Source organism: Cellvibrio sp. 25HG11W-0 (genome assembly GCF_057815475.1).
The window spans coordinates 57,672-173,014 of the sequence record NZ_CM174230.1 but is presented as its reverse complement, the minus strand read 5'-3'; the positions used below and the strand labels follow the sequence as shown (position 1 = coordinate 173,014).

Annotated in this window: 101 protein-coding genes and 1 pseudogene (2 of these 102 cut by a window edge); 31 read left to right on the top strand and 71 right to left on the bottom strand. The window is 46.8% G+C overall.

The genetic code is table 11. From position 1 onward, the window contains the following. The 7 genes from AC0KUT_RS00760 to AC0KUT_RS00730 all read right to left on the bottom strand — a co-directional run. On the bottom strand, positions 1-254 hold the 5' end (the start) of the coding sequence (locus AC0KUT_RS00760) for a dynamin family protein (protein ID WP_488832725.1). The gene continues 1,774 nt to the left of window position 1, outside the view; only the first 254 of its 2,028 coding nucleotides appear in the window; its start codon is at positions 252-254; its stop codon lies off the left edge, out of view. Between the two features lie 261 nt (positions 255-515). Beyond that, on the bottom strand, positions 516-2,729 hold the full coding sequence (locus AC0KUT_RS00755; protein WP_488832721.1) for a glycoside hydrolase family 16 protein: 2,214 nt from the start codon (positions 2,727-2,729) through the stop codon (positions 516-518). Positions 2,730-3,128: 399 nt separating this feature from the next. After that, positions 3,129-5,186: a TonB-dependent receptor gene (locus AC0KUT_RS00750; protein WP_488832720.1), complete on the bottom strand. Its 2,058-nt coding sequence runs from the start codon at positions 5,184-5,186 to the stop codon at positions 3,129-3,131. A gap of 10 nt (positions 5,187-5,196) precedes the next feature. After that, positions 5,197-6,312, bottom strand: coding sequence for a HupE/UreJ family protein (locus tag AC0KUT_RS00745; protein WP_488832719.1), 1,116 nt, complete (start codon positions 6,310-6,312; stop codon positions 5,197-5,199). A gap of 1 nt (position 6,313) precedes the next feature. After that, entirely contained in the window at positions 6,314-7,423 is a 1,110-nt protein-coding gene (locus AC0KUT_RS00740) for a tetratricopeptide repeat protein (RefSeq protein ID WP_488832717.1), read from the bottom strand. Between the two features lie 128 nt (positions 7,424-7,551). Continuing rightward, on the bottom strand, positions 7,552-8,064 hold the full coding sequence (locus tag AC0KUT_RS00735; RefSeq protein WP_488832716.1) for an Ig-like domain-containing protein: 513 nt from the start codon (positions 8,062-8,064) through the stop codon (positions 7,552-7,554). A gap of 27 nt (positions 8,065-8,091) precedes the next feature. After that, on the bottom strand, positions 8,092-9,681 hold the full coding sequence (locus AC0KUT_RS00730; protein WP_488832714.1) for a DUF4331 domain-containing protein: 1,590 nt from the start codon (positions 9,679-9,681) through the stop codon (positions 8,092-8,094). Between the two features lie 385 nt (positions 9,682-10,066). On the opposite strand from AC0KUT_RS00730, the pseudogene AC0KUT_RS00725 reads away from it, so the two are divergent. Together AC0KUT_RS00725 and AC0KUT_RS00720 are read left to right on the top strand one after the other, a co-directional pair. Continuing rightward, positions 10,067-10,678: pseudogene (locus AC0KUT_RS00725) on the top strand (HipA family kinase); the annotation flags it as partial. Further along, positions 10,675-11,484 carry a DUF3037 domain-containing protein gene (locus AC0KUT_RS00720; protein ID WP_488832712.1) on the top strand — a complete coding sequence of 270 codons (810 nt, stop codon included), beginning with the start codon at positions 10,675-10,677 and terminating at the stop codon, positions 11,482-11,484. The pseudogene AC0KUT_RS00725 and the gene AC0KUT_RS00720, both read left to right, overlap by 4 nt. Before the next feature lie 157 nt (positions 11,485-11,641). Here the strand turns inward: AC0KUT_RS00720 and AC0KUT_RS00715 are convergent, their stop codons facing one another. Together AC0KUT_RS00715 and AC0KUT_RS00710 are read right to left on the bottom strand one after the other, a co-directional pair. After that, positions 11,642-12,343, bottom strand: a complete 702-nt coding sequence (locus AC0KUT_RS00715) for an anti-sigma factor (protein WP_488832710.1) — start codon at positions 12,341-12,343, stop codon at positions 11,642-11,644. After that, positions 12,340-12,879 (bottom strand): sigma-70 family RNA polymerase sigma factor, encoded by a 540-nt coding sequence (locus AC0KUT_RS00710; RefSeq protein ID WP_488832709.1) that lies wholly within the window; start codon positions 12,877-12,879, stop codon positions 12,340-12,342. Before AC0KUT_RS00710 ends, AC0KUT_RS00715 begins: the two co-directional genes overlap by 4 nt. Before the next feature lie 531 nt (positions 12,880-13,410). On the opposite strand from AC0KUT_RS00710, the gene AC0KUT_RS00705 reads away from it, so the two are divergent. Together AC0KUT_RS00705 and AC0KUT_RS00700 are read left to right on the top strand one after the other, a co-directional pair. Next, positions 13,411-13,611 carry a CsbD family protein gene (locus AC0KUT_RS00705; RefSeq protein WP_488832708.1) on the top strand — a complete coding sequence of 67 codons (201 nt, stop codon included), beginning with the start codon at positions 13,411-13,413 and terminating at the stop codon, positions 13,609-13,611. A 73-nt stretch (positions 13,612-13,684) separates the two neighbouring features. Then, positions 13,685-13,864 carry a hypothetical protein gene (locus tag AC0KUT_RS00700; protein ID WP_488832707.1) on the top strand — a complete coding sequence of 60 codons (180 nt, stop codon included), beginning with the start codon at positions 13,685-13,687 and terminating at the stop codon, positions 13,862-13,864. A gap of 43 nt (positions 13,865-13,907) precedes the next feature. Here AC0KUT_RS00700 and AC0KUT_RS00695 read toward each other — a convergent pair whose 3' ends face one another. From AC0KUT_RS00695 to AC0KUT_RS00680, 4 genes are all read right to left on the bottom strand, one after another. Next, a complete protein-coding gene (locus AC0KUT_RS00695) occupies positions 13,908-14,501 on the bottom strand; it encodes a YggT family protein (protein WP_488832705.1) in 594 nt (197 codons plus the stop codon). A gap of 62 nt (positions 14,502-14,563) precedes the next feature. Continuing rightward, entirely contained in the window at positions 14,564-15,388 is an 825-nt protein-coding gene (gene proC, locus AC0KUT_RS00690; RefSeq protein ID WP_488832702.1) for a pyrroline-5-carboxylate reductase, read from the bottom strand. A gap of 8 nt (positions 15,389-15,396) precedes the next feature. Next, a complete protein-coding gene (locus AC0KUT_RS00685) occupies positions 15,397-15,759 on the bottom strand; it encodes a hypothetical protein (RefSeq protein WP_488832701.1) in 363 nt (120 codons plus the stop codon). After that, on the bottom strand, positions 15,759-16,445 hold the full coding sequence (locus tag AC0KUT_RS00680) for a YggS family pyridoxal phosphate-dependent enzyme (protein WP_488832699.1): 687 nt from the start codon (positions 16,443-16,445) through the stop codon (positions 15,759-15,761). The genes AC0KUT_RS00685 and AC0KUT_RS00680 overlap by 1 nt, the downstream gene beginning before the upstream one ends. A 143-nt stretch (positions 16,446-16,588) precedes the next feature. On the opposite strand from AC0KUT_RS00680, the gene AC0KUT_RS00675 reads away from it, so the two are divergent. The 3 genes from AC0KUT_RS00675 to AC0KUT_RS00665 all read left to right on the top strand — a co-directional run bounded on the left by AC0KUT_RS00675 (position 16,589) and on the right by AC0KUT_RS00665 (position 19,689). Further along, on the top strand, positions 16,589-17,623 hold the full coding sequence (locus tag AC0KUT_RS00675) for a type IV pilus twitching motility protein PilT (RefSeq protein WP_488832697.1): 1,035 nt from the start codon (positions 16,589-16,591) through the stop codon (positions 17,621-17,623). A 74-nt stretch (positions 17,624-17,697) separates the two neighbouring features. Further along, the gene (locus AC0KUT_RS00670; RefSeq protein ID WP_488832695.1) at positions 17,698-18,843 is read left to right on the top strand and encodes a PilT/PilU family type 4a pilus ATPase; all 1,146 of its coding nucleotides are present in this window, start codon (positions 17,698-17,700) and stop codon (positions 18,841-18,843) included. A 195-nt stretch (positions 18,844-19,038) separates the two neighbouring features. Continuing rightward, positions 19,039-19,689, top strand: coding sequence for a class I SAM-dependent methyltransferase (locus AC0KUT_RS00665; protein WP_488832693.1), 651 nt, complete (start codon positions 19,039-19,041; stop codon positions 19,687-19,689). A gap of 71 nt (positions 19,690-19,760) precedes the next feature. Here AC0KUT_RS00665 and ruvX read toward each other — a convergent pair whose 3' ends face one another. The 4 genes from ruvX to gshB all read right to left on the bottom strand — a co-directional run bounded on the left by ruvX (position 19,761) and on the right by gshB (position 22,832). Continuing rightward, a complete protein-coding gene (gene ruvX, locus AC0KUT_RS00660; protein WP_488832691.1) occupies positions 19,761-20,192 on the bottom strand; it encodes a Holliday junction resolvase RuvX in 432 nt (143 codons plus the stop codon). Between the two features lie 86 nt (positions 20,193-20,278). Beyond that, positions 20,279-20,875, bottom strand: a complete 597-nt coding sequence (locus AC0KUT_RS00655) for a YqgE/AlgH family protein (protein ID WP_488832690.1) — start codon at positions 20,873-20,875, stop codon at positions 20,279-20,281. A gap of 61 nt (positions 20,876-20,936) precedes the next feature. After that, on the bottom strand, positions 20,937-21,857 hold the full coding sequence (locus AC0KUT_RS00650) for a TonB family protein (protein ID WP_488832688.1): 921 nt from the start codon (positions 21,855-21,857) through the stop codon (positions 20,937-20,939). Between the two features lie 6 nt (positions 21,858-21,863). Continuing rightward, on the bottom strand, positions 21,864-22,832 hold the full coding sequence (gene gshB, locus AC0KUT_RS00645) for a glutathione synthase (protein ID WP_488832686.1): 969 nt from the start codon (positions 22,830-22,832) through the stop codon (positions 21,864-21,866). A gap of 317 nt (positions 22,833-23,149) precedes the next feature. On the opposite strand from gshB, the gene pilG reads away from it, so the two are divergent. From pilG to AC0KUT_RS00595, 10 genes are all read left to right on the top strand, one after another. Next, positions 23,150-23,545: a twitching motility response regulator PilG gene (pilG, locus tag AC0KUT_RS00640; protein ID WP_394984849.1), complete on the top strand. Its 396-nt coding sequence runs from the start codon at positions 23,150-23,152 to the stop codon at positions 23,543-23,545. 88 nt (positions 23,546-23,633) lie between these two features. Continuing rightward, a complete protein-coding gene (gene pilH / locus AC0KUT_RS00635; protein ID WP_488832684.1) occupies positions 23,634-23,996 on the top strand; it encodes a twitching motility response regulator PilH in 363 nt (120 codons plus the stop codon). Positions 23,997-24,131: 135 nt separating this feature from the next. Continuing rightward, positions 24,132-24,677, top strand: a complete 546-nt coding sequence (locus tag AC0KUT_RS00630) for a chemotaxis protein CheW (protein ID WP_488832682.1) — start codon at positions 24,132-24,134, stop codon at positions 24,675-24,677. Between the two features lie 107 nt (positions 24,678-24,784). After that, positions 24,785-26,941, top strand: a complete 2,157-nt coding sequence (locus tag AC0KUT_RS00625) for a methyl-accepting chemotaxis protein (RefSeq protein WP_488832680.1) — start codon at positions 24,785-24,787, stop codon at positions 26,939-26,941. 47 nt (positions 26,942-26,988) lie between these two features. Then, positions 26,989-27,852, top strand: coding sequence for a CheR family methyltransferase (locus AC0KUT_RS00620; RefSeq protein ID WP_488832679.1), 864 nt, complete (start codon positions 26,989-26,991; stop codon positions 27,850-27,852). A gap of 15 nt (positions 27,853-27,867) precedes the next feature. Then, a complete protein-coding gene (locus AC0KUT_RS00615) occupies positions 27,868-34,878 on the top strand; it encodes a hybrid sensor histidine kinase/response regulator (protein ID WP_488832677.1) in 7,011 nt (2,336 codons plus the stop codon). A 4-nt stretch (positions 34,879-34,882) separates the two neighbouring features. Further along, positions 34,883-35,851 (top strand): chemotaxis protein CheB, encoded by a 969-nt coding sequence (locus AC0KUT_RS00610; protein WP_488832674.1) that lies wholly within the window; start codon positions 34,883-34,885, stop codon positions 35,849-35,851. Positions 35,852-35,920: 69 nt separating this feature from the next. Next, on the top strand, positions 35,921-36,400 hold the full coding sequence (locus tag AC0KUT_RS00605; RefSeq protein ID WP_488832672.1) for a chemotaxis protein CheW: 480 nt from the start codon (positions 35,921-35,923) through the stop codon (positions 36,398-36,400). Positions 36,401-36,485: 85 nt separating this feature from the next. Further along, on the top strand, positions 36,486-36,824 hold the full coding sequence (locus AC0KUT_RS00600) for an FKBP-type peptidyl-prolyl cis-trans isomerase (protein ID WP_488832669.1): 339 nt from the start codon (positions 36,486-36,488) through the stop codon (positions 36,822-36,824). Between the two features lie 320 nt (positions 36,825-37,144). Further along, entirely contained in the window at positions 37,145-38,815 is a 1,671-nt protein-coding gene (locus AC0KUT_RS00595; RefSeq protein ID WP_488832667.1) for a hypothetical protein, read from the top strand. Between the two features lie 218 nt (positions 38,816-39,033). On the opposite strand, the gene AC0KUT_RS00590 is transcribed toward AC0KUT_RS00595, so the two are convergent. The 6 genes from AC0KUT_RS00590 to AC0KUT_RS00565 form a co-directional block, all read right to left on the bottom strand. After that, positions 39,034-39,186: a hypothetical protein gene (locus AC0KUT_RS00590; RefSeq protein WP_488832665.1), complete on the bottom strand. Its 153-nt coding sequence runs from the start codon at positions 39,184-39,186 to the stop codon at positions 39,034-39,036. Between the two features lie 842 nt (positions 39,187-40,028). After that, positions 40,029-40,181 carry a hypothetical protein gene (locus AC0KUT_RS00585; protein WP_488832664.1) on the bottom strand — a complete coding sequence of 51 codons (153 nt, stop codon included), beginning with the start codon at positions 40,179-40,181 and terminating at the stop codon, positions 40,029-40,031. Positions 40,182-40,325: 144 nt separating this feature from the next. Then, positions 40,326-41,318, bottom strand: coding sequence for an LLM class flavin-dependent oxidoreductase (locus AC0KUT_RS00580; RefSeq protein WP_488832663.1), 993 nt, complete (start codon positions 41,316-41,318; stop codon positions 40,326-40,328). A 271-nt stretch (positions 41,319-41,589) separates the two neighbouring features. Continuing rightward, entirely contained in the window at positions 41,590-41,988 is a 399-nt protein-coding gene (locus AC0KUT_RS00575) for a hypothetical protein (RefSeq protein ID WP_488832662.1), read from the bottom strand. Further along, on the bottom strand, positions 41,985-43,304 hold the full coding sequence (locus tag AC0KUT_RS00570; RefSeq protein ID WP_488832660.1) for a glycoside hydrolase family 5 protein: 1,320 nt from the start codon (positions 43,302-43,304) through the stop codon (positions 41,985-41,987). Before AC0KUT_RS00570 ends, AC0KUT_RS00575 begins: the two co-directional genes overlap by 4 nt. Positions 43,305-43,488: 184 nt before the next feature. Then, positions 43,489-44,655 carry a helix-turn-helix domain-containing protein gene (locus AC0KUT_RS00565; RefSeq protein WP_488832657.1) on the bottom strand — a complete coding sequence of 389 codons (1,167 nt, stop codon included), beginning with the start codon at positions 44,653-44,655 and terminating at the stop codon, positions 43,489-43,491. 219 nt (positions 44,656-44,874) lie between these two features. Between AC0KUT_RS00565 and AC0KUT_RS00560 the strand changes: the two genes are divergently transcribed. Together AC0KUT_RS00560 and AC0KUT_RS00555 are read left to right on the top strand one after the other, a co-directional pair. Beyond that, a complete protein-coding gene (locus AC0KUT_RS00560; protein ID WP_488832656.1) occupies positions 44,875-46,038 on the top strand; it encodes a hypothetical protein in 1,164 nt (387 codons plus the stop codon). A 175-nt stretch (positions 46,039-46,213) separates the two neighbouring features. After that, positions 46,214-47,152: a family 43 glycosylhydrolase gene (locus AC0KUT_RS00555; protein WP_488832654.1), complete on the top strand. Its 939-nt coding sequence runs from the start codon at positions 46,214-46,216 to the stop codon at positions 47,150-47,152. 107 nt (positions 47,153-47,259) lie between these two features. On the opposite strand, the gene AC0KUT_RS00550 is transcribed toward AC0KUT_RS00555, so the two are convergent. The 6 genes from AC0KUT_RS00550 to AC0KUT_RS00525 all read right to left on the bottom strand — a co-directional run bounded on the left by AC0KUT_RS00550 (position 47,260) and on the right by AC0KUT_RS00525 (position 53,699). Next, complete coding sequence (locus tag AC0KUT_RS00550; protein ID WP_488832652.1) at positions 47,260-47,985, bottom strand: 16S rRNA (uracil(1498)-N(3))-methyltransferase; 726 nt, start codon at positions 47,983-47,985, stop codon at positions 47,260-47,262. A 24-nt stretch (positions 47,986-48,009) separates the two neighbouring features. Further along, the gene (locus AC0KUT_RS00545; RefSeq protein WP_488832651.1) at positions 48,010-49,086 is read right to left on the bottom strand and encodes a prenyltransferase/squalene oxidase repeat-containing protein; all 1,077 of its coding nucleotides are present in this window, start codon (positions 49,084-49,086) and stop codon (positions 48,010-48,012) included. Beyond that, the gene (locus AC0KUT_RS00540; RefSeq protein ID WP_488832649.1) at positions 49,083-49,832 is read right to left on the bottom strand and encodes a class I SAM-dependent methyltransferase; all 750 of its coding nucleotides are present in this window, start codon (positions 49,830-49,832) and stop codon (positions 49,083-49,085) included. Before AC0KUT_RS00540 ends, AC0KUT_RS00545 begins: the two co-directional genes overlap by 4 nt. Then, a complete protein-coding gene (locus AC0KUT_RS00535; RefSeq protein WP_488832648.1) occupies positions 49,819-51,192 on the bottom strand; it encodes a glycosyltransferase family 4 protein in 1,374 nt (457 codons plus the stop codon). Before AC0KUT_RS00535 ends, AC0KUT_RS00540 begins: the two co-directional genes overlap by 14 nt. Positions 51,193-51,272: 80 nt before the next feature. After that, positions 51,273-52,535: a DUF5924 family protein gene (locus AC0KUT_RS00530; protein ID WP_488832647.1), complete on the bottom strand. Its 1,263-nt coding sequence runs from the start codon at positions 52,533-52,535 to the stop codon at positions 51,273-51,275. Positions 52,536-53,060: 525 nt separating this feature from the next. After that, complete coding sequence (locus tag AC0KUT_RS00525; protein WP_488832646.1) at positions 53,061-53,699, bottom strand: Crp/Fnr family transcriptional regulator; 639 nt, start codon at positions 53,697-53,699, stop codon at positions 53,061-53,063. Between the two features lie 373 nt (positions 53,700-54,072). On the opposite strand from AC0KUT_RS00525, the gene AC0KUT_RS00520 reads away from it, so the two are divergent. The 3 genes from AC0KUT_RS00520 to AC0KUT_RS00510 all read left to right on the top strand — a co-directional run bounded on the left by AC0KUT_RS00520 (position 54,073) and on the right by AC0KUT_RS00510 (position 57,449). Beyond that, positions 54,073-56,217, top strand: coding sequence for a tetratricopeptide repeat protein (locus tag AC0KUT_RS00520; RefSeq protein WP_488832645.1), 2,145 nt, complete (start codon positions 54,073-54,075; stop codon positions 56,215-56,217). Positions 56,218-56,243: 26 nt separating this feature from the next. Then, positions 56,244-56,684, top strand: a complete 441-nt coding sequence (locus AC0KUT_RS00515) for a hypothetical protein (RefSeq protein WP_488832643.1) — start codon at positions 56,244-56,246, stop codon at positions 56,682-56,684. A gap of 420 nt (positions 56,685-57,104) precedes the next feature. Next, positions 57,105-57,449, top strand: a complete 345-nt coding sequence (locus tag AC0KUT_RS00510; protein ID WP_488832641.1) for a hypothetical protein — start codon at positions 57,105-57,107, stop codon at positions 57,447-57,449. 55 nt (positions 57,450-57,504) lie between these two features. On the opposite strand, the gene AC0KUT_RS00505 is transcribed toward AC0KUT_RS00510, so the two are convergent. The 5 genes from AC0KUT_RS00505 to AC0KUT_RS00485 form a co-directional block, all read right to left on the bottom strand. Beyond that, positions 57,505-58,473, bottom strand: a complete 969-nt coding sequence (locus AC0KUT_RS00505) for an alpha-L-glutamate ligase-like protein (RefSeq protein WP_488832639.1) — start codon at positions 58,471-58,473, stop codon at positions 57,505-57,507. Next, positions 58,473-60,017: an inactive transglutaminase family protein gene (locus tag AC0KUT_RS00500; RefSeq protein WP_488832638.1), complete on the bottom strand. Its 1,545-nt coding sequence runs from the start codon at positions 60,015-60,017 to the stop codon at positions 58,473-58,475. Before AC0KUT_RS00500 ends, AC0KUT_RS00505 begins: the two co-directional genes overlap by 1 nt. 84 nt (positions 60,018-60,101) lie before the next feature. Beyond that, positions 60,102-60,920, bottom strand: coding sequence for an ATP-dependent zinc protease family protein (locus tag AC0KUT_RS00495; protein WP_488832636.1), 819 nt, complete (start codon positions 60,918-60,920; stop codon positions 60,102-60,104). A gap of 129 nt (positions 60,921-61,049) precedes the next feature. Further along, positions 61,050-61,955: a lysophospholipid acyltransferase family protein gene (locus AC0KUT_RS00490; RefSeq protein WP_488832635.1), complete on the bottom strand. Its 906-nt coding sequence runs from the start codon at positions 61,953-61,955 to the stop codon at positions 61,050-61,052. Between the two features lie 178 nt (positions 61,956-62,133). Then, on the bottom strand, positions 62,134-62,700 hold the full coding sequence (locus tag AC0KUT_RS00485) for a CBS domain-containing protein (protein WP_488832633.1): 567 nt from the start codon (positions 62,698-62,700) through the stop codon (positions 62,134-62,136). Between the two features lie 331 nt (positions 62,701-63,031). On the opposite strand from AC0KUT_RS00485, the gene glyQ reads away from it, so the two are divergent. From glyQ to AC0KUT_RS00465, 4 genes are all read left to right on the top strand, one after another. Beyond that, positions 63,032-63,991, top strand: coding sequence for a glycine--tRNA ligase subunit alpha (gene glyQ, locus AC0KUT_RS00480; RefSeq protein ID WP_488832632.1), 960 nt, complete (start codon positions 63,032-63,034; stop codon positions 63,989-63,991). 2 nt (positions 63,992-63,993) lie between these two features. Next, positions 63,994-66,069 (top strand): glycine--tRNA ligase subunit beta, encoded by a 2,076-nt coding sequence (glyS, locus tag AC0KUT_RS00475; protein ID WP_488832631.1) that lies wholly within the window; start codon positions 63,994-63,996, stop codon positions 66,067-66,069. 139 nt (positions 66,070-66,208) lie between these two features. Continuing rightward, positions 66,209-66,787, top strand: coding sequence for a D-glycero-beta-D-manno-heptose 1,7-bisphosphate 7-phosphatase (gene gmhB / locus AC0KUT_RS00470; protein ID WP_488832629.1), 579 nt, complete (start codon positions 66,209-66,211; stop codon positions 66,785-66,787). A 2-nt stretch (positions 66,788-66,789) separates the two neighbouring features. Then, entirely contained in the window at positions 66,790-67,509 is a 720-nt protein-coding gene (locus tag AC0KUT_RS00465) for a lysophospholipid acyltransferase family protein (protein WP_488832627.1), read from the top strand. Positions 67,510-67,584: 75 nt separating this feature from the next. Here AC0KUT_RS00465 and AC0KUT_RS00460 read toward each other — a convergent pair whose 3' ends face one another. From AC0KUT_RS00460 to AC0KUT_RS00405, 12 genes are all read right to left on the bottom strand, one after another. Next, positions 67,585-67,995 carry a group II truncated hemoglobin gene (locus AC0KUT_RS00460; RefSeq protein WP_488832625.1) on the bottom strand — a complete coding sequence of 137 codons (411 nt, stop codon included), beginning with the start codon at positions 67,993-67,995 and terminating at the stop codon, positions 67,585-67,587. A 14-nt stretch (positions 67,996-68,009) separates the two neighbouring features. After that, positions 68,010-68,414 (bottom strand): VOC family protein, encoded by a 405-nt coding sequence (locus AC0KUT_RS00455; protein ID WP_488832623.1) that lies wholly within the window; start codon positions 68,412-68,414, stop codon positions 68,010-68,012. Between the two features lie 31 nt (positions 68,415-68,445). Next, on the bottom strand, positions 68,446-68,745 hold the full coding sequence (locus tag AC0KUT_RS00450) for a hypothetical protein (protein ID WP_488832621.1): 300 nt from the start codon (positions 68,743-68,745) through the stop codon (positions 68,446-68,448). Positions 68,746-68,801: 56 nt separating this feature from the next. Next, positions 68,802-69,074 (bottom strand): type II toxin-antitoxin system RelE/ParE family toxin, encoded by a 273-nt coding sequence (locus AC0KUT_RS00445; RefSeq protein WP_488832620.1) that lies wholly within the window; start codon positions 69,072-69,074, stop codon positions 68,802-68,804. Then, positions 69,067-69,324, bottom strand: a complete 258-nt coding sequence (locus AC0KUT_RS00440; RefSeq protein ID WP_488832619.1) for a type II toxin-antitoxin system Phd/YefM family antitoxin — start codon at positions 69,322-69,324, stop codon at positions 69,067-69,069. The genes AC0KUT_RS00445 and AC0KUT_RS00440 overlap by 8 nt, the downstream gene beginning before the upstream one ends. A gap of 110 nt (positions 69,325-69,434) precedes the next feature. After that, positions 69,435-70,637 (bottom strand): Fic family protein, encoded by a 1,203-nt coding sequence (locus AC0KUT_RS00435; protein ID WP_488832618.1) that lies wholly within the window; start codon positions 70,635-70,637, stop codon positions 69,435-69,437. A gap of 148 nt (positions 70,638-70,785) precedes the next feature. Next, a complete protein-coding gene (locus tag AC0KUT_RS00430; RefSeq protein WP_488832616.1) occupies positions 70,786-71,115 on the bottom strand; it encodes a Na+/H+ antiporter subunit G in 330 nt (109 codons plus the stop codon). A gap of 24 nt (positions 71,116-71,139) precedes the next feature. Then, entirely contained in the window at positions 71,140-71,409 is a 270-nt protein-coding gene (locus AC0KUT_RS00425; RefSeq protein WP_488832614.1) for a K+/H+ antiporter subunit F, read from the bottom strand. Continuing rightward, positions 71,391-71,936: a Na+/H+ antiporter subunit E gene (locus AC0KUT_RS00420; protein ID WP_488832613.1), complete on the bottom strand. Its 546-nt coding sequence runs from the start codon at positions 71,934-71,936 to the stop codon at positions 71,391-71,393. Before AC0KUT_RS00420 ends, AC0KUT_RS00425 begins: the two co-directional genes overlap by 19 nt. Before the next feature lie 2 nt (positions 71,937-71,938). Continuing rightward, complete coding sequence (locus AC0KUT_RS00415; RefSeq protein ID WP_488832611.1) at positions 71,939-73,450, bottom strand: monovalent cation/H+ antiporter subunit D; 1,512 nt, start codon at positions 73,448-73,450, stop codon at positions 71,939-71,941. Then, complete coding sequence (locus AC0KUT_RS00410; protein WP_488832609.1) at positions 73,447-73,821, bottom strand: Na+/H+ antiporter subunit C; 375 nt, start codon at positions 73,819-73,821, stop codon at positions 73,447-73,449. Before AC0KUT_RS00410 ends, AC0KUT_RS00415 begins: the two co-directional genes overlap by 4 nt. Beyond that, positions 73,821-76,658 (bottom strand): monovalent cation/H+ antiporter subunit A, encoded by a 2,838-nt coding sequence (locus AC0KUT_RS00405; RefSeq protein WP_488832606.1) that lies wholly within the window; start codon positions 76,656-76,658, stop codon positions 73,821-73,823. Before AC0KUT_RS00405 ends, AC0KUT_RS00410 begins: the two co-directional genes overlap by 1 nt. Positions 76,659-77,112: 454 nt before the next feature. On the opposite strand from AC0KUT_RS00405, the gene AC0KUT_RS00400 reads away from it, so the two are divergent. Further along, positions 77,113-77,505 carry a BlaI/MecI/CopY family transcriptional regulator gene (locus AC0KUT_RS00400; RefSeq protein WP_488832603.1) on the top strand — a complete coding sequence of 131 codons (393 nt, stop codon included), beginning with the start codon at positions 77,113-77,115 and terminating at the stop codon, positions 77,503-77,505. Then, a complete protein-coding gene (locus AC0KUT_RS00395; protein ID WP_488832601.1) occupies positions 77,502-78,734 on the top strand; it encodes a M56 family metallopeptidase in 1,233 nt (410 codons plus the stop codon). Before AC0KUT_RS00400 ends, AC0KUT_RS00395 begins: the two co-directional genes overlap by 4 nt. A 118-nt stretch (positions 78,735-78,852) precedes the next feature. Here AC0KUT_RS00395 and AC0KUT_RS00390 read toward each other — a convergent pair whose 3' ends face one another. The 9 genes from AC0KUT_RS00390 to AC0KUT_RS00350 all read right to left on the bottom strand — a co-directional run bounded on the left by AC0KUT_RS00390 (position 78,853) and on the right by AC0KUT_RS00350 (position 93,707). After that, positions 78,853-79,797, bottom strand: coding sequence for a diguanylate cyclase (locus AC0KUT_RS00390; RefSeq protein WP_488832600.1), 945 nt, complete (start codon positions 79,795-79,797; stop codon positions 78,853-78,855). Between the two features lie 80 nt (positions 79,798-79,877). Continuing rightward, positions 79,878-81,956 (bottom strand): pectate lyase family protein, encoded by a 2,079-nt coding sequence (locus AC0KUT_RS00385; RefSeq protein ID WP_488832599.1) that lies wholly within the window; start codon positions 81,954-81,956, stop codon positions 79,878-79,880. Between the two features lie 127 nt (positions 81,957-82,083). Continuing rightward, on the bottom strand, positions 82,084-85,269 hold the full coding sequence (locus AC0KUT_RS00380; RefSeq protein WP_488832598.1) for a pectinesterase family protein: 3,186 nt from the start codon (positions 85,267-85,269) through the stop codon (positions 82,084-82,086). A gap of 103 nt (positions 85,270-85,372) precedes the next feature. After that, complete coding sequence (locus AC0KUT_RS00375; RefSeq protein ID WP_488832596.1) at positions 85,373-86,812, bottom strand: hypothetical protein; 1,440 nt, start codon at positions 86,810-86,812, stop codon at positions 85,373-85,375. A gap of 65 nt (positions 86,813-86,877) precedes the next feature. Continuing rightward, positions 86,878-89,781 (bottom strand): TonB-dependent receptor, encoded by a 2,904-nt coding sequence (locus AC0KUT_RS00370; protein WP_488832595.1) that lies wholly within the window; start codon positions 89,779-89,781, stop codon positions 86,878-86,880. A gap of 403 nt (positions 89,782-90,184) precedes the next feature. After that, positions 90,185-91,477, bottom strand: coding sequence for an ATP-binding protein (locus AC0KUT_RS00365; protein ID WP_488832593.1), 1,293 nt, complete (start codon positions 91,475-91,477; stop codon positions 90,185-90,187). Next, a complete protein-coding gene (locus AC0KUT_RS00360) occupies positions 91,477-92,175 on the bottom strand; it encodes a response regulator (protein WP_488832592.1) in 699 nt (232 codons plus the stop codon). The genes AC0KUT_RS00365 and AC0KUT_RS00360 overlap by 1 nt, the downstream gene beginning before the upstream one ends. Before the next feature lie 55 nt (positions 92,176-92,230). Continuing rightward, positions 92,231-92,497 carry a DUF3019 domain-containing protein gene (locus AC0KUT_RS00355; protein ID WP_488832590.1) on the bottom strand — a complete coding sequence of 89 codons (267 nt, stop codon included), beginning with the start codon at positions 92,495-92,497 and terminating at the stop codon, positions 92,231-92,233. 169 nt (positions 92,498-92,666) lie between these two features. Next, on the bottom strand, positions 92,667-93,707 hold the full coding sequence (locus AC0KUT_RS00350; protein WP_488832588.1) for a MipA/OmpV family protein: 1,041 nt from the start codon (positions 93,705-93,707) through the stop codon (positions 92,667-92,669). 214 nt (positions 93,708-93,921) lie between these two features. Here AC0KUT_RS00350 and AC0KUT_RS00345 point away from each other — a divergent pair, with 214 nt between their 5' ends. Then, positions 93,922-95,973 (top strand): beta-propeller domain-containing protein, encoded by a 2,052-nt coding sequence (locus tag AC0KUT_RS00345; RefSeq protein WP_488832586.1) that lies wholly within the window; start codon positions 93,922-93,924, stop codon positions 95,971-95,973. Between the two features lie 62 nt (positions 95,974-96,035). Here the strand turns inward: AC0KUT_RS00345 and AC0KUT_RS00340 are convergent, their stop codons facing one another. From AC0KUT_RS00340 to leuA, 8 genes are all read right to left on the bottom strand, one after another. Then, entirely contained in the window at positions 96,036-96,419 is a 384-nt protein-coding gene (locus AC0KUT_RS00340; RefSeq protein ID WP_488832584.1) for a DUF2306 domain-containing protein, read from the bottom strand. Positions 96,420-96,516: 97 nt separating this feature from the next. Continuing rightward, a complete protein-coding gene (locus AC0KUT_RS00335) occupies positions 96,517-97,590 on the bottom strand; it encodes an efflux RND transporter periplasmic adaptor subunit (protein WP_488832582.1) in 1,074 nt (357 codons plus the stop codon). 52 nt (positions 97,591-97,642) lie between these two features. After that, positions 97,643-98,908, bottom strand: a complete 1,266-nt coding sequence (locus AC0KUT_RS00330) for an ABC transporter permease (RefSeq protein WP_488832581.1) — start codon at positions 98,906-98,908, stop codon at positions 97,643-97,645. Positions 98,909-98,918: 10 nt separating this feature from the next. After that, positions 98,919-100,154 carry an ABC transporter permease gene (locus AC0KUT_RS00325; RefSeq protein WP_488832580.1) on the bottom strand — a complete coding sequence of 412 codons (1,236 nt, stop codon included), beginning with the start codon at positions 100,152-100,154 and terminating at the stop codon, positions 98,919-98,921. 4 nt (positions 100,155-100,158) lie between these two features. After that, positions 100,159-100,905, bottom strand: a complete 747-nt coding sequence (locus tag AC0KUT_RS00320) for an ABC transporter ATP-binding protein (protein ID WP_488832579.1) — start codon at positions 100,903-100,905, stop codon at positions 100,159-100,161. Between the two features lie 226 nt (positions 100,906-101,131). Then, positions 101,132-102,391: an ABC transporter permease gene (locus AC0KUT_RS00315; protein ID WP_488832578.1), complete on the bottom strand. Its 1,260-nt coding sequence runs from the start codon at positions 102,389-102,391 to the stop codon at positions 101,132-101,134. 4 nt (positions 102,392-102,395) lie between these two features. Further along, the gene (locus tag AC0KUT_RS00310) at positions 102,396-103,646 is read right to left on the bottom strand and encodes an ABC transporter permease (RefSeq protein ID WP_488832577.1); all 1,251 of its coding nucleotides are present in this window, start codon (positions 103,644-103,646) and stop codon (positions 102,396-102,398) included. 395 nt (positions 103,647-104,041) lie between these two features. Further along, on the bottom strand, positions 104,042-105,709 hold the full coding sequence (gene leuA, locus AC0KUT_RS00305) for a 2-isopropylmalate synthase (protein ID WP_488832576.1): 1,668 nt from the start codon (positions 105,707-105,709) through the stop codon (positions 104,042-104,044). A 297-nt stretch (positions 105,710-106,006) separates the two neighbouring features. On the opposite strand from leuA, the gene AC0KUT_RS00300 reads away from it, so the two are divergent. Then, the gene (locus tag AC0KUT_RS00300; protein WP_488832575.1) at positions 106,007-106,471 is read left to right on the top strand and encodes an Lrp/AsnC family transcriptional regulator; all 465 of its coding nucleotides are present in this window, start codon (positions 106,007-106,009) and stop codon (positions 106,469-106,471) included. Positions 106,472-106,532: 61 nt separating this feature from the next. On the opposite strand, the gene AC0KUT_RS00295 is transcribed toward AC0KUT_RS00300, so the two are convergent. The 3 genes from AC0KUT_RS00295 to AC0KUT_RS00285 all read right to left on the bottom strand — a co-directional run bounded on the left by AC0KUT_RS00295 (position 106,533) and on the right by AC0KUT_RS00285 (position 107,744). Beyond that, complete coding sequence (locus tag AC0KUT_RS00295; RefSeq protein WP_488832573.1) at positions 106,533-106,688, bottom strand: hypothetical protein; 156 nt, start codon at positions 106,686-106,688, stop codon at positions 106,533-106,535. Between the two features lie 548 nt (positions 106,689-107,236). After that, positions 107,237-107,569 carry a YegP family protein gene (locus AC0KUT_RS00290; RefSeq protein ID WP_488832572.1) on the bottom strand — a complete coding sequence of 111 codons (333 nt, stop codon included), beginning with the start codon at positions 107,567-107,569 and terminating at the stop codon, positions 107,237-107,239. 1 nt (position 107,570) lies between these two features. Continuing rightward, positions 107,571-107,744, bottom strand: a complete 174-nt coding sequence (locus AC0KUT_RS00285; protein WP_488832570.1) for a hypothetical protein — start codon at positions 107,742-107,744, stop codon at positions 107,571-107,573. Between the two features lie 279 nt (positions 107,745-108,023). On the opposite strand from AC0KUT_RS00285, the gene AC0KUT_RS00280 reads away from it, so the two are divergent. After that, on the top strand, positions 108,024-108,908 hold the full coding sequence (locus tag AC0KUT_RS00280; protein WP_488832569.1) for a BrxR family transcriptional regulator: 885 nt from the start codon (positions 108,024-108,026) through the stop codon (positions 108,906-108,908). A 472-nt stretch (positions 108,909-109,380) separates the two neighbouring features. Here the strand turns inward: AC0KUT_RS00280 and AC0KUT_RS00275 are convergent, their stop codons facing one another. From AC0KUT_RS00275 to AC0KUT_RS00255, 5 genes are all read right to left on the bottom strand, one after another. Continuing rightward, positions 109,381-109,953 carry a hypothetical protein gene (locus AC0KUT_RS00275; RefSeq protein ID WP_488832568.1) on the bottom strand — a complete coding sequence of 191 codons (573 nt, stop codon included), beginning with the start codon at positions 109,951-109,953 and terminating at the stop codon, positions 109,381-109,383. Then, the gene (locus AC0KUT_RS00270) at positions 109,953-110,621 is read right to left on the bottom strand and encodes a hypothetical protein (RefSeq protein ID WP_488832567.1); all 669 of its coding nucleotides are present in this window, start codon (positions 110,619-110,621) and stop codon (positions 109,953-109,955) included. The genes AC0KUT_RS00275 and AC0KUT_RS00270 overlap by 1 nt, the downstream gene beginning before the upstream one ends. A 226-nt stretch (positions 110,622-110,847) precedes the next feature. Beyond that, positions 110,848-112,056, bottom strand: coding sequence for an IS256 family transposase (locus tag AC0KUT_RS00265; RefSeq protein WP_488829801.1), 1,209 nt, complete (start codon positions 112,054-112,056; stop codon positions 110,848-110,850). A 62-nt stretch (positions 112,057-112,118) separates the two neighbouring features. Continuing rightward, a complete protein-coding gene (drt2, locus tag AC0KUT_RS00260) occupies positions 112,119-113,360 on the bottom strand; it encodes an antiviral reverse transcriptase Drt2 (protein WP_488832566.1) in 1,242 nt (413 codons plus the stop codon). Positions 113,361-113,460: 100 nt separating this feature from the next. Beyond that, on the bottom strand, positions 113,461-115,343 hold the 3' portion of the coding sequence (locus AC0KUT_RS00255) for a TniQ family protein (RefSeq protein ID WP_488832565.1). It continues 49 nt past the right edge of the window; the window shows 1,883 of its 1,932 coding nt (coding positions 50-1,932); its start codon lies beyond the right edge, outside the window; its stop codon occupies positions 113,461-113,463.

Sequence of the window (115,343 nt, the reverse complement as noted above, 5' to 3'; positions counted from 1 at the left end):
AGGCGGCGACCGCCGCCGGTATAGAGCAAGGCGTTGATGAGTTCCGTTTTACCCCGTGAAAATTCACCCACACACGCGATGGTAAAACTTTCGCCACGCAGCAAATGGCGGGCGCGCTGCAGGGTTTTACCCATGCTCGGCGCCAACATGCCGTGGCTTTTTCCCCATTGCTCAAAACTGGCTAAGCGCTCATCCAACTGATGCTTCCAGCGAGTGTAATGAACCATTTGGCGGTGTAAGGCTTTAACGTCCATAGCTTTAGCTCGTAATTACTTGTTTTTAAGCACAACTCAGAATAAGAAGCTGGTTGTTACATAATTATTACGCTCATTAAAGCGGAAAAAAAGGCTATTGCCTAGAACTTGAGCAGCGAGCGGTCGCTTAAAGCGCTCAAAAGGTGCACGATTGATACTTTGTGACTCACTTCACATAAAAAAAGCCCCTCGAAAGAGGGGCTAAAAAGGGCGGAGATAATTAGAAATATACAAGATGTGTCGTTTTTATAAATTTAAGGCTTACAGACTTAAAGCTTGCCAAGCTGTGTCTGTAGCTCCCACTGCTTGCCCGATGGTGAAGGAATACCTTACTTGGGCGCCGCTCGGCAAGCCACTCAACACAAGGCTATTAGTGCCGTCGCTGAGGTGTGTCATGCGTACATTTTGTTGGCCGCCATTATTAATGGTGTAATGAATATCAACCCAACTCGCGTTATTCGCATAAAACTTTAGGCTGTTAGCACTTAGCTTGGTATAGCCATAACTGGCAGCGGCCGAACTAGCGGCAGCGCTGCTGCTCGACTTGGGAAGGGAAGACGCCGCCGCGCTGGATGAACTCTGCGCTGCTGGCAGCGTGAACTCGGCCCATGCGGTGTCCTGTGCGCCCTGCGCCAAACCAATGGTATAGCTGTAACTCACACGGGCACCAGCAGGAAGGCTGCCAAGGTCATAGGTATTGCTGTTATCGGCGTTGTGAATCATGCGTACATTTTGCTGCGCACCCCCATTCACTTTGAAATGGATATCAGCCCAGGCGGCACCATTCACAAAAAACTTAACACTACTACCCGAAGTGATGCTGTAGCCGTTACTCACCGACGCTGCACTGCTGCTTGCGGCCGCGCTGCTTTTCGGCGTGGACGAAGGCGCCAGACTGCTTGGCGCTACCGAACTTACCGGTGTAACGCTGCTTCGCGCGGAACTTTTTGGCGACGAACTTTTAACAGAAGAGCTTGGCTGGGACGAGGCTGTCGGCTGACAAGCTGCGCCAGTGCCGCATTCCCAAACAATGTCATCTATCGCCATTTGAAAGTTGCTGCTCGGCTGGGGGTCAATACTCGCGATATTAAACATCGACGACAGCGACTGCAGAGCGACCAAACTGCCACGCAGCACTGATACAGGAATAGTCGCCTGCGCCCAATCGCCATTGCGTACTAGGCCATAAGTGGTGGTATTGGCGGGAAAGTTGATCCAGTTTTGATTGGTGTAGGTATCGGCAATACCGATTTTAAAACCGACATTGGCCGGAATTTTAATACGGAATTTCACATTGCCATTAACGAAGCTGCTCATGTCCCGCGCTTGGCGTGAGGCGATATTGCCGCCAAACCACTGGGGTGCGGTGTAGTTCCAGGCAATAACATTGCTGCCTTCATAGGCGGGCAAGGTACCAGCAGTAACCGAAGTGGTATTCCACACCCAGATATCCGAGGTGACGCCGGCAACTTCTTTGTTCGTCGTTGGCGTGTTATCGGTAAAGACCCCAAAGGTGCCTTTTTCCGCAACCACTTGATTGCCCAGCTTCACTTCACCCAAGCCATCCAATTGATAGACTTTTACATAGTCCACGTACATTTTGCCCGGCAGCGGCGCGGTTACTTGGCCTGGTGTTGCGGCATCGGTGAAATTGCCACCCACGGCTAGGTTGAAGAGAAAATAGAAGGGCGCCTGAAATTCAGCCGACTCGGCGTTAACCGGTATAGGGTTTTGATACATATCATGCTCAACACCGTTGTCGATGACGGTGAAGCGAATTTGGGTATCAGTCCAATACATGCGATATTTCACAAAGCGATTGGTCAACGGTGTGTGCGCCACATAGGCATTCGCCGTTTGCCAAGCAGTAGACGCCGCGCAGCTAGGGTTTGCTGGCACACAGGCTGAGGTCGCATAAAAAATGGCATTAGCGCCCACATAACTGTTGATATCCGCCCCTGCAAAGCCAGCCCCCGCCATACCCGCTTGGCTGTGGCCCATCTCCATAATGTCCAACTCGCCTTTCGCTGGCCAGCTAGCCAGGCTAGTGCCGAGCATCCATGCGGCAGGCCATAAACCTGTGCCCACTTGCGGCGTGCTCATACGAATCTCAATCATGCCGTATTGCACTTGCAGCTTATCCTGCGTGGTAATTTTGCCCGAGGTAAAACTGTGGCTACCGAAGGTTTCGCGCTTAGCTTGAATCGCCAGTGCCGTCGTACCTGGTTCAAAGGGCACAGCTTCAATGCTGAGGTTATTGGGGCTGTAATACTCCAATTCCTGATTACCCCAACCACACAAGCCTATTTCACAGCCATCGCCGTTGATGGAGTTCCATACAGTGGAATCCAAGCTGTTAAAGTTTTCTTCGTAGAGAAGATTGCCAATGGTGGGGTTCAGCACATCGGCCTGCGCCGACAGGCTAACTGCCACTAATGCAGCGGTTAACAGGGAATATAAATTGTTGCGTTTCATAGTGTTCAATCCTTATCAATTATTATGGGGAACTAACTTTGAGGCGTGGCCTTGATTATTGGTTATTCGTCGTTTAACAGCGACAGATACTGGCACAGCGCAGACGATATGTTCGTCCCATGTTTTGGTTTTAATGAAGGTGGGCGGGAAATTAAAAAAAGCAGCGGTGGAACAGGCGTAGCAATTTAAAGTGGGAAGTAAAAAATGAGGGCTAGTGCAAGCTTTGCATGTTTAAATTGGTAGCAACCTTAAAAGGTGTGCTAACTATTTTGTGAACGTTTAATTTGCCCTATTAATCAAAAATGGACATTAAGACCATCTTTGTGAAACGATTTGCTGCGGTATACCGCGGGTAATGCCATCTTGCACACCAAGCGGTATCCTGCAGCGAAGAACAAATTAAAAAGTGACTTCAAGGCGGAGGCGAACACTGCGCGGCTCAACCGGATGAAAATGCAAATCTTCGACGCCGGCATCCGCCTCACCGGATAAGCGAGAGGGATAAAAATAATCAATATCGTGATCGCTGCTATCGAACAGATTGAGAATATCGAGTCCCAGTGACCACTGTTGCCAGCGATAGCCCAAGCCCAAATTCACCACCCGAGTGGCATCTGCTTCTTGTTGTTTAAAACTGTCCAATACCCGCGCAGCAAAATGGCGATAGCGCAGCGCGCCATGAAACCCTGTCGTTGCGGGCGCATAGCTAATGCCGGCACTGGCGACAAAGGGCAGCGAGCCATCGACATACTTACCGTCTTCCACTTGATTTTCAGTAAAGCGCGAGCGCGTCCAGGCCAATTCGGTATCGATACTCCAGCCTTCTGCAAACCAAAAGTAACTGGCAACTTCAATGCCTGAGCGCTCGGAGGCGCGACTCGCTTCGGTATTACCGGCATCACCCACAAATAACAATTCCGAGTCCAACTGCAAATACCAGAGCGATGAGGAAATACTGTAGCGCTTACTATCAAACAATTTCGCACCCACCTCAGCACCCTGCGAGCGCGACAACAAATTTACCGGCTCACTCAGCTCGCCTGAGATTGGATCGATTGCAATGGTTGCACCGCGCGCATCATTCGAATGAAAACCCTGACCAAAATTAATATAGGTTTCGAACTGATCATTGATGCTATAGCTCAGGCCACCTTTAAGATTGGTAATTCCATCAGCCGCATCACCAGAGTTTTGCGCAAGGTCACTGTGCACCTTCACAGCTAAATAGTCATGGCGCACCCCCAGATGCGCACGCAGAGCTTCGCTCAGCTGAATATCGCTCTGTGCAAAAACTGCCAGCGAGGTTTCGTCAATCGCATCAACACGCGTGGCCGACAACCGCTCACGCGCGCGCGCTTTGTATAAACCTACCTCAGCAATTGCATCATGACGAACTTGTACACCCACCTTATAGGTTGTGGATTTACCGGCAATATCCGTTTGCCAATTGCGCACTATTTCGCCGCCCATCAACTGGCGATCATCGACTTGCTCAAATTCATCACCGTGAATGGGATCATCCAAAAAATAGGTGAAATTGGAGAATAAATTCAAAGCTGAATCAACAAAATAACCGCTTAGAGCCCAGTTCTGATTAGCCCATTGGCTTGACACACTATAGCGACTGGACGCGCCGCCTAAATCGCTATCGAGCGAACCAAAAGCATTAATCACACCCTGATCTACCGCGCGCTGCGGAATTTGATCAGCTGAGTTCCAGCGATTGCGATACGCCATTGCAGTTAATGAAAACTCCCCGTCGGCGATACCCGCGGAGTAGCGCATCAACAGATTGGTTTTATGTACAGCCTCATTGATATCCGTCCAGGGGCCTGCATAGGTTTGTGCTTCCACACCGAATAATAAATGCCCCGCGGCCACATCAACTTGCGTAGCCGTATATAGCCGCTGGTAATCGTATTCGCCTGCGGTAAAACTCAGTGCACTTTTATCGAGTGAGTTTTTTAGCGAAAACTGCGCGGCACCAGCACCGGAGAAATCACCCACCTCAGCGTAGTAAGTACCTTTGCGATACTGAATATCCTGAATCAATTCAGGAATAATAAAATTTAAATCGGTGTAGCCCTGCCCGTGGCCATGGCTGCGCATATTAATCGGCATAGCGTCAACCGAGGTTGCGAAGTCAGTGCCGTGATCTAGATTAAAGCCGCGCAAAAAATATTGATTGGCTTTGCCCGACCCACTGTGCTGGGTCACCACCATACCTGGGACAAACTCCAGAATTTCACCGGTGCGCGCTACCGGACGATTAGCAATCTCGACACCACCTATAACACCCTCACCGGCAGATATACTGGTGCCCAGTAGATTCATACGGTAACCATAGACCATCACATCTTCCAGTATCGGCGCTGCATTATCTTTAACTGCTGCCGTTACGCAAGGCGCTAATAACACTGCCAAAACACCATATCCCACACCAACTATAAAACGCATAACGCACTCCTTACGCGGCCCAGCGCATAATAACCCACTGGCATGCCACCAAAAAAATTACCACCGATACAGCAGTAAGGCTGTAACGGCTATACCAAAGCTGTTTGCGCACTAAAATTAATAACGGCAACAGGGCGGTGAGTATAACCATTTGTCCAATCTCCACACCCAAATTAAACGCCAAAATTGTCATCAACTTTTCATCTGCGGGCAGGCCTAACTCGCCCAACACTCCTGCAAACCCCATACCGTGCAGCAGACCGAAACAAAACGTCAGCAGCGCCACCCGTTGTACCAACGGAAACACATTGTTAAAGGCTGCAAAGGCCACTGAAGCAGCAATCCCTACCTCCACCCAACGGCTGGGAAATTGCAAAATACCCAAGGCGGTTGCACAGAGGGTAATGGAGTGTGCGAGGGTAAAAGCGGTAACTATCCAGCAGCTGTTGATTACAATTCGCTTAACGCTGGGCTCCGCTTGCCAGCGCCCTTGACGGCGCACTAATACCGACGTGAGCAAGAGCGAAACTAAAAACAAAATGTGATCGAGGCCTTTCCAAATATGCACCATGCCTTGATACACGAACTCGACAAAACTCGCCCAGCTATCACCCGCGTCAGTTGTCAGAGCAAGCCTGGTTTGGCTGTTATCTAGCACGCGGCTGTGGGTGGCTGAGGCAGTGCGCAAACTAAACAGTAATTTATGCTCGCTATCTTCTTTCATAAAGGCGCTGTAACTCAGTTGTAGATCACCCGCCAAAGCACACTGACTGAATACCGGCAGCAATAGATAGGCTTCATTAAAGTGGGTATCGATTTGCCATTGCAAACTAGACTCTTGCGTTAACTTTAGGCTGCAAGGCTGCTCGGCACGCTCTAGTGTTAAATGGGCTGCCACATATTTTTCAATCGCCTGCGAGCGGGCTTGCACTTCTTGCCAGCGCAGCTTGCCATCGCCGTCACTATCAATACCAATGGCTTGCTCCAAGTCGTAAAGACGCAGTTGTAGTTCGCCGGAGACTAGCCCTTTGTTATCTAAACTCAGCGATAGATAGGCGGTACTCAATTGATGCGCGCTCACACTCAGTGAAAATAACAAGCAGAACAAACTAAGAATCACGCGCATTTTATTCTCCCTTTGCCAAAACAACGGCGGCTTGTGCACGCGCCAATAAAGTCTTGTCACTGGGTTCGCGTGCCGCTTGCCAATTTGCCTCTGCCCAAGTCAACGCACGCTCTGCATTGGGTGCTATGTCCAAATAATAAATGGCTAAATCGGCAGCGTGAGCTTGATCGCCGCGCGCTTCGCGCAACTCAATGCGCGCGCGCAGTTCTTGCACCCAGTCGTAATTAGTTATGCGCTTAAGGTCGTTAGTCGCTTGCTGCTGTTGTGCAAGAACAATTCGTACCAGCAAGGCGTCATCCATTTCCGGTGCTGCCGCTAACACCTTACTTAAAGCGGCCACTACCGCTTCACCATGGTCTAGCTTGAGTTGCACATCGCTCCACTGCGCCCAATAACTCACTGAATTTTTTTGCTGAATTTTTTTCAGAAAATTTTCGGCCGCAGCGAAATCATTCAAACGCAGCGCCATATCGGCGAGCATTTGTAAAACCCAAACAGCGCGATCATCACTGGGCAAGCCTTGGTTGCTTAGCATCAATTGCAGTTGTTCAAAGCTAGTGCGCAAGGCTGCTTCATCTTTTTGACTGGCGACTTCCAAACTGCAGGCGCTAACACTGAGCAGATCAGCCTGACCTAATAATTTTAAACAGGCATTGCGTGCGGCTATTGGCTGCGCTTGGATAAGATAAATACGCGCAGCGAGCAGATTGGCGCCAGCGTTCGTTGGCTCTAAAGCCAATACTTTTTCCAAAGCGATTTGTGCTTCGCTAAAGTGATGTTGGTGTTGCAGTAGCTGCGCCCACACAAACCAGAGGTTTGCATCTTGCTCATTGCGCGCAATCGCAGGCGCTAGTGTCGCCTGCGCCAAACCATAAAGGCGCGAGTAACCTGGTTGCGCCGCTTGGGTTAAATAAGCTTGCGCGAGAGTGATTAATGCAGCGGTGTTTTCAGGTTGCAAATGACGCTGAGCTTGTAGTTTTTGCAAGGCAGGGCTGGCGGTGTAATTCCACTCGGCGACGATTTCATCGGCGGCAGTGGGCGTATAGGGCGCGGCCTGAAGCTGAGCACAAAACACTAGTACCAAGCCAAGCCCATACCAATAATTATTCATAATGACTACCTTAAAGATCCGCTGATAGTTTCAGCATTCAAATTAAATCTATGTTGTTATACGATTTTTTAAATTTTTAGTGACTATAAAAATCCCACCGTCCATGGCGGGAGGGGAAACGGTACACATTACGGCATTAGCAGATCATCAAACTCATGTTCATCCATCACATCTTGAGTAACAGTGCGCGAATTAAGTGGCAGTGGTTTATCCGTTGCAGCTTGCGCAAAAGCCGCGCGGGTATAACTGCTAAAGTTCACCGCCAAGCGATCAATCGTGATATTCACTACCGCCGTCATGGAGCTCGCTTTGCCATCGCTGACGCTAAAGGTAAATTGATCCATACCTATTACATCCGCTTTGGGCACATAGACAAACGAACCATCGCTTTGCAGCGTTAAGGTGCCTTGGCTGGGCATAGACGCGACTGCAAAACTGAGCATGTCTTTGTCGGCGTCGGTACCCATTAACTTGCCACTGAGTTGAGTATCAGCCTGGGTAGCAAAGCTAGCCGTTTGTGCCAAAGGCACTTTGTTTACTGGCATAGGTGTAGGCGGCGACTTATGATCGCTGCCGCCACCGCAGGCGCTGAGCAGAACGCCCGCCGCTAGCATCAGGCTTAATTGAGGAATAAATTTCATCGTTATCTCCTAAGGTGAAAACCTGAATTAGTTAGAGCCAGAAAGTGGGTCGGCTAAATAGGGGAATGCCGTCTTCATCATGCTGGCGTTAATAGGTGCGCCATCCGTGAAAGGCACATTGCCTACGCTAGCATCTGCGGGTTTACACAGACCCAAATCTGTATCTACACCGCCAACGGGGATGGGATAACAAAGGCGACCCATAACAACGCGCAAAGCAATATCGACTACGTCATCACCAGGGCGACGACCGTTGGGGAAGCCCGCCAAGTCATTGCCGACTACACCAAAGGTAGATTGCATGGCCGCTGGTGTTGCTGCTATGCCGGTGTTCAAACGCAACATTTCTGAGGGCGTAACGGTTTTAAGTTGATTGACGCCGGGGAAGCCGGTGAGGAAGGCAGTGACCAAATCCATACGCGGGAAGTTGGTAGGCGCCAATGTAGAAATATTTGCACCCAAGGTGGTATTTACCGCATCTTTAAACAAAATGTTTAACAACTCAGGCAGCGATGGGTGAGTAACGTAATCAGCGAACTGGCCATCATCTTTTGGCTGTGCGCTAGAAAAACGATCTTTATCTTTAAGGCCGATCACCAACTCATTCACTAAAGGACTGCCTAAACGCGAAACCTGCGTCAGCGCGCCGCCATTTACTTCAGTGTTATTAAAGGATGCTTGCGGATTGAGAATGCGCGCTTGCGGCAAACTCGCGGTGGTCCAGGTTCCGATGCTGCCGTTACCCATACCCACCAAACAGGCCTTGGGAACTTCGAGCGAAATAGCGGTGACATTTTTGTAGCGCAGCTCATCGTTGTTCATGCTTTGGGTGATGCCGCCGGGGAAACCACCGCCGTCCGCCGCGCCCGGTGCGCTGTCACCTTCAACCGGTACATAGTTCACCAAATCAAAGGTTTTACCCAAGTTGACCACAAAGGGATCTTTGCGCTGACCAACAAACACGCGGCCGGGGGTTGCGCAACCTGGAATAGTTACTTGGTAAATAAAACTGTTGGCGTAGCTGGCATAGTCAGCGGGCGAACTAAAGGTTTTGTTGCCAATATAATCCAGAGGCTTATGAAAACTGGTGCCCATGGCGGTAGCGTTTTGTACATCCATGGAGGTGCCGGTTTTGCGCGCACCAGTCACCAACTTAATGCTGTAGCTCTCGCTAAAGTTCACCGCCGACCTATCGCTTTGCGACACAGCGCCTACATTTTTTAGCGGCACTGCCACCATGCGGCTATTGCCTTCAGGGCCAACCATCAACTTAACGCCCTCGCCACCCGCCAGTGCTTGGCTAAAGCGAAATTCAAAGGTCAGGTCTTCCACCGCATCGCCATCGTTATCCACATGGATGCTATAGACCGCGCTCGGATCCATGGTGAAATAGTTGGGGCCGCCGTAGGCATCTTGCAGGGGAATGTAATTGGCGATCAGGGTCACAAAATCGCCACGCCCAGCTTCATAGCTGTTAAACGCATAAAAATCCGTAGAGTCCAACGCCGGCGTGCGGGTGATATTCGGCGCTTCGCGGTGGCTGGAGGCCATGCTAGAGGAGGCAATAGTCCCGGCGCAGAGCGCAGCGATCAAAGTAGAGAGGTATTTAGTTTTCATGGTAAATCCTTCAGTTGAGTCGTTCGAAAAATGGCTTAGGTTTGCGTTACCTAACACCAAACGGCTCAACTGAGGTTTTGGATTCAACTATTTGTGATTATTTTTGAAATAGATTTTTGGGGGAGGTAAAAGCAATTGGCATTAGTAACCTTTAAGGCCGATTTACTAGAACTCTCAAACCACACAAAAGCATGGATAAACAACAACCTATCCAATAGGATAGAACCGTAAAATATGAATTTGAATAAACTAAGGACGCTGAATGCCCCAATACGCACCCATTCAGATCATTGAAATCACTAAGCAAGCACTTCAAGGGCGCTGAGAACCCTATCTATGCCAAGGTGAAGATGGACTAAATTATTATGTCAAAGGTCGCCAGTCGAGCCTATCTACTCGTCTCAACGAGTGGGTCTGTGCCCATTTGGGCCGAGCATTTGGGCTTCCAATTCCCGAATTTCGCTTAGCAGAGATATCACCTGAACTGCTGAGCGTAACCACAGCAAATCTGCGATCTATTGGTACAGGGATGGGGTTTGCCTCCCAAGAAGTGCCATTGGCCTGCTGGTTTGAGGTGGCAAACAAACCCAAAGTCGACGAAGAATTGCAACAAAAGTTACTGGTGTTTGACTGGTGGATACGTAACGATGACCGCAATGCTGGCAATCCCAGCTTACTTTGGGATAGTGCGAATCAAAGGGTAGCGGTTATTGACCACAACCTTGCATTTGCTTCAGACTTCGATCCCCTTAACTTTAAAGCTATACATATTTTTGGCCACCATTGGGATACTATTTCATCTGACTTGGTTACCCGCTCTTCCTACCAACAACAATTGGAAGCAGCACTCCCAGCATTAGATCAGGCATTAGCCTCAATGCCGGATGAATGGCATTGGATGGACTTAGAGCAGACTAGACCATCTACAATAGATATTAACCAACTGAGAAATCAGTTATTACGTTGCCAAACCGACGACTTTTGGAGGGCAGAATGAAAAAGTATGCATGTCGCTATGCCCTGATCCAACTCTTGCCTTATAACGAGACCGGCGAGTTTGCCAATATCGGGGTACTTTTGATATGCCCGCAAACAGGCCACTGGATCTACAAGCTCGAGACACATAAATACAAGCGCTATACGGATTTTTTCGAAGGACTTGAGCATCATGTCTACCGCGAAGCAGTAATGACAATTGACGCAGAATTGAAGCGCCTTGAAAAGTTGGCAACTGCGACCACAGCAGATCAATTGCTAAACACCTTTAACTTTACGATACATCCTCGAGAAGCAATTATTCGCTTCAGCGAGCCAAGAGGCCGTTTAACTGACAATCCAGAGCAAGAATTAGTCAACTTGTTTGGCCACTACGTTGAGTTTGGATTTCTGCGCAATGAAAGCCCAGAACAAAAACTGGTTAGACGAATTCAAGATTTGGTTAAAAGCTTTGAATTAAATACACCCTTCAAAGAAGATCACATCGGCAATCCCAATGTTGTGTCTGTCCAACTACCATTGGTTCAAACTATCGATGCACAACCAATAAAAGCCATTAAACCTCTGTACTTGGGCCAAATGAAAATTAATGACATTTACAGTCACAGCGAACAATGGATCGGCAAGCTCAATCGACTTAGGAATAAAGTAGGTTGGAAGGGACAATTATTAATTACTATCGATGGTCTTTCAGAGAAACTTGAAATAAGAAAGGTTCAAGAAGAAATCATCACTGAGCTTTCTAAACTTGCCGCAGTAGAAAATGCAAATGCCAAAGACAAAGTTAAAGATTTTTGTCTTCATTAACGCTGTAGATCTTGGCTATCCATAAGCGGAGGAACACAAAGCCGAGTTAAGCGCGCAAAGCTCACTCTTTATACTAAGCCTAGCAACTCGTACTGACAATAATGAAGCCCGCACTTGAACAGACTCAGTGCGGGCTTCTTTGTTTGAAACCAGCGCGTTAAATAGTAACTAACTCAGCGGTGTACAGCACCGTGGTTGGCTGCCCATTAGGCGAACCGCCGAGCGGTTCTAAACTCACCGCGAGCGCTGCGACCTGCAGCTGATCAAACAACACATTGCGCGGCAAAACTAACTTGCCAGATTTAGGTAGCAACCCAAGTGAGATAGGCGCGCGACCATCGGCGGCGACCATCCAGAGTTCATAGTCTTGATTCGCTAAGGGCTTAAAGCGATCGGTGGCGCTGACCGTTAATTCCTGCGCACCCAGCTCTATTACCCATAGCGCTTGGGCCTTTTCGCTTTGGACTACGGCGATTTGGGTTGCGCTGGGCATAGGCTGCGGCTGCAAAGTCATCAATAGGACGGCAAACAAAATGGCGGCAGCGCTGGCAAAACCAGCAAACCACTGCAGCGCGCGCGGTTTGGCTTGCGGCAAACGCACTACATTTGACGCTGCGGTTTCAGCCTGATGAAATCCCAAGCGCGTTTGAATTTTCTCCCAAACTTCAGGCGCGGGGCTGCGCTCGGGCAAGGCGCCACCCAATTCATTTAAGCGCCCTTCCCAGCGCCACAGAGTTTCGCGCATGCTGCGATGCTGCATCAGCAAGCGCTGGTAGCGAATCCGCGCTGGCCCCTGCAGGGTGCCCAACACATATTCCGAGGAGAGCGCATTTTGGCGTGCTTCGGTTAAATAATTCATGATTCAAGGCACCTCTTTAAACGTTCAAGACCCCGGCGAATCCAGGTTTTGACGGTTCCCAAGGGAATCGCCATGGCATCGCAGACTTCAAAATGGGTGAGACCGCGAAAATAGGCCATGTGAATGGCGTTGCGCTGCTGGTCTTCCAAACGATCCATACAGCGATCTATTTGCACCCTGTCGCGCTCTTCGTAAAGTTCGATTTCCGGCGTGCGCTCATCGGCCACCTCTTCCACTTCGGCATCGCTCTCGCGCCGACTCTTGGCCGCGCGCAGCATATCCAGCGCGCGGTAACGCACTATGCTGGTCATCCAAGTAAGCACCGTGCCCTTCTCCTCCTGGTATTCACCGGCGTTGTGCCAAATGCGCACATAGGCCTCCTGCACCGCATCCTCTGCCCAATCGCGCCGGCGCAGCATTTGTAAACTCACCGCGTACAACTTGCCGGAAGTCTGCTGATATAGCCGCGTAAAAGCCTGTCGGTCGCCCTGCGCCGTGGCGCTAAGCAGAGGTAAATAGTCCAAATTGATGTCCATAGCTGTTTCTCATTGTTATTAACGCAATATGTCGTGCGACAGCCCGTCGCCTTCCCGGCGGAAAAAGGGCTGTTGATAGCTATACGCGCCAAGGCACGGTTTGGATTCAGACATTTGAGCTTAGGGGAGATTTACCGAACAGTCGGACAAAATCTTTAAAAATGCAGACTGCATGAGATTGAACGCGCGCGCGACACAAATGAGTAAGCCGTCTACTACACCTTCAGGGATTGATACCAGAAAACTTTTTTCGACGTTTTAAAATGACCGCATAGATAAAAATAAGTTGAAAAAATGACTACTTTGTAATTTTTTCAACAATTTTCATGTTTATAAATTTAATAAATTCCTTTAAATACAAGGAGATAAATATTGGCATCAAGCTTGCAAATTTCAAATTAACCACGGACATGCAATCAGCGTTAATTGATCAAGTGCAGACTTATATTGATAGCAATGATTGTGGTAACAAGCGATAGGATATTCGCATTCATAAACACATTTTTTCTGCTAACAATTGAGGTACTTTTTATGAACAGTGACATTTTTGAAGGCAAGTGGAAGCAACTAAAAGGCTCTATTCAAAAAAAATGGGGCGATCTCACTGACGACGATTTAGATCGTATTAATGGTAGTAGCGAGCGCTTTGCGGGTGTACTGCAAGAACGCTACGGAAAAACAAAAGATGAAGCAAAAAAAGAAGTCGATGCTTATTTAGATTCACTTCACTAAGTTTTGCCAATTCGCTAAGGAATAGCCATCACTCAAGGATGAGTGTCAACCATAAACGACTGAGGGATTAACCATGAGCCCCGCTACATCAAAATCTAAAAAACAACATTTCATCAAAAACATTAAACGTAATGGCCATTTTGATGATGATGTTTTCCACCATGAACATTTAAGCCGCCCCAAGGAGAAAAAAGGAAAACGCCGTTTTAAACTCCAGTGTGAAGTCGATGACTATTTGTTATCAATTCATTGAGGCAAAAGCACAGCAATCCCTGCTGCAATATGGTGCTTCTGGGCTACCAATAGCCGAGCACCAGCTGTGGACTAACTTGCAGAAAAATTGCCAACTTAATGATTAGCATGTCTGCCACTTTCAAGCCTAAAAAAATAAAAATTGGGGACAGGTCCAACACACCCCCAATCGGCGGAATCAATTTACGCAGGGGCGCGCTGAGGGGATTAATGATTTGATTCGCTAGAGTCAAGATTGGGTTACTGCTGAAGGGCGCAACAAAGCTGCCGATAATACTGATGATTAAACTCCAAAAGAAGATATTGGACACCATCGTTAGGGCGCCAACAAAACCCCAGGCCAACACCAGCAGCGGGTTGACCATCACCGCCATAACGCCATGCACCAGCGCCAATAGATAAGTGGCCGCGACTTGCACCAACAGAATCAGCACCACTGAGGCGAAATCAATTCCACCAGCGCTGGGAATTATTTTTCGCAGGGGCTTAAGCAGCGGCATGGTGGCTTTTACTATGCCTTGGGAAATAGGGTTGTAAAAATCTGCGCGCACCACCTGCAATAAAAAACGCAGTATGACGACCACGAGAAACAAGGCGCCGAGGGTGTAAATGATCATATGTAAAATGTCTGACAACATGAATGCTCCAATAGATTGTAAAAAGCCTTAGCCACTCGCTCGCGCAAAAGCCTAGCTTAAAATTATTTACCCAATATTTCCGACAATTCTACCGCGCGGTTTGCACAGGCGGTCATGGCTCGCGCATAGACAGCGCGAATATCATCCGCTTCAAACGAGGCTATAGCCTGCTCGGTGGTGCCCTTTGGCGATGTCACGCGGCGGCGCAGCTCTGCCACATCACACTCGCTGTTTTTGGCGAGCATGGCGGCACCGAGCGCAGTTTGCAAGGTAAGTTCGGTCGCACTCGCGCGGCTCAAGCCCAACTGTTCGCCCGCCTCGATCATCGCCTCCATCATTAAAAAGAAGTAGGCAGGGCCAGAACCAGAGACTGCGGTGACAGCATTGAGCTGCGTTTCATGCTCCAGCCATTCCACTATTCCCACCGCAGCGAGAATAGTGTTCGCCGCAGTGTGTTGCGCACTGCTGACATGAGCATTGGCAAATAGGCCGCTGGCACCTTGGCGCAACTGGGACGGTGTATTAGGCATAACGCGCACTATGGCCTGCTCTGCCCCTAACCAACTGCCAATGCTGGCGGTGGTAATACCCGCCGCAACTGAGATGAGCAGTGGCTTATGGGCAAGTGCATCTTTTAATCCCAGCGCGACTTCTTTCAGCATTTGCGGTTTAACCGCTAACACCACCACATCCGCCGCGGCCGCCGCAGCCGCGTTATCCGTGCTTACGGCTATGCCATATTCCGCTGCGACTGCAGCGAGTGTCTCCATACGCGGCCCGCTCGCGCTTATGTCTTCGGGGCGAAAGCCTTGGGCTATAAGTCCGCCAATAATGGCCTTAGCCATATTGCCAGCGCCAATAAAGGCGATTTTTGGTGACGTCAGCATATTAATTCCTAAATAATCACTTCTGTGTTGTCCGATAAGTAAATTTGAGCTGACTCATAACTGTCACTGCTATCAAATATAAAAAATGAAAAACCACCGTCTAGACCAATTTCAAGAACCTGAGCAGTTTTTACAACGGCAAAGATTACGTCTTTATTGTATATTTTTTGAAATCCCAAACTCGACCAAAGAGTCTCCTGAGTCCAATTAGCAATCAAAACACCGTTATGATAAATATCAACTTCACTTTGAACGCATATGCAACTGCCACCTCCAAACTGAATCTGTACGTCGCCTATTCCAAAGCAAAGTTGCGCAATATAATCGCCAACTAATACGTTCAAACTGATATCTAAAGGAAATCCGTACATTACCGTCTCGCACCAAATATATCACTGCCCACCCGCACCATGGTGGCACCTTCGGCGATAGCCGCTTCCAAATCGCCGGACATGCCCATAGAGAGGCAATCCAGCTCAATGCCCTCGGCCTGCAACTGCTCGGCGGCAGCGCGCACCTGCGCAAAGGCACGGCGCTGCTGGGCTGAGTCCTGAGTAGCCGCGGGAATAGCCATAAGCCCGCGTAGGTTTAAGCGCGGCATTTGTTGGATCGCTTGGGCTAAAACAGGTAAGTCCTGCAGATTAACACCAGACTTGGTGTCTTCTTCGTCTATATTCAACTGTATGCACACTTGCAACCTTGGCAGCTGCGCTGGACGCTGGTCGTTAAGGCGTTGAGCGATTTTAGCTCTATCGATACTGTGAACCCAGTCAAAATTTTCAGCAATAGCACGGGTTTTATTGGACTGTATAGGCCCGATAAAATGCCATTCAATATCGCTTAAATGACCAAGCTGTGCCTGCTTATCGAGTGCTTCTTGTAAATAGTTCTCGCCAAAGCGCCGCTGGCCGCTGGTATAGGCCGCTTGCAATGCAGCTGGCGCTTGTGTTTTGCTGACGGCAATAAGCTGCACGCTGCTCAAACTGCGGCCTGCAGCCTGAGTGGCTTGTGCGATACGCGCGGTGACTTTCGCTAGGTTGTCGTCTATCTTGTGCATTGTCTCATTCAAAAATCGGTTACTCTGCTTGATGTGCGCCAGCTTAGCCAGTCGCAGGTTAACGTGATCAAAGGTCCCCGTGCTGCGCACGCGGGAAACGATAAAAAGCAGCCTTGAATCTGCGCCCAATACAGGTAGCTCTAATGGATATTACCGAACTCCTCGCCTTCAGTGCTAAACAAGGCGCGTCTGACTTGCACCTTTCGGCGGGCCTACCGCCTATGATTCGTGTTGATGGCGATGTGCGCCGCATTAATTTGCCGCCCATGGAACACAAACAAGTGCATGGCCTCATCTACGACATTATGAATGACAGGCAGCGCAAGGACTACGAAGAATTTTTAGAAACCGACTTTTCATTTGAAGTACCCGGCGTAGCACGCTTCCGGGTTAACGCCTTTAACCAGAACCGCGGTGCTGGCGCCGTGTTTCGTACCATTCCCTCCAAGGTACTCACCATGGAAGAGCTGGGCATGGGCAACGTGTTTCGCGATATCTGCTCGGTACCGCGTGGATTGGTCTTGGTAACTGGGCCAACGGGTTCGGGTAAATCCACCACCCTTGCCGCCATGATTGACTACATCAACGACAACAAATACGAACACGTACTCACGATTGAAGACCCGATCGAATTCGTGCACGAATCGAAAAAATGCCTCATTAACCAGCGGGAAGTACATCGCGATACCCACGGCTTTAGTGAAGCGCTGCGCTCGGCACTGCGGGAAGACCCGGATATTATTCTCGTAGGCGAGATGCGTGACCTTGAAACAATCCGCCTAGCGCTCACTGCCGCGGAAACGGGCCACTTGGTATTCGGCACACTGCATACTACCTCTGCGGCTAAAACCATCGACCGGATTGTGGACGTATTCCCCGCCAATGAAAAATCTATGGTGCGCTCAATGCTATCAGAGTCACTGCAAGCGGTTGTATCGCAAACACTGATGAAGAAAAATGGCGGCGGCCGCGTAGCAGCACACGAAATTATGCGCGGCACCTCAGCAATTCGTAACCTAATCCGCGAAGATAAGGTCGCGCAGATGTACTCGGCCATTCAAACCGGTGCGTCACTGGGCATGCAAACAATTGATCAGTGCTTAGCCGATTTAGTAGCGCGTCGAATTATTAGCCGCGATTCAGCCAAAGCAAAAGCCAAGTTCCCCGAAAACTTCTAAGAAAACTTTATCGCGGCGAATCTTTTATAAGCTTCGCGCTTTTAACACACTTAATACTTGCTATAGGCCACTCCATGGAATTTGATCGCTTATTGTCTCTGATGGTTGAAAAAGGTGCATCTGACTTATTTATTACTGCCGGTGTCCCCCCCTCGATCAAAGTCCACGGAAAAGTCGTGCCGGTAACCGCAACCCCACTCGCGCCGGAAAAAGCGCGCGAGTTGGTGGTAAGCGTAATGAACGAAAAACAACGCGCTGAATTTCTCGAGAAAAAAGAACTTAACTTTGCGGTCAGTGCGCGCGGTATTGGCCGCTTTCGTGCCAGTGCTTTTTATCAGCGCAACCTCGCCGGCATGGTGATGCGCCGCATTGAAACAAAAATCCCATCTGTTGATGAACTAGCACTACCCCAAATCATTAAGGATTTGGCCATGACCAAGCGCGGCCTTATTATTTTTGTGGGCGCAACCGGCACCGGTAAATCTACCTCGCTCGCCGCTATGATCGGCCACCGCAATATCAACAGCAAAGGCCACATCATTTCGATTGAAGATCCCATCGAATTCATTCATCAACATCAGGGCTGTATTATTACTCAGCGCGAAGTCGGCATAGATACCGAATCTTTCGAAGTTGCACTTAAAAATACTCTGCGCCAAGCGCCAGACGTTATTCTCATTGGCGAGGTGCGCTCGCGCGAAACCATGGACCATGCCATCGCCTTTGCGGAAACGGGGCACTTGTGTTTGTGCACACTCCACGCCAACAACGCCAACCAAGCGCTCGACCGCATCATTCACTTCTTCCCCGCTGATCGTCACCGCCAATTATGGATGGATTTATCGCTCAATTTAAAAGCTATTGTCGCACAGCAACTAATTCCTACACCCGATGGCAATGGTCGTCGCGCTTGTTTAGAAATCATGATCAACACGCCGCTGGCACAAGATTTAATTCGCAAAGGCGAAGTGAGTGAACTCAAAGAATTGATGAAGCGCTCCACAGAACTCGGCATGCAAACCTTCGATCAGGCGCTCTATGTGCTCTATGATAATGGCGAGATCACCTACGAGGATGCACTGCTCCACGCGGATTCGCCCAATGACTTGCGATTGATGATCAAGCTAGCGTCAGAAAGCGATGCAGGCTATCTTTCAAGTGCAACTGATGGCCTGTCAATTCAAGGGGATGAACATACAAATCGCGGGAAGATGTATTAATCGATGCACCAACTATTGAGACAGCTAAAACATAAATATCAATTAACACGTCTAAAGTTAGAATTTGAAAAACGCATAGCCGAGAATAAAGAAGGCACATTGCGTTTTACGTGTAATATTTGTGGCGGTCATAATCTAGCCCCAAAAGCAGCCATAGCACGAGAGCTAAGCTCGTGTTATGCGTGTGGGTCGACCATGCGCTACCGTTCAATAATTAGTGCCTTAACGTTTGGTCTTTACCAAACTCAAGACGTACTACCTCGATTAAAAGTTGATAAAAGTAAGCGAGGGGTTGGAATAAGTGATGCGCCAACTTATGCGCTACCCTTGGCCCATACATTTGATTATCAAAATACCTTTTATCACAAAAAACCCTATCTCGATGTCACTATAAGCAATGAAGTCTACACAAACTCTCTTGATTTTATCGTCATTTCTGACGTACTAGAGCATGTCATTCAACCTATACAAAAAGCCTTCGACAACATCTATTCCATGCTCAAGCCCGGGGGTATTTGTGTGATCACCGTCCCCTGCACTAACGATGATGAAGAGTGCGAACATTATCCTAATTTGTATAAATTCAATATCATGACTAACAATGGAGTAAGTAATTTATACAACACCACCGAAAAGGGAGAGAAGGAAGAGTATAAAAATTTGATCTTTCATGGAGGGCAAGGGTTAACATTAGAAATGCGTATTTTTTCACTGAAGTCTTTGCAACAATATTTAATTAATGCAGGTTTTACGAGCATTGAAGTCTTAAATCAAGACTGCATAGAATTTGGCATTCTCTGGCAACAAGATCGCTCCACGCCCATCATTGCACGCAAAACAACTTAGCTTATTTTTTTATTAAATAAATCTTTCATTGATCTATACTTTTCTAAATAGTCTTTGCTAGGTCACATTTGCTAGATTATATTTTCCGCCCCTTTATTCTCCATCCAACCCTCTAAAATTAAACGCGCCGCGATAGAATCAACCGGATTGTTTTTATAGTCGCGCGAACCGCCGCGCTCCATCACTTCGCCTTTGGCCTCAAAACTGGTCAAGCGTTCATCTACCATTTCTACCTGAACGCCAAAACGACCATGAAGACGATTGGCAAATTTACGTGCCCGCGCACTCAACTCGCTTTCGCTGTCATCCATATTTAGTGGCAAGCCGACGAGCACAAGATCCGGTGCCCATTCTTTCAAAACCTTTTCAACCTGCACCCAATCGGGAATACCATCCTTCGCTTTTAGTGAAGGTAAAGTATTGGCAGAACGCGTAATCATTTGTCCACTGGCTACACCAATATTTTTGGTGCCATAGTCAAAGGCAAGGAGTGTTTTGATCATAAAAAAACATTCTAGTGAAGGAAATGCCGCTGAGAACGCAGCATGAAAGCGGATTAACGCTGACATAAAATATCAGCTAATAAGTGCTAGGCGTGGCCTGCCGTGCTGGAAATTAAATTCACATCAATACCCAACGCTTGAGCAGCAGCAGTCCAGCGCTCCTCTAGAGGGGTATCAAAAATAATGTGGCTATTAGCCGGAACCGTAAGCCAAGAGTTGGCTGCAATTTCCGCCTCTAATTGCCCCTCTCCCCAACCGGCATAACCGAGGGTAATGAGGCTTTGCTTAGGGCCTAGCCCCTCAGCCATGGCCGCAATAATATCGCGCGACGCCGTCAGGCTTATATCGGCAGATATTTCCAAGGTTGAATGCCACTTGCTTTCACTGCTGTGCAATACAAACCCGCGCTCTTGTTGCACCGGCCCGCCGGCCATAACAACTTGATCACCCAGGGTAGAATGATCGTCTAAATCCATTTGTTGGAAAATTTCGCGCAACAGCATAGGCGTAGCATTATTAATAACCACTCCCATAGCGCCCTTATCACTGTGCTCGCAGATATAGGTGACGGTGTGGGCAAACGATGAATCATTTAAACCCGGCATAGCAATCAAAAAATGATCGCAGAGGCTGCCAGGGCTCAGTTCATCATAACGGGTGGTGACAGATATTTTTTCATTCATGTTTTGAGTATGAGGCTTAAGCGGCGTAAAACAAGCAGCGAATTAAAAAATTCTAAGCAAGTTAATCTGCTGAGGTGGTAATAGACGTATTTTTGCCCGTAATTTCAAATTTCCATGTACGGATAATCTGTAAGCGATCGGCGTGCTGGCGTATTTCGGGCGGAAAGCTCGCATAAGGCGCGGCCAAACGCACAATTTGCCGCGCAGCATCATCGAGCAAGCGCTGACCGGATGATTGCAGAACTTTGATTTCAAAAATCGTGCCATCAGGGTTGATCACCACCGATAGCCTTAAATTTCCGACGATACGCCGACTCATGGCCTCCTTGGGATAATTGCGTGTTCCTACTTGCTCAACTTTAGAACTCCAATCACTGAGATATTTCGCATCAAATGACGCTTGGGTAGAGACTGAGGTCAAGGTGCGGATTCGCGGTCGCTTGGCATATTCCTGCCGCTGCTTATCGAGCTTAGCTTGTAGGCTCGCAATCTCCGCCGAGAGGAGTGTTTCACTCTGCTCCTGGCCTTCTATTTTCTCCCGCGCATCGAAGGGGTCGGGATTAAGCTTGATCTGTACTTGGTTGTCGCTCTGAGCGCGAGTCGTCAACAAATTTAACTCTTGCTGCTGCAGTTCCCGCGCGGCTTGCTGCTGCGGTAAGGGATTCACATCCCTTACCTGCGTATCTGCAAACTCGGCCTGTTTTTCCGTGGTGAGTTGCTTGGCCTCATCGATAGTGCCGCTCGCTTCTTGATTATGTTGCGCTAGAAAGTCGGCTTGCTCCGGCGCGCGTGCAGCCTTGTGCGTCGCCAGAGTGACTTCAATCGTTTGCGAGGTATTGCTATGGGAGGGCAATTTGAAATTGATACCCAAAATCACCATCGCATGCAGTGCAATGGCAACAAAGAGGGTAAAGCTCAACCGATCACCGGTATCTACCGGTGCAATGACGATGTCTTCTTGGTGTATGACGGCTTGATTCATCGCAGATTAAACTGATCCGGCAGCGTGGGCCGCTAATTTACGCTCTATAGCATCCATTAGCCGTGATCCAATTCCGGTGTTGTAAGCTTTGTCCAGCTCGCGCGCGCAGGTGGGGCTGGTGACATTAATTTCGGTCAAAAAATCACCTATAACATCCAAACCCACAAACATTAAACCCTTAGCTTTTAAGGTAGGTGCGACCTGCGCCACGATCCAATAGTCTCGATCCGTAAGCGGCTGTGCCACACCTCTGCCCCCTGCCGCCAAATTGCCGCGCGTTTCACCCTGTGCGGGGATGCGTGCTAGACAATAGGGAATAGGCTCACCATCGACAACCAAAATACGTTTGTCACCATTGGTGATTTCAGGAATATAGCGCTGCGCCATGATGAGCTGACCACCGAACTCAGTCAGTGTCTCTAAAATCACGCCCACATTGGGATCATCGTGACGACAGCGAAAGATCCGGCTACCGCCCATGCCATCCAAGGGCTTAAAAATAACATCGCCATGACCGGCGTGAAACTCGCGCAAGCGTTGCATATCGCGGCTGACCAATACCGGTGGACAACACTGGGGAAACTGGGTTGCAAAGATTTTTTCGTTGCAGTCGCGCAGGCTGCGTGGATCATTCACAACCAGAGCACCTTGACGCTGCGCAGCCTCCAAAATATAGGTGCTGTAGATATATTCATTATCAAACGGCGGGTCTTTGCGCATGAGAATAACGTCTAGATCAGCGAGCTTTTTATCTTCGCGCAAACCCAATTCATACCAACTTTCAGCATTGTCAGCCACAAACAAGGTGCGCACATTGGCGCGCGCCTCATCTTGCAAAAGGTATAAATCTCCCTGCTCCATATAGTACAAATCCCAACCGCGATCTTGCGCAGCCAGTAGCAGTGCTAGGGTGGTATCTTTGTAATATTTGATGTCCGCAATAGGGTCCATCACAACGCCGATAGATAATGCCATAGGAAAAGTCACAGCCTAGAATTCAAAGAAAGTTGCCGAGCTCGGCAAGGCAGACTAAAGTTAATGGCTCAAGTACATTAAAGCAAGGACCACAGCGACCGCTTCAGTTGTTTTATAGTGCGCTCAAATCTGATGGATTACTCATATATTCAACTAGTTATGGCGAAAGCTTAAAAACTATGTTAAAAGTTTAGCCAGTAAAAGATGGTGTTTTTGCGCATGTGGGCAGCCATCATTTAGACATACACCCGGGACGCTGTACCCAGTCTCACGCGTATATCTGGCAACTAGGGCAATAACAAAGGCAAGGTCAGAGTATGGAAGTAACTTATGAAAGCCTAAAGGTGATGGTCATCGATGACAGTAAGACCATCCGTCGCACGGCTGAAACACTGCTAAAAAAGGCAGGATGTATGGTAATTACTGCTACCGATGGCTTCGATGCCTTGGCAAAAATTGCTGACACCCGTCCCGATATTATTTTTGTGGATATTATGATGCCGCGTCTCGACGGCTATCAAACCTGCGCACTGATTAAAAACAACAGTGAATTTAAAAGCACGCCGGTCATAATGTTATCCAGTAAAGATGGGCTTTTCGACAAGGCTAAGGGGCGCATTGTAGGCTCCGACCAATATCTCACCAAACCATTCAGTAAAAGTGAACTATTGGGCGCTATAGAAGCTCATGTGAAGCATCTTAAAGCGTCTTAGCATTCGAAATACCCCCCAAAGGACTGCTAATCATATTTGTAGATACATCTATTTGGTGTAAATATCATTTTTGCTTTTTGGAGTACATATGGCCAGAGTTTTGATTATTGACGATTCACCCACCGAAACCTACAAGCTCACCACCATGCTTGAAAAAAATGGCCATGTCGTTTTTACGGCTGACAACGGTGAAGCAGGTGTAGCTATGGCACAACAAGAGCTGCCTGACTTAGTATTGATGGATGTTGTTATGCCTGGCCTCAATGGTTTTCAGGCAACACGTCAACTATCTAAATTGCCAGAAACCGCTCATATACCCGTAATTATTGTGACCACGAAGGATCAACAAACCGATCGCGTTTGGGGTATGCGTCAAGGTGCTCGAGCCTATTTAGCTAAGCCCATCACTCAGGATGTGCTCATGTCTGCTATGGCAGAAGTTTTAAACTAAAGTTCTGGTCAGCGCAGCGCGCAACACAGGCCACAACAAATAATAACGAGTACCTACATCCAGTTAGCCCTCAACGATTCGGCAATGATCATAAAACCCGGCGTGTTGAAGGTCACCGACAGTTATGGAAGTGTTATGTCAGAACCACAGGCCGCATTTCAGGCTCTTCTCTCCCTGGCACAACGTAGTCGTGCCGCTGCGCACGGCTTGCCTGCACAAGCTGATATTCGCCCACTGTGGAGCGGCATTGGCTTTTCGCTGATGGGGAGCTATTTTGTTGCACCCATTGGCGAAGTATCGGAGATGCTGGAAGTTCCTAACCATACTCATTTACCCGGGGTACAACCTTGGGTAAAAGGTGTCGCCAATGTCCGTGGACGCCTGCTCCCACTCTTTGATTTGGCGATGTTCTTTGGTGAGCGTCTCGTCGGCTCGCGCAAACACCGGCGCGTATTGATCCTTGAAACCGAAACGCTCTACACCGGCCTCATTGTCGATCAAGTTTTTGGCATGCAACATTTCCCCATGGATGAGTACACCGCCAAAGCTGGAACAGCTGTGGCATCCACAATTTTACCTTTTGTTACTGGGAGCTATCCGCAGGGTAATGAGCACTGGACACTATTTCGACCAGCCTTGTTAGCGGACGACCCACGCTTTACCAATGCAGCAAAATCCTAAAAAATGCTTTACACCTAGAAATACCATTAATGCTCGCTGTGTCTTCTGCCACAGAAGCGCAACGGACAAAAAAGAAATAAAACCAAAATTTGGTTAGGAGTGCGTAGATGAAAACTAATTCAAAAATAGCGACACTTAAAGCAAGCCCTGGGCTCAGTATTGCCTATGTCTTGCTGATTTTGTCTTTAGCCGCCGTATTTTTCAGCCTTTATGTAATCAATAAAGATGCTGCGAATGACCAGCGCTACTTGCAAAATGTCGGTGACCTGCGCGCTCAAGCTTATCGCTTGACCTCACTTTCGCGCGATGCCACCTCGGGCAATGAGCAGGCATTTGCTGACTTAACCGGTGTAGTTAAGAGCATGAGCGCAACCTGGGACATGCTCCGCGCCAGTGATGAAAGCACTCGTGCAGCACTGAACACCGAGTTTGATGCTTTTAGTGCAATTTGGAAGCGCGTGCAAAACAACGCTCAAGCAATTGCAACTAACAAGGACACCATTGTATCGCTCAACAACGTCGGGAAAACGCTGAACGACAACCTGCCAAGCTTGCAAACCGAGCACAATAATATTGTCGATATTTTATTAGAATCAAATGCACCTGCAGATCAAGCAACTCAAGCTCAGCTACTGACATGGCGCGCGGAGCGTATCGGACGTAACGTGGACAAGATGCTACGTGGCGATGCGGATGCCAGCGATGCAGCAGAACAATTTAACCGCGATGCAATTTTCTACTCGCGTGTACTCGCAGCCATGAAAGACGGCGATGTAGGCTTGCGTATTACCCGTGTATCTGACCCCCAAGCGCGCGCCAGCTTAAGCCAAATTACCCAATTATTTGATGGTGTTAATAAATCAATTCAAGAGATGTATGAAGGTTCAACAACACTAACCCGCGCTCGTCAGGCGAGTGACGCACTGCTGAATGACAGCCCACAGTTATTACAAGCTCTGGCTACAATTACCGATAAAATCGCCACTCAAGGTGAAAGCCGCCCCATTAACAATAAGATTACTGTGTTGTTTGCAGCCATCTTCGTTATCGCACTTTTCTACATAGGCTTCACCATGTACCGCAACGCCCGTAAACGTGCGGACGAAACTACCGACACCAACGAGCGTAACCAAACCGCGATTTTGCGTCTCCTCGACGAACTCGCCGACCTTGCAGACGGTGACTTGACCACTACCGCAACCGTAACCGAAGACTTTACCGGTGCGATCGCTGACTCGATTAACTTCACCATTGACCAGCTGCGTATTCTGGTAGCGCGAATCAACGAAACGGCAGTAAACGTATCTGCCGCAGCGCAGGAAACCCAGCAAACAGCATTGCATCTCGCTGAAGCATCTGAACATCAGGCGCAAGAAATTGCCGGTGCATCGGCGGCAGTAAATGAAATGGCGGTCACCATTGACCAAGTATCTGCCAACGCCGCCGAATCAGCAGCGGTAGCAGAGCGAGCGGTATCTATCGCGGGTAACGGCGCCAAAGTGGTACAGAACACTATCCACGGGATGGATACCATTCGCGAACAGATTCAAGATACTTCTAAGCGTATTAAACGCCTCGGCGAATCGTCACAAGAGATTGGTGATATCGTAAGTTTGATTAACGACATTGCTGACCAAACCAACATTCTCGCACTTAACGCGGCAATTCAGGCATCTATGGCCGGTGACGCAGGCCGAGGCTTTGCGGTGGTAGCGGATGAGGTACAGCGCCTTGCGGAACGTTCCGCTGCAGCAACCAAGCAGATTGAGGCGCTGGTTAAAACGATTCAGAACGATACCAACGAAGCGGTAATTTCGATGGAACAAACCACCTCTGAAGTGGTGCGCGGTGCACGCCTCGCACAAGATGCGGGTGTGGCACTGGAAGAAATTGAAAACGTATCGAGCAGCTTGGCGGAATTGATCCAGAACATTTCGAATGCTGCACGTCAGCAAGCTTCATCGGCCGGTCACATCTCCAATACGATGAATGTAATTCAAGAAATTACCACCCAAACGTCTGCTGGTACTTCAGCGACCGCACAATCGATTGGTAACCTCGCCGAAATGGCCTTGGATCTACGTAACTCGGTTGCAGGCTTCAAACTGCCAGAAGAAGACATGTCCGAAGGCCGTGCCAATGCGGCGAAAAAAGCCATGTCGACGACACCTGTTATGGAATTTGACGGCAGCGAAGAGATCATTGATCTTGACGATGAACTACTGCCAGACGATGACATGTATGCAGAAACCGCCAAAGCGTAATGAAGTAATGAGCGCTTGGGTACTATCTGGGCACTTCAGGTAACGATATGGCTTGGTCGCTGCAAACACTGCCCACACTCTCCGCCGACGAGTTTCTCCAATGGGGGAAACTGGTGGAAGAACGCACGGGCTTGCAATTGGTATTCCAACAGAAAGCGTGGTTGGAGTCCCAAATGTCAGGTCGTATGCGCGATCACGGTTTCGAGACTTACCAAGACTATTACAACTTTATTTCTGTAGATGATTTAGAAGCAAAGCTGGAATGGTCGCGCCTGGTAGATCGTATCGCCGTTAAAGAAACGAGCTTTTTTCGTCATCGCGAATCTATAGAAGCCGTGCGCCGCTATCTTCAGCAAAAGATCAATAACCAGTCTTTGCACGATAGCTTTAATGTTTGGAGCCTCGGTTGCGCTACCGGTGAAGAGCCATACTCTCTCGCAATGGTTGTAAACGATTGCTTCGAATTGGCCGCACTCAATCCCTACTATGGGATTACGGCCATGGATATCAGTGCCAGTGCCTTGGCAACCGGTCGCAAAGGACGCTATAGCAAACGCAAAGTCGAGCAGGTCAAAGCAGAAGAGGCAAAACGCTATCTACAGCAACATCCTGATGGTAGCTATGAAGTTGCCTCCAAGCTGCGCGATCGTGTTTGTTTTACCCAAGCCAATATCATTAACGCCAAACTCTTACCCCAGGTCAACGTTGATGTTATTTACTGCCAAAACCTGTTGGTTTATTTCCGTCGCTGGCTGCGCCGCGATCTATTAAATGCATTGGTCGAACGCCTCAAACCTGGCGGTTTGTTAATCGTAGGTTTGGGCGAAGTTGCAGATTGGGATCATCCCGAAATGCAGCGCACTTCAGATGATGAAGTGCAAGCCTATGTGCGTAATGCGCAAGAATCATAATGAGGAATGCTCTGCATGGCAGATAATCGTAATTTTGCCGCTTTAGATTGGTTGATCCGCGAAATTGGTGAGACCCTCAAAGAAGCGCGCCAAGCGCTCGAAAGCTATGTTGAAAACCCACAAGACACAGCGCGCATTCGCTTTTGCCTAACGCATATCCATCAAGTACACGGCAGCCTGCAGATGGTGGAGTTTTATGGCGCCGCCATGCTTGCCAATGAAATGGAATTGCTGACCCAAGCGATGATTGCGGGCACCATTAAAAACAAAGGCGAAGCTCAAGAAGTATTAATGCGCTCGATCTTGCAATTTCCACTCTATTTGGAGCAGGTAAAAGCAACGCGCAAAGACAACCCCTTGGTAGTGCTGCCACTGCTTAATGATTTACGTACCGTGCGCGGCGAAAGCCTCCTCACCGACACCAAACTGTTTGTTCCCAACTTAACCCCGGCCAAAAAAGTCCATGGCGCGCGTCTGGCAGTCACCCAAGACAATGTGCAGTTTCAGGCAATGGTGCTTAAGCTGCGCCAGATGTACCAATATGCAGCCTCGGGTTTTATTCGCGGTGTTAATCCCGAAGAAAACCTCGCGTATCTACAAAAAGCCTTTAGTCGTCTGCAAAAAATTACTCACGGCACGGCCCGCTTTGCGCTCTGGGATATCAGTTTAGCGCTGCTCGAAGCCCTCGAAATTGACGCCCTCGAAATTAGCGTGGCGGTTAAAAATTTACTGCGTCAACTCGATAAAGAAATCAAAGTTCTCGCCGTACATGGCACCAAGGCCCTTAACAGTTTTACCAATGATGAACTCATCAAAAACCTGCTCTACTATGTCGCGCGCGCAGGTAAGCACGCTCCAGGTTTCTCCTCTACCTCACACCTACAGCGCATCTACGACCTCTATCAATTAGAGGCCGCCTTACTTGAAGGTAAGGAAAACAGCGAACAGAGTCAAAACATGCTCTCCGCACCTGATGCTGATGCCATGCGCTCGGTCGTCAGTGCGTTAAAAGATGAATTAAATTTAGTTAAATCAGCGCTAGATGTCTGCCTTGCAGGCGGCGATGCGCAAGTCGCGCTAGGCGATGCGGTGCCCATTATCAAACGTGTTGCCGATACCATGGCAGTATTAGGTTTGGGCGATATGCGCAAACGGGTATTGGAGCAAGGTGCCGCATTAGAACTCGTGGTGGCGGCTAATAGCCAACTCTCCGATGAGCAATTTTTAAGTATTGCCAGCGAACTTATCGCACTCGAAAATTCACTCGATAGCCTCACTGAAAACCAATCTGGCTCAGCAAATGGCACTAAAGGCGAAGGGGACATCACGCTTAGTCGCGCTAAGGAATCGGTTCTACGCGAATCGCGTAACGGCTTAGAACACGCCAAAGACGCAATTATTGAATACATCGCCTCCCAGTGGAATCGTCAGCATCTACAGTCTGTTCCTGCTACCTTGCGCGAAATTCGCGGTGGCTTAGAAATTATTCCACTGCCTCGCCCTGCGCGTATTCTCGGCGCTTGCGCACGCTACATTGAAGAGCAACTCTTAACCCAAGATGCAACGCCTCAGTGGTCAACACTAGACACCTTGGCCGATGCCATTACCAGTGTTGAATACTTCTTGGAGCGCTTAAGCAGCGATGGTCGTAAAGAGGAAGATGAGCTACTGCTCACCGTCGCTGAAGAGAGTGTGGCAACACTCGGCTATGGCGTTGCTAAAACACCGCGCGCCACTCAAGATTTATCAATTGCCGATCTAGACGCACCCACAACTTCGTGGGAAACAGAATCAGCCGCAGCCAATTCAGAAGCAGCGAATAGCGATCAAGACACGGATGATGACTCTGCCGACCAATTAAGCGCTGCCTATGAAAACGCACGGATAAACGAGCAGACGGAAGATTCAAGCACGCAAGAACTTGAATCCATCTACGCTAGCCACAACCAAGACAGAGCGGCAAATGATTCAGAAGCCCTTGAAGCGCCAGCAGGCAATGATGAATTACTCGGCGCCTCTATAGACCTAAGCGAAGTAGACATAGCTGAACATAAAGTTGAGCCAGCAGTTGAAGCCTTTATCGAAGCTGCAGAACCAGTAGAAGCGGATTCGGCACACCTTGATGCTTCAACAGTTGAGTCGGAAGCAGAAGCAGAAGTATCAAGCCCAGCACCCTTCATCACCACTATTCAACGCGACAATGAAGACATAGATGATGAAATCATCGAAATTTTCATCGAAGAAGCCACCGAAGTCACTGAGACAATCGGCGAATACTTCCCACGTTGGGCACAAGATTTTGACGATAAAGAAGCGCTTAGCGAATTCCGCCGCGCCTTCCATACCCTCAAAGGCAGTGGCCGCATGGTCGGCGCCAATGACATTGGTGAACTAGCCTGGTCGATTGAAAATATGCTTAACCGCATAATCGATCGCACTATAGATGCTCACGCAGTACACGCTGCCATTATCGATAAAGTACGTCAGCTCTTTCCAGACATGATCGAAGCCTTCCGTTTGGATCAACCAAACCCCCATGCACAACTGGCAGAAAGCTATCGCGCGCAAGCCATATCCCTAGCACAAGGCCAAGTACCGGCAGAGCTTTTGGCAGAGCTGGGGCTCGCAGATGATGCAGCTGAAACAGCAGTTGAAATTGATGCGAACGATGATAGCGACCTTGACACACCTATCGCAGCAGACGCAGATACGACAGATGCCGAGCTCACCAGCGAGGATAATCACGCCGAACAAGCGCCAACAGAATTAGCAGAAGCGCTGCATTCAATCCCCGCTAACGACGACAATGATTATTTTGCGGAAGCCGTCACTTCGCTAGAAGAAGATACGGATGCAGCAGATGACGATGAATCAATCATCGAACTCTTGGACACAGCCGACGCTCACGATGATCTTGAACTCGACAGCCCTATAGAGTTAACCGAAGCAGAACCTATAGCGTCCGATGAACTGCTTGAGGTACCAAGTTCAGCCTACAACCTCACCGACACCTATGTCTCTGAAGACGTAACGGCCGATGAAGCAGAGCAGTTAACCCAAGCTTTCAGCAATTACATATCCGACGAAGACGAAGAAAGTGATGATCCCGATGCGCAGTTGCGCGATATTTTCCGCGCCGAAGCCCTAACTCACTTACAAACTCTGGCTTATTTTATTGCCCACATGGAGGCAGAAGCCCCGCTGTATCAAACACCCAGCGAAGGTGTGCAACGCGCACTCCATACGCTAAAGGGCAGCGCCCATATGGCGGAGATACATCAAGTCGCTGAGATGGCAACACCGCTCGAACGCTTTGTTAAGGAGTTACGCTCATATCACGTCAATATCAACGACGATATACTCCAACTTTTACGTGATACCGTCACCTATACCAAAATTGCCTTGGATCAAATCAAAGCCAATGAAACTATAGACATACCGCGTATTCAGCAGTTTATTGCGCGTGTTAACGAGCTGCGTGAGCTTCACGTAGAACCGCTCATTATCCAGCAAGAACTAGCCGAAGACGGTTTACGCACCGCTGTTGATCCTGAATTGCTCGCCATTTTTATGGCAGAGGAAATGAATCTACTGCTCGATGCCGATGTCATCATCGACCAATGGCAAATTGAGCCCGCCAATACAGCAGTACTGGTTCCGGTAATGGAGGAACTGCGCAAGCTCACCCAGGCCGCAGCTCATGCCTATCTCCCGCCTATGGCAGAATTGGGTGAGAAGATTCACGCCGTTTATGAAGCCATTATTGCGCAGCAGCTAAGCTACAAGCCCGAGTTGTGTACATTTTTAAAACATGCACATCTCGCACTCTTGGACATGGTGGATGGCATAGCCGCTGGGCAGAATTTGCAAAATATACCCGATGCCATTAACGACGAACTCAATGAATTACTCAGCAATGAAGTTCTAACACTCACGGCACTGACACTGGATCAACTCCAATCAATGCCTGAAGCTGAAATTGAAGTTGAAGTTGAAGCCGACGTTGAAGCCGACGTTGAAGCCGACGTTGAAGCCGACGTTGAAGCCGACGTTGAAGCCGACGTTGAAGCCGACGTTGAAGCCGACGTTGAAGCCGACGTTGAAGCCGACGTTGAAGCCGAAGTTGAAGCCGAAGTTGAAGCCGAAGTTGAAGCCGAAGTTGAAGCCGAAGTTGAAGCCGAAGTTGAAGCCGAAGTTGAAGCCGAAGTTGAAGCCGAAGTTGAAGCCGAAGTTGAAGCCGAAGTTGAAGCCGACGTTGAAGCCGAAGTTGAAGCCGACGTTGAAGCCGAAGTTGAAGCCGAAGTTGAAGCCGAAGTTGAAGCCGAAGTTGAAGCCGAAGTTGAAGCCGAAGTTGAAGCCGAAGTTGAAGCCGAAGTTGAAGCCGAAGTTGAAGCCGAAGTTGAAGCCGAAGTTGAAGCCGACAGTCAGTTTTCCGCACCGCTACCTGTCGCGCAAGTAGTTGAAGCTGAAATTGATGAAGATTATGACCCTGAAATTGTCGAAATCTTTATTGAAGAAGCGCATGAGCTGCTCGAAGACTTAGACCGAGAGCTAAACATTTGGCAGGAAGATTGGAACAACAGCGACAGCGTCGAAGAACTTAAACGTCTTTTGCATACCTTCAAAGGTGGTGCACGCTTGGCTGGGCTCACCAGTCTGGGCGACATGTCACATGATTTAGAAACCCTGATCATTGATCTGGATGACACCAACGATCTTGACCAAAATTTCTTCGCGCGCCTGAATGTCTATCAAGATCAAATGCACGCAGGTGTTGAAGAAGCGCAAGCCATACTCAATGGCGCCCCAGTAACAACGAGTGCGCAAACCAAGCCAATTCCGACAGTGCAGGCAATTCCACCGCAAAGTGATAATTTTGTCAGTGTTGATGAAGCTATCTCGAGCAATCATTACGATACCAGCAACGATTCATCCACAGAAACAGCTGACTACGCTGAATTCAGCTTGCCGCAGGCGTTGGTTGATAATACCGCAGCAGCTGACAATCAAGAGCCGCTGCCTACGCGCGCGCCGAGTGATCGGCCCAATGTGCTTACTTTTGCACCCAAAGCCAGACCTGCTGCCGCCAAAAACAGCACGCCCATTCCCGGTACCGAATACGGTGGTGGCTTGCGTTCAGGCAATAGCGGCCCAGCCCAAGTACAGCATTTAGCGGCCCGCCGTACTGGCCCGCAAGAAGTCGTAAAAGTAAATGCTGAGCTGCTGGAAGAATTGGTTAACCTTGCCGGTGAAACCTCCATCAGCCGCAGCCGTATGGAACAACAGGTCAGCGACCTGGGTGGCGCCATTGGCGAGATGGATTCCACCATTCACCGTTTGCAAGAACAGCTGCGCCGTCTCGATATTGAAACGGAAGCGCAGGTGCTGTTCCGCCAAGAACAGATGGCTCAACACGAAGAATTCGACCCTCTGGAAATGGACCGCTATTCCCAGTTGCAGCAGTTATCCCGTTCGCTAATCGAATCCGCCTCGGATTTGATGGATTTAAAACTCACGCTTTCAGACAAAAACCGCGATACCGAAACCCTGTTGTTACAACAGTCGCGTATTAATACCGACTTGCAAGAAGGCTTAATGCGTTCGCGCATGGTGCCCTTCTCACGCTTAGTGCCACGCCTGCGCCGTATTGTGCGTCAAGCAGCTACCGAGCTAAACAAAGAAGTCGATTTTGAGTTGGACAATGTCGAAGGTGAATTAGACCGGACCGTACTGGAACGCATGGTCGCACCACTTGAGCACATGCTGCGTAACGCCGTCGACCACGGTATAGAAATGCCTGATGAGCGCATCGCCGCCGGCAAAGAAGCCAATGGTCGTATTACCCTGACTCTTGGCCGTGAAGGTGGCGATGTAATCCTGCGCCTGATTGATAATGGCCGCGGCATCAATTTGCAGCGCGTGCGCGAAAAAGCCATAGAACGCGGCTTGATAGCGGCCGACGCTCAAATCAGCGACCAGGACATCACCCAATTTATTCTTCATGCGGGCTTTAGTACCGCCGAAAAAGTCACGCAAATTTCTGGCCGCGGCGTAGGTATGGACGTAGTGCACTCCGAGATCAAACAGCTCGGCGGCGCTATGTTTATCGACTCCCGCTGGGGACACGGCACCGAGTTCACCATTCGCCTGCCCTTTACCGTATCGGTAAACCGCGCGCTAATGGTACAAATTGGCGACGATTTATACGCCATCCCGCTCAATTCGATTGAAGGTATTGTGCGCGTCAGCCCTTTTGAGTTAGAACACTATTATCAAGATGATCAAGCCCGCTTTGACTACGCTGGCGAGCAGTACCTCGTACACTATCTCGGCACCATGCTCGACAGTATGGCGCAGCCAAAACTCGATGGCCAAACCCTGCCGCTACCCGTGATTTTGGTGCGCAGCGCCGAAAACACGGTGGCGCTGCAGGTGGATCGCCTCTTAGGCTCACGCGAAATCGTGGTAAAAACCCTCGGCGCACAATTCAGTGCCGTGCGCGGTGTATCCGGTGCAACGGTTACCGGTGATGGTAGCGTGGTGGTCATTCTCGATCTGCACGCCATGATCCGCGAACAACTTGCGCTCGGTTTGCAAAACTCACTGCTGTTAGATCCACTCAATCCAAACCACGCCAAAGAAGAAGATATTTCTGAGAAGCTGGTAATGGTGGTCGATGATTCGGTAACCGTACGCAAGGTAACCACACGTTTCCTTGAGCGCGAAGGTTTCCGCGTAATGACCGCCAAAGACGGCGCTGAAGCGATGATTTTACTGCAGGATCACATTCCCGATGTCATGCTGTTGGATATCGAAATGCCGCGCATGGACGGCTTTGAAGTCGCCAAAAACATTCGCACCAGTTCGCGCCTCAATGCCATACCCATCATTATGATCACCTCGCGTACCGGTGAAAAACACCGCGAGCGCGCCTTCAGTCTCGGTGTGAATAAATACATGGGTAAACCTTATCAAGAGGATCTGCTGCTCGGTAATATCCGCGAGCTGCTCAAAGCAGTGAAGTAATACTGTGTCAGGCTCCCCTCTACATATAGGAATTTTGGCAGACACTGAAGACAAGCAAGCGCTATTAACCAAGCTGGTGAGCCACGCGGGGCACCAGTTAGGTTACAAGTTACTGCTTACGTCTGACGACCTAGCGGCGGTAAATTCTTGCCCTACCAGCAACACAGCGGCAGATATTAAAGCGCCAGACAACCAACCCATCGACGCCTGGGTTGTAGATCTCGCCGATGACTATTACGGGCAAAACACACGTGTAGAACAGCTCTTCGCCCACAGCCACGTTCCCATCATTCTCAGTGACAGCAGTGAATTTCCGGCCGAAAGCGATCAATATGAGGCTTGGTTTAAACGCAGTGTGCAACGCTTGCAGCGGCTCCACAGCGATATCAATTTAAAAACCAATACCGCTGCCGCAGAGCTTTGGGTACTCGCCGCATCCACTGGCGGGCCTGCGGCGGTCAAACGCTTTCTCGCACGCTTACCTGCTAATCTCGATATCGCCTTTTTATATGTGCAGCACGTGGATGCCAACCAATTGCCCACGCTCAATCGCATGATGAGCAACGCCGGACACTATCCCGCATTGCTCGCCACCAGCGGCGCGGTCTTGGCCCGCAACTGTGTGATGATAGCCAGCGCGCGCGATCACTTTGACGTACTCGACAACGGCACCCTCAAGGTAAATTACAATCAAAAATGGCTGGGCAGCTATGCACCTTCCATAGATCAGGTAGTCGCCAATGTTGCGCGTATTTATCGCGCTCGCAGCGGCTTGATTATTTTTACCGGCATGGGCGATGATGGCGCTGCCAGCGGTCGCTTAATTAAACAGCTTGGCGGTCAGTTTTGGGTGCAAACCCCCAGTGACTGCACCAGCGACTCTATGCCCGTATCGGCACTCGCCACTGGCTGTGTCGGCCTCAGCGGCACGCCGGAGGAACTCGCCGACGCACTCAGCCGACGCGCGCGTTAATAAAGAAGCTGTACTTTTGCATTCAATACACCGAAATAAACAGACATTAACAGTCACAGGAATTTGCCCATGAGAGCGCCACAACGCATAGAGAACAAAGTCGCGGAAATCGCCAGCTTGCTAGTGCCCCTGCAAGAGCGCGTACTCTTACTGCCCAACGTCAGCGTGGCAGAAATTGTACCCGTCACCCAGGTCATCGCCGTTGAAGGCGCACCTGCGTGGTACCTCGGCAACTGCCTCTGGCGCGAACAGACTATTCCGCTCCTCAGTTTTGAAGTCATCAACAACGAACCCAAGGCCGGTGTAGGAGCGCGCTCGCGTATTGCGGTACTCAATACCACCGGTATCAACGCCTCTCTGCCCTTTATCGCCATACTCACCCAAGGCCTGCCACGCTTAGCGCGGGTAACCGAGGACGAACTCAGCAAACGCGAAGACGCCGACTGCAAACCCTACGAAATCATGCATGTATCCTGGGCCGGTGAAGAAGCCGTAATCCCCGACATCAGCGCCCTTGAACAAACTTTTTTACAATACCTAGAAGCCTAGTCACTCAACAGTCCAATCCGAGCGCCTGCAGGTCACGGGCGCTCTTAGCGTAATCCCCGATCCCCCGACGAGTAACGCACCCATCATGCACGACCTCATCATCCAAGACCTACAACAAGGCGACGGCAAAACCCTCGTAAAAGGCGCCCTCATCACCGCCCACTACACCGGCTGGCTCGAAGACGGCACTGAATTTGACTCATCCCATAAAAAAGACAAACCCTTTCAATGCGTCATAGGCACAGGGCGCGTTATCAAAGGCTGGGATCAAGGCTTAATAGGCATGCAAGTCGGCGGCAAACGTAAACTTCACGTCCCCGCACACCTCGCCTACGGCGAAAGGCAAATGGGGCCCTTAATAAAACCCCATTCGAATTTAGTGTTTGAGATTGAGTTGTTGGAAGTGTTAACGCGGGATGATTGACCCCTCCCCACCTAAAACCCGGTGTAATGGGATGTATTTTTCAAACCCTAGGTTAGGGTAGAAACTACACCATTGGATGGAAATAGGAATTAAAGATGAGTCTCGAAAGGGTGTTAGCCACTGCCAGGAATGGGAGTCTTACGGTTGAGCCATTGCAAAAAAGCCATCTCAAAAAAATATCGCATTTAATACGTTTCACAAAAAGGATTTAAATTAACGTTTAGTTTCTTTTATGGAATTACTTATCGTCGGATTTGTGACCAAAGCGGGAGTCCGTTCTACTCTGCCCCCACTATAATAATTTTTATTAGGAAATAAACATGTCTGAGAAAACAAAAGAAGAAATAGAATATGAAGGAAGGTTACGGAGACGGCTTAAAATATTGCAAGAGAAAATGAAGCAGGGAAAAATAAAGATTGCCGAGGGATTAAAGGTGGCAGATAGCTTAAAATCTGTGCGGATGGGGCCAGATGGTGAGGTTGACCTTGATACCGTTGACGGGCTTGTTAGATCTATGGCATTAGCAGTAACTGAAATGCATGATCGGGAAGAGTTGAAAAATATCGCCTCCTTATCTGAAATTCAGAATTCCTATTTCAGATTTTTCGAGCAAAATTTCGGTCAGTTTTATAAATCGATGCTTAAGCAAAAAATGACTCCTCACGATGCCGGTAGAGCAATGATGCAAAATGAGAGTTCAATTCGAGAAGCAACTAATAACCTTGGTAATATTTTAGAGTTTATTGAAGATTTTTGGTCTGAGCTTGGAGACATTGCGCACGCTCATGTTGAGGATCAACACAATAATATCAAAGGTGTATTTGGAGGGGATCTTTTTCCTTCACACGATGAAAATATTGCATCTAGGTGTGGAATATATACAGACACAATAATACTTCCCGATCCATTTCTTCGCTCAAAACATATTTTTCAAAACTCAACGCCTGCTGACCAAGCTTATTACCTCATCAAGCATGCAATGAACATACTACAGTACAAAGAGTTGGCGTGTGCAGAAGTTGATATCCCTATAGTTGTAGTTTTGCCAGACATTACCGCTATAGAAAAAGATGAGCGAGAGTTCGTATATGAACTCGGTTTGTCAGACTCATTGAAGCATTCGGGGAAACTATTTGGTAGGAAATTTGAGTCAATAGAAGATCTCTTGGAATTTGCTCAAAGACTCGACACCATTGAGAGAGCTGTTGCAGCAATTGACGATAAAACTAGGCTGTTATTTGATACTGAATGGACGGGTGATCCAGCTAGCCAATTGGAACGAGCCATCAATTCTCAACACTTTGAAATTATTGGCACAAAGAATCCCGGAATAATACTTGCCAATCAAGCCGTAGGAAGAATGTCAGTTAGCAATGAGCTGCTAATTAAGTCTAGAAGGCTTCGAGGTTGTCCATTAATCGACGCCCCAACATCTTGGCAATATCTTGTCTGGAAAATGGAATACGATTCAGCTGAAGCTGAAGTTGCCACAGATAAAAAAAATCTGCACATAACGAGAGGATTACAAGATCTTGCTAGTGGTGAAATGCAGTGGTTAGGCCGGGTGCCACCGCAAGCCCTTATTGAAGTGAGAAAGCAAGGCGCTATGGAGGAAATTAGGAACATGCTGGGTAAAGGTATTGATGAGCTAACCGCGAGTAATCCTACTAATTTTCATCGCACTAGGGATCAGCTATTCGATAATATTAATCAAGCATTTGACCTTCACGAAAAAAATATTAAGGAGTTGCGAGAAAAGCAATGGAAATTTGCTGGTTCTGATATTGGCTCTTGGCTTGTAACTGGAACACTAGGTATAACAGCCGCTGCGACAGGATCACCTATATGGGCTTTGGTCGCCTTAGGGGCGGACCAAATTCTTGATGCTCCTAAGTTGAAAAGCATCCCCTCTTCAATTAAGGCTCTGATGCAAGAAAATAGAAAAAACAACATGTCTCCTGTCGGTATGCTTTTTAAGATAAAGAAGTAACGGAGATAAAAACCGCATCAAGATGTGATTTTTTCTGCTAATTTTTAATGGGGCTTTCCTCAATATTCGTTTCTGGCGATGTGATTTAAGGCGAATATTTTAATTTAAAAATATGGATCTTTGATTTATGAAAAGTCTATTTTTACAGTTTTTTGGTAAAGATCAGATCTCGCGCTGAACCTTTTCATAGCCATCAATATCCATGCCTGCCGCAGGCCTTACTTTTCTTCCGGCAACTGCTCCTGCGTTGCTCTACCTCCTGCATCCATGCAGTCTTGCTCCGCGACAAAACTACAGGAGTAGTTTTGCACGATGGAATCGCTCGAAGGGTGAAAGCCATGGATGGCTTGAATGTATAGAAAAGTAAGCAAAAGGCAGCTCTCGCACATCCATGTGCTTCGCTGCATTCGTGCGTCCTGCACATCAAAGGCAGCCCAGCGAATTTCTGATCCTCGGCGTTGGCTCCTGCGTTGCTCTACCTCCTGCATCCATGCAGTCGTGCGCTTCTCAGGCGCCTACGGGCCGTCTTGATGGGACGTCCCTGTCCCATCAAGACTAAATTGGGCGTCCTGCCCAATTTCCCCTACCACCTTGCGATGCTCGGGAAATTCTCATGGGATTGAACTGCGGGTGCCACTAGCAAAATTTTAAAAAGCAAAAATCCTCTACACCTGCTCATGTCTTTTTTGCATTTTCTATTGCTGTTGCTGTTGCTGTTGCTGTTGCTGTTGCTGTTGCTGTTGCTGTTGCTGTTGATTTTAACTATCCCATATGAGTTCGCCGAGCACTGGAAGAAAATTTCCGAAAAACGGACAGGACGTCCGTTTTAGTGACGTCACGCCAGGGATGGCGTGTCGGAACGGCGGGAATTTTCTGAAGCGCGCAGGAAACACGAACGAGTTGGGTCGCCTTTCTTTTGGTTACTTTTCTATGCACTCAAGCCATCCATGGCTTTCACCCTTCGGGCGATTCCATCGTGCAAAACTACTCCTGTAGTTTTGTGGCGAAGCAAAGAAAAGTGACTCGCCAGCGGGCGAAATGGAGGCCAATTTATATCATTGTAAGGCGGGTAACCGTCTGCTTCTCAGCCGAAGGCGGAAAAAAGTGGGGGGTCTTTGATTTATGAAAAGTCTATTTTTACAGTTTTTTGGTAAAGATCAGATCTCGCGCTGAACCTCTTCATAGCTATCAATATCCATGCCTGCCGCAGGCCTTACTTTTCTTCCGGCAACTGCTCCTGCGTTGCTCTACCTCCTGCATTCATGCAGTCGTGCTCTACCACAAAACTGCTGGAACAGTTTTGCACGATGGAGTCGCCCGAAGGGTGAAAGCCATGGATGGCTTGAGTGCATAGAAAAGTAAACAAAAGGCAGCTCTCGCACATCCATGTGCTTCGCTGCATTCGTGCATCCTACACATCAAAGGCGGCCCATAGTAGCTGCGCTGCAACGTTCAGAATCAGTAACTCACTTGCACCTTTTAAAAATTTTAACGCAGATATTTTTTCTGCCTAGCGCAAATGGCTTTTAATACGCGCCAAGGTCGCCAGTGTTTGAATACGCAAATCTTTATCAAACACATCAATCGTAAACATAAATTCATCAATCGCGAGTTCGTCGCGCAGTTGCTGTAATCCATCTAGAATTTTCAGCTCATCACCAATTTGCGCTAAGGCTAAAAACGCTTCTACGCTTTGTTTTTCACTCACCGAGCAATCGATATTGGCAACATCAACTGGTGGCCGCATCCACATAGGTTCACCGCGAAACAAGGCCACAATGCGCTGAAAACCAGTGGATGCATTGAAGGTTGCCTGCGCGTCCGTCTCACCCCACACTACGGGCAAGCCTAAAATAAAATAGGGTTTTTCTAAGTGGGCCGAAGGGCGAAACTCTGCGCGATACCGTTTAAGTGCTTCACGCATATACGCAGGTGCAAAATGCCCCGCAAAGGAATAGGGCAAACCCAATTGCGCAGCGAGCCCGGCGCTATAAAGACTTGAACCTAAAATCCAAATCGGCACCTGGGTGCCCTCGCCCGGCACCGCACGCAAACGCTGTTGTGGTTGGCTCGGTTGCAATAGCTGTTGAATCACTTGTACTTCTTGTGCAAAATTTTCGGCGGCACTCTCGTCGCGTTTCAGTGCGCGGCTTGTAACCTGATCGGTACCCGGCGCGCGGCCCAGACCTAAATCGATTCGATCACCATAAAGCGATGCCAGCGTACCGAATTGCTCCGCTACAATCAGCGGCGAATGGTTAGGCAGCATAATGCCGCCGGAACCTACACGCAGCTGCTGGGTATTACCCGCAATATGCCCAATTAATACCGCCGTTGCCGAGCTGGCAATGCCCTGCATATTATGGTGCTCCGCCAACCAAAAGCGTTTAAAACCCAAAGCATCCGCTGCTTGGGCATAAGCCACTGCATGCGTGAAACTATCACAAGGAGTTTCATTGAGTCGCACCGAGGCAAGCTCAAGCAAAGAGAATTCAACAGACATAAAAACCTCACCAGTGTAGATGACCGTAGTTTAGGGGCAAAACACCTGCTGACGACTCTATGTATTGATAACTTATTAATTCTTTACGGTTGTAATAGGCAGTAAGGACTTTTTGCTTACAGACAAATACAGCAACTTATTCGCTCGCCCTATTTCTCTGACTTCACACTGGCTACGGCGAATATCAAAGGGCCCGCTGACGAAGCCCCCTTCCAATTCGGTATTTGGGATTGAGTTGTGAACGTTTTAATGCGGAAATATTGAACAATTATTATTTTCGAATCAAAGTCCCCTGAGATTCAGCTGTTAACCTTGTGCGCCCATCTATCACAGCAAAAATCTGACATATAAAACTAGCATCCTGCGGCGCGACAGATTCTAAGGTTATGGCCAGCTGCCACTCTTGCGCGATCGCACGCTTATGAATACTGACTTCACATTCATTCACCACGCAGCAACCAAGTATTTCTTGGCCAAGCTTGCGCGCACCATAATCCACCAGCAGTGCGCACAAACCAGCCGAGTCACACAGTGCTGCGGCTGAATCATCTTGGGGCGTGAGCCCCAACAGCAACTGCGTGCGCGAAACATCTTTTAGGCTGATGCGAAACCATTTTGCCAAGGGATGTGCTGCCAACTCATCGCGAATAAATGCTAGCGAGCTATTCATGGTGTCAGTGCGCCAGCACCTTCCACAAGGGCATTCATGACTTGGGTATCGAACAACGTATTTTGCTGGCGATTGAAAATGCCGGAGCTGAAATTATCCAAGCCACCGTTGTCCCAATAGAAAGGCATCAAACCGCGTGCCAGTGCCTGTTGCACCACATACTTGTGATAGTAAGCGCGCCCAGCTAGGTGCAGCGTCAAGTCATCGCCCGTGAGGTTGGTGCGGCGCATGGCCGAGAATTCACCCAGCACTACGGGAATATTCTTGTCGACAAATTGCACTTTCATCAAGTCGAACAGCTGATCAATTTTTGCTTCTTCGCCCCAGGTAGGGTTGCGCGTGGTGTCCGTGGTTGAATGAAAACCCTGACCCCAATAATAAAATTGCTTACCCCAGCTGGCGTCTTCCGACATCAAGGCAAAATTGTAGGGGGTATAGAAATGCACTTCGGCCATTAGGCGATTGGTCGCGGTGTCGGTTGGCATTTGGGTCCAGAGCTCATGGGTTTTTTCAATGTCCGTAACCGGCCCCTGCACTACCAACACACGGTAGGCATTTTTACCGCCCGTGGCGCGCACAGCATTTACAAAGGTTTGATGGTAGCTATTGAGTACTGCCATTTGCTCAGCGGTTTCAACTGCTGGCTCGTTGGCACTGGCAAACATGACATGTTCGTCAAAATCACGTAACTGCGTGGCTATTTGCTCCCAAAAGGCTTTTTGCTTGGCGTTATTGGCGGCTTGCTTAGCGGGGGTGACATTGTTCTCTAACCAACCGCCGTCCCAGTGAATATTCACCAGCACATAGAGGTTGTTATCCTTACACAGCTGCACCACCTGCTTAACGCGCGCGAGCCAGTCGGCGTTTATCTCCGCCGTTGATTGGTTGGCATATTGGTTCCAAGCCACTGGGATACGCACCGCATCAAAGCCACTGGCTTTGATCAATTGCAGCAACTCGTTGGAAATCATGGGGTTGCCCCAGGCCGTTTCGCTACCACTCGCTTCCATGGTATTGCCGATATTCCAACCGAGCTTGATGTGGCTCGCGAGTTGGGTAGCCGTGCTGCCCATACCCGTGGCATCAGGTGCGAGTGGGTTGATGTTGTAGCTGGGGTAAAGTTCGGCAACGGGTGCTGCACTGCTGCTCGATAAACTTGAAGCTGCAAGACTGCTAAGTGAACTGGCAGAACTAACGACTATAACTGGCTTGCTGCTTGCGACCTGGCCTGAATTAGTGCTCCCGCCGCCTCCACCGCAGCAGGCGGTAAATAGGGAGACCAAACTGATAGCCAGTATTGTGCTGATTCTTTTCATAGTAATTCTCTGACGGCTTATTGTTATAGAGTGATGTGCATGAATGCCGCAAGCGAGCAATCGACGCTGATACTAAGGAAAGGAGATTGAAACTAGTAATGCAGGTGCCTAAAAGCCTAGCAACTTGCAAATAGTTGCAGTTTTTTTAGCAAAAGTTGAAGTGAAAAGCAGAAAAAGATCAGGCTTATGCTTCGTCTGCCGTTTTGTCGTAAAGCTGTTTGAACGCTTTAGGTGTGCAGCCGTACTCTTCCTTAAACAACTTGTTGAAGTAGGAGACGTTTTTGTAGCCCACCGAGTAGGCAATTTCGGCGATATTCGCCTCCTCTACTGCCGCCAGTAACCGCGCCGCTTCCGTTAGGCGCAGCTTGTTGAGATAACCGGTAAAGGTAAAACCTAACTCGGCTTTGAGTATCTCGTTGATCTTGGTGCGGCTCACGCCTATAGCATTAACACTTGTCTCAAGGTTGAGTTCGGGGTTGGCATATTCTGTCGCCATGTAGCGCAATATTGCGTCTTGCGCGCGGTCCCGTTGCGGCTCCACACTCAACTGTTGATAGGCGACCAGCGGCCGATCGCGCTGCATTTTGTTTTTCAAATCACCGATAAGCGCGCGCGTATGCTGGCGGAAAAACCAAACGCCATAAGCTGCCCAGAGTAAAAATAAACAAATCGCCAACAAATACATATAACGCCAATCGCGGCCATTCAAGGTTAAGTCATTTATCTGCACCCGCGCAGCCTGCTCTCTCGGGCTTTGGTAGCTGGTGGCAAACTGAATTTTGGCGACCTGAGTCAGCTTATAGTCGTTCATAGATAACTTGAGGTGAAACATATCCAACCACCACTGGGGCAACTCCAAACGAGTTAGATCTAACTCCACCTTACTCCAATTTTTATCGCAGGCAAAAAATGCCGAGGGCGCGCGATAGGTTAAAAAGTCCTGCGGCTTTGTGATCTGTTCATCTAAGGTAAAAGCAATCATGGCGAGCACATTGGCTGGGGCGCATTTAACACTGAAACTCAAGCTGGTAAATGCAGAGAGATCCACCGGCGTTGGCTGAGCTTGCTCATCGCGAAACAACAGGGCAATGGACGCGGAAGGATGATCTATAGCATTGGAGAGCTTCATTTCAAAATCGAGGCTGTAGCTTGCATCGTTTAGCTGAACACTCGATTGACCGCCTTGATAGATATCCGACTCCGACTGCTCCACCCAATTGAGCCCGCTGCCCTCACCCGGTAGTAACGCAATGTGCAGGAAGGTGCGGCTTACGCAAAAGTAGGTCACCAACAAGCTGATAAGTATTAGCCCGATAAACACGAACAACGCCTTTTTGTAAAAATCCAACATTGAAGCCGCACCTTTTATAGATCTTTTGCCGAAGTTTACACACTTCAACTGGGCAATTTGCAGGGGGTATAGCTCCCCCTGAAAAACACTCGCTCAAAACGCTTAAATTAATGCGATGACAGTCGCTTTGGCGCAATAATCATTGGTATTATAATATTAGTTTGTGTAGATTATTCTTAACCGCTTTCCTTGCTCGCCAGCTCTAGGCAGACACCTAACATGCTAAAACCCATCATGATCATTACGGGGGCGCTGGTTATAGCAGCGGCCTTTTTTCTTGGCCGCTGGACTGCCACTACAGCGCTAATCCACAGTCCAACCGCTCAAGCCCTGAAGATTCAAACCTTCACCGCCCCAGCTGCGCCCACCCAAACTGCAGCCGCTCACATGCCTGCGCTTGAGGTTTCATCCTCTAAAACCACGACCCGAACACCACTCAACCAAACCCCCAGCTATATGAATGACCTAGCACGGCTACAAGCTCTGCTAGAACTTGCAACAACCCAACCACAAACTGCATTAGCGCAAGCACAACAGCTTAGAGGCGCGCTTAAAACCCAAGCCGAAACACAAATTTTGGCCATTTGGGCAGGCTTTGATGCCTACGGTGCATGGCATTGGCTAGAGGTGGAGCAGCCCGAACAGACGCAAGCGCGCGTCACCCTGTTAACGGCCATAGCGCGCCAGCAGGCACAAATAGCGATAGACCTAGCCGAGCAATTAGCCGCCGCCCAACCACAAATGAAAAAGGATATTTACCTCGCTGCTATTACCGGTATGAGCGAAGGTGGTGCCTATGATACAGCGGCTTTTTTCATTGAATACCTTGAGCTTGAAACAGAAATCAAAACCGATTTGATGAGTGCATTGGCTAACACTTGGGCGCTCTACCAACCCGATGCAGCCCTGCAATGGGTGATGGCGCAACCTCAAGCCTTCGGCACCGAAGCCCTTGGGCGCATGGGTGCAGCCTGGGCACAAACAGATCCGGCGGGTGCCGCCAATTTCGCCATAAGCCTAAGTGACAGCGCCCAAAAAACCATGCTGCGCGAAACCTTTCACCAGTGGCTAGAGACAGATATAACCGCCGCTAACCAATGGTTGGCAAGCATGCCCACCGCACCAGAGTTGGATGCATTAATTAGCGCAGGCGTGCTAAAAGCCAGCAGCAATGGCGCTGAAATTGACGGCCAAATTGATCAGCTACTCGGTTTAAGCGCACGCATTACCAACACCAAGTTGCGCATCAATACACTTATCAGCCTGTTTTCCCCCTACAAAGAGCAAAATCCCGAAGCAGCACTTCGCCAAATCAATGGCCTCAACTATCTATCCAGCAGCGAGCGCCAACAACTGCTGCAAGACCTTGCCCTAAGCCACTAAAAAGCAGAAAAAATGGCGCAAAAAATAAACTTTCAAAACTGCCTGCTGCCATCTTGTATTCACCAAAACTTACAACTATATTATTGTCTGACAAATGTAGCAAAAGGGATTTAATACAGCATCCCCCACATGGACACACCCAGACCTTATCTAATAATCATAAAGTAGGCTAAAAATGAAACTGATCAATTTAATTAAACACTCCTGCGCCATTGGCAGTATTGCCCTCGGTTGCTTCACGGCACTAACTGGCGCGCAGGCTGGCACTTATAACCTTACGGGCGACGTACTAACCCACGACCCCGCCATCGCCAAAGAAGACATCTGGTGGTTGGGCGAAACCAGCACGGCAGGTGGCATAGCCATTAAGTACTCTGCCAACGGTACCGCCTGGACACAGGGCCTACCTATTTTTAGCGGCGGTCTCACTTGGTGGAAAGCTTACAACGGCAACACTGCCTCTACCTGGGCCCCCGATATTTCGCGCTTCAACGGTAAGACCAACGTTTTTTATGCGGTTTCTACCTTCGGCTCCACCAAATCAGCTATTGGCTTAGCGCAAGCCACCTCTATGGCTGCGGGCGATTGGGTCGATAAAGGCATCATTCTCGCCACTGCGGCGGGTGGCAGTATCAATGCGATTGATCCCTCATTTATCTTGAGCAGCTCAGGTAAGCCCTTTTTAACCTATGGTTCCTGGGGCAACGGCATTTATATCACCGCCCTCGACAGTTCTACCCTAAAACCCTCAGGTAACTCCTACCGCATCGCCACGGCTAGCGGTGGTTTGGAAGGCGCGAACATTGTGTACAACGGCGGCTACTACTACCTGTTCGCGTCCAAAGGCCTCTGCTGCCAAGGCGCAAATAGCACCTACAATATCGTCTATGGCAGATCCACCAGTATCACTGGCCCCTACCTCGACAAAAATGGTGTTGATATGAAAAATGCGGGCGGTACCGTGTTTGAAAGTTCTGACAGCGGTTATGCAGGCTCAGGTGGACAGTCAGTTGCCAGTGGTCGCATTGCACGCCACAGATATTCCAAGTCCAACGGCGCCGCCATATTGTTTATCAGCGATCTCAACTTCTCTGGTGGCTGGCCAAGCTTTTAAATTTTAAGACGCTCACCTTACAGTCTGTTGAAAAATGTGTTCAACGCAGATAGCTTTTTCAACAAACTGCTAGGGCGCAGCTCTAAAAAGCGCGCCCTCATCAACCCTTAAAAATCGCCCCACAAATACTGCACTAAACTAATCGCCGCAAGCGGAGCAGTTTCGGTGCGCAGTACTCTAGGCCCGAGGGTTAACGCATTGAAATTTTGCGTTTGCGCTTGGGCAATTTCATCATCACTCAAACCGCCTTCGGGGCCAACAAGGAGCACAACACTCTGCGGTTGTTGCTCAGCGGGAAGTTTTTGGCTGTCGCGGTGATGAAGTACAAAACGCAACTCAGCATTCACCTGCGGCAGCCAATCAAAAATTTGCACTGGCGCAGTAAGCTCGGGCAATAAATTACGCTGGCACTGCTCGCAGGCGCTGACAATAATTTGCTGCCAACGCTCCATAAGTTTATCTTGTCGCTCGCCGCCCATTCTAACTTCGGTGCGCTCGGTGATCAGCGGGGTAATCTTAGTCACGCCCAGCTCGGTGGCTTTTTGCAGCACATAATCGAAACGATCGCCGCGCGATACGCCAATCGCCAATTCCAACACCAAGGGCGACTCGCGATTCTCAGCGCGGTATTCTGCCACTAAAACGGTCACGTTTTTTTTAGTGACCTCGTGAATACTGCCAGTGAACTCGCCACCCTTGCCATTAAATAAAACTAGCTCACGCCCCGCCTGCATGCGCAGCACTTTGCTGAGGTGATGGGCAGCGTCTGCTTCTAATTCAATCACCGCGCCGCTCACTAAGGTCTGCTCGGTAAATACTCTAGGAATACGCATAGTTGTTTGCTCGTAAGATCTTTATTAACGCTCTTTTGGTAATGATTGTGTCACTGCCTGAATGTTGAAGCCCAAGCTGGATTGCAAAAATAATGTAGCGGCGGGCGTGTGCTCCGTAAGTGCATCGGCTGCTAATAAAATAGCGCCAGCAGTCCAGGTGGGTTTTTCCTGCGGCCAAATAACCTGATCGCGAAAATTAAAACCGGTCCAATAACCACCATCGCCATCTTTAAACTGGTGCAGCCAACTAAATACTTGCAGCGCCTTGGCGTGCTCCCCGGCAGCGAGTAACGCCAAGGTTAATTCACAGGATTCTGCCACCGTCACCCAAGGCTCATCGCTCACACAGCGACAGCCAACATTCGGCTCCACAAATGTGTGCCAGCGGCTTTCTATGCGCTCATGTGCAGCTTTGCCACTCACCACACCGGTGAGAATGGGGTAAAACCAATCCATAGAGAAACGCGTTTTTGGCTCCCAAGTGCGATCAAAACACTCGGGGTGATAGCGCAATGCAGTGCCCAGCCGCCCATAGGCTTGCAGCCACGAATCCGTATTTTCACCCAGCTGTTGCGCACTTAGAATGGCGCACTCAAGGCTTTTATAAATTGAACTGGATGCGGTAATCAGCGCATCTTTTTTAGCACTACCGTCTTGCGCAACGGCCCAATAAATTTCACCGCTGGGGGCTTGATAGCGCAATACAAAATCAATAGCTTTTTTTATGCCGCCGAAAGCTTCGCGTAGAAATTCGCGGTCACCGGTGATTAAAAAATAATGCCACAACCCCGTTGCTATATAGGCGATGAAATTAGTTTCGCGATGATTTTTATCCACAGCTTCATTGCTAAGATAATTCGCCCACCAACTGCCATCCACTAATTGCTCGTCGAGCAGCCAGCGGTACGCGCGCTGTGCCGCTGAATAATTGCCGCCAATGGTGAGCCCCATAGCGGCTTCTATATGATCCCAAGGGTCGGCTTTGCCTTCTTTAAACCAAGGTATGCAGCCATTGGGCAATTGTGTTTGCGCGATATAATTTACTGTAGGGCGCAAAAGTGCTTCTGGGAAAAACCCCTTACTGAGCAGTAAATTTTTCATGGTGCACCCGCTCCTTCATTAAGATGATAGGTTAGGTTTTCATCTGCTTTCTTAAAATACATAACCACACTTTTTCCCATAATGGGGTTAAGAATTATTTCGAGGGTTTGGGTTAGCCAGGGTTTTTCCATAAGATCCCACACCAGCATACGGTGATAGAGTTTAATAATACGCGATTCATCTTGGGTGCCCCACCACAAACACTTCAACCACCAAAAAGGTGAGTGCAAGGCATGAGCCCAGTGTCGTTTTTTAAATTCAAACCCCAGCGCTATTATTTCAGCGCGCAGGGCGCGACCATCAAAAATACGAATGTGCCCGCCTTCTACTTGATGGTAGGCCTCACTCAAATGCCAACATATTTTTTCGGGCCAGGCACGCGGCACGGTTATGGCGACTAAGCCACCGGGTTTTAATACGCGCGTTATTTCACGCAGTACCCCAGCATAGTTAGGAATATGTTCGAGCACTTCGCTGCAAATAATTTTATCAATACTGTGGTCGGCAAAGGGCAAGCAAGTTGCATCCGTCTGCTGTAGAAAAAAATGCTTTTTGGTGCTCGCTTGCGCAAAAGGTTGATAACGCGTCTGCGCGGTAAGCAAGTCGCGATGATTTAAATCCACCCCGAGAGCGATTACATCCCCGTGTAAATAGCTGTTGATCACATGGCGGCCTTCGCCACAACCTATGTCTAAAACAATATCGCCGCTGTGCAGGGGGAAGTCGCGAAAATTAATGGTGAGCATCTTGCACCTGTATCCTGGCAGCTAGCGGCTCGGCAGCATTTTCTTGCACGCATTTTTGCTCAAGTAATTGGCGATAGTAATGTTCCATTTTTTTACCGACACAATCCCAACTGAGTTGCTGCAATATATGTGCGCGCCCTTTAGCACCTAATTGCGCGCGCATAACCTGATCGTTCATGAAATCGCGCAAAGCAAGCACCAACTCATCCACGGCGCCAGCTTTTACCAAGCGCGCGGCAGAGCCAACCACCTCTGGCAGTGCGCCGCCGTCGCTACAAATTAACGGGATACCGCAGGCCATAGCTTCAGCCGCAGGCAGCCCAAAGCCTTCGTAGAGTGAAGGTACAACCGCGATACTGGCGTGGGCATATTCTTGTACTAATTCTTCGGTACTAATACCGGACTTAAACTGCACTACCGTTTCTAAGTGCAAGGCTTGCAGCTCTTTTTGGGTATCGCCCTGCTCTTTTAATTTTCCAATCACCACTAACTGCAACTGGGGAAATTCCGTGCGCAGTTGCGCCAGCGCGCGCAATAAAATATTCAAACCTTTTAAGGGTTGATCAGAGGATGCGGTAGTAATCAGGCGGTAATCAGTGCGCTCAATATCGGCAAGTGGCTTAAATATATTCGCATCCACCCCATTGGGAATGACCTGAATACGCGCGGCGGGCCGGTTAAACGCCGCTACTATATCGCTGCGCGATTGGTGCGATACCGTGATGATGTGGTGAAGTTGCTGCACCACTTTTTGTTGCATCGCTAAAAAGCTGTACCAGCGATTAATTAACCAGCGCTGGCCTTTTTCGGTGGCGGCAGCGAGTGCTAAATCGCGATCTTGGGTAATGGGGTGATGCACCGTGGCGATCACTTTACAGCCAGCGTTTTGTAAGTCGAGTAAACCGTAACAGAGACTTTGGTTGTCGTGAATAATGTCGTAAGACAACTTGTGCGTTTTAAGATGCTTAACTAAACGGCGACCAAAACAATAGGGCTCGCCAAAGGCACCGCTCAATTTACTCCACCATTCATAAGAATCGGCAAAAGATAATAAGTGCTTAAAACGCAGCGCACGGGTGGGATTGGCCTGTGCATATAGATCGAGGCTGGGCAGTTTTATCAGCGCCACGCGCGGATCAAGCTCAGGATAGGGTGGGCCAGAAATAACATCCACACCGTGGCCTAAATCCACCAGGGCTTTGCTTAAATAGTGCAGATATATACCCTGCCCGCCCACGTGCGGGTGGCTGCGATAACCCAAGAGCGCAATGCGTAGTGCACCGGGTGCAGGCGTAAATTCAGCAGAAACTGACAATTCGGGAGCGTTATCCTGAGGGTAACCAAGGGGAGAGTAAGACATTAAGCGCAATTACCTTATTTAAGTCTGCGCATTATAGGCTCAGAGCGGCAATCAACTCCATGAATCACGCCCAGGGCAGGCTATTCCGTCGGCGGCGCCATAATGGGGAGAAGGACTTTTTCTGCGGTTGAGGCTGCAGATTCTGCTGTTGTAGCTGATGGCTGTTCTGTTTCAGCTGATGGCTCTTCTGTTATAGCGGGCGGCTCTGCTGTTGTAGCTGAAGGCTCTGTTGCAGCTGAAGGCTCTGTAGCAGCGTCTAGTGCGTCGCGTATAGCATCAACTGCTGTAGTTATAGGCGCTACAGGCGTTGTGGCGGCGGAAGCCACCACATCAAAACGCAATACGCCTATTACTTGGTTCGCTTCAGTTACAACGCGAATTTTCCAGTGGCCGAGTGAATTTTCAGGGAAATTTTCCTTGTGTGACCAAGAGCGATAGCCCGCTGTTCGCCCTCCGTTAATATCCAAAGCCACCTTGTCGATGACTCGGCCATTTAATTGCCAAATATGATAGATGCGCTCATTTAAACCGCGCGGTGCATAAATGGCGGTATAGGCATAGAGCCCACGGTGCAGCTGCTCTAGGGTAACCACATCAAACGTATTATGGGGTGAGCGATCGGCCGCATTAAATTCATTGGTAATAGCAACCTGAGTCAGCCAGAGCGTAGCGGAAGGAATCCAAGGGCGCACCACGAGGCCCACAGCAGCGGTGGCGACTGCCAACAAGAGTATTGCGATAATCCGCTTCCACCAGACAAACTTCAGCGCTTGCACGACATTGGCCAAGGTCAATACCATGGCAATCCCGAGCGACCAGAGATAGGCTTTGGGTGTTGGCAAATGAAAAATAATTGGCAGGGCCGTCAGCAATACCGCAAATAACGTCATCCCATGAAAAATAAAATACAAACCCCGCCGCGGGGCCAGCCAACGATAATAAATGGGATCAATAATCGAAATGAGCGCTGCCCCCATTAAAAAGGCAGTGAAGACCATTTGCCCGCTATTCCAGGCGGTGGTGATAAAAAAGAAGGGAATAACAAAAAATAGACTTTCTTGATGCACCATCTGCGTGGCGAAATTGATCAAGGCGGGAGGTAATTCAAGGCCGAACCAGTGCGCAACACCTTTCTTCAACAGCACTTCTGAGCTCAGCCAAATCCAACTGACGAGCATCGCCGTCGCTAAGACTTGGGCTAAGGCCTGTTTGCGCTCGACCATTACAAAACTGAGCACACCTGAAACAAATCCAAATAGCGCTACTGCAATGGGGTAGCGCCCCACGAGGATATAAAGATATTCAACCAAAGTTTTTAGCTTTGCTTTTAGGGGTAACAGCATTCGTTCGTCTCATGCGATACACCAACTCACACCCATCGTGCGAATTTAGCCTGTATCACCAGCGAGCTTAATGAAAGCCTAAAACCCTGTATGTCTCCTAGCGAACATAAAGTTTGATATTCATAACATATTCTGCGTGCAGCCAGAAACACACCGGCTTTACTATGGGCATTAATAGAAAATTCTGGCAGTCCATTGCAGCGAAAATATCAATGCTCACGATTTACATCTAGGTGCTTATCCACCAACATCAATCCAACGCCTGCCACTAAGAGCACAACCAAAGCACCGATTAAAGATGCGCTGACTATAATACCTGATACCAACATGATGACTCTCCCGTTTTGCTGGGCGCTAGCATTAACGCCCTTAGGAGTAGTGTGCAATGTAGAGGGGAGCTGGGAATTGATACAGATCAAACAATATTTTTCAACATTTGATCTAAAACAAACTGCGCGGCATGCGTGGATTTTTAAGTACTGTGGATAGCAATCAAGCCAAAATTTATATCAATATAGAACACAGTTACCAAGCGCGCGGTAACTGCTTTTTAATTTCGAGATAGCCCGAGCATTGCTCTACATAGCCGCCAATTAATAACTGTTTCATAATGCGGCTAACCATTTCGCGCGACGAGCCCACCATGTTGGCAATATCCTGATGCGTCACCTTAGGCGTATGAATGCGTCGCTCTGCGTCTGCGAGCTTTTCTAAAGCATTGCTCACCCGTCCGTATACATCGAGCAGTGCCATGTCCTTCACACTTTCTGTGAGTACACGCACGCGCTGTGTAAGTTCACTCATGAGCTGCATAGCAAATTCAGGGTGCTTCTGAATCAACTCCAATACATGCGCGCGCGCCACTAACAAAATTTCACAGGCCGTAACTGTTACTATCGACGCCGAGCGCGGTTGGCCATCTATTAAAGACAACTCACCAAAATACTCGCCCTCTTGCATGTAGTTCAAGTTGACCTGACGCCCCTCTTCATTATTGAGATAGGCACTCACGGTACCCTTGCGAACAATATAAAGATGTGTGGACTCATCACCCTCGGTAACTAAGACGGTGTTTTTAGGGTATTTGCGCAATACGCTAAGTTTTTCCAATTGAGCCAGATACTCAGGCGGCACTGTGGCAAAAAGACGGACATTTTCTAACATAGCAGCAGGCTTCGTTGAATAAATGAATGACTACAAGTAAATAAGGCTATCTCGTCCGGTAAAATAATACCTAAAACGCGCCTAGCATAACGTTTCAAGCAGTCTTAGGCTATTCAGGCAAATTAAGATGCCAATTTTTGTGGCCTAGCACACACGCTAAAAGGCGTTTGCGGTGGATGACTTATTGTATTTCTAGGGTTCAGGCCTAATAATTGCCGCTGCTTTTGCGCAAGGTAGCGCACCCTAGCACCTCCCCGTCGCCAACCATTTCCTCAAGGACAACACGAGAGACTCACGCCCTATGCTTGCCGCCAACACAACGCATTGTGAACAAACACTTATGTTCACCGATATTGTGGGCTACTCGCGCCTTATGGGCCGCGATGAAGCGCTCACAATCGAGATGCTGGGCGACTATCGCACCATTTTACTCAGCCATATAGAAGCGCAAGGCGGCCAGCTTGTCGAATTCGCCGGCGATGCCATCTTCGCCCGCTTCGACACCGCCGCCGCCGCCGTCACCGCCGCCATTAATATTCAAAAAAACCTCTCCTCGTTTAATCAAGGCCGCGATGACACCCTGCCCCCACTGCAAACCCGTATAGGTATTCATAAAGGTGAGGTATTACTGCGTGAAAATGCAGTGTTAGGTGACAGCGTAAACATCGCCGCACGCCTAGAACCCATAGCAGTAGCGGATGGTATTTGTGTGTCAAAAGCGGTTTACGACGACATTCGCCTGCAATTATGCGAGCCAATAAAACGACTTGGCAGCCAAGAATTAAAAAATATTGAACAAAAAATCAGTGTCTTTTTAATCAAGCCCTCTGGCATTAAAAAGCGCGATCACCTGCACTACCTGCTGCGCACCATCAATCAAAAAATCGCCGCCTACCGCTATCCGCTTAGCCTTACCTTGCTCGCGATTATTATCGCGGGTGTTTACTTTATTCCCCGCTGGCTAGTACCCGGTTACGCCGCCAACTATGTAGAAATTGCTGACTTTAAAAATTTAATGGATGAAAAAGGCGATTCGGACTATTTCTCTGCCGGAATCACCGAAGCCGTACGCTCCCAGCTCGCCGACATGCGCGATGTTTATATTGTTAATGCCAAAGAAGGTATACATGCACCTATTCGACTAGAAGGTAGCGTACAAAAACTCGGTGACAACTTGCGTATTGCCTACCGTTTATTTCGACGCAAAGATGATGTGCAAATTGCAGGTGGAAAACTGGACGGAACTTATCAAGATATTTTTATTTTGCAGGATCGGTTGGTAGGCGAGATAGCGCGCTATTTGGCGGAAGAATTCAAGCTGCAGAATTTTAGGCCTGCGCCTTTAAAACTGACTAATGATGTGACGGCTTATGATTATTATTTAAGAGGATTAGACTTTCTTGGACAACCAAATTCACATCAAAGTGTAGACTCTGCTATTCAAAATTTTAATACGTCCTTAGTACATGACGCAGTATTTTCTTTGGCAAATACAGGTTTATGCGAAGCTTATTGGAAAAAATATGAAATCACTAGCGCAGCTCGTTGGCTAGATGATGCTGAACGACATTGCTTACTTGCATTAGAGCAAGACAATACTTCCGTTAGAACCTATAAGGCAATAGGTTCGATATATCGTGATACAGGAAAATATCATAAAGCAATAAAATATTTTCAAAAGGGTTTATTTATTAACGAAGAAGACGTAGCTACTGTTGTCGCTCTTGCTAGCGCTTATGACTTATCAAATATGAACAAGGAAGCAGAAGCGCTTTACATCTCAATAATAAAAAGATACCCGAAAAACTGGATGACCTATGATGGATATGGATACTATTTAACTCGCCATAGCAGATATGATGAAGCCATATCCAATTATTATAAAGTATTGAATCTTACTACAGAAAACATAACAGCGCTCAATAATATAGGAATCAACTACCTCTTAAAAAATGATTTTGCAAAAGCGGCTTCTGCTTTTGAAAAAGCAGCAGAAATTGAACCAAACACCAGCATATTCGCCAACACTGGAAACATGTATTACTTTTCAAAAGATTTTGCGAAAGCAGCCCACATGTTTGAAAAAGCGCTGCGCCTTGAACCACATAACTTTCAATGGTTAGTTTTTTGTGGTGACGCTTATAAGTTTATAAAATCAAAAAATAAAATAACTAAGGAATATTTTAATAGAGCAGTGGAAGCAACAATGGCAGAAATTAGATCTAATCCTACAATTGCCAAGAACTATCAGTATGCCGCCAGATCTCTAGCCTATCTTGGTAGGCTAGAAGAAGCTCAAGAAATGCTTTATATCGCTAATCAATTAGATTCAGACAGCACTGAATCTATCTACACTAATCTGCGTATTGCCATTTTAGAAAACAATGAAGATAAAATCAGAAAATTAGCATCCCGTTTGCTTGAAACAGAATATTCAGATAAATTGCTCTTGGCAGACCCCGACTTTTCGATTTTACATGAACCGCAGTATCAGGATATTTTTGCTAAACCCCTATAGCTTTATTCATTCAATGAGGACAAGAAATGAAACATCTTAAGATCGCCGCAACTGCAGCACTATTTACACTCTTAACCGCCTGTGGGTCCATGGACTGCAAACCGCAGAAACCTACTACAGGCAAGGCTTTGCCCGGCACCAATACCGTTGTCGTAGGTATTTCACTGGATAAAAGCGGCATGCCACAAGAGAGCTACAAAGACATCGTGGCCTACCCCGGGCAGAAAGTGCTTTACGCAGGGCCTGATCAATTCTCTATTGTATTTAAAGATAAAAAGACGCCCAATGGAAAAATTGAAAATAAATCAATACGCGGAGTTGTAGTTATTCAAATTCCCGAAAATATTTTTGCGCAGAAAGAGTTCATAGAAGAGGGCCGTAAATTTGATCAACTAACCTTTGATTATGGTATTCGTACTAATGGTAAAGAACTTGACCCACCACTTATCATCAGAAGAAATAATTAATTTAAAAATAGCCACCAGCAATAAAGTCTGCCTTAAGTAAGGCAGACTTTATAGTTTTAAGCTTTCAAAATCACATTCCTCGTGCCAAACGTAAATAAGTCACAAACCCCCTTCGCATTTGCTCACAGTATTCCTTGTCTTAAGAGCGTAACTTCAGGTCTGTAGCAGGGCGCCTGCAGGGAAGGCGCGCATTTTTGATAAATGTCGCCAAGGATTGGGGGCCGCATTGAAACTGGCGATAGGTAGCAAGGATTCGCAGGGCACAGATTACAACCGCAATCAATAGGGATATTGCGTGACCCGCTTTTTAACGTTTCAGTACACTTGGCTTTGATCAGGGCGCCCAGCTACATACTCTTACACCCTGTGTTAACGAATGGATGAAACCCCCGCGCTCTGAGGAGTGCAGAAGGAGTTGCTATGACGAACCAAGCTATTGTTAGTATTTTGCTTTTTAGCCTGTCACTGGCCGTGCTGGCAGCGGCTAGCCCTATGGGTATGGAAGCGGTTAACAACACACTGGCGATGCAGGAGGCTAGATTCACACAGGGAGATGTGAATTCGCCTGCGACAACAAAAACTACTGCGCGCGCGCAAGAAAAATCCTGTACGCAAAATTACAATCCGCTCTGTCATGCAGATGTTGCGCAGGGCTTAGCTACAACCGAATCGAATTCCTTAACCTTTAAACCGCTCAGCGTTATTCTGCTTATTGTTGGCTTGATTATGTTTTTTGTATCGCGCCGCAGCCAGTCTTCTAAATAAAAAAACGCCCCAGTATTTTCATAGTGGGGCGTTTTTTATGATGTGCTTTTTGCTGTTACAAACCATCTGCCGTAAAGGTTTTCATCACATAGTCTACCCGCTGTTCCGGCGTGCGGTGCATTCTCGGCTTAAGCGATTCCACATGACGCAAACGCGGTAAAAGACCGCGGCCATTTGCAACTTGAATCGCCAAACCGGGGCGAGCATTTAATTCTAATAGTTGCGCGCCGCGGGTTTTGTCTAAGACCAAGTCGGTGCCTATGTAACCGAGGCCGGTCATTTCAAAACATTTGGAGGCGAGCAACAGCCAATTGCGCCAGTCTTCTATTTGAATTTCATTGAGTGCGCGTTTGGTGTCGGGGTGGTGAGTTACTGGTTTGGAGTGTTGCACAGCATTGAGCGCGCGCCCCGTGGCTATATCCAAACCCACGCCTACCGCACCTTGGTGAAGGTTAGCTTTACCGTCGGACTTTTTAGTGGCTAAACGCAACATGGCCATTACCGGATAGCCTTTGAATACGATGATGCGAATATCCGGTACGCCTTCAAAGGAGTAGTCTTTAAAGTAGTCGTCGAACTGAATCAAATCTTCAACTAAAACCACATCGGGCTTACCGCCAAGCGAGTAAAGACCTGCGAGGGCGTTACTCATGTGGCGACGAATATCTTCGAGGGTGATTTCTGCGCCCGAGGCTTTGATGAACTTGTCTTCACGGCGGCCAATGATTACCAAAATCCCCTTGCCACCTGAACCCTTGGCGGGCTTGATGGCGAAGGCTTCCAAATCCATTAGCTGGTCTTCAATGTGGGCAATTTCATATTGCGCATTGATCACAAACAATAGTTTTGGTGTGGTGACTTCATACTCTTCTGCGAGCAATTTGGTTTTGAGCTTATTGTCCACCAAGGGAAATAAACTACGCGGATTGTAGCTGCCAATAAAGTCGCGGTTGCGGCAGTTCATGCCGAGTATACCCATACGCTTTAAGCGCCACGGGCTAACCCATGATTCCCAGAAGCCCATTAGTGTTCACCCTTGCTTACATTGTTGTCGACCATGGCGCGGAAGCGACGCAGCTCAGAAAGTTTGTAGCCAGTGTATTGGCCCATCAACATAATCAACGCAAGACAAACCAGATTTAACTCAGGGAAGTTAAAGGTTAGGTGACCAATAATTGAAAATTGCATAAGGGTATAAGCCAGTACCGCTACCAAGAGACTGCCGCCGCCTTGCACCAATACTTCTTTGGGGCCTTCCTCTTCCCACAGAATCGACATACGCTCAATTGTCCAGGCGATGATGATCATGGGGAAGAAGGTGATGGTCATGCCAGTATTCAAGCCCATTTGATAGCCGACAAGACTGAGCGCCGAGATAATAAATATCACCAGCACCACTAGCGTGGCAATCCTCGATATCAGCAGTAAATTTAGCCTCGATAAATAGGTGCGCAAAACTAAGCCCATCGCAACAACGGTGACAAAGCTCACGACGCCAAGAACCAGCGAGGTTTGCAAAAATGCCATGGCGATCAAGATAGGCATAAAGGTGCCCGAGGTTTTTAAGCCGATGATAATGCGCATAAACACCACCACCAAGGCGCCAACAGGCAAGAGCAATAACAGCTTAAACATACTCTGCTCTTCGATGGGCAAATGTTGAATACTCAGTACACTGAACACACTGTCGCGATGCTCAGACTTTACCAAGTCCAACGCTGGTACTGTTTGGTGAATCATCGAAAAGCTGACCCGCGAGCGATTGCCGCCAGACACATCCAAAATAGATTCGCCACCGGTATGCCAAAGCAAAAGATTTTGCGGAACACCCTGCTCACCGGTGTAGGGGTTAAATAGCATCCACTGCTTGCCGTCGAATACCTGTACTAAACGCGTGAGGTTTTGATGGCGGCGCGCATCTTCTAAATAAAGACCTAGCGCAGGGCGTGCAGGTACACCCGCTTGGTTCATGAGCTTTTCAATCAAGACTGATTTATTTTTTTCTGCCGCAAGCATGAGCGCTGCATTTTGATCCAACGATTCGGAGTTAAACAGTTTAATTAACTCGCGCGCGAGGCTTTGCGAATTGCTCGATTTACTCCAAGCGGTATCCAAAACTTGCAGTGCCGCCGTTTCTTGCGAGGGGCCGTCCCAATCGATACGGCGCGCTTCTGGAATATTCAGCAATTGATCTTTTGAGTTGTCATCACTCGCTTCGATAAATTGCGTTTTATAGTAAATCGTCTGACCACCCACCGCCTCGCGTTTGGACCACTCGCCGCGACGCACACCATTTTCTGTTACCACCGCGAAGCCATAACCAGGCGCTGCGGCCTGCTCGCTAAAACTGCGGAACCCAGGAGGGCTGTCGGGCAAGCCTAAGCGCGCGGTGACGGGTTCGCCAATCGCATCAAAATCGATGCGCGCCTCTACCAGCCACACCGGCTTTTGCACCCCAGGGGTGAAAGGAATATCCATTTGGCTATGACGCAGCCAAGCGGTCACCAAACCTACTAACATCAAGGCAGTGACTACAGCGTAAAAAGGAGCGCGAGAAGGTTTTTGCATGGGAGATTTCCTTGTGGAGCCAAACCCCAGCACAACGGCTGGGGTACACAGAATGGGAGACTAAAATGCGGAAGCGATGAGTGCCTAGGGTTTAGGCTTATCAGCGGGTTCATCTTTAGGGGGTAAAGGAGCCAAGTTATTGCCACTGACATCTACCAACATTACATCGCGCAATAAATTGCGCCCAACTAATAATGGATATTCCGAATTACTGCGGTCGGCCAAGACGAATTCGCCTTTTTGTGCGAGCTTGCCAATGGTGAAGCGCATTTCTACCACGGGGCGACGATCGCTGGTCGCGCCACCTGAGGAGGTTACCGTTTGGAAGCGCACGCGTTTACGTTCCAACACATGCGGCTCTTTAGTCGTTGGGTTGTACACCGTAAAGCGCACCCACTCTTCACCGCTGCGTTCAAACATTTGAATATTGCGTGCATCTAAGACGGAGTTGCTCACGCCAGTACTGATGCGCGCTTGCATAACGATATCTAAACCGGCCACCAAGGCCTGTTCGCGCAAGCCAACAATTTGCTTATCGATAATGGGCGCCACTTTGGCGCGCCGCTTTTTGGTGGCGGCATTCGGCACGGGTGGACACTCAACTTTTGGCCCAGGGACTTCAATAATTTGGGGTTTGGCTTCCAGCAATTGTTGCTGCGCCGTCAAACGGGTTTGCACCTCCGCGAGGCTCGCTATCAATGCCGCTTGTTGTTGTTGTTGGGCTGTACTCTGCGCCTGCTGCTGTGCGAGGCACTGCTGAATAGTACTCACATCCGCTTGACTAAGCTTAGGCTGCATACTGCATGCACCCAGGCTCAATAGTGCTGCACCACATACCAAGGCCAAAACGCGCTTAGGCGTTTTACTGCTGCGTAACTGAAAGCTATCTGAAACGTTTTTCATTAGGTCAACCGGAGAGATTTAAAAAGAGAATATATTCAGTGTAGGTGCAGGTGATTAACGTATGACGACTAATCAGCCGATCAATTGTAACGACATGGCGCACCGAAAACACTAGCGACAGATGTTTCCTTAAGATTTAAACACATAATGACGCGGATACTCGGGTGGCAGGCGCCGAAAGCGCTTGTATTCCCATTGGTATTGGCTGGGCGCGCGCCGCACACAGGCTTCAACACAGTTATTTAACCCAGCAACAGATTCCACCTGATCCGCGCTTAGGATAGCGGCATCAGCCGCCAACACCACAATTTTAAAGCCACCCGCTACGCGCTCTGCATAGCAGGAACACACACCGCAACCGGTGCGGGAGATAAGGCCGTGAATAAGCGTCATGGTCAACGCTGGCTGCCCAAAAAATGGGGCGATGCAACTGCCCGACTCTTTGTCGGGTACTTGATCAGGAAGCACACCCACGATATTACCGGCCTGCAAAGCTTTAAATAGCATCATGACACCCTTGCGATTGGTGGGCGCCATGCTGATATTTAACTTGCTGCGACCAGAAAGCACTAGGTCATCCATCGCTTGGGTTTTAAGCGGCTGATACATAGCCGTAAGATGCGCAACACTCGCCAAATAAGGTGCAACCACCTCCCAATTACCATGATGCGGTGCCAATACCACAACACCTTTACCCGCCGCCAACTGCGCGCGCAGAATTTCATCGCCTTCTATAGCCACAAGCTTGCCTTGTAACCAAGGCCATGAATTGCGCCAAATCGCACCGGCTTCCATCGCTGTTTTAGCGGTTTCACACAGGCTTTGACGCGCTAAGACGCGCTGCTCTGACTCCGACAGCTCAGGAAAACAGAGGGAGATATTCTTAAGAGTAACCTTGGCCGCACGGCTGCGGCTGAGCCACATGAGCTTACCGCTCAGGCTGCCGAGGGCGCGCAAGCCGCTCAAAGGCAAGAGTGCAAGAAACTTGAAGATAAACGGTGCAATGTGGTCTTTTATTGGAATAGCGGTTTTCATTCGCCATGGTTCCTATCGGCTGAAAAGTGTGCCCAGCTTACCGGAAATAGCGCCGCAACTGAATATAAACAGCTTCTGTGCAGCTGAACAGGATTCTATTCACTTAAAAACGACACCCCAGAATGCACAACACCGCCCTAAGGCGGTGCTGTCAAGCAAAGCAAAAGCATCATGCGGTTTATTGCACGCGCACTGCCGAGAAGATATCCACAAACGTTAGCTCTTTGGCGATCTCAATCGGTACATGCAAGCGGCTGGCAATATCGCGCGCTGACACTATGCCGCGAATATGGTGCGCATCTTGATCCACTACCAACAGATACTCCTGATGGGACTTTTTCAAGGTGGACACTATGTCTGATACAGTCGCCTTAGAAAATTCAGTAAATTCGACCGCGTGTATTTTTAAACGAGCATGCATTAAATCCTGCACCAGTAATTCATCGCGCTTTACCCGCATCTCCATTTGCTTAAGCAGCAAATTGTGGTCGGAGAGATCATCTTGGCTGATCACGCCAATAAACTCTTTGCTGTCGTCTACCACCAGTTTAATTTTCACATCTTCAGCCTGCATAACCTCTAAGGCCTCTGTCGCTTCTAACTGGGCATAGGCCATATGCGGCTTGTGATTGCGAAAATCCGTCAAAATAGTGAGCGCCGAGCTATCGGCCTGCACATCGGTAAACTCTTCAGGCTGCACTAAATGATCGTTAGTCGCCAACGCAAAAACATTTAAATTTTTCATCACAATTCCCCAGTATGCAAGTAGATCAACGCAGGGGAGAACATCGGCATGAGCGCTGGTCAAAATTCCAAGCTGTCGAATGAATCTCTCGTCTGTGTTCTTAACATAGGACTTTGCTTGAAGAATTAAAACCCACAAAACCCGCTATTTACGCATCCTTTACTCTGTCTTTACGAGTGCTTTACTCACGCTGCCCAAAATCTCACAGGCGATTTAAAACATGCGCAGATAGAATGCTGCCATTGACCGCCCGCAGCCGCTATAATCGCCGCACTTTTATCTTCAAATTGCCCAATTTTGGCGAAATAACACTAGCGGAGGCCGGTTTACCGTGTCTGATACTCCAAGTTCGACTCCATCTAAACCCGATGTAAGCACTTTTCAGGGCCTAATTCTGGCATTACAGGAATATTGGGCGCGCCAAGGCTGCGTAATTCTGCAACCACTCGATTTGGAAGTGGGCGCTGGCACCTTTCACCCCGCGACTTTTTTGCGTGCGATTGGCCCCGAAACCTGGAACGCTGCTTATGTGCAACCTTGTCGCCGCCCTAAAGACGGCCGCTACGGCGAAAACCCCAATCGCCTGCAGCACTATTACCAATTTCAGGTGGCGCTTAAGCCTTCGCCCGCCAACATTCAAGATTTGTATCTCGGCTCACTACGCGAGATGGGTATAGACCCCCTAGTGCACGATATTCGCTTCGTAGAAGACAACTGGGAGTCGCCCACCCTCGGCGCATGGGGCTTGGGTTGGGAAGTGTGGCTCAACGGGATGGAAGTCACTCAGTTCACTTACTTCCAACAAGTAGGCGGCTTGGAGTGCTTCCCCGTCACGGGCGAAATCACTTACGGTATTGAGCGTATTGCCATGTACCTGCAGGGCGTAGATTCGATTTTCGATTTGGTGTGGACGGTAAACCCCAACGGCGACAAGGTCACCTACGGCGATGTGTTCCATCAAAACGAAGTGGAGCAATCCACCTACAACTTTGAAGAAGCCGACACTGAATTTTTGTTTAACGCCTTCGATTTTTACGAGAAAGAAAGCCAGCGTTTGATGACCAAAAACTTGCCGCTGCCCGCCTACGAATTGGTGATGAAAGCCTCGCACGCGTTTAACTTACTGGATGCGCGCCACGCGATTTCGGTAACTGAGCGCCAGCGTTTTATTTTGCGCGTGCGCACCCTGTCGCGCGCCGTGGCGCAAGCCTATTACGACAAACGCAAAGAACTGGGCTTCCCCCTTGCGCCTGAAGCGCTGCGTCTACAAGCCCTGGCTGCCGGAGAATAAGCATGACCGATTTTTTAGTTGAACTTGGCACCGAAGAACTGCCGCCCAAAGCATTAAAAACCTTAATAGCCGCATTCGCCGAAAATATTACCGCGAGTTTACAAGCCGCTGACCTGTCATTCGATGCAGTGCAAGCCTTTGCCGCGCCGCGCCGTTTAGCGGTGCTGGTTGCCAATCTCGCCAGCGAAACCCCGTCGAAAGAATTAGTGGTGTGGGGCCCGCCCGCCGCAATTGCTTTTGATAAAGACGGACAGCCCACCAAAGCGGCACTCGCCTTTGCTGAAAAAAATGGCATTGCCGCCGCTGACTTAAAAACCGAAAACGATGGCAAAGCCGACAAGCTTGTCGCGCGCATTAGCACTACCGGTAAAAAAGCGGTCGAGCTACTCGAAGCTATTATCAATGATGCTCTCGCAAAATTGCCCATCGCCAAACGCATGAAGTGGGGCGCTAAGCGCGAAGAATTTGTACGCCCCGTGCACTGGCTGGTCATGCTCTATGGCACTGAAGTAGTAAACGCGTCTATTCTCGGTTTGCACGCAGGCCGCAGCACCCGCGGCCACAGGTTCCACTTCAACAACACCATTGAACTGGCGCAGGCGAGCGACTATCTCCAGAGTTTAAAAACCACCGGCTTTGTATTGGCCGACATGGCGGAACGCAAAGCATTAATTCAACAACAAGTAGAAGCCGAAGCGAAAAAAGTGGGCGGCACCGCAGTGATCGACCCCGACCTGCTCGATGAAGTAAACGGCTTGGTAGAGTGGCCGAATGCACTTACCGGTAAATTTGAAGAGCGTTTCCTTACGGTACCTTCAGAGGCGCTCATCGCGTCTATGAAAGAACATCAAAAATATTTCCATGTGGTCGATGCCAACGGCAAGTTAATGCCTAATTTCATCACCGTCGCGAATATCGCCAGCAAAGACCCTTCACAAATTATCGATGGCAACGAGCGCGTTATTCGCCCGCGCTTATCAGACGCTGCATTCTTTTACGAGACAGATAAAAAAACCACACTCGCTGAATTGCGCGAGCGTTTAAAAACCATCGTATTCCAAGCGCAACTGGGAACAGTGTTTGAAAAAACCGAGCGTGTTTCTGCCTTGGCGAAAAACATAGCCGCGCAATTGAACGCCGATCAAAACTCCGCCCAGCGCGCAGGTGAACTGTGCAAGTCAGATCTCGTCTCTAACATGGTGGGCGAGTTCGACAATATGCAAGGCATTGCCGGTTACTACTACGCGCTTAACGACGGCGAAAATGCCGAAGTAGCGGCGGCCATGAACGAGCAGTATCTGCCGCGTTTTGCTGGCGATGAATTACCCGCAACCAGTACCGGCGCCATTATTGCCCTCGCGGATCGCCTCGATACTATCACCGGCATTTTCGGTATAGGCCAAGCACCCACCGGTTCAAAAGATCCCTTTGCACTGCGTCGCGCGAGCATTGCTGTGTTGCGCATCTTGGTGGAAAAAAATCTGGCGCTGGATTTACGCGAGCTGTTAACTCTCGCTAAAAATCAGCACAAGAATCTCACTGTAGGTGCTGAATTAGTGGAGCAAGTATTAAGCTATATGCTCGACCGTTTCCGCGCCTTCTATGAAGACGCTAATATTCCCGCCGAAGTATTCCAAGCGGTAACCGCAAAACAATTATCTCAACCGCTGGATATTAATCAGCGCGTATTGGCCGTAAGCGAATTTAGCAAACTGCCGCAAGCGCAAGCGCTGGCCGCCGCCAACAAACGTGTATCAAATATATTGAGCAAACAAGATGCTCCCGTCGCGACAGCCGTGAATGCTGCACTGCTGCAAGAAGACGCGGAAAAAAATCTCGCGCAAGCAGTCGATGCTAAAGCCGATTTAGTCGCACCTTTGTTTGCTGCACGCGAATACGCCAAGGCACTCGCGCTGCTGGCGGATTTACAACAACCGGTAGATGCGTTTTTTGATAGCGTTATGGTGATGTGTGAAGACCCCGCGCTGCAGCAAAATCGTTTGGCGCTGTTAAACAAGTTGCGCGGTTTGTTTTTAGAAGTAGCCGATATATCCTATTTGGTTCCGGCAAAAAGCTAAACCCAACCCCACCCCAACCCTCCCCTTAAAAAAGGGAGGGAGCTTAATTTCACTTCGCCCTTAAAAACGGAGTGAGATCGGCTCCTCCCCCTTGCAAAGGGGGAGGCTGGGAGGGGGTAAATCTTCCCTTGAGAACAACATGAAATTAATTATTCTCGACCGCGACGGCGTGATTAATCACGAGCGCGACGACTACGTAAAATCCGCCGCTGAGTGCGTGCCTATCGACGGCAGCATAGAGGCTATAGCACGGCTCAACAAAGCGGGCTTTACCGTTGTCATTGCCACCAATCAAGCAGGCTTGGCCAAAGGCAAGTTTGAACTTGAAGACCTGGAAGCGATTCACGAAAAAATTACCGCTCTAGTCGAAGATCAAGAAGGCGAGTTGGGTGCTATTTTTTATTGCCCACATCATCCCGACGACCACTGCAAATGCCGCAAACCCATGCCGGGAATGCTCGATGCCATAGAAGCAGAATTTAACACTTCGGTAGAAGGCTGCTATTTTGTGGGTGACAGCCTGCGCGACTTACAAGCCGCGCAACAAAAAGCCTGTAAGCCTGTGCTCGTAGAAACGGGTAACGGCGGTAAGACTCTCGCTCAATTAAATGATGCGAGCTTGCAAACTGCCAGCCCGCTCATGTCCCTCGACCAAGTACAGGTATTTGCCAACCTCGCCGCCGTCGCAGATTTTGTTATTGCAAATCAACAGGAATAATCGTGCTCTACTTTCGCAGTTTACTTTTTAGTATTGGCTACAACCTTACCAGCGCCTTAGCCGGTTTAATTGCCGTCATTATCTGGCCAATTTTTCCCTACGCCTGGCGCTGGCGCATAGTCACCTGCTGGAATCGTTTTGTGATGTTCTGGCTGCGTATTTGTTGCGGCGTGCGCTTTGAAATCTCCGGCCACAAACACGCCGAGCAATTTCCCTGTGTGATTATGGCGAAGCACCAAAGCACCTGGGAAACCATGTTTCTGCAATATTATTTTGGGCCAGTGAGCACCATCCTCAAAAAGGAATTATTTCGTATTCCTTTTTTCGGTTGGGGTTTGGCCAGCTTGCGCCCTATCGCTATAGATCGCAGCAGCCCAATGCAGGCACTAAAAGAAATTAAAAAAATGGGCCTGCATCGTTTGCAACAAGGCAACAACCTGATGATTTTCCCGGAGGGCACGCGAACGCCCATCGGCGAAGTAGGCAACTACGCCCGCAGCGGCGCCGACATCGCCATCAGCGCCAATGTTCCTGTCATCGCCGTTGCCCACAATGCTGGCGAATGCTGGCCACACCGAAAATTTATTAAATACCCCGGCACTATTCATGTAGTGATCAGCGAACCTATAGCCACCGAAGGTAAAGATCGCAAAGCCTTAACGGAAGAAGTTAAAAACTGGATTGAAGGGGAAATCGCCAAGATGCCAGCGGCGCGGCAGTAATTTAGCTATCTAATTAGTATTAAAAAGCCGCGCAGAAATTTCTTGAGCGGCTTTTTTATTGAGTCTAGTAATGCGCTAAGGCTTTTTACTCACCGCAAAAATCCGCTCAGCAGGTATGCGCAATTGCGCGAGCAGATAGATGGCGAAATCTTGTGGGTAATGTTGTAGTGCAATAGCTTTTTCCATACAGAGCAACCACGCATCGCGCTCCGCTTCGCCAATAGTGAGGTGAGCGTGATCGCGCGGTATATTAATGCTGCCGTATTTTTCCGTATAAAGTTTCGGCCCGCCCATCCAGCCACACAAAAACAATGTCAGCTTATCGCGCGACTCAGACAACTCTGCTTTGTGCATCGCTCTTATAATTTTCGCTTCGGGCAGCTCATCCATAAACTGATAAAAATTATCCACCAACTGGCGAACACCCGCCTCGCCGCCAGCGGTTTTAAACGAGTTGTCAGAAAATCCGTAGAGAGGTGTAGTCATTTTTTATGCTCAATTTAATCGCCGCAGTTTATTTTCCAAGGCACACCAAAGCGATCGACGACTATGGCGTAATTTTTTGACCAGAAAGTTTTTTGTGGGGCGAGGATAATTGTTCCATCTAGGCATAGTGCATTAAAAATGCTATTCACTTCCGCCGCTGAGTTAACCCCTAAAAGCACATAAAACCCACTGGGTTTTTGATAGTCTTCAGGCCTTAGGTCTGCCCCCGCTAACTCCACCCCGGCAATATTAATATTGGCATGGAGAATTTTGTCTTGCCAATCATGGGCTGCGCTCGCTGCCGCAGGCGAATCCTTATAGGACAACATTGTTCCAATAATTCCACCTAAATGCTGAGCATAATATTCAAACGCCGCGCGGCACTGACCGTTAAAATTTATATGAAATGAAAGCCCCATCTGCCCACCTAGTGATATCCCGAACAATAAATTATTTTTTCTTAGTATAACCACTAAAAAAATAGCCGATAACTGTACCAATGAGCGCAGGCACACAAACTATGCCAATCAGCAGTAATCGATCCTTTCTTAAATCAACACCAAATTGCGTAATAGAAATATAAACCGCGAGACACATGACCAGCGCGATAACCGTGATAACCACCCAAGTGGCCATATTAGCTGAAAGCTCAAGACCACAGCTTTTACATTTACACTGAATAGAATTCACGCCATTACACCAACCCCAAAGAGAAATGGGCGTTTCATTACAGCTAGGACATTTATTCATGAGGAATCCTTTTAAAGCCTAATGATTTTATACCTTCAAAAACTTGCAAAAATTAACTAATACACCTGATCATGATTGCCCAGATCCACCAAAATAATATCTTTATCGGTGATGATGAATTCCAACACAATCCGATAGCCCATATTGATAGATACTGATGAAAGACCACTTAAACGGCCCTGTAAACTGTGAAGTCTAAGTGATGGGTGATAGGGATTTAACTCGAGCAGCTCTAGCGTTTTTTGGTACTGACCGCGCAGCTCAGGGTGCTTTTTGATAAATTTTGTCGCTTTTTTGAGATAGGTTTCGGGGTAGATCAGCCTATACATCAGCGCCGACCCTGTGCATGTGCTCGGCGACAGATTCAGTGACAAAGCGTCCAGCGGCTACATCAGCTTTGGCTTCCTGCAGGGCCATAGCCAACTCGTATTCGCGCAGCCTGTTGTACTTTTCCAAATCCATAATCACGTAACGGTCCTGCCCGCGAACGGAGATAACTACTTCATCATCCACCTTGAGGTGTGCCTCTACGGCGGATATACCTTTAATCTTTAAATCGTTTGCAGCTAATACGCCCATTGAAACCACCTCTCTTAAGAATACTTTTAACAGTACTTTAAATAGTATCATTTGGCGTATTTTTGAGCAAATAGGATATTGCAGTCACATTTGAAAATCACCTTGGTTTTTTACACCGTCAAATTTGGAAAATACCAAGGCTCAGCCTGCTCTGGAATTTCCCAGCGCAGGGGCGATTTGCTACTGGTTTCACTTAATAAACCTTCTGCCTTTAATTGGCTTAATAAGCGGCGTGCGCTGCGTTCGGGCATGGCGCATAACTCTAAGGCTTGAGTGCGGTCAATTTCGCCCTGCTGAAAGGCCGAGTATAAAAGTAAACTGGCTATGGGTTTTAAGCTGGCGTTAATTCCAGCAACGCGATCATCGTTGCGCGCGGCTACATAGCTTTCTATGCGCTGCCGCATTTTCGTAATTTCTAACAGGTCGCTGATATAGGTTACTTGGTCGATGGCGCTGTCCAACATGTATTCGCAAAATTGCATTAAGCCTTTTTCAGTGAGCTGGCCACGGCCATCATAATCCCCCTGACGTGGTGCATCCGCATTGGCTAACAAGCTTTTGTATTGACTCGCTGAACGCGCCAAACCACGGCTTAAGCAGCATGCGCCGTAGCTTTCCAAACCTACGGCTTTTAAGGCGGCATCCGTTAATAAACGCCCAACCCTACCATTGCCATCGATAAAAGGGTGAATCCATGCGAAGCGATGATGTGCAGCCATAAGCGCAATTATTTTGCGGTCGCCACTGAATTTTTTGGGGTGATAGGTTGAGCAGAAGCTAGCCATTAGCGCTGCTAGGTCTTCTGCCTCAGGCGGAATATGTTGCCCAACAATAACCGCGCGTGAACGCCATTGTCCGGGGATAACCTTATCCACTGCATTGCCCTGCTCATCTTTAATCACCCAGAGGCTTTCGGGTACGCGCTGATAAAATTCGCGGTGTAAACGACTAATAAAAGCGGGAGTAAATAGGGTATCCAAATCCGGCTGCAGCTCACTCAACCACTCCTGCACCTGCATATGCGCCAAAGACTCTTGTTGTAAATCGCGTTGCGCCGAGTCGCCACTGTAGCTGCCGCGTTGAGCTGCACGAATTTCATGCGGGCGTGTAGCATTGCCTTCAATTAAGTTTGAGTAGTAGGAATTGACCGCCGCCATATGCTGCTCGATACGAGCCAGCGTTAAGGGCGCAAGCTGCCCCGTTAATTTAGCGGATTGACTAATCAGAGCTATGGCCTTATCGGGCAGGGTCGACTTCACCAACGCTGCATCGCTAGGGATGAAAGTGGCAATATTCATGATTGAAGTAGCCATATCGATACTCGAAATGAGAACATTTTGGCCGCATTGTTGGCCGCTTTAATTATTAAACATCCTACTGATAATAAAGTAAATTTATAAAAATATAGAACTTTAAATAAATCATTATGGCCGGATTAATGGCCGCTTTCTTGCAGCCAACCTACTCCTGCGGTTTACCCTTGGTTTTTGCCACCGCCTCCAACTTCAAATGCAGTGCCGCCTTAGCAACTATGTGCGCGCTTACAGGCGCGGTTAGAAACAGAAAGAGTGCGATTAATAGTTCGTGCAGGCTTAGGCCGTTGCCTTGGGTGGAGAAGAAAATAACCGAGCCAATGATGATGCCGCCTACACCCAGAGTGGTAGCTTTGGCGGGGCCGTGCAGGCGCATGTAGAAATCGGGCAGGCGCATGAGGCCAATTGAGCCGATTAGCGCGAAGGCGGCGCCGCCGAGTAGGCAAAAACTGATGAGATATTCCAACCATAACGACATGCTAATCCCCTACTCAACTTTTCATTATTCGATTATGTCGCCGCGCAGCAAGTATTTGCTGAGCGCGACTGTGCCGACAAAACCCATGACGGCGATTAAGAGTGCGGCTTCAAAGTAGAGCGCGCTGCCTTGGTAGATGCCAAAGAGCACCAGCAGGGCGATGGCGTTGATGTACATGGTGTCGAGCGCGAGTATGCGGTCGGGCAATGAGGGGCCTATAACGAGGCGCCATAGATTGAGGGCAATCGCCACGCCCAGTAATAACATGGCGAGGCTTATGGCGGTGGTGAGCATTCAAATACCTCCTTGAGTGGGGCTTCGTAGCGCTGTTTTATTTCGGCGATGGCGGCGTCTATATCGATGACATGTAGGCTGTGCACTAGCAGGTAGCGCCCCTCCATATTCAAATCCGCCGAGACGGTACCGGGAGTGAGTGAGATGGTACTGGCGAGCAGGGTGATGGTGAACTCCTGTTCGATATCAAGCGGCACCTGCATAAATGCCGGCTGCAGCTTTTGCATAGGGCCGAGAATACGCACCGCCAAAATCAGGTTGGCGATGACAATATCCCAGAGCACTACCAACATAAATTTGAGCAGTACCAGCGGCTTGCGTATACGTAGAGATTCTGGCCAAAAACCCTGGGTAAACCAAGGGATGGCCCAGGCGAGAATACTCCCGAGTAACAGTTGGCCCGCACTGATGCTGTTGGTTAACAGCAGCCAGAGCAGCAACATAAAAACACTTAGGGTCGGGTGCGGAAACCAGCGGCGGGTTTTGGGCGGCTGCGCAACCTGTGGATTCCCAGTATTTGGCTCCATCGTTAATTTCCCTCGGTTATGCGAAACAGCTGCATGGCCTGACTATAGGCTTGCGGTTCCAATAGCTGCTGCGCCAGAGCTTGGGTGTAGGCCAGCACTTGGGCGGCGCCAACACTGAGCAACAGGATACAAGCGAATAAACCCAGCACCGCGAGGAGTGCACCCTTATCGGCGGCAGGCGCTTGGGCGATTCGATTGTCCGTGCGCCAAAAAATAGTCGAGCCGCTGCGGCTTAAGGCCATGAGAGTGGCGAGGCTACCAGCCAATAAAATCACCCAAAATAGGGTTTTATCCCACTGTATGCCAGCCGCATTGAGCAACAATAACTTGCCGATAAAACCACTTAAAGGCGGCATGCCGATAACCGCTACGGCGGCAAAGAAAAACAGCGCGCCTAATAAGGCCGATTGGCGCAAGCGCGGGCCTTTGGTGATGCTATCGAGCAGTTCGCCGCGCTGGCGCAGAATTAAATCGGCCAGCAAAAATAGCGCACCGCACACCAGTGTTGAATGGATCAAATAATAGAAAGTCGCACTCAGTGATGCTTCCGTATTTAGCGCAACACCCGCCAATAAGGTACCGACCGAGACAATCACCAAATAGGCAATTTGAATACGCAGTTCCCGCGCCGCTAATGCACCCAACAAACCCAAAACCAAGGTGATGAGCGCCAAGGGCCAGAGCCAAGGCAGAATGAGATTGGTGACATTACCCGCATCATTACCGAAAATCTGCGTATATACGCGCACAATAGTGTAAACACCCACCTTGGTCATTATCGCAAACATGGCCGCGACAGGCGCGCTGGCGGCGGCATAGGCACGCGGCAGCCAAAAATAGAGCGGCGCTATAGCGGCTTTAAGGCCAAATACCACCAACAGTAATACACCGGCAGTGGCGACTAAGGGAGCATCGGCGGGATCTAGTTGGCGCACTTTGTCGGCCATATCCGCCATATTGAGTGAACCTGTAACCCCATAGAGCGCGGCGACTGCGATCAAAAACAATGCCGAACCGCAGAGGTTGAGCACCACATAATGCAGCCCTGCCCGCGCGCGTTCGGCGCCGCGCCCATGCAATAACAGGGCGTAAGAGGAGATGAGCAAAATCTCAAAAAACACAAACAGGTTGAACAGATCGCCCGTTAGAAAAGCACCGTTTACACCCAGCAGCAAAAACTGAATCATGGCGTGAAGCTTGTCGCCGGGGGCATCATTGCCGCGCACGGCATAGGCGATGCTAAAAAAAGCCAAGACAGCGGTGATCAACAACATTAGCGCGCTTAAGCGATCCAGCACCAGCACTATGCCAAACGGCGGCAACCAGTTGCCCAAAGCATAGAGCTGTATTTCACCCGCGTTGGCTTGGAGCAGCAGCCCAATACTGGTCGCCAATAACGCCGTAACAGACAGCAGGCTTAGGCTGCGAATCAAGGTGCGCCGCCCAGAAAGTAGAATCAGCAATACCGCGGTAAACAGCGGCAACAGAATGGGAACAATAATCCAATGGCTCACACTTCGTCCTCTTCTAACGGGCGCACCGGCTTAACCGGTTTCTCGCCAATGGCGGCGCTGCCGTCCACGTGGTCATTACCCAATTCGGCGCGCGCGCGCAGGGCGAGCACCAATAAAAAGGCGGTCATGGCAAAACCGATCACAATCGCGGTTAGCACCAAGGCTTGCGGCAGCGGGTCAGCATAGCTGTCACCCTGCCCAATCACCGCCGCCGTGCCCCTGCCTAAACGCCCCATCACGAAAATAAATAAATTGACCGCGTAAGACAGCAACGTGAGGCCGAGAATTACAGGAAAAGTACGCGCGCGCAGCAGCAGGTAAACCCCGCAGCTAACCAGTACGCCAATTACCAATGCCATTAATGCTTCCATTAGTTTGGCTCCTTAAGCGCAGGGTTCGTGGGAAGATCAGGGTGAATTGCGATAGCGCCATAGGTGGTTTGCGCCAAACGCCCCAACTGCGCCAACATCAACAGGGTTGCACCCACCACTGTGATGAACACGCCGGTATCAAAAATCATCGCCGAGGCGAGCTCAAAATCGCCTATTAAGGGCCAGTGAATATGGCCAAAGGTGGTGGTGAGGAAGGGGAAACCAAAAGCCCAGCTGGCAATACCCGTGAGCGCTGCAATCAATACACCCACCACACTCAGGCGACCGTAGTCGACCGGTAAGCGCTGTTGCACCCAAGCCGAGCCGCTGCACACATACTGCAAAATTAGCGCGATACTGGTGATCAAACCCGCAATAAACCCGCCGCCCGGTTGGTTGTGGCCACGCAAGAAAATGTACGCCGACACCATGAGCGCGAGCGGCAGCAAAATACGCGATAGCACCGTGAGAATGGGCGGATATGGATCCTGCGACCAGCGCCGCCCTTCGCCATCGGTACCCGGTAGCGGCAGTTGCAAACCATCGAGCATGAGGTAAACACCCAAGCCCGCAATCGCCAAGACGCTGATTTCGCCCAAGGTATCAAAGCCGCGGAAATCCACCAAAATCACATTGACCACATTGGTGCCACCACCACCGCTTAGGCTGTTGGCGAGGAAAAAATCGGAGAGGCTGGTGTCGTAAGCGCGCGTCAGAATCGCGAAGGTAAACAAGCCAATGCCCACGCCTGCACCTCCGGCGAGGGCGAGATCGCGCACGACTTTGCTTGCCGTAGATTCGAAGGGTGTTAGCTGGGGCAGGAAGTAGAGCGCTAACATCAACAATATAATGGTGACCACTTCCACCGAAATTTGAGTGAGTGCCAGGTCCGGCGCGGAAAAACGCACAAACGCGAGGGAGACCATGAGCCCCACCACACCCAGCACCAAGAGCGCAGCAAAGCGATTGTGGTGGATAAATACGGTCACCAGCGCGGCGACCATCATAACCACTGCCAGCAACAGGCTGACCCAGTCGATGGGGGTTAGCGCAACGCTCCCCATGAGCTGTCCCAGCGGCCAGAACTCCACCGCGCCCATCAACAATACGGTGCCAAGCAAGAGCGCGACTGAGCGCTGCAGCGAGCCAATCTCTAGCGCATCAGTCACCCGCTGGGCAAAACGTACCAAGCTTTGAATACGTTTTTCAAAGGCTTCTTTTTCATCCAAACGGTACTTGCGCTCATAGAAGGCAAACAAACCGCCGCGTTGGCTGTAAAGCAGCAAGCCGCCTAAGAGCGCCGCTAAACTCATCAAAAAGGGCAGATTCAACCCATGCCAAAGGGCAATATGATGCTCTGGAAGCGCATCACCCAAAACCGCAAGGCTGGCTGCGTCCAAAAACGGTGCCACCGTAAGGTTGGGCAAAATGCCCACCAAGAGGCACAGCATGCACAACAGTGCCATGGGCATAATCATGTAGCGCGGCGCTTCATGGGGCGGGTATATCGGCAAGTCGATGGGGTAGCCGTTAAAAAACACATCGTGAATAAAGCGATAGGAGTAGGCCACCGCAAAGATACCGGCGAGGGTCGCCAAGAGCGGTATAGTCCAATCAAAACCGCCCATCAAATCCACGCGCAGCGTCTCGGCAAAGAACATCTCCTTGCTTAAAAAGCCATTGAGCAGCGGCACCCCCGCCATGGCGGAGGCCGATACCATGGCCACGGTGGCGGTAATCGGCATGTACTTCCACATACCGTTAATTTGGCGCATATCGCGGCTGCCCGTTTCATGGTCGATAATGCCCGCCGCCATAAACAGCGAGGCCTTAAAAGTCGCGTGATTGACGATATGAAACAGCGCCGCCATGGTCGCGAGCGGGCTGCTGAACCCAAATAACATGGTGATCAACCCTAAATGGCTGATGGTGGAATAGGCTAACAGGCCTTTGAGATCGTGTTTAAAAAGCGCGGTATAGGCACCAAAAACCAAGGTCGCCAAACCCGTAAAGGTCACCAAATAGAACCACAAATCTGAACCTGAGAGCGCGGGGTAAAGTCGTGCCAGCAAAAACACCCCCGCCTTCACCATGGTCGCCGAGTGCAAATAGGCCGATACCGGCGTAGGTGCCGCCATGGCGTGGGGCAGCCAAAAATGGAAGGGAAACTGCGCCGACTTGGTAAAGGCGCCGATCAAAATCAGAATCAAGGCTACGGGATAAAGTGCATGTGCCTGAATCAACTCCGCCGAGTTAGTGATCACTTGCAGACTGTAAGAGCCAGTGATATGGCCAAGCACTAAGGCACCGGCCAACAATGCCAAGCCCCCTGCCCCAGTAATCGCCAAGGCCATACGCGCGCCTTTGCGGGCATCGGTGCGATGCGACCAATAGCCAATCAGCAAGAATGAACTCAAGCTGGTTAGCTCCCAAAAGACCACTAACAGCAACAGATTATCTGCCAGCACTATGCCGAGCATGGCCATCATAAACAGCTGCAAAAGCGCATAGAGGCGACCGAGGGAATCCTTATCAGCCAAATAATAGCGGGCGTAAATAATCACCAATAGGCCGATGCCGAGAATCAGCAACGCAAACATGAGCCCCAAGCCATCCAAACGCAGGCTGAGGTTTAACCCCAACTGCGGAATCCAGCCCCACTCCACAAAAAAGGTTTCGCCACTGAGCAATGCCGGCGTATAACTTAGCAACAGTGCTAAGGCGATGAGCGGGGCCAGTGCCGCCGAGGCCGCACACAGGTTGCGCCCAAACCGCTCGCATAATGGCGGTAGCAAGGCGCCCAAGAGCGGCAGTAACACAATAAACAATAACACCATGAACTAACCTCGTAAGACTTCGATAGATACGCAGCCACAATCAGCAGAGTCAAACACTGAGCATACGCATAAAACCCGGACGAAAATTAGAGGGATGCAGGTGGGTCGGTGAAAAAAGGATCGCGCTGCCGTCGGGATAAGGCAGTCTGCGGCAAAAAGTCTTTGAGGTTCAAAGCTAAGCCGGCTGATGTGGTGAAGATAGGGAGGATAAACATGCCCCCGTTATACCCACTTTGCGCGCGCTATGCCAGCAACCAAAGGATTTTTTCACCGCCTATCAGCCGCCCAGTATTCAACAATATGCCCCAATGAGAGCAGGTAATAGAATTTTAACTTAGCTTCTCTCACTTCTTCCCACTTGACATACGTAAGTCTTCGTATATATTTCTACGTAACCTTTCGTAGGTTATCTCACACTGAATTTATCGGCCTTATACGCGCGGAAACTATCGCTATGAAAGACCCAAAAATCACACCCAACAGTTCAGAGCTGGAAATATTACAAGCCCTCTGGCCCTTGGGTGAAGCTAAAGTACAAAGCATTAATGACGAACTCTGCAAAACAAAAACTATTGGCTACACCACTACCCTCAAAACCATGCAAATCATGGAGCAAAAGGGTTTGCTAGGGCGACGCAAAGAAGGAAAAAGCCATATTTACTTTCCCCTAATTGCTCAGTCCGTCACCCAAAATTCACTGCTTGAGCGGCTCCTCAGCTCAGCCTTCGGCGGCTCCAAATCTTCCCTGGTCATGCAGCTTTTGGGTGGCAGCGCCGTATCAAAACAGGAATTGGAGGAAATACAAACCTTTCTCAAGGAAATAGAACCCGAGGATAAACAACCATGAGCGGCTCACTCTTCTCTTGGGATCTGCTCCTGATTAGCACAGCCTTTACCCGCGCACTGGTCTGGACGCTATTGCACTCGCTCTGGCAGGCGGCTGCTATCTGGGCACTCTTAATTGCGGGCAAAGCGCTGTTTCGACAATTTTCCGCCGCCGCAACCTACAATATTTACGCGCTCGCACTACTTAGCCTATGTGTACTCAACGGCTTTACCTTTTTGGATTCTTACACCCACTTCGCTGCGCCTATATCTACCGCCGTCGAAACCCCGATTGCACAAGTACCTATGCTTTACCCAAATCCATTTATCAGCGCATTTATTCAATTCATCGAAACCTACACGCCAGCGCTCGGCCTTATTTGGTTTGTCGGTATGTTATTGCTGTTGATGAAATACACACTGGATCTCATCTACTGTCAACAACTCGCACGCGCGCCCTGTACCCAGCCACCCGCCATTTGGCAGGAGCGCCTGGCGCACTTAACGCAGCGCCTGAATATTTCCCGCCCCGTACGACTAGGGCTCTCCGCAAGGGTTCAAGGTCCCTGCGTGATAGGACACTTCAAACCGATAATACTGCTGCCCCTAGGCCTGCTTAGCCGCTTGGAGCCAGCACAAATAGAAATGGTTTTACTGCACGAATTAAGTCATGTACGGCGCAACGATTACCTCATTACGCTGCTCAGCCATTGGGTGCACTGCATTTATTTTTTTAATCCTTTTGTCGGCTGGATACTGCAACAACTCGCCCACGAGCGCGAACATGCCTGTGACGACATGGCTCTGAGTATTAACTCCGACAAACTGCTGTACGCCAAAACCTTGGCTGAGTGTGCAGGCATGCACAACCAGTTATTACACACCAACAATATGCATGGAGAGAAAAACATGTTGAAAGCACGCATCGCCCGACTTTTTATGGCCAACCCGAAAGCGCAAGCCAAGGGGAAACTTGTGGTATTAAGTACTCTGTTAGTGAGTATTTTCGTCTGGTCAATTAACGCCTATTCCACACCCGACACAAGCGCCGAAGAGGGGCTCAATTTGGAAGTACACGCAACACCAATCAAGGACGTATTAGCCTTAATTCAACAAAGCTGCCCCGAGATTAAACTGACACTGCACAATCCAGAAGAATTATTGTCACTCAAGGCTGAAGCACTCAGCTGCGAAAAATTAGGCGAATTGTTGAAGGACTTTAATGAGCAAAGCCCTAACACACCCGACTAGGTACACCCACTAAGCACTCGCATAGCAACATACAGGCGCCAATATAGGCGCCTGTGTAAGACAAGGGGTGAAAGCTGAATTCTTGCGCGTTATATTTCTTTAAGAAGCCTCTAACAATCTACTCTTTTAAAAGAAGCTCCTGAACTGGTTCAGGGCTGGGGCTTTTAGTAGCTAGCGCATCATCTAAAGAGATTTTAGTTAAGTCCAGCATAAGATCTGAGCGCTCTGGCGGGGTGTTTTTCGGTAGGAATGGATTGGGAATACGAATGATACGGCGGTTGTTAAAGTTAGCTTGCGTTAAGGTATCCATGACCTCTGAACTGCCAAAAAAATACTTATCAAAGGCACCATCTTTAATTGCCGCCTCAAGGCCGGCTTCAAGATCTTTTGCGAGCGAGGGTTGCTTAGGCGATACAAAAAAATAGGTTGGCAGAGGGTAAAGAATCACCAAACTTTTTTCGACTGTGAGCGGCAAATTAGGAAAGGCTGCCAATTCAGTCCAGACTTCATTAGCGCCGCGTGGAAAGGCATCAAACCTTGATCCATCTAACATGTAATATAGGCTTTGCTTTTTGGTCGCCTTCACCACCTGTAAACCTGAAGCTTCTAATATTTTTGCATCGCTCCAACTACGACCTTGACCGAAGCGAATCGAGCGAAGGTCTTCAAGAGAGTTAACCTGATCAAAGCGCGCTTGATCTCCCGCGCGAATAAACATCAGGCGATGATTCATCAAACCGCGATAGGCATCTATACGTATAGGAATAAAATTAGATTCCATTTGCTCTGAGGTGCCGCCCCACATAACGGATATATCGCCGCTAAGAAGCGACTCCATGACGCGCGGGCGCGAATAAACTTCATTGGTTGTAGAATATTTATAGTTCTTATCAGAATATGAAAGCGCCAATTTCAACAAACCGCTCATATAATCAGTTTGTACATTTGACTTCATATTGGTAATAACATTGACACTATTTTGTGCCAAGGAAACATAACTAAAACCAATAAGCGAAATAAAGATGCTTAGCCTTACAAAATTATTTTTGATTTTTTGAAGCATAACAAACACCTTTAAAAATAATAACGCAAATAAAACAGAGGCTTGTTGTCTACGCCTCTGTTTTATTTACGTTATAAATATTAATAACCAGTAGTTACTCCAATATTAGCAGGTAATTTCCCTTTTACTTGTGAAGGCGTATAAATGCCATCGTCAGTCCAAATCAACCAATCAAGTTTGGCGTAATAGGCACTGCTGCCACCATCACCAATGCGCACATAGTTATCGCTAGTACCACCGGCAAGCAAAGTTCCTTCATACTCAATTAATACATCATCACTGCCCTGCGCATAAACTTTTACGCTGCCAGTGGTCGCACTGGCTAAACTCACAGCAACTTGATAGATACGGAAATCATTAAAGGGTGCCGCAGAATCGTAAGCTTGCTTTGAAGTAGATCCATCAATTTTTTCCAACTGTACGCCCTGATTGCTACCATCAGCACGCAATAGCATTTTGATTCGGCTCGAACTGCTTCCATCACCTAAGGCCACATCAATTTCCAACACGCGATTAGAACCATTACCCGTTACACCCGCTAAAAAAGTAAAATTACGCGGGTAACTAATACTTGCTGGCAAGCTGCGATTGAATTGCGCATACAGCTTGTCACCCGCCACCGCGCTGCTATCAAAGGTGGCTACACCATTGGCGACACTGAAAAAATCGGCAGCCGCTGGCGCAGCATTGGTTAACGCAAATTCCCCCATGCTATTACCCGCAAGACTAATTGCGCCGGTCGCTGTGGGATGCAGTTCACCGTTGTAACTATTCCAACTAATAATTTGCGCCGGACTCGAGGAAGGTGTTGATGAAACAACTGAAGAGGATGAACTGGGAGTATCTAAGCCTAGACAACTATTAATTTTATTGCGCCCAGCATTGGCCATAACATCGGCTTTAACTGCAGTCGCATCCATTGGGGTATAGCTATAAGGCGGCACATAGTCGCCATTGGAATTATTGCCACCCGCATAACAGGGTGCAGTGGTACAGCTGGCATTAAAGCTACCTGCCCAAGTTACATTGGTAAAAATATTACCACTGGCATTCCAATAGCCAATGCTGGCGCTGTCAGCCGAGAGAATAGGATTTTTAGAATTTTCAAACACATTGTTGTCTATGCGCATTTTTGCGCCCATGCGTACATTCACGCCTGAACCTGTGATGCCCGAATAATAGTTATTCCACACATGACCTTCACCAAAGCGAAAAAGCGGCAGACGCGAATTCACATTTTTCCAATAGTTGTGGTGGAAACTAATAGTGCGGCCCACATCTTCAGCGGCGGCGTCATCGGAAGAACCCCAGAGCGAGGTTTTTTGACTATCGTGCAAATAATTGTAAGAGATAGTCACATTGTGCACGCGGCTGCGTCCACTCACCAATTCATCGTAGTAATCTTTATCGACGGTTAGATCGTTGTAAAATTCGTTGTGATCTATCCAAATATTACTCAGCGCGCCGTTTTGACCATCCAAATTAATATGGTCACCAGTGCCATTGGCTTGCGGCACTTCATGCATTAATAAATTGCGAATAATAATATTGCTCGCGCCGTTACTCAGCCCAATACCAACGCCGCTAAACTCAGCATTGGTGCGACCTATAATAGACACATTGCTGCGCTGTAATTTAATACCGGTATTATTAGCGTTGGCCCAGGTAATAGGCGCATCTATATAAACGACTAAGGGTTTATCTTTATATTGTGAGCTAGTGCTTAAAGCCGCATTAAGTTGTGCGCCCGTGGTCACGCTCACTTGATAGTGACCCGCACCCATATCAGCGCCACCGGTAGTGCCATTGCCCATAGCGGCAAAACCCTGAACAGTATTTGCAGCCGTACAAGCATCCAAAGAACCAGCACTGCTGCTAGCACCCATGGAGCTTATGAATATTTCGCTACTGGCTACTGCACTTGAAGCGGGAACACTGGAAGCAACAATACTAGAAGTAACAACACTAGAAAGCGCAAGACTCGAGGCAACTGCAGATGACTCTGCACTGGAAACAACGGCAGGCGTACTGGAAGCCGCTGCCGAACTCAATGGAGCAGTACTTTGATTGCTACCAGAGCCGCCGCCAGAACCTCCACCACCACAAGCCGTTAAACTTCCAATGGTCGTCAATGCCAAAATTAATGCGGATTTTTTCATGTTGTCTCTCTACTTCGTTTTTTGTTTTTACTACTGGGTGATAAATACTTTTTAACAACACGTGAGCCTAAAGCGACTCACGTACTTTTTCTGATGTTATTTACTACAACACACTGCATAGCTATCACTATTTTGTAACCTCAATACTCCAAATACGAATGCCACCGCCGCTATCACCGCTGCGCGTATTCAAAATAAATAACTCGGTCACGGTTGGATCAGTCACAGTGACCGTCACGACTGACTGCGCAGAACCACAGGCCGACGCTACCTTCCAGGTTTTGCCATTTTGATCCACAATCGCTATCTGCCCATTAACGCAACTACTAGAGCTGTTGGAATAGGTCACACTTAGGGTTACTGGGTTAGTCGTCGCGGCATAGGGCACTGATACATAGCGCGACACACCGCCGCTTGCATTGAGTATTTTTGGGTCGACTTGACCGCTAGTACCTTCTACCAAGGTCAAGGGTTCATCAGGAATTGATGAGCCATTAAAATTAATGGCGTAGGCAGTGCCGCTGTTGTGTAAACGCAAACGACCATCGCTTGGAGAATAATAATTAAACCCAGCAATGCTGTAAGGCGCTGCATTGCCGGTAAAGTTTACATTGGCACCGGATGCAGGATCAGTAGCAACAGCCGCTTCAAAACCAGCATATACAGGTGTAAATGTTGTGGTAACACCACTTGCCGCTGAGCTGCTGGCACCTACAGACGAACTCGGCGCACTACTGTTAGCCGCTGATGATGAACCCACACTTGCGTTTGGATTAATGCAATCGCTGCTATCACTCGGCAGAGGGTCCCAACCTGCACCACTGTTATAGCCTGCAAAAATTTGCGCGCGTGAGCAGTAGCTGTTTTGTACTTCGCCCAATGACAACTGATGACTGAACTGACGACCATTTACATCAAGCGTATTACCACTCAAATCCATGCTCGCATATTCACGCCAGCCCGTGGTTGCAGTACCCGCGGCAGGATTACTAACAGGTTGATTATTCACACCGCCGCCAGCAAAACCGCCTGCTGCTATATGAGCCGCCATTTTAGTATTGATAAACACAATATTATCGAACGTAGTCGTGCCGCCTGGGCTGCGCGCTAAATAGTGGCTGCCGTCGATAGGCAATTCACCCGTAGGGCCTGCACCGCTGGTCAAACTGCTATTCAAGAATACAAAACCTTTATCGGTTTCTGCTTCAACCCGTGCTTGCAATACATAGCCACCATTGGTATTACCGCTGGAGCGACCTAAGCTGCGTATTTCACTTTTTTCAAATAATGATGCCTTGCTGTAACCCCAAATAAAATCGACATTACCCGCCACCAAAGAATTGTAGAACCACGTCCAGCCTTTTAATAAAAGCGTATCTTGTTCGCTAATGAAGTTGCTGTTTTTTGCAACCAAACGACCACCAGTACTGTTGAAGTAAATAGTCTCCGCTTGTCCGCCATTGCCGATCAAGGTGGTGTTCTTTAAGGTAAGAGTATCGAGAGTCAACATATCAACACTTTCCACCAAGAAAAGTGCGCGACCACTTGAGCCAGAGTTGAGCAATTCATTATTGGGATATTGAATAACAACGCCTTCGCGGCTTTCACCTTTCAAGGTCACATTGTTTCTGTTGCGTAAATACAGCGGCTCTTCATAGCTACCATTTTTAATAGTAATGGTGATTGCATCAACGGCTGAATTTTCCATCGCATAGTTCAACGCCGATTGCACACTGCGGAAATCTGCTGCGGTGCCTGTGTCATCCACGGTGATAGCGCTCAAACCTGCCACTGGCGTTGCAGAACGGGTAGTAAAGCTCCAATTCGCATTTTTACCTATACCGGTAAAGTCACTACCTGCCAGCTTAGCGCCAGTGAACAGGCTGCCACTTACCGCAACATAGTAGCTAGTATTCGCTTCAAGTTTTTTACTGTGCAGAGAAATGCTGGCGGTGTTGCCATTAATACGAATAGCTTTGGTTTTTAAACTGCGCAGCGTTCCAAAACCTATTGCATCGCTTTCTTCGGTCAACTTAATCGTATCCACAACACTGTGGTCAGCTAACTTAAAGATACGCACTGACCCCGCAGTTCCCAAGGTAGGCGCGGAATCAAAGGTTAAACGCAACTGTGTATCTTCGTAGCTATTCACTTCTGCCACAGCAGGAACCGTTACACCCGTTAAATTGTAGGTTGCGGTAGGCATAATAAATTGCGGTGCAATTTCAGCACTAACAGTGCGAACTAAATCGGAACCACTGGTAAAGGTAATTGTGGCGCTGCCCTCACCCACAGGTGTCAGGCTTACATCTGCTCCACTGATACTGACAGCAACAACATTGGGGTTGCTCGATACCACCGTGAAATTATCATCAACACTAGCATCGGTTTTAGTTGCAACACTGATTACGCGGGCTGCATCGCCCACTTCTGCAGCATAGCTGGTATTGCTCGGAGAAATTAATAAGGAAGCAGGTTTATCATTCGCATTGCCTACTTTCACATCATCAACTTCAAAAGACTTATTAGCTGTCCAAAATCCAACTAAGCCTTGAGTAGCGAAACTATCATCAGTCAAAGTAGCAACTGATTCACCATCGAGATAAACCGTTAAAACATTACCCAATAGTTCTAGACGTAAGCTGTACCATTGGCCATCTAGCATGCCGAGTGCACCCTGATTAATGGGCTTCTTAACTTGCTTAGGCCGCGATATAGCACCATCTAACATTTTGGCGATTTCAACTTGGGTGCTAGTAGTCGCATTCTGCACATTCAATGCACCGGCATACCAGTTTTTTCCATCCTGATAGCGCGCCAAAATATACAATTGTTTATTCGAGGTTGTGCCATTTACCCGTGGTCGAATTTTCGCTTCTACATAATAATCTGCGCTGGTTACGCCGCTAAAGGCAGCAGGTTTTACCAGTGCTAAAACACCACCACTGCTGGCAGCGGTATAACGCAATACAAAGTTGCCACTGTCATCCACTACATCAAATGCGCCATCAGGTACCATAGTGTTGTTTGTGGTAGGTAAGAGATCCCAATTGTCTGTATTTGCAGCAGTAAATGCATCGCAGAAATACAAACCCGCTGCAGGACAACTCCACACAACAGGAAGTGTAGGAGTACTTGAAGCACTGCTCATGGCTTCTGAACTTGCTGCAATTGAACTCGCTGCAACAGAGCTAGGGACCACTGAGTTTGCCAAAGAAGAGGCCGCACTTGATGAAGCTTTTTTACTTGATCCACCGCCACATGCCGCAATGAAGCTACAGGCTAACACTACGCCTAGTATTTTCTTATTCATTGTTAAGTACCTTTATTAGTATGTTGGGTATAAGATTTTTCGCAGAGTCAAAAAAATAAAGGTGCGAATCACTTACGTCATTCGCACCTTTATTTGCGCAATATTACTGAGTAATACTTAAGTCAAATATTCTCACGCCTTTACCAAGCGCACTGCCATCCCAGCCGTAAGCCTCTACATCTACAGTGCCGGTACAACTAGGCGTTACGTTTGCGACTTGAAAACCACCGTCACCCGCAAAATAGACTTCTGTACCGTCCACGGTAATGCGCAACTTACGCGTGTCATCTCCGGTGCTACTCGGCGCATGTTTTACTTGCATGCTAAATGGACATTGAACTTGCTTGATGATGACCTTACCGGGCGTGCTGCTGCCATTACTAAATTGCGCTACGCCTGCCGAGGCCTCCGCACCACTTGGAGGATTTTGTGTGGTGTTGATTTTTAACTTACCGATAAGCTTAACCGCGTAATTAGCTGTGTTGGTGACCGTAGGTGCATCCACTTCTGTATCAAAAGTCGAGTCACTATTCTCAGTCATGCCTGTTGCCCCAAGCGATGTAAAATCCATGCTCAGAACCACACTGCCACTAACCGCTGGAGTGGACGATGCTGTACTAGACGCACCACTGCTGGCGACAGAACTTACAACTGCTGAACTAGATGCAACTGAACTCACTGCGGCAGAACTTGGTGCAATCGAAGTGGCCTCACTCGATGTTGAAGAAGCTGCTGCTTCTGGACGTACAAAACTGCTGTCAGCTACACAACCCGGAATGGCTCCTGTATAGGGAGTGTCCTGATACTCTATGACTAAATCATCAATAATAACGTCAGTACTACTCTCAACTCGAAAACCTAAAAATGATGTTTTTCCACCAACACTAGACTCTACCGTGAAGCGAGTACCCGGTACTAAATTGGCGGTATTTTCGTACATAATTCTATTCGGATTACCGTGAATAGAATTTGCTTGTGCGGATGTATTGTTATCCACAAATATCATCATTTTTTTCGACGTGGAGGCCGAACTATCTTTTACACAAAAAGAAATTCGATAGGGACGACTCAAATCCAATTCTCCCCAAGTAGCAATACTTGGGTCTGCAGTAGTGGTGTCTGCCTCTAATCGGGTTTGGCCGATGGTGAACCGAGCGTTACCAAACCAGAGGGCATTATTTACCCAGTCAGTGAGCAATATGCGCGGCACGCCACTTGGAATAGTACTAACAGGATACCCGCTGGTAGGGAAATAGAAGGCGGCATCGTTATAAGTACTTAGTGACTTATAGTCGGCGGTTAAAAATGTATCTATATTATTCGCATTAAAGCTTTCATAAATTGGTAGAGAATTATTAATTATTCCAGCCGCTGAACTGTTTGAAGCGCCAGCCTGACTAGAAGCAGGGGTCGCACTGCTTAACACAAATCCAGGCGGTAACAGGTTGTCAGGTTTATCATCAGAACTACTCGGGCTTCCACCACCGCAAGCAACCAGATTTGTGGTTAGAATTAACGCACTGATTAGACTTAATTTTTTCATGATTAATTACCTTGTTTCATATTCTTATTCAGGGGAAGAAACCGGGGCTTGCCCCAGTACGCCGACTATTTAAATTTGACGTTTACACCCATTTGAAAAGAGCTGCCAAAATCTTCGCTGAGAAACAATATGTTTCCACCAGATTGCGCATTACCTTGGTAGTAATAAAGATCACTATCAGCGGTAAGATTCAGCGCATCGAAATACACTTTTACGTCGTCGGTAACTTGGTAACTTGCCTTAAAGTCAAAGGTAGTGGAAGCATCCTGATAGATATCAGCCCAGGCTTTACAAGAGCTGGCGCTAACGTCTGGACATGCCCCAATTTGTTTTAGCAAACTACTACGATGATTTGTGATAAAGCGTAATTCAACATCATCATTAGCCCACCCCAAGGTTAAATTAACAGTTTCATCGGCTTGGTCGGGTAACTGAATTTTTTCATAGCGTATATCTTCACCTACATCAGCCAGTGAACTTATAAGGGTGATGTTTGATGAAACAAAGAAACCTTTATCAAAGTTTTGCGAATAAGAAAGCTCTAACCCATAGACCTTGGCTTTATTGCCATTTGTTGTGTAGTTAACACTTTCAAATTGGGCGTTAGCGGGTATTTGAAATTGGGTAATTTTATCTATGGGTAAATTAATCGGTAATTCACTAAGCGACAGCGAGTTACCATTTACGTCAACAATAAAATCACTGATATCTTTATAAAATACTGCTGCTTGTAAATAGAGGTCATCACTTGGATACCAAGCAATCGAGGTATCAAAGTTATTGGAGGTCATAGCAATAAGATTGGGGTTACCTATGTTCAAAGTAGTGTTATTACTCATGTAATAACCCTGAACATCCTCGGGGGTATTGGCACCTAAGGTGTTTTGCAAATCATCGCTGCAGACAACACTGCCGTTACCATCAACTAGATTTGGGTTGCAAAGTTCAACACGGTCAGTGATGTTGGCAAAGGCACGTGCTTGATCAAATCCAGGGCGAGTATAACTGCTCCACATTGAGGCACGAATTAGTGTTTCATCGTTAAGATCTAAACGATAGTGAATACTTGGTAGTACGTTATCATAAGAGATTCGTGTATCTGCTAAGGGTACAGCTACATCTAGTTTTTTATCAGAGAAGTCTTCAAAACGATCGTTACGAATTGAAAAATTACCGCTGGATTCAAAATCGGTATTCACATAGCGGACCCCAGTAATCAAGCTTGAACGATCACTTAGCTTCAGCTCAGCCATTACATAGGCTTCTTGTGCATCTTCGGTAATTAAATAGTCTTCTTTAGTGCTATCAATACCAACGCGGTCGGGGTCAAGTAACAGCGCAACATTTTTGGTGCTGGCTACTAAGCGCTCCGTATCACCACGGGTAATAGAGTCATAGCCAATATCTGGGTGCGCAGGGGTAAAGGTTTCAAATTGACCCAAGGTGCCGTTAAGTGCATAGGCTTTACACTCGACGTCTGTGCCACAAAAATCTGCATACTGCTCTGGGTTTACACTCCAACGATCTTTGTTACGATCGCGCTCTCGCGATTTCAGTAGCCCGCCGAATTTTATATAGCTGAGCAGACCACCATCAAATTCTTTTTTGAGATTAAAACCTACTTGGTCCACTTGGTCTGTTCTAAAACTGTCCTCAAGAAAAAGATTGTCATAGTCCATATTTTGTTGGACCCGACCATCGCTCAATTGAAAATAACCAGCAGTAGTAGAAGAGCTAATTGAAGTGCCAGCCAACTGTGCCATTTCTGCCGGAGAAATTATTTGGCCTTTTATATAATCCTTACCTGCCTGACCGAGCATAGGTAGATCGCGAATACGAAATTGCACCCGTGACGCGTCAGGTTTAGCTAAATCAGACGTAGAAGTTGCGTATTTGTAGTCCAGTGTCCAACCCGTACCAAAAGTATTTTCTCCGCTAAAATCAATATTTTCAGTTGTGCTAGTGCCATCTTGCAGAAAGAATTGTTTTTGCAATGCGGCGTCAACTACACCAAAGGTATTGGTTGAGGTATCCAAGTAGGCGAAATCACCTGAACCAGCCTCATCAAATCTATAGTATTCACGCATGGCTATATCTTCATCCGTATATTCAGAACGACTATAGCGCAGGGTGTATTCACTATTTTCCGTTGGGCGCCAACCCAGATCTAATGCACCGGTAATACGGGTGCGCTGAGCATTTTCTTGATTAGCATAGTATTGGTATGGAATTAATAAGGTTTCACTCGGTGCAGCACCTGATAGATCCACACTGAATTCACGCAGGTCGGTCGATTGGTGATGTACATTTTGGTACATCTCAGTGGTGCGCTCTTCATAGGACGCGTTGTAGCTAAGCGCAATAGTATCTTCGGCAAATAGATTAGTACCAGATACAGAAACTTTTGGTGAAAGCTCATCAACATAATTTTGTGAGTAGCCCTGCGCGGTCATTTTTAAGGTATCTTTTTTCTTATCAAAAGCTGATACCGTTTTTACATTAACTGCACCACCAATCGAGTTTAAGTCCATGTCGGGCGTTAGCGACTTGAACACTTCAATTGCACCCAACATGTCGGCCGGTAATGTATCTAATGAAAATGCGCGGCTGTCATCGCCACCGGCCGAGGCCATTTCACTGCCGTTCATACTCACACTGACAAAGCCTGGGCCAAGGCCGCGCACACTGACGAACTTACCTTCACCTTCAGACTTTTGTAGGGTAATACCCGGCAGCCGCTGAAGTGACTCAGCGACGTTTTGATCGGCAAAATTACCCGCATCATCTTGAGAAATAACCGAGCTAAAAATGTCTTTTGAGCGTTCTGCTTCGCGTGCATTCAGCTCGGCACTACGTACACCGTAAACTTCTACCTCCTCAACATTTTGAGAAGAATCGGCCTCTTGTGCCTGCAAATGACCACTAGTAGCTAGTGCAACACAAAGTGATAAATAGAGTTTTTTATGCATAACGCACCCCTGACAACGGAAAATGAAAACTGCTGATCGCAATAGCCCTGCTTTTTGCCTAGCTGAAACCAGTAAAAAAACAGAGTTTATTAACAACCACCTAAAAGCTTATGTCTGGATGGTAAACCAAGTGTCATACCAATTTCTATTTAAATGCCAAACCGAATTTTGCATGTTACTTTTGGTGGCCAAGATAAATGAGAGTGGGTAAATTTCACACATTAAATCGATATGGAACAAAAAACACGTAAATAGTGACTATTTACTGATAAGTATTGGTCAGACAGAGTGGTAGTTTACTGAGAGGTGACTAGGCTATAGACGAGGGCAAAATGGTGAAAAATTAAATTAACGTAAAATGAGATAGTATTTTAGGGCTGGACGAAAAAGGATGGCAGATAGTTTAGGCTGATGATTTTGGCCAGCGCAACTCTACTCTTGCACCACTTAAGTGCTGAGGGGCTGTGAATTCTACATGTCCACCGTGCCATTGGATGATGCGTTTTACTATAGCTAAGCCTAAACCAAACCCAGCCGAAGGCTCCGACTCTATATTATCATCATACAATCTAACGAACGAATCAAATACACGCTGACGTTCCGCGAGGGGCACCCCAGGGCCGTCATCTTCCACACTGAGCCAATAATCGCTAGCATTCTGCCCAGACTCCACACGAATGTGCTGACGCGCATAACGCGCACCATTGCTCAATAGGTTCTGCACAACGGTTTCCATTAGCTTCCATTCGCAGCAAAAAGGCTCTTGAGGGCAGTGATCTACAATCTCTACACCCAGATTGCGCGGATTGTTACGTACAAAGCGCTCTGCAAGCGTTTCAAAGAGATCGGCCATATGACCCTGACTCTGCTTAAGTTGTTGGCTTTTTTGCTCGAAGCCCGCATAAACTAAAAGCGCATTAATAAGTGATTCCATCTCGGCAATATCCTGAGTCAAGCTCGCCAGCTGACGTTTGCTCGCACTATCAAGTTGGGTCTCAGGAATAAGTGCTAGAGCAAATTTCATGCGCGCTAAAGGCGTACGCAATTCATGGGATACGGCATTGGTCATATCGCGATGGGAGGCAATTAGTTCGCGCAAGCGCTGAGCCATTTGATTAAAACCTTGAGCCAATCGATAGAGCGCTGAGCTAGATGAAATCGCTAAAGCTTCAGGTACACCATCGCGGCCCAAGCTATAGGTTTGCATTTCTAATTTTTTTGCATCGCGCGACAGCGGCCATACCCAAAGATAAATGACCAAACCAATACCGACATAAAAACCAATGAGCAACAAGCGATAAATTAACGGCTCCTTTTCTGCTTCCAGTAAACTGCTCAGCATGATTACACGATTTGTTTGACCAAGACGCTTGTACCAAACACGCTTGTCTTGCTGGATAACACTTAAAATATTACCCGCTGATAGCTCTTCTAAAGCACTCGACTTCGCCAATGCATCCAGTGGTATTAGCTCCAATGATATTGGCAGGTGCGCATTCAACTCCTGTGCTTTAAAGTCAACATTAACGGGGAGAACTGTAGTTAACTGTTGCTCCAATAGCTGAAAGGTGGCGACAATTTCTGGGCTGGTCTGCTGTTCAGGAGCCACACTTTCCCAAAATTGATTGAGCCCCCAACCAATAATGACAATAGAGGCAACTACAAAAAAATAGAGCGATAAGAATGCGCGGTTCACTACCAAGCTTCCGCAATAAATAAATAACCTTTGCCCCAAATCGTTTTAATCCGCTCTGGATTGTCTGGATTATCATTAAGTTTTTTACGCAGCTGTGAAATGCGTACGTCTATAGTTCTATCCAAACCATCGTATTCACGATTGTAGATATGGTTAAACAAGAACTCGCGGCTGAGTATTTGGCCGGCTTGAACAGCTAAGGCCAGTAACAAATCATATTCATGACTGGAGAGCTGCACATCAACGCCCGCAAGAATTACTTTGCGCGCGCTCGGTTGAATGTCCAAACTACCAAATTGAAAAGAGGCTTGCACGCGTGGATCTTCTTGATAATAGCGCCGCATAAGCGCACGCACGCGCGCTAAGAGCACCCGTGGTTCGGCTGGTTTTATTACATAGTCATCAGCGCCGTATTCCAAACCCAAGACTTGATCTAAATCGGAGTCCCGCGCGGTCAGCATTAAAATTGGTCCTTTATAATCAGGCCGCAACTCTTTACAAATACTCAACCCATCTTTGCCCGGTAACATTAGGTCGAGAATAATAAGCACTGGGTTTAAATTTTGTGTTTGCCTTAAAACCCGATTGCCATTTTCTTCAACCACGACTTGGAAATCATTATTCTCTAAAAACTCTTTCACTAGCTGTGCCAGACGACGATCGTCCTCCACGAGCAAAATTAGATTGTTATAAAGCATAGGTTCTCCATGGGATTGTGTATCCCATTAGCTAACTGATTATTCACCAGTACCACTAAAAAAAACTCCAAGGGTTACGCCTGACTTTACGGTATTTTTTTTCGTTATAGACCACCTGAAAACGCTGGTTACTTAAGGCTTCACTACTATCAAGTTCGCGCAATTGAAAGTCTGTGCTTGCACGTGCAGTCAATTCAAACCTATAAGTGCCCTCGGTAACATTGTGCCAACAGCGTAGTGGTTCAGATTTTTCCACTTGATAAAGACAAAGCGAACGTATTTCTTTTGCTAACCACTTTACTTCTAATTCATCACGACACACTTCTTCGCCCGCATTTAATACACAGAGCCGCGGCTTTATGGAAAACTGAATAATAGGTAATGACTGCGTTTCTTTTAAATCGCTCGCATAGCTCCCTCCGCCCGCTAGCAATACTGGCAGGAATAGGCTTAACCGGATTAGGCTGCTAATAAACCAACAACCAAGCCTTTTAAAAATGGTACATACCTCCAACAAAGACTGTCACTACCTTATTCTTATTCAGTAACGGGCTCGCCGATATTTGATTGGGTAAAGCTCTATAACTAGACAGTAAGCGCAGATCCCAACACGGTGTTAAATGATAAGTCCACTCTATACGTGCTAAACCTGTGAGCGCTGAACCAGCGGTATAGATTCCACGCTGATCCATCTCTTCCAAGCTAACACCATAATAATAATTAATAATATCGCTAGATTGCCAAAGTGCCCCCAGCGCTGCAGAAAAATGGTGGCGTCCGTGTGCCCAATATTTACTTAAGACGAAACGCCACTCATCACCCTCATGTACTCGGGTAAAATCCTGTAAATACTGTACTTGGATATCAACAATATTTGATGTGTAGCTGTATTCAAAACCGGCTAAACCCGCAGTGCGACGCTTAGACATTTTTCGCGTTACATTATGCTCAAAATTTGGTCCTAAGCTATTCTTGTCATCAATAGAAATAATCGGTAAATTCGTATCCTGCCACTCTTTATCACCCGTGCCCGCCGTTAAGAAACCACCTGACTCTAAGAAAAAATTACTGGGATTCCAACGATCAAAAAAAACTTGATCGTAACTGGGAGTAGCCAGAAAATTAACCTGCTGAGCCTCAGATTCAAATAAAACAAAACCCACATCTAAATTTTGAATAAAGAAGCGCGCGCCGTTATAGCTAATTTGAGGAACGATGAAGAGTGGAATATTGTCCCCATCAAGCAAGGGATTGGTGCGCACACCCGCACCTATGCCAACACGTATATCCCATTTACCGATTTCTTGATACTGATCTTCTTGATGCGGACTTTTTGGAATGGGGCTGTCTTTAATGAGGATGTTTTGAGTAGCGCTGCTATGAGGCTGACTATTAGATACTTGCTTGAGATGAGTCTCACTCACTGTGGTTGCAGTATCGCAGTTATTATCATTAATAGCCGCACAGGCCGCAGTATCCACAGCTGTAGCAGAACATAATAAAAAAGCGATAAGGGATCTGCGTACTGTCATTTTTGTAGGCTTTTTGTTGGGAATAAGATCTAGCTTAAGATTAAATTCATTACTTAATTGTAAGCTTTTGTAGCTATGGCACGCATCTGTACAAATTATTACAATTTTGTACCAGTCTATTACAGATAGCAGCAGATCTATTCCTTTAGTATCCATTTTATAGGCTCAGCTTGAGCCTTATAAATTATAACCTCATACTCGAAGGAGCTGCGGCATGAAACATCTTTATTGTATTGCCTTAAGTTTACCGCTATTTGCTTGTGGTGGCTCACATACTAACAGCAACCCACCTACAACCTCAGAAAAAATCGATTATTCAAATCTCTCCTCAGCTACCTTTGAGCCTGGATCACTTCGCCAAGCCTCCACACAAGAACTAAGCACCTTAATTAAAAATGGCCTGCGGTTATCCATTAACGAATATAGAAATTACTCTATGTTAATACGAGAAACTGCAATTACGAGCGCGCAAGATTCCAGCATCAATACCAGCGATAACTTTTCAACCACTAATGTTCAAGTAGCAGGCGTCGATGAAGCCGACAGCGTAAAATACGATGGGAAATATATTTATCTGGTTACTCCAACACAATATTCTGAAGAGCACCCCAGTCAAACTTTAAAAATATTTGCAACAGATGCCACACAAGTAGCAGCCAATGAAGTAAGTGAGACTATCTTAAGCAAAGATCATTGGGGCGATGTTTCCGAACTCTATCTCGTCACAGAAAATGAAACCACTACCAGCCTCGCAGCAATTCGCCGTTCATGGAATTTCATTACGTTCTCTGAACCGCGCCTCTTAACAACCGAAGCTGTTGCAAGCGATATGAGCAGCAGGATAGCCATTGACTCCTTTGCACCCTATCAAATGCACAACGGGATCAACATCAGCCTTTATGATGTGCGCACACCAAGTAATCCCGCTAAAACTTGGAGTATTGCTATTGACGGCGACTTGCTCAGTACCCGTAAAATTGGCAACACCCTCTATGTCGTCAGTAGCTTTGTTCCGAGTATAAATGAATTAAATTATTTACCCGATACCGACCAACTACAACAGGCAAATGAAAAACTAATAGTACAGACACCTATCGAAAAATTACTACCTGAGTATGCTATTAATGAAGGTACGCCTCAGTTATTGACGAGTACAAATGGTTGTTTAGTCCCTCAAAATACCCGATCGACCCAAGGTCATCTAAATTTAATCAATATTACTGCTATAGACTTACAAGCTCAGACGCTCGTTAAATCTGTGTGTATTAATACCAGTGTTGAGGGCACCTATGCTTCTCTCAACAATTTATATCTAGGTGGATCAAATGATAGCAATGGAAGTAGTGATCAAAGCTTCAGCGTTATTCATAAATTTTCACTTGAGGAAAATTCAGTCAACTACAGTGCCAGTGGTTCCGTACCGGGAACTCTTGGATGGAATGCTCCCTCATTTCGCATGGATGAATACCAAGATTATTTACGCTTAATAACTACTCAATACAACGCCCTAGGTCTACCACAGCACCAACTCAGTATTTTAAAGAAAATTGAAGGCCGCGGTGAAATGGAAATTGTTGCGCAATTACCGAATGCACAACAACCCGAGCCTATTGGAAAGCCACGCGAAGATATTTATGCGGTTCGCTTTCATGGCGATAAAGCTTATATAGTAACCTTCGAACGAAAGGACCCTCTGTATGTACTTGATCTCAGCAATCCACTAGTGCCCAAGATAAGTGGCCAACTCCAAATCCCAGGCTACTCTACTTATTTACATCCTATTGGTGATAAGTATCTCTTTTCCCTCGGTAATGAGACAGATGAAAATGGCCGTCCCATCAGTTTAAAATTGGCGCTATTTGATATTCAAGATATGGCGAATCCAATCGAGATTGATAAACACCTTCTAGGCAATTCATCCACATGGAGTGAAGCACTCTATGATCATCGCGCACTTAGTTTGTTAAACGCCAGCAATGATCAAGTACGTATTACCTTGCCGATTAATCTTTGGGAGGATGTAATTGATAAAGGTGATGCCATCAACCAACAATGGCTTAACACCAGTCTTTATCAGTTTGAAATTAATGGATTAAATTCAAACAAGCCAAGTCTAGATCAACTAGCTCATCTTATTAGCGAATCTAACGATCAACAGGAATATCCAAATTGGAATGGTAATGATCGCGGCATACTGCACGGCAACAGTGTTTTCTATGTTCATGGCGACAAAGTAATAGCAAGCCCTTGGCCAATAAAAAAATAGATTACTATAGAAGAAAGGAAAAAGGCCGCTACTGCGGCCTTTTTCCTTTCCCATAAAAAATATTAAAAAAATACACTGTAAATAAATCGGCCTGGCATTAAAGCGAAGGTGCCCGCAATGATAATTCCTCCAATATAAATTCCCACCATATTACCTACATGTGCACGCATATTACCTCTGCGCGCTGCAAAATATGCAGCAGGCACACCATAAAGAACGGAGAAACAAAACAGATGAATAAAACCAAAGTGGTTAAAAACAGTAGGGCCTACTTTTGCCGGCATAAACAGCGTAACGCTAGCCGTAGCGAGCATCAATAACATATAGATCTTTCCCAACCGCTTATGCCTAGGCGTACCCTTTCTGTTCAGTAATAGATAACTACCGATAAAGAAAGCAGGAATTATAGTAGCGAGATGAAAGTAACTGAGTTCTTCATAGGTCATAGATTTATCCTTAAATAGCCCGCGAATTTTTCGGCGTATTATTTAACTATAATCTACCCATAGGTTAATAAGACCCAGTTACCTTTGTCACAACATATTAACGGTGTTTAATCTTGTCATTTTCTTTAAGTCCATCCAGTATTTCAATATTAATACCATCGGACAGACCCGTTTTTACTTCGCGTTTTTCAAATTTTTGTGGTGCTGTCTCTATTTCTACATATTGAGCTTTATCTTCTATAATGAGATTACCCTCATTAATTGCTAATATATCCTCTCTTTTTTCTAACACTATATCCGCATTAGCACTATAGTTGGCGCGCAAAAATAATTTATCGCTTAGTTTAACTGCAGCGCGAATTTGAAACTTAATAGTACCTTGATCAGTTATACCCTTAGGAGAAATATATTCGAGTACTGCTGTGAAGGGTTCGCCCTCAAGCGCGCCTACATCCAGTGTTAGCTCCATGCCCTCTTTAATTTTTCCGACTTCAGATTCATCCACCATACCCTCGAATATCATGTCATTCATATCCGCTAGGGTTGCTAGGCTGGTGCCAGAGCTGAAGGAACTTGTCTCTACAATAAAAGCACCCTCTTTGAAAGGTAGGTCTAATATCATGCCGTTTACAGTTGCCAATATCAAATTGGATACCTTGTCGGATTTTTTGCTGGCGCCTGATTTCATCAGCAATAAATTATTTTCGGCGGCAGATACTGATTCACGTTGCAAATCAAAGTTGAGTAGAAATTTATTATATTCAGACGATGATATTAATTTGTCTGCATAGAGTTTTTTCTGCCGCTCAAACTCTAAGGTAGCATTTTGAAAATTTAATCTAGCGGTTTCCAATTGCGATTCCGCTTGATTCAACATAACCATATTGGGCGCCAAGGTGATTTTAGCTAGCACATCGCCTTTTTTAACAGTTTGACCGGCACTGAAGAACAGCTTCTCTACTACCCCAGAAACCTGGGATTTTATTTCAACTTCGCGCCTTGGTATTACCTTACCCACCGCGACGGTTTTCTTCGCAATAGTCGTTTTAAATACGCTATCAATTTCATAAACAACGGGTTTATCTTGCGATTTTTTAAAAAGAAAAACAGCTGTGCCTACAAATACAATAGCTATAATCCCTAAGACTGCGAACCAAATAAATTTTTTCATTCCTAATTACCCTTAAAAGTGCTTACCATAATTTGTTAAATGTATTTTTACGCTACTCGTCCTGCAGCGCAACTATGGGGTTAACCGCCGCTGCCTTGGCCGCAGGCATTAAGGATGCCAAGAGCCCAGATATGACCAACACCAACAAAGCGACTAGAGCAGTTGTAAAGTCCACCGAAGGGTGACGAAACATACCGCCATCGGCGCCGCTTATTTCTATAATTTTATTAATGCCTTCTAATATCAACACACCAACAACCAAGCCAAAATATCCCGCTATTGCGGTAATAAATACCGACTCCTGCACCACCATACTAATGATAGACATGGGGGTAGCACCCAGCGCTTTGCGCAAACCTATTTCGCGCGTGCGCTCTTTCACCACAATAAGCATAATATTACCGACACCTATAGCACCCGCTAAAATTGTACAAATAGACACAAACCAACTAAACGCACTGATGCCGCTAAACAAACCATTCATTTTGTCGAATTCGTTTTGCAAATTAAAGCTGCCTAAAACACCCAGATCCTTCGCATCAAATTTTTTCCGCTCGCTCATATATTGTTTTACCTCTGCCTCGGCGACAGCGGCGTGAATATTTGGCTTGGGAATTATGACAAAACTACCCACCCAATTAACCTGATTAAAAGCATACCTGAGGGTGTCATTAGGAACATAAATTCGTTCAGCCTCACTGCTATTAGGATCTTTATTGGTAGATTTAAATACACCCACTACTTGAAAACTAATCCCAGCTAAAGTGATATGAGCACCTATAGGATTTTCATCGTTCGCAAACAGCATCTCGCGCACCTTGTTGCCAATAATGGCGACCTTGCGCCGCTTGTCCTCATCAATTTTATTAATGTAGCGCCCTTCAACAATTTTTTGCTGATAGATATTGGCCATGCCCGCATGGGTGCCCTGAATAGAAAAGCTGCCATTTTTACGTTTATAGACCGTATAGGCTGGCGTGCCATCCCATATACCTAAACTATTTTGCGCATATATTTTTCCCACACTTGGCACATTTTTTTGAATGGCTTCTATATCACCTGCTTCCAATACTATTCTTCGACCTATAGGTAAACCCTTGTAGGCAATTTGAGTGGTGCCCTGAGACCATATCCACACTGAATTGGGAATTTCTTTAAAATCTTCTTGAACGCCATTTTCTAGTCCCTTGCCCGCTCCAAGTAAAATGGTGAGCATGAAAATTCCCCAAAACACACCAAAGGCGGTGAGCCCGGTGCGCAACTTATGTTGGCCTAGGGTAAAAAATATTTCCTGCCATTTTTCCGTGTCAATTATCATAGCTATGTTCCTAGTCTGCACGCATGGCTTCGGTAGGCATAATGCGTGCGGCCCTTAGGGCGGGCATTAAACCCGCTAACGCACCTACCACCACCAATAAAATAATGGCAGTTATGGCCACTTGAAAATTAACTTCGGGATTTTGAAAAAATGGCAGGTCTGCGCCCGCACTGCGCAAGCCAAAGGCAATAAGCTCCAACACCCCTACACCTAAAATTAAACCGCTATAACCCGCTACCGAGGTAACCAATACCGATTCCATTAACAGCGTAGCGACAATATTAAACGGTGTTGCCCCCAGCGCTTTGCGAATACCAATTTCACGGGTGCGCTCTTTAACCGTGATAATCATAATATTACTCACGCCGACAATACCTGCAGTTAAGGTGCCTATACCCACAAACCAAATCAGCGAATTAATCGCCATAAATAAACCGCTTACCATTTTTGCTGGCTCTGCCATATTGAAAGAGCGAATGGCGCGCTTGTCCTCGGGCGCTACATAGTGACGCTGTTGCAAGAGTGCGATTACATCAGCCTCAAGTTTAAACCCTTCGCTAGCTAAAGTAGGTCGAAGCCAAATTGCCCCTATATTTTTGCTATTGCCAAACATTTTTTGAAAGGTAGATTGCGGAATATAAATGCGCTCTGAATCCCGCCCGCGATTGCCCTTATCGTGAAACACGCCCACGACTTTCATCACTACATCATTTACTCGTACCAGTTTTCCGGTTGGGTCAATATTTTTTCCAAAAATACGCTCGGCCACGACACTGCCAATAATGGTTATTTTGCGTCCGTCGCGCTGATCTAAGGGGTTCATGATGCGGCCGAAACTTATGGGTAGACCCTCTTTGATATCGAAGAAGTCATCGGGCACCCCGTGAACTTCAAAGCTGCCACTTTTCTTTTCGTGCACGATTGCAATGCCGCCGCGCTGATTGTCGCCGGCAATAAAACGTATATTGGGAATTTTTTCTTTTAACGCGGCTATATCATCTTGCGTAAGATCTATGTGTCGGCCGAGCCCTCGCCCCTTATAAGCAATTGAGGTTGTCTCGGTGTAGACCACAATAAAATCTCTTACGTCTGTACCAAAACTATCGTAGACACCATTCTGCATACCCTTGCCCGCGCCTAGCAACAAAATGAGCATAAGAATGCCCCAAAACACGCCGAAGGCTGTTAGCAATGTGCGCAGTTTATTTTGACGCAGGGTGTAAAGAATTTCCTGTAAACCATCCATAGTATTAGCCCAGAGTATCTTCTTCGTCTTGAACGGCTAGGGCTTCTGCGGCCTGAATAGCCTGCGCTTGATGGCTGTTGTTATAGCCATCATCCAAAATGCGTCCATCTTTTAAAATTATCTGCCGCTGAGTTTGATTCGCCACATCCTGCTCGTGGGTAACTATGACTATGGTATTACCCGCCGCGTGTAACGCTTTCATCAAGGCCATAATTTCTTCAGTCGTTTTACTGTCTAGTGCACCTGTGGGTTCATCGGCCAAAATCACCTTTGGTTTAGTTACCATGGCGCGAGCTATAGCAACACGCTGTTTTTGTCCGCCAGAAAGTTCATTGGGCATGTGTAACGCACGATCACTAAGGCCCACCATTTCCAAATATTCTGCTGCGCGAAGATTTCGCTCCTTGCGGCCGACACCTTGGTAATAGAGTGGTAGAGCTACGTTTTCAGTCGCATTTTTGAAAGGTAAGAGATTGAAAGATTGAAAGACAAAACCGAGTAATTCATTACGCATTTTTGCTGCTGTTTTTTCTTTTAACTTTTTAATTTCACGTCCAGCCAGATAGTAATCGCCCTCATCATGGGTATCAAGAATACCCAATATATTCAGTAACGTTGATTTACCAGAGCCCGAGGAGCCCATAATAGAAACCAATTCACCTTCACGAATATGCAAATCAATTCCTTTCAGTACATGTAAGGGCTGTTCGCCCGAATGGTAATACTTGTGTATGTTAGTGAGCTTTATCATTTTCTAATCCTTAATTTCCAAGGCAAAGCACTTGAAGTCATACAGATAATTTACTTAACCGTTTAGTAGCCTCAGCTTACGCATTTTTAGCGATTATATAAGCCGAGTTAACGCTAATTAACCCTTTGGTGACATCTGTCATTTAAACCATAAACGGGTAGACACTCTTGTATTACTATCTTTGACGTATTTTTTTGCTCTTTAGATTCAAACTATATTTAATTATTTACTCATCTTGTAAAGCAACGATAGGGTTTACCAAGGATGCTTTAAGTGCTGGTAGTAATGATGCCATGGCACCGCTAAAGACCAGAACCAAGAACGCTATCAAAGCCGTGCCTATATCAATATAGGGTGAGGCAAACATTCCCTCCCCCTTCCCCATATCGATCAGTACTTTTTTAACCAGCTCCAACACCAAAACGCCAGTTACTAAACCGGTATAGCCCGCGACCAGAGTTATCAGCAGTGATTCCTGTAATATCATCCAGCTTATATTCGCTGGCGTTGCACCCAATGCTTTTCGTAACCCTATCTCGCGGGTGCGCTCCTTTACCACTACCAACATAATATTACCCACCCCAATGACACCGGCGATAATAGTGCCTATGGCAACAACCCAGCTAAAAATTAGAATACCCTCTACTAGGTTTTTATCTTGAAGATATTCGGCTTCGCTATTGTAAGTTTGCAAAACACCTTCATCATCTGGATGAATTTTTTGACGATCATAAATAACTTTTTTAATTTCTCGCTCTAGATCTTCAGTTTTAAAACCTACTTTTGGCTGAATCCACAGTTGTCTAAAGCGATCTAATTGATTAAAGGTTTTTCGTAAGCTTTCATTGGGAATATAAATACCGATACTTTGATAGGGATCACCATTGTCGGGTTGTGTGGATTCATATACACCTACAATCTGAAAACTTACACCCTGAACAACAATTTTCTTCCCCAGTGGACTGCCGCTATTTTTAAATAAAATATCTTTTACACGAGTGCCTATAACCGCTACTTTACGAAACTCTTTTTCATCTAAACTATTTATATAACGCCCTTGAAGTACACGATTAGTTTGCAGTGCTGCCCAGCCATTGTGGGTACCCATAACAAAAAAAGATCCACTCGCTTTTTCATGGGTTACATACTGTGAACCACGTAAGTAATTTTGCCCCTCTATTAATTTAATGCCCTCTACCTGTTGTTTTGCCCAGGCAATATCATCTTCATTTAATAAAATACTTCTACCCTTGCCTAAACCTTTGTAAGCCATTTGGGTGCTATTGGAAGACCATAGAAAAACTACATTTTTCCGCTCACCGAAAAGTGTATCGACTTTTATGCTATAGCCTTTGCCGAAGCCCAATAATATAACCAGCATAAAAATTCCCCAAAAGACACCAAAAGCCGTTAAGCCTGTGCGCAACTTTTGTTTCTTTAAGCTGATAATAATTTCTTGCCACTTATCCCAATCAATAAAATTCATTCCATTACTCCGCGCGCATGGCTTCAATAGGCATAATACGCGCAGCGCGTAGTGCAGGCATTAGGCCAGCCAAAACTCCGGCTACAACCAATACTAAGAGGGCACCCAAGGCTACGCTCATATCAATTTCTGGTTGTTGAAAATAGGGTAAATCTATATCGAAGCGCGTTATCAGTGCCGCAACAGCTTCTAATATGGCTACGCCTACTACTAAACCTGCATAGCCGGCCAAAGCAGTCACAAGTACGGACTCAAATAATAATCCTAAAATAATATTACTGGGGTTAGCGCCCAACGCTTTGCGAATACCTATTTCACGGGTGCGCTCGCGTACGGTAATAATCATAATATTACTCACACCGACGATCCCAGCGAGTAAAGTTCCTATTCCAACTAACCAAATAAAAAGATTTAAGTTACTGAACGTCTGCTTGGTTTCGCGGGTAACTCGCGCGTAATTCATAACGTAGATAGCGCGCTCATCCTGCGGGGATATGTTATGGCGCTCACGTAAAATTTTTACAATGCGCTCCTCAAGCTCTACACCATCTACCCCTGCTTGCGGTCGCACTGTAATTAAATCAATACCTTCTCCTCCTCCAAAGGTTTTCTTAAAAGCGCTAATAGGTACATAGACACGCTCTGACATGCGCCCCAAATTTCCCTTGTCGTAAAACATTCCCACCACACGAAAAACAATTCCATTAACTTGAATGTCTGACCCTATAGGATCTACCTCAGGCGAAAATAATCTATCGCGCACGCGTGTACCAATCACCGCGACTTTACGACTTTGATTTTTATCCAATAGGTTTAAACGGCGACCTTCATTAAAGGGTACCTTTTCTTTGATGTTAAAATATTGGTCTGCTACACCCAGCACTTGAAATACACCGGATTTAATATCTTTAGTGACGAGAATGTCGGAATTGACAAAATTACCAAGGGGATTTTCACTGGAAATATAACGCACATCTGGAAGCTGCCGTTTTAACGCAACCATATCGTCTTCGGTAAATTGGATTTGCCTGCCTGTGGGGAAACCTTTATAGGGTATAGAAGTGCGCCCAGGTTCAATCCACATAGAATCTGCTGTATCGTTGAACCTACCCTCTAGTGCCGCCTTTTCCATTCCACGGCCAGCGCCTAGGAGTAGTATCAACATTAAAATACCCCAAAACACGCCGAAGGCTGTAAGCCCGGTGCGCAATTTATTTTGCTTTAGGCCATGTAAAATTTCTTGCAAACTATCCATTGTAATATTCCGATCTGATTCCGTCTGGCGGTAGTGAGCTTAATGGCCAAAGTATCGCTTTTCTAAAGACCCTTATTAAGCACTGGGGATTAAGGTGCTCATATTTATTAAAACTACTTTATACCTATAAAATTTTTCAAATTTAACATAGATTGTTGTATTAGGGGGAAATCGACCGTCGAAGAATAAATATGGCCTATGAGATCGATAAAAGAAAGGAGTTAATATTGACGAGAAAATAGCCGAACCTGTCTTTCACAGATTCGGCTGAGAGAACATAATAATTTAGTCTGATAGAAAGAAACTTAAAACAAGAAAATTAAATTGGAACCTTATTTCGTAAAGGTAAGGAATTTTTTAACCCCATTAATATTTAAGATGTTTAATAGGCTTAATTAGACCAGTTGACCACTGCGATTCACACTATTAATTAACGCTTTTATCGCAGACGTAATTATATTTCGATCCTTACCAACACCAAAGACGGGGCGACCATTGTTTACTTTCACTTCAACATAAGTCACTGCAGCTACGTCTGAACCTTCACCTATAGCGTGCTCATGATAGTCAATCACACTGATCTCACAACCGGTAAATTGGCTGATAGCATGTGCCGCTGCATCTATAGGACCGTTGCCACTACCGCTAATCTCTACAGTTTTATTTTGATGCTGTGCATGTATAACTATATCAACTTGATGCGTTTCATCTTCTTCAGAAACCTTACTCGATTGATATGCTATAGGAAAGTTAATTGCTAAATATTCTTGCTCAAACAATTTAGCAATATCACTTCCCTTAACTTCTTTACTGGTAAGGTCACTTACTTTTTGGACAACACCGCTGAACTCGATTTGCAATCGACGTGGCAATTGTAATCCTGCCTCTTGCTGTAATAAGAAACTTACACCACCTTTACCTGATTGCGAATTAACCCGCACCACTGCATCGTAGCTACGATTTAAATCCGCAGGATCAATAGGTAAATAAGGCACTTCCCAAAGTGCATTTTTTTTCTGTACTGCGAAGCCTTTTTTAATGGCATCCTGATGGGAACCAGAAAATGCAGTAAATACTAATTCACCAGCGTAGGGGTGACGCGGATGTACCGGTAGTTGATTACACTCTTCAACCAATTGACGCACTCGATCTATATCAGAGAAATCCAAGCCTGGGTGAATACCCTGTGAATATAGATTCAATGCTAGGGTTACTAAATCTACATTCCCTGTGCGCTCGCCATTACCAAACAAACAACCTTCAACACGATCTGCACCCGCCATCACAGCTAGTTCTGCTGCAGCTACTGCTGTGCCGCGATCATTATGTGGATGTACGCTAATAATAATTGAATCGCGACGATTGATATTGCGGTGCATCCATTCAATTTGATCGGCATAGGTATTGGGCGTATTCATCTCAACTGTAGCAGGCAAATTTAGAATCATTTTGCGCTCAGGAGTAGGTTGCCAAACATCTGAAACCGCGTCGGATACTTCTTTAACAAATTCTATTTCTGTACTCGAAAATACTTCTGGAGAATATTGAAAAGTCCACTCTACTTCCGTGGCTTGGGCTGTTAATTCTTTACACCATTGAGTGCCCTGAATTGCTATATTTTTAACACCCGCTTTATCAGTGTTATAAACTATTTTTCGAAACGCGGGAGCCAATGGATTATACATGTGTAGTATTGCCCGCTTAGCGCCACGCAAGCTTTGTACAGTACGCTCGATCAGGTCATAGCGTGCCTGCACCAATACTTCGATCGTAACATCATCAGGAATATGATTTTGTTCAATCAACAAACGAGCAAATTCATAATCGGTTTCTGATGCGGAGGTAAAACCAATTTCAATTTCTTTAAACCCAATGGCAACTAACTCTTTAAAGAAGCGCAGCTTAGTAGCTACCGACATAGGGTCAATCAACGCTTGATTGCCATCGCGCAGATCAGTGCTCATCCAAATAGGTGGCTTTTCAATATGCTTATTGGGCCATTGACGATCTGGCAGTGATATACCGATAAAACGCTGATACTTAGTGGATGGATTGGCAATCATGGGTAATCTCCGCAGACAAACATGGGGTTAAACAAATTCATTAGGGCTGAGCAAGATATTCGATGTATTGCCCTTATGGGGCTTGTTGCTCTAGAGGTAATTTGGAAATGAATAAAATCTATTACGCCTAGTCTCAAATACAGCTTGTGGCTGGATTCTTATCAGCTGTAATTATTATAGTAAATCACCATGGGCAGACGATTGCTAATATTCTCGTTAAAATCGTTATTGAGCTATAATATTGCTCATATAAAACTAAAATAGCAATTATTATGAAGTAATGCAGGAGTTATCGCTATGGAATTGGATAAATATGACCGTTTGATACTAGCCGCCTTACAAGAGAATGCGCGCATATCAAATCAAGACTTAGCTGACTCAATCAGCCTTTCACCATCACCCTGCTTGCGTCGCATGCGACAGCTGGAAGAGTCGGGCTTAATAGATGGTTATGTAGCACTTTTAAATGCCCGTAAACTAGGGCTGACGCTCATGGCCTTTATCCAAATCAGTATGGATAAACATACGGCCGATAGGTTTGACGTGTTCGAAACGACAATAAACAGCTACCCAGAAGTACTAGAGTGCCACTTAATAACTGGCCAATCAGCAGACTATCTGCTTAAGGTTATTGTGAAAGATATGGATGCCTATCAACAGTTTTTACTGCACAAACTAACGCGCATTGAAGGTGTAAGTGGTGTTCATTCTTCCTTTGTACTCAAGTCACCCCTTAACAAGACCGCACTACCACTGAACTAAATAGTGTTAAATTATTGCCTAAAAAAATAAAAGGAGCCGAAGCTCCTTTGCGGGTCGAGCCTTATTTTTTACCAGCTCGTCTATCTTCTTTCCGTCGCTCAAGGGGCAAGTCAACAGGAAGTTCTTTTTTTTGCTTACGCCTATCTTTTTTTTGGCGCTCTTCCAACGCGTCTTCGAGTTGGCTCAGTAGCACTTTAGGTACTTTATTATCACTCATGGTTAAATCCATCTCCTCTTTAATTCAATTAAACATTTTAACTCAACTAAATATGAGTCTGTTCATAACCCTACTTGAAGCAGTATAGACTAGCAGTTTGAACAAATTGGCTAATACCTTATTTTTATTTCAATCGTTGATAAAAAATCATAAATTTATTAACTTTTATTTTTCGATACTGATAATTTATTACAGAATTAGGTTCTGTTTTTATAATCACTTTTTATTAAAATTAATTCGTTTTATCATCATTAAAAAATCCATAACCTATTGATAAATATAGAGTTATGGATTTTAACTGAATCAGTTTTACCTATTCAAAATACGCGAAACATTGTCGTATCTCAATTGGCATGATTTTCTACACACAGCAAGATCAAGGAATGCAACGAATTATGAGATTTTCTTGGGGCTTCAAAATCTCATTTATCTTGATATTTACAGAAAGAAATCTCAATTTTTATAATTTTTAATTAAAATCAGTGAGTTAGCCAATAGTTTATCTGTGATTAGTAGCTGCCGAATAGGCAGCTACTGTAAAGGAGAGGTCAAGTAATATCTTCTATCGGAGCTGTTGGGCCATTAGTCTTTACAGACTGAATGCCAACTTCTCGAGCTTGAGTAGTTGGATACAGCTGACTTTTTCCAACCGGCTCATAGTTAGCTGCTCTCAATACAAAATAATACCGATTATCAGAGCTAATTTGACGCAGGTAATTACTATCATGAGGGCTGTTTACCCTTACAGACGCAATTCCATTGAGTGCACTAGCTTTAGTTGAATATCCCTCGCTACCAAGAATATTTTCACCATTAGCTGCTTTCAGACGAAAGTAAAACTGACCATCATTACCTTTATATATCTGATATTTGGCCGCCATCTTATTTCTTCTCCTTTGTTACACCTTTGAAAGGACTACCGTCCGATTTAACGTCCATAAATTGGCCTGTTGCGGAATCACGTTTAACCCAATGACCACTTGCAGTTTGGGTTTGAGAACGTTGCTTTACAGCACCTAAGCGTTGACCATCACCATATGGTTTATTTGTTGCCATGATTAAAACCTCACAAAACAGATTAATATCATTTGACAACTAACTGGCATTTCAAGAGAATCGCGGCTCTCACACCGTGGGTGACTCTAGCAAAACACTGTCAGTTGACCCTACATCAAAAAACCCATTCAGCGACCCTGTTTGGGTTTTTTTGATGACACCTTAATTATACTAATCATTTTGATGATGTCAATCATTTAGATCATTGCAATTATAATGATTGCAATGATCTAAATGATTGATCTATAGTAAGAGAAACTTTCCAGAAGAGTGCTAACCATGAGCGCAAGCAATCGTTCTGAGATACCTAGTGGACAGCAATTAGAAAGACTTGCCCATATCGAATTTCTTGCTTATTTCATTGGAAAGGTAAGTAGGAAATGCATTATGTCTCGTTTTGATATTGGAGAAGCTGCCGCAACTAGAGACCTCAGTCTTTATAATGATATGGCACCAGGCAATATTATTTACGATCCTCGTTTAAAATATTACGTGCCCTCGGAAGCATTCGGATGCCGCTTTAATTTATCTGCACAAAAATGTCTCGACACTTTATCAAGTGGTTTCGGCGATTACTTAACAGACAATAATGAATTTAAAGTTGCACACACACTTAGATTAAGCCCCCCAGATCTTGAGGTTACTGCAGCGATTACAAGAGCAATCACGACCAAACGACCACTTGAAATAGAATACCTTTCTGTTACTAGCGGTCAGTCGAAAAAATTTCTTGTTCCTTTCGCTATATTGGATAGTGGATTACGTTGGCACATACGTGCATATGATCGTCAAAAATCTAGATTTGCTGATTTCGTTATCAATCGCATCATAAATGCAAAAGTCTTAAACAATGAATTCATTCAGCCTCATGAAGAATCAAGTGAAGATTCTCAATGGACGGATTTTGTTGACTTAATAATTCAGGCTCACCCAAAAAATGAAAAGGACAAACAAGTTATTGAGCATGAGTATGGAATGGTCGATGGAACGCTAATAAAACGTATTAGAAAAGCTTATGTTGGGTATTTACTTAGAAGTTGGGATATCGACTGTACAGAAGATGCATCTCAAAAAGGACACCATATTTTCCTTCACTTAAAAAACACCAAGGTAATCGCTTCTCTTAATGTTGATAGTTTTAAACTAGCTATTTCTTCTGATTAGATTAGATGTGAAAGAGAAGGGCTACAATCTATTAGCCCTTCTTTTGACGAACTTTCAATTTTCCTAACAATTAAGTTCTATTTATAAAAAGTAATTGTTAGGCTAAGTAAATGTACCTATCTGCTTATAGATACACGTGTATGTGAGCACTTACCTATCCTCACAGTATGTAGGTCATGACCCCATCCGGGCTGCTATAAAGCAGATAGTTTCCATACCATATTTAAGACGTTGGAATTCACAAAGTTCAATGCAAGCAGACATATATCTCCTGGATTCCCTAGCTCGACTTTTTCCTACGCGCAGTTTTCACTGAAAGCCAGCCGTCGTTCGTTAAGTATTTTTGCAAGTGTACACCTCACTTACAGGTCATAAATTACCTGTTCAGTAATATTAACAAACAAATACCCAGTTTGTAACGGACGAGATTAAAATAACCAATCTAAAAACTTGATATGTGAGAAAGAGAACATCAATATCCATCCAAAATCATATAAACCTCTCCGTTATCTCCCCAAGTTCTTTGATTTTTATGTGATTTGTAATCAAGCCTTACACACTTCCTGCTATCACAAGTAGATAACTTAGTAAGCGCGCCAGATCTTTCTAATTTTTCGATATTATTTTCAAGAGCATCACGTTGCTCTATCAATCGGTTAATTTCCTTTGGGGATGGCATATAGAAAGATAAAAAAGTGTACGCAATAATGGCACTAAGCATTATCAACATTACTCCTCTCCATGTCATTCTCCAAGATGCCTTTTTACTTGATTCTTCATATACATTAGCAGCTATTTCTGCTTTCTCTTTAGCTGATTCAAACTCTCTAATAATTTTATCTAGCTGATTAGATACTGAAGATTCAAGAGTTTGTGTTATGGAGTTTTTAATTTCTTTCTGAAGAATATAATTCTTTGAGCTATGCTCTGTAATATTTTCATCTAATTTTTCTATCAAGCTGTTGACTGTTTGTTGCTTTTCATCAGCCTGTTCTAAAAGACGCCCTAAACAATCAAATATTATTTGTTCCGTATTTCTTTCCATTATGGCTCCATGTCCATATCTCTACTTTTCTGCTTTGAATGGGTCATTTCGTTTTCCAATGATTGCCTACTCTCATAGTGAATTTCTATTTGTTTTTGATAATCCCTATCTAATAGCCTCAACTGCATTAAATCTTGTAGTTCACAAAATTTAATTGAACCATTTTTATCCAAGTGAAGAACCATACCTCCTGACCCGGACGTATCTCCTCCGTTAATATTGGCAACCAATTGTAAATAGGACTTCAATAACGTTTCGGAAAAAAGCGGTTGTGGCATTACAGCCTCTGAAGCTATTGACTGGACAAATTCATTAAAATCATACAGAGTTGCTACGCCAGAAAATGCATCTAAATAGGGTACTGCCTTCGTCACCATCATTTTTAAATCACCTCTTATTCCTGTCTCTAAAAACCAGTGAATAGATCGCGAAACTTGGACTAAGTGTGGATCGCCTTTTATAGAATCCAATAAAAATTGTTGTTTTTTTATTTCTTTTTTGCTTTTGTTAGTGATCTGTTTAAATTCAATTAAGCGTAGAGTACCGGGACTTTGTATTAACACATCACCTAGTGTTCTATCTAAAGGCGTTTGTTGTAATAGGTTTATTGAAACTGGATTAATCGTGCCTTTGGATTTAGCACATACTGCAAATCCCAAACTGTACAAAAAATTTCCTATTACGACATTTTCATATAGCTTCAAAATATTACTCCGTGACTATTTTTTAATTTCTTCTTGCAGCCTATTCCATAGTGGCTTCAATTGCTTTTTGATAGCAAGAGAATTCATAAGCTTCGCAGCTTTGAGGCCGTATTTAATAAAGTTTCTACCGCCCAGATGGGAGTATCGTTCATATATTTTGAGCCTGTAAATACTTCTGTGTAACTGCCGGTTACTGATAATCGCTCAAGCGTTCATCAAAGACAATCATAAAGTGGTTCAATGCTGCGCGCCAATTTCGAATTGGCATTGTCCACTTTTTAGCCGCATCTTGAATCGCCAAATAAATAACTTTTTTCGCAGAATCATCGGTCGGAAATAACTTCCGTTTTTTGATGGCTTGGCGAATGACGCTGTTCAGGGATTCAATCGCATTCGTCGTGTAAATCGCACGCCGAATGTCTTCAGGATATTGGAATAGCGTGCGCAGGTTCGCCCAATGCGTGTGCCAGCAGCGACTGATCTGCGGGTACTTGTCATCCCAGCGCTCGCCTAGTTGCTCCAGCGCCAAAAGCGCCTCTTCTTCGGTCACGGATTGGTATATCCGCTTCAAGTCAGTGGTTACGGCCTTGTAGTCCTTCCAAGGCACATATCTCACCGAATTGCGCACCATGTGCACCACGCACAGCTGGATTTGGGTTTGCGGATAGACGGCAGTGATGGCGTCAGGAAAGCCTTTGAGACCATCAACACAGGCAATCAAGATGTCACGCACACCGCGATTCTGAAGTTCGGTTAGTACTCCAAGCCAGAATTTGGCGCCTTCATTTTCTGATAACCATAGGCCCAGCAACTCTTTTTGGCCGTCCATAGTAACGCCCAACGCCAGGTAAATCGCTTTGTTGATTACCTGCTTATCCTGCCGGATTTTCACCACAATACAGTCCAAATAGACAATCGGATAGACCGCATCTAGCGGGCGCGATTGCCATTCAATCACTTGCTCAATCACCGCATCGGTGACTTTGGAGATCAATGTGGGTGATACGTCAGCACCATACATTTCTTTAAAGGTTGCGACGATTTCACGGGTTGTCATGCCCTTGGCGTAGAGGCTCAGAATCTTGTCATCCATGGAGGTAAAGCGAGTTTGATGCTTCTTCACCAGTTGCGGCTCAAAACTGCCCTCACGATCCCGCGGGGTATTGAGCTGGAATTCACCTTCTTCCGTTTTCAGTGTTTTAGTGGTGTGCCCATTGCGGCTATTGGAGGCGGTGGATTTCTGGTGCTTCTCATAGCCAAGATGGGCGTCCAGCTCACCGTTGAGGGCAGCCTCTACGGCGACTTTGGTCAGCATCTGGGTGAAATTACTCAGATCTTTTTCGGTTTTCAGGTGCATTGCCGCTTCGCGGGCAAAGGCTTCAAGGTCTTTTGGGTTCATACTGTTTATCCTTCCCTTCGGAGGGTTAATGATAAACAGTTACACAGATTTAATTACAGTCTCTATATTTTTCTTTTATAAAGCTTTGTCGGTTTCTGACCTAAGTTTATCTTTATCCTATTTCTTTTAATCTTAGTCTTTTTAGCTAGGCGAATACCACTACGCATGCGCTCCGAATATTTGGCGAGTGCTGCAGAGCGTATCAATATCTTCTCGCCATCGTATAGAAAGCCAAGATATTGAAGCGGTTTGTCAGATAAAAATCTATTGGCGAGAGAGATAAATTGTCTAATTTCAGTTTTGTTAGGGTTAATATCGATTTTTAACTTATTAAGTTCCTTCCTTACAAAACCAGCTAACGTAGATTCATATTCTATAGGGACTATGAATAACATATCATCACAGTACCTATAGTAAGTTGCTCCTATCTCCTTAACGGCCTCAGACATTAATTTATCAAAATCCAGCATATAGATATTTGATAAAAATGCGCTTATTGGTGATCCTTGGGGAATTCCTTTCTGATTTGGATTTTTTACGATCAATGCATTAGGTCTAACGATGGTTCTAAATTCTTCCGGTGTACATACTCTGAATCTATTGTTCTTCGGATTATGCTCAGAAATATTAAGTAGTTTGTAGAGAGATTGCTTATCTACTTTAGAATATTTTGTGAGGGATTTAAAAACTGCATAGTGATCATCAGGCAAGCTATCGCTATTTATTATCTGTTGCCAGGATTGTTTTAATAAGTCATGGTCAAGATTATCGAAAAATCCTGTGATATCAAAACCTATCGCGGTGCAACCACCAAACTTTTCGCCTAGCGATTTGATTTCATTGAAGGCTTCAAATGCAAAATCAACATTGCTTTTTCCAAGCTTGCGAAAAGCTAAAATGCTACGCTCAAGATCTGACTCATGTAACTGCTTTTCATATAGAGGAGTCAAGATATGGCAATAATAAGAATAGATATGAGAGTCTAGATGAGCAGCATAGGATATCGGGCGATTTTTTTCCTTTACAGCAATCTGATCGTTATCGTCTTTATAAATTTTCGAGCAGTGTATTGAATAATTGATAAAAGGGTAAAAAGAGTGGGCTGCAATAGCCTGAGGATTCTTTATGATTTTTGCTGCAGTTTTTTCCGAAACGGGTCTATCAAAATGCAGATAGTTTCTTTTGCGATACCAGTCCTCTGAACTCATTTTAATTCCCTGATTAGCCAAACCGGTAGGGGCAAGAGATTGCGGCCATCTCAATTTGCCCCTACCGGCATAACCAAGTGCATTCAAAAGCACCATCTGACACCATTTCTAGTGCGAGCCGCGTGTGTTAACAATCACATATACTATGTGTAGCGTCTTGGAGAACAACTGTATGCTGCCCTTACCGTTCGCCGTGTCATTCAAGATAACCTGTCATATTGACATCATTATATTGGTTGACATCCTGTAGTATTCCCTCAGCTCTAAAAACCGAGGCATCAGGAAGATAACCTTTTTCATTTCTGGATTCAAGGGGCGTAAAATCAGCACCAGCTTCAAAGTCAGTCAATCTGTCCAAATACTGTGAAAGGATACAAATATATCTCAGTTGTTCTTTTAAATATACTTTCTGCCTCAGTGGTTTTTCTGTGTCATCATCAATAGGTAGTATTGCCCTGGATGCAAGATAGCTAATTAATGTTCGGGAATTGATATTCACAGCCTTACTTAACTTGGACAAGATTACATATTTATTGTTGAACTCAGAAAGCTGCGAATGACTTATGCAAGCATTTTGACTATCAAAACATATGCTTGAGTTTATAATGCCCCGGTGTACTAGCTCATAAGCAAACTGCTGTTGAACTCCCAATACTTTTGCAAGTAAGGGAACACTAATAAACTCTTCGTTTTTTTTGTTAAATTCCAGCCATAGCACAAAATTACGTTTCAGAAAATTCAGAGACAAATAGCCGTTTTTATCAGAATCTAGAGATGAAACCCTGAGGCTACCATTTTTGATTGACTCTGTTAGTTTGATTAGGAAACCATCCAACCTCCCGCTAAAGTACTTCATAACTTCGGTAAATGACCAAGTAGCTCCTGGGATACTATGTACAACGCGAGTTAGCTGATCCCTAAAACTATACATTTCTTCAAGTGAGAAGCACCAGCTTCCAAGCCCACTTTCAGCCGGTGAAACTGATACTTTGAATAACTTATGATTCACCAGTGCCGTGAAATTTTCCTTACCAAGTCCAAGTACCAGTCTGGCTTCCTTCAACGTAATTAAATCTTTAATCCTTAAATAGCGATCGCTAATGTCTGGTTTATACAGATAGGTCAATATCCGCTTATTTTTTGTTTCAGTTTTAAACCTTACGTAACCATTTAAAAATGCCTTTCGTAGCACAGTCTTGGATATATCATATTCCCTGCAAGCAACTGCAAATGCAATCCACGGATGCTCATGCAATGTCTTCCGACTAAAATGAATATTTCGTCTGGTCAATGGTCTCTCCCAGTTTTGATTAATGTATTCCTCCATAAGGGATTTGTAGTAAGAGAATTCATTACCGGGAAAGCGCTCATATAGTGCATATCGAAAATCTTTGATGGATGCTCCTCTAGAATCTAAAGCTTGAAGCCTATTTAAGAAATTAAAAAATCCTAGCCTACCACCAAAAATAGCTTCAGCCGCATCCCCTAATGTATCTCGAGCATCTTTACTATTTTCTAAAGCTTTGTATTGACCTCTAAAGCGAAGCCACTTGTTGAACAACAAAATGAATTCCAATCTTTTAGCTAAACCGATATAAAGCTCTTCATTCATGGCATGCTCACCGTCAATGAACTCTTGAAGTTGTATCATGTCACCAGAAGCCTTCAATAATTCCTGGTCTGAAAGCGGATGACCGCATTTACACTCTGTTAATTTAGGATGTATAAGTGTTATTCGACTTCCGCATTTGGAACAACTATCTCTTAGCCAAAGTTGATGCGTCCTACAGACATAAGACGGCCTCAATTGCCAGCCAATTCTTATGTAAGGAGAATCCTTTATGCACAATGGACAAAAGCGCATATGCAACATATCGAAGTACTTCACATACAACGAGGAGAGCTTTCGAAACTTATTATTCTCATACCCCGCCCAATCAGTTAGTTGTAACATTTTATGATAATACATGACATTTCTGACGCGCTTTTCCATGGAATCAGCATCTATTAGCCAAAATATATTTTGGTACTTATTAATATCAGCCAACCTAATCAAATAACCAGTTGGAAATTCATCAG

What these genes read in the sequence shown, in the direction of transcription:
- AC0KUT_RS00755 (WP_488832721.1), bottom strand. Translation starts at nt 2,729, where the DNA reads ATGAAACGCAACAATTTATATTCCCTGTTAACCGCTGCATTAGTGGCA.
- AC0KUT_RS00750 (WP_488832720.1), bottom strand. Translation starts at nt 5,186, where the DNA reads ATGCGTTTTATAGTTGGTGTGGGATATGGTGTTTTGGCAGTGTTATTA.
- AC0KUT_RS00745 (WP_488832719.1), bottom strand. Translation starts at nt 6,312, where the DNA reads ATGCGCGTGATTCTTAGTTTGTTCTGCTTGTTATTTTCACTGAGTGTG.
- AC0KUT_RS00740 (WP_488832717.1), bottom strand. Translation starts at nt 7,423, where the DNA reads ATGAATAATTATTGGTATGGGCTTGGCTTGGTACTAGTGTTTTGTGCT.
- AC0KUT_RS00735 (WP_488832716.1), bottom strand. Translation starts at nt 8,064, where the DNA reads ATGAAATTTATTCCTCAATTAAGCCTGATGCTAGCGGCGGGCGTTCTG.
- AC0KUT_RS00730 (WP_488832714.1), bottom strand. Translation starts at nt 9,681, where the DNA reads ATGAAAACTAAATACCTCTCTACTTTGATCGCTGCGCTCTGCGCCGGG.
- AC0KUT_RS00720 (WP_488832712.1), top strand. Translation starts at nt 10,675, where the DNA reads ATGAAAAAGTATGCATGTCGCTATGCCCTGATCCAACTCTTGCCTTAT.
- AC0KUT_RS00715 (WP_488832710.1), bottom strand. Translation starts at nt 12,343, where the DNA reads ATGAATTATTTAACCGAAGCACGCCAAAATGCGCTCTCCTCGGAATAT.
- AC0KUT_RS00710 (WP_488832709.1), bottom strand. Translation starts at nt 12,879, where the DNA reads ATGGACATCAATTTGGACTATTTACCTCTGCTTAGCGCCACGGCGCAG.
- AC0KUT_RS00705 (WP_488832708.1), top strand. Translation starts at nt 13,411, where the DNA reads ATGAACAGTGACATTTTTGAAGGCAAGTGGAAGCAACTAAAAGGCTCT.
- AC0KUT_RS00700 (WP_488832707.1), top strand. Translation starts at nt 13,685, where the DNA reads ATGAGCCCCGCTACATCAAAATCTAAAAAACAACATTTCATCAAAAAC.
- AC0KUT_RS00695 (WP_488832705.1), bottom strand. Translation starts at nt 14,501, where the DNA reads ATGTTGTCAGACATTTTACATATGATCATTTACACCCTCGGCGCCTTG.
- proC (WP_488832702.1), bottom strand. Translation starts at nt 15,388, where the DNA reads ATGCTGACGTCACCAAAAATCGCCTTTATTGGCGCTGGCAATATGGCT.
- AC0KUT_RS00685 (WP_488832701.1), bottom strand. Translation starts at nt 15,759, where the DNA reads ATGTACGGATTTCCTTTAGATATCAGTTTGAACGTATTAGTTGGCGAT.
- AC0KUT_RS00680 (WP_488832699.1), bottom strand. Translation starts at nt 16,445, where the DNA reads ATGCACAAGATAGACGACAACCTAGCGAAAGTCACCGCGCGTATCGCA.
- AC0KUT_RS00675 (WP_488832697.1), top strand. Translation starts at nt 16,589, where the DNA reads ATGGATATTACCGAACTCCTCGCCTTCAGTGCTAAACAAGGCGCGTCT.
- AC0KUT_RS00670 (WP_488832695.1), top strand. Translation starts at nt 17,698, where the DNA reads ATGGAATTTGATCGCTTATTGTCTCTGATGGTTGAAAAAGGTGCATCT.
- AC0KUT_RS00665 (WP_488832693.1), top strand. Translation starts at nt 19,039, where the DNA reads ATGCGCTACCGTTCAATAATTAGTGCCTTAACGTTTGGTCTTTACCAA.
- ruvX (WP_488832691.1), bottom strand. Translation starts at nt 20,192, where the DNA reads ATGATCAAAACACTCCTTGCCTTTGACTATGGCACCAAAAATATTGGT.
- AC0KUT_RS00655 (WP_488832690.1), bottom strand. Translation starts at nt 20,875, where the DNA reads ATGAATGAAAAAATATCTGTCACCACCCGTTATGATGAACTGAGCCCT.
- AC0KUT_RS00650 (WP_488832688.1), bottom strand. Translation starts at nt 21,857, where the DNA reads ATGAATCAAGCCGTCATACACCAAGAAGACATCGTCATTGCACCGGTA.
- gshB (WP_488832686.1), bottom strand. Translation starts at nt 22,832, where the DNA reads ATGGCATTATCTATCGGCGTTGTGATGGACCCTATTGCGGACATCAAA.
- pilG (WP_394984849.1), top strand. Translation starts at nt 23,150, where the DNA reads ATGGAAGTAACTTATGAAAGCCTAAAGGTGATGGTCATCGATGACAGT.
- pilH (WP_488832684.1), top strand. Translation starts at nt 23,634, where the DNA reads ATGGCCAGAGTTTTGATTATTGACGATTCACCCACCGAAACCTACAAG.
- AC0KUT_RS00630 (WP_488832682.1), top strand. Translation starts at nt 24,132, where the DNA reads ATGTCAGAACCACAGGCCGCATTTCAGGCTCTTCTCTCCCTGGCACAA.
- AC0KUT_RS00625 (WP_488832680.1), top strand. Translation starts at nt 24,785, where the DNA reads ATGAAAACTAATTCAAAAATAGCGACACTTAAAGCAAGCCCTGGGCTC.
- AC0KUT_RS00620 (WP_488832679.1), top strand. Translation starts at nt 26,989, where the DNA reads ATGGCTTGGTCGCTGCAAACACTGCCCACACTCTCCGCCGACGAGTTT.
- AC0KUT_RS00615 (WP_488832677.1), top strand. Translation starts at nt 27,868, where the DNA reads ATGGCAGATAATCGTAATTTTGCCGCTTTAGATTGGTTGATCCGCGAA.
- AC0KUT_RS00605 (WP_488832672.1), top strand. Translation starts at nt 35,921, where the DNA reads ATGAGAGCGCCACAACGCATAGAGAACAAAGTCGCGGAAATCGCCAGC.
- AC0KUT_RS00600 (WP_488832669.1), top strand. Translation starts at nt 36,486, where the DNA reads ATGCACGACCTCATCATCCAAGACCTACAACAAGGCGACGGCAAAACC.
- AC0KUT_RS00595 (WP_488832667.1), top strand. Translation starts at nt 37,145, where the DNA reads ATGTCTGAGAAAACAAAAGAAGAAATAGAATATGAAGGAAGGTTACGG.
- AC0KUT_RS00580 (WP_488832663.1), bottom strand. Translation starts at nt 41,318, where the DNA reads ATGTCTGTTGAATTCTCTTTGCTTGAGCTTGCCTCGGTGCGACTCAAT.
- AC0KUT_RS00575 (WP_488832662.1), bottom strand. Translation starts at nt 41,988, where the DNA reads ATGAATAGCTCGCTAGCATTTATTCGCGATGAGTTGGCAGCACATCCC.
- AC0KUT_RS00570 (WP_488832660.1), bottom strand. Translation starts at nt 43,304, where the DNA reads ATGAAAAGAATCAGCACAATACTGGCTATCAGTTTGGTCTCCCTATTT.
- AC0KUT_RS00565 (WP_488832657.1), bottom strand. Translation starts at nt 44,655, where the DNA reads ATGTTGGATTTTTACAAAAAGGCGTTGTTCGTGTTTATCGGGCTAATA.
- AC0KUT_RS00560 (WP_488832656.1), top strand. Translation starts at nt 44,875, where the DNA reads ATGCTAAAACCCATCATGATCATTACGGGGGCGCTGGTTATAGCAGCG.
- AC0KUT_RS00555 (WP_488832654.1), top strand. Translation starts at nt 46,214, where the DNA reads ATGAAACTGATCAATTTAATTAAACACTCCTGCGCCATTGGCAGTATT.
- AC0KUT_RS00550 (WP_488832652.1), bottom strand. Translation starts at nt 47,985, where the DNA reads ATGCGTATTCCTAGAGTATTTACCGAGCAGACCTTAGTGAGCGGCGCG.
- AC0KUT_RS00545 (WP_488832651.1), bottom strand. Translation starts at nt 49,086, where the DNA reads ATGAAAAATTTACTGCTCAGTAAGGGGTTTTTCCCAGAAGCACTTTTG.
- AC0KUT_RS00540 (WP_488832649.1), bottom strand. Translation starts at nt 49,832, where the DNA reads ATGCTCACCATTAATTTTCGCGACTTCCCCCTGCACAGCGGCGATATT.
- AC0KUT_RS00535 (WP_488832648.1), bottom strand. Translation starts at nt 51,192, where the DNA reads ATGTCTTACTCTCCCCTTGGTTACCCTCAGGATAACGCTCCCGAATTG.
- AC0KUT_RS00530 (WP_488832647.1), bottom strand. Translation starts at nt 52,535, where the DNA reads ATGCTGTTACCCCTAAAAGCAAAGCTAAAAACTTTGGTTGAATATCTT.
- AC0KUT_RS00525 (WP_488832646.1), bottom strand. Translation starts at nt 53,699, where the DNA reads ATGTTAGAAAATGTCCGTCTTTTTGCCACAGTGCCGCCTGAGTATCTG.
- AC0KUT_RS00520 (WP_488832645.1), top strand. Translation starts at nt 54,073, where the DNA reads ATGGGCCGCGATGAAGCGCTCACAATCGAGATGCTGGGCGACTATCGC.
- AC0KUT_RS00515 (WP_488832643.1), top strand. Translation starts at nt 56,244, where the DNA reads ATGAAACATCTTAAGATCGCCGCAACTGCAGCACTATTTACACTCTTA.
- AC0KUT_RS00510 (WP_488832641.1), top strand. Translation starts at nt 57,105, where the DNA reads ATGACGAACCAAGCTATTGTTAGTATTTTGCTTTTTAGCCTGTCACTG.
- AC0KUT_RS00505 (WP_488832639.1), bottom strand. Translation starts at nt 58,473, where the DNA reads ATGGGCTTCTGGGAATCATGGGTTAGCCCGTGGCGCTTAAAGCGTATG.
- AC0KUT_RS00500 (WP_488832638.1), bottom strand. Translation starts at nt 60,017, where the DNA reads ATGCAAAAACCTTCTCGCGCTCCTTTTTACGCTGTAGTCACTGCCTTG.
- AC0KUT_RS00495 (WP_488832636.1), bottom strand. Translation starts at nt 60,920, where the DNA reads ATGAAAAACGTTTCAGATAGCTTTCAGTTACGCAGCAGTAAAACGCCT.
- AC0KUT_RS00490 (WP_488832635.1), bottom strand. Translation starts at nt 61,955, where the DNA reads ATGAAAACCGCTATTCCAATAAAAGACCACATTGCACCGTTTATCTTC.
- AC0KUT_RS00485 (WP_488832633.1), bottom strand. Translation starts at nt 62,700, where the DNA reads ATGAAAAATTTAAATGTTTTTGCGTTGGCGACTAACGATCATTTAGTG.
- glyS (WP_488832631.1), top strand. Translation starts at nt 63,994, where the DNA reads ATGACCGATTTTTTAGTTGAACTTGGCACCGAAGAACTGCCGCCCAAA.
- gmhB (WP_488832629.1), top strand. Translation starts at nt 66,209, where the DNA reads ATGAAATTAATTATTCTCGACCGCGACGGCGTGATTAATCACGAGCGC.
- AC0KUT_RS00460 (WP_488832625.1), bottom strand. Translation starts at nt 67,995, where the DNA reads ATGACTACACCTCTCTACGGATTTTCTGACAACTCGTTTAAAACCGCT.
- AC0KUT_RS00455 (WP_488832623.1), bottom strand. Translation starts at nt 68,414, where the DNA reads ATGGGGCTTTCATTTCATATAAATTTTAACGGTCAGTGCCGCGCGGCG.
- AC0KUT_RS00450 (WP_488832621.1), bottom strand. Translation starts at nt 68,745, where the DNA reads ATGAATAAATGTCCTAGCTGTAATGAAACGCCCATTTCTCTTTGGGGT.
- AC0KUT_RS00445 (WP_488832620.1), bottom strand. Translation starts at nt 69,074, where the DNA reads ATGTATAGGCTGATCTACCCCGAAACCTATCTCAAAAAAGCGACAAAA.
- AC0KUT_RS00440 (WP_488832619.1), bottom strand. Translation starts at nt 69,324, where the DNA reads ATGGGCGTATTAGCTGCAAACGATTTAAAGATTAAAGGTATATCCGCC.
- AC0KUT_RS00435 (WP_488832618.1), bottom strand. Translation starts at nt 70,637, where the DNA reads ATGGCTACTTCAATCATGAATATTGCCACTTTCATCCCTAGCGATGCA.
- AC0KUT_RS00430 (WP_488832616.1), bottom strand. Translation starts at nt 71,115, where the DNA reads ATGTCGTTATGGTTGGAATATCTCATCAGTTTTTGCCTACTCGGCGGC.
- AC0KUT_RS00425 (WP_488832614.1), bottom strand. Translation starts at nt 71,409, where the DNA reads ATGCTCACCACCGCCATAAGCCTCGCCATGTTATTACTGGGCGTGGCG.
- AC0KUT_RS00420 (WP_488832613.1), bottom strand. Translation starts at nt 71,936, where the DNA reads ATGGAGCCAAATACTGGGAATCCACAGGTTGCGCAGCCGCCCAAAACC.
- AC0KUT_RS00410 (WP_488832609.1), bottom strand. Translation starts at nt 73,821, where the DNA reads ATGGAAGCATTAATGGCATTGGTAATTGGCGTACTGGTTAGCTGCGGG.
- AC0KUT_RS00405 (WP_488832606.1), bottom strand. Translation starts at nt 76,658, where the DNA reads ATGGTGTTATTGTTTATTGTGTTACTGCCGCTCTTGGGCGCCTTGCTA.
- AC0KUT_RS00400 (WP_488832603.1), top strand. Translation starts at nt 77,113, where the DNA reads ATGAAAGACCCAAAAATCACACCCAACAGTTCAGAGCTGGAAATATTA.
- AC0KUT_RS00395 (WP_488832601.1), top strand. Translation starts at nt 77,502, where the DNA reads ATGAGCGGCTCACTCTTCTCTTGGGATCTGCTCCTGATTAGCACAGCC.
- AC0KUT_RS00390 (WP_488832600.1), bottom strand. Translation starts at nt 79,797, where the DNA reads ATGCTTCAAAAAATCAAAAATAATTTTGTAAGGCTAAGCATCTTTATT.
- AC0KUT_RS00385 (WP_488832599.1), bottom strand. Translation starts at nt 81,956, where the DNA reads ATGAAAAAATCCGCATTAATTTTGGCATTGACGACCATTGGAAGTTTA.
- AC0KUT_RS00380 (WP_488832598.1), bottom strand. Translation starts at nt 85,269, where the DNA reads ATGAATAAGAAAATACTAGGCGTAGTGTTAGCCTGTAGCTTCATTGCG.
- AC0KUT_RS00375 (WP_488832596.1), bottom strand. Translation starts at nt 86,812, where the DNA reads ATGAAAAAATTAAGTCTAATCAGTGCGTTAATTCTAACCACAAATCTG.
- AC0KUT_RS00370 (WP_488832595.1), bottom strand. Translation starts at nt 89,781, where the DNA reads ATGCATAAAAAACTCTATTTATCACTTTGTGTTGCACTAGCTACTAGT.
- AC0KUT_RS00360 (WP_488832592.1), bottom strand. Translation starts at nt 92,175, where the DNA reads ATGCTTTATAACAATCTAATTTTGCTCGTGGAGGACGATCGTCGTCTG.
- AC0KUT_RS00350 (WP_488832588.1), bottom strand. Translation starts at nt 93,707, where the DNA reads ATGACAGTACGCAGATCCCTTATCGCTTTTTTATTATGTTCTGCTACA.
- AC0KUT_RS00345 (WP_488832586.1), top strand. Translation starts at nt 93,922, where the DNA reads ATGAAACATCTTTATTGTATTGCCTTAAGTTTACCGCTATTTGCTTGT.
- AC0KUT_RS00340 (WP_488832584.1), bottom strand. Translation starts at nt 96,419, where the DNA reads ATGACCTATGAAGAACTCAGTTACTTTCATCTCGCTACTATAATTCCT.
- AC0KUT_RS00335 (WP_488832582.1), bottom strand. Translation starts at nt 97,590, where the DNA reads ATGAAAAAATTTATTTGGTTCGCAGTCTTAGGGATTATAGCTATTGTA.
- AC0KUT_RS00330 (WP_488832581.1), bottom strand. Translation starts at nt 98,908, where the DNA reads ATGATAATTGACACGGAAAAATGGCAGGAAATATTTTTTACCCTAGGC.
- AC0KUT_RS00325 (WP_488832580.1), bottom strand. Translation starts at nt 100,154, where the DNA reads ATGGATGGTTTACAGGAAATTCTTTACACCCTGCGTCAAAATAAACTG.
- AC0KUT_RS00320 (WP_488832579.1), bottom strand. Translation starts at nt 100,905, where the DNA reads ATGATAAAGCTCACTAACATACACAAGTATTACCATTCGGGCGAACAG.
- AC0KUT_RS00315 (WP_488832578.1), bottom strand. Translation starts at nt 102,391, where the DNA reads ATGAATTTTATTGATTGGGATAAGTGGCAAGAAATTATTATCAGCTTA.
- AC0KUT_RS00310 (WP_488832577.1), bottom strand. Translation starts at nt 103,646, where the DNA reads ATGGATAGTTTGCAAGAAATTTTACATGGCCTAAAGCAAAATAAATTG.
- leuA (WP_488832576.1), bottom strand. Translation starts at nt 105,709, where the DNA reads ATGATTGCCAATCCATCCACTAAGTATCAGCGTTTTATCGGTATATCA.
- AC0KUT_RS00300 (WP_488832575.1), top strand. Translation starts at nt 106,007, where the DNA reads ATGGAATTGGATAAATATGACCGTTTGATACTAGCCGCCTTACAAGAG.
- AC0KUT_RS00295 (WP_488832573.1), bottom strand. Translation starts at nt 106,688, where the DNA reads ATGAGTGATAATAAAGTACCTAAAGTGCTACTGAGCCAACTCGAAGAC.
- AC0KUT_RS00290 (WP_488832572.1), bottom strand. Translation starts at nt 107,569, where the DNA reads ATGGCGGCCAAATATCAGATATATAAAGGTAATGATGGTCAGTTTTAC.
- AC0KUT_RS00285 (WP_488832570.1), bottom strand. Translation starts at nt 107,744, where the DNA reads ATGGCAACAAATAAACCATATGGTGATGGTCAACGCTTAGGTGCTGTA.
- AC0KUT_RS00280 (WP_488832569.1), top strand. Translation starts at nt 108,024, where the DNA reads ATGAGCGCAAGCAATCGTTCTGAGATACCTAGTGGACAGCAATTAGAA.
- AC0KUT_RS00275 (WP_488832568.1), bottom strand. Translation starts at nt 109,953, where the DNA reads ATGGAAAGAAATACGGAACAAATAATATTTGATTGTTTAGGGCGTCTT.
- AC0KUT_RS00265 (WP_488829801.1), bottom strand. Translation starts at nt 112,056, where the DNA reads ATGAACCCAAAAGACCTTGAAGCCTTTGCCCGCGAAGCGGCAATGCAC.
- drt2 (WP_488832566.1), bottom strand. Translation starts at nt 113,360, where the DNA reads ATGGTGCTTTTGAATGCACTTGGTTATGCCGGTAGGGGCAAATTGAGA.